This is a genomic window from Pokkaliibacter plantistimulans, from assembly GCF_003194385.1.
GTDB lineage: Bacteria > Pseudomonadota > Gammaproteobacteria > Pseudomonadales > Balneatricaceae > Pokkaliibacter > Pokkaliibacter plantistimulans.
This window is the reverse complement of sequence record NZ_LAPT01000109.1, coordinates 1-83,300: the sequence shown is the minus strand read 5'-3', so window position 1 is coordinate 83,300 and position 83,300 is coordinate 1. Positions and strand designations below refer to the sequence as shown.

69 protein-coding genes, 6 tRNA genes, 1 other RNA gene, 1 pseudogene and 1 riboswitch are annotated in these 83,300 nt (G+C 54.4%); of the genes and pseudogenes, 43 read left to right on the top strand and 34 right to left on the bottom strand.

What is annotated here, in order from left to right; all coding sequences use genetic code 11:
* Nucleotides 1–39 precede the first annotated feature (39 nt).
* The 10 genes from WH50_RS20765 (at nt 40) to WH50_RS20720 (ending at nt 9,025) form a co-directional block, all read left to right on the top strand.
* Nucleotides 40–115: transfer RNA gene (locus WH50_RS20765), tRNA-His, on the top strand.
* 33 nt (nt 116–148) lie between these two features.
* Nucleotides 149–224, top strand: a tRNA-His gene (locus WH50_RS20760).
* A 37-nt stretch (nt 225–261) separates the two neighbouring features.
* Nucleotides 262–337 (top strand) — tRNA-His (locus WH50_RS20755).
* A 218-nt stretch (nt 338–555) separates the two neighbouring features.
* Nucleotides 556–1,878, top strand: a complete 1,323-nt coding sequence (gene tig, locus WH50_RS20750) for a trigger factor (RefSeq protein WP_110189159.1) — start codon at nt 556–558, stop codon at nt 1,876–1,878.
* Between the two features lie 111 nt (nt 1,879–1,989).
* Nucleotides 1,990–2,625 (top strand): ATP-dependent Clp endopeptidase proteolytic subunit ClpP, encoded by a 636-nt coding sequence (gene clpP / locus WH50_RS20745; protein WP_104157063.1) that lies wholly within the window; start codon nt 1,990–1,992, stop codon nt 2,623–2,625.
* Between the two features lie 84 nt (nt 2,626–2,709).
* The gene (gene clpX / locus WH50_RS20740) at nt 2,710–3,993 is read left to right on the top strand and encodes an ATP-dependent Clp protease ATP-binding subunit ClpX (RefSeq protein ID WP_104157062.1); all 1,284 of its coding nucleotides are present in this window, start codon (nt 2,710–2,712) and stop codon (nt 3,991–3,993) included.
* A 134-nt stretch (nt 3,994–4,127) separates the two neighbouring features.
* Nucleotides 4,128–6,572 (top strand): endopeptidase La, encoded by a 2,445-nt coding sequence (gene lon, locus WH50_RS20735; RefSeq protein ID WP_110189158.1) that lies wholly within the window; start codon nt 4,128–4,130, stop codon nt 6,570–6,572.
* Nucleotides 6,573–6,697: 125 nt separating this feature from the next.
* Nucleotides 6,698–6,973 (top strand): HU family DNA-binding protein, encoded by a 276-nt coding sequence (locus tag WH50_RS20730; protein WP_104157060.1) that lies wholly within the window; start codon nt 6,698–6,700, stop codon nt 6,971–6,973.
* 43 nt (nt 6,974–7,016) lie between these two features.
* Nucleotides 7,017–7,093 (top strand) — tRNA-Asp (locus WH50_RS20725).
* Between the two features lie 69 nt (nt 7,094–7,162).
* Nucleotides 7,163–9,025 carry a SurA N-terminal domain-containing protein gene (locus WH50_RS20720; protein ID WP_110189157.1) on the top strand — a complete coding sequence of 621 codons (1,863 nt, stop codon included), beginning with the start codon at nt 7,163–7,165 and terminating at the stop codon, nt 9,023–9,025.
* A gap of 75 nt (nt 9,026–9,100) precedes the next feature.
* Here the strand turns inward: WH50_RS20720 and WH50_RS20715 are convergent.
* The 6 genes and pseudogenes from WH50_RS20715 to phhA all read right to left on the bottom strand — a co-directional run bounded on the left by WH50_RS20715 (nt 9,101) and on the right by phhA (nt 16,119).
* Nucleotides 9,101–10,364 (bottom strand): annotated as a pseudogene (locus WH50_RS20715) (IS4 family transposase).
* 174 nt (nt 10,365–10,538) lie between these two features.
* Nucleotides 10,539–11,615 carry a tRNA epoxyqueuosine(34) reductase QueG gene (gene queG / locus WH50_RS20710; protein ID WP_110189156.1) on the bottom strand — a complete coding sequence of 359 codons (1,077 nt, stop codon included), beginning with the start codon at nt 11,613–11,615 and terminating at the stop codon, nt 10,539–10,541.
* Between the two features lie 44 nt (nt 11,616–11,659).
* Entirely contained in the window at nt 11,660–12,064 is a 405-nt protein-coding gene (cueR, locus tag WH50_RS20705) for a Cu(I)-responsive transcriptional regulator (RefSeq protein WP_110189155.1), read from the bottom strand.
* 79 nt (nt 12,065–12,143) lie between these two features.
* Complete coding sequence (locus WH50_RS20700) at nt 12,144–14,501, bottom strand: heavy metal translocating P-type ATPase (protein ID WP_110189154.1); 2,358 nt, start codon at nt 14,499–14,501, stop codon at nt 12,144–12,146.
* A 136-nt stretch (nt 14,502–14,637) separates the two neighbouring features.
* Complete coding sequence (locus WH50_RS20695; RefSeq protein ID WP_110189153.1) at nt 14,638–15,240, bottom strand: DNA-J related domain-containing protein; 603 nt, start codon at nt 15,238–15,240, stop codon at nt 14,638–14,640.
* 69 nt (nt 15,241–15,309) lie between these two features.
* Nucleotides 15,310–16,119: a phenylalanine 4-monooxygenase gene (phhA, locus tag WH50_RS20690; protein WP_110189152.1), complete on the bottom strand. Its 810-nt coding sequence runs from the start codon at nt 16,117–16,119 to the stop codon at nt 15,310–15,312.
* A gap of 193 nt (nt 16,120–16,312) precedes the next feature.
* Here phhA and WH50_RS20685 point away from each other — a divergent pair, with 193 nt between their 5' ends.
* Nucleotides 16,313–16,810: a MarR family winged helix-turn-helix transcriptional regulator gene (locus tag WH50_RS20685; protein ID WP_110189151.1), complete on the top strand. Its 498-nt coding sequence runs from the start codon at nt 16,313–16,315 to the stop codon at nt 16,808–16,810.
* 75 nt (nt 16,811–16,885) lie between these two features.
* On the opposite strand, the gene WH50_RS20680 is transcribed toward WH50_RS20685, so the two are convergent.
* From WH50_RS20680 to WH50_RS20660, 5 genes are all read right to left on the bottom strand, one after another.
* On the bottom strand, nt 16,886–17,737 hold the full coding sequence (locus WH50_RS20680) for a 6-carboxytetrahydropterin synthase (protein ID WP_110189150.1): 852 nt from the start codon (nt 17,735–17,737) through the stop codon (nt 16,886–16,888).
* The gene (queE, locus tag WH50_RS20675; protein ID WP_110189149.1) at nt 17,737–18,384 is read right to left on the bottom strand and encodes a 7-carboxy-7-deazaguanine synthase; all 648 of its coding nucleotides are present in this window, start codon (nt 18,382–18,384) and stop codon (nt 17,737–17,739) included. Before queE ends, WH50_RS20680 begins: the two co-directional genes overlap by 1 nt.
* Nucleotides 18,385–18,479: 95 nt before the next feature.
* Nucleotides 18,480–19,142 (bottom strand): 7-cyano-7-deazaguanine synthase QueC, encoded by a 663-nt coding sequence (gene queC, locus WH50_RS20670; protein ID WP_110189148.1) that lies wholly within the window; start codon nt 19,140–19,142, stop codon nt 18,480–18,482.
* 98 nt (nt 19,143–19,240) lie between these two features.
* Nucleotides 19,241–20,197, bottom strand: coding sequence for a GGDEF domain-containing protein (locus WH50_RS20665; protein WP_243410202.1), 957 nt, complete (start codon nt 20,195–20,197; stop codon nt 19,241–19,243).
* Between the two features lie 5 nt (nt 20,198–20,202).
* A complete protein-coding gene (locus tag WH50_RS20660; protein WP_110189147.1) occupies nt 20,203–21,198 on the bottom strand; it encodes a response regulator in 996 nt (331 codons plus the stop codon).
* Nucleotides 21,199–21,559: 361 nt separating this feature from the next.
* Between WH50_RS20660 and WH50_RS20655 the strand changes: the two genes are divergently transcribed.
* From WH50_RS20655 to nagA, 6 genes are all read left to right on the top strand, one after another.
* A complete protein-coding gene (locus WH50_RS20655; protein ID WP_110189146.1) occupies nt 21,560–24,004 on the top strand; it encodes a DNA polymerase II in 2,445 nt (814 codons plus the stop codon).
* A gap of 176 nt (nt 24,005–24,180) precedes the next feature.
* The gene (locus tag WH50_RS20650) at nt 24,181–24,564 is read left to right on the top strand and encodes an ASCH domain-containing protein (RefSeq protein WP_110189145.1); all 384 of its coding nucleotides are present in this window, start codon (nt 24,181–24,183) and stop codon (nt 24,562–24,564) included.
* A gap of 158 nt (nt 24,565–24,722) precedes the next feature.
* A complete protein-coding gene (locus WH50_RS20645) occupies nt 24,723–25,844 on the top strand; it encodes a succinylglutamate desuccinylase/aspartoacylase family protein (RefSeq protein WP_110189144.1) in 1,122 nt (373 codons plus the stop codon).
* A gap of 257 nt (nt 25,845–26,101) precedes the next feature.
* Complete coding sequence (locus tag WH50_RS20640; protein ID WP_243410201.1) at nt 26,102–26,611, top strand: MgtC/SapB family protein; 510 nt, start codon at nt 26,102–26,104, stop codon at nt 26,609–26,611.
* Nucleotides 26,612–26,710: 99 nt separating this feature from the next.
* Nucleotides 26,711–27,601, top strand: coding sequence for a glucosamine kinase nucleotide-binding domain-containing protein (locus WH50_RS20635; protein ID WP_110189142.1), 891 nt, complete (start codon nt 26,711–26,713; stop codon nt 27,599–27,601).
* Nucleotides 27,598–28,761: an N-acetylglucosamine-6-phosphate deacetylase gene (gene nagA / locus WH50_RS20630; RefSeq protein ID WP_110189141.1), complete on the top strand. Its 1,164-nt coding sequence runs from the start codon at nt 27,598–27,600 to the stop codon at nt 28,759–28,761. The genes WH50_RS20635 and nagA overlap by 4 nt, the downstream gene beginning before the upstream one ends.
* A 151-nt stretch (nt 28,762–28,912) precedes the next feature.
* Here the strand turns inward: nagA and WH50_RS20625 are convergent, their stop codons facing one another.
* From WH50_RS20625 to WH50_RS20615, 3 genes are read right to left on the bottom strand one after another with little or no spacing between them, the layout of a single operon-like run.
* Nucleotides 28,913–29,593 carry a LutC/YkgG family protein gene (locus WH50_RS20625; protein WP_110189140.1) on the bottom strand — a complete coding sequence of 227 codons (681 nt, stop codon included), beginning with the start codon at nt 29,591–29,593 and terminating at the stop codon, nt 28,913–28,915.
* Entirely contained in the window at nt 29,593–31,032 is a 1,440-nt protein-coding gene (locus WH50_RS20620; protein ID WP_110189139.1) for a LutB/LldF family L-lactate oxidation iron-sulfur protein, read from the bottom strand. Before WH50_RS20620 ends, WH50_RS20625 begins: the two co-directional genes overlap by 1 nt.
* A 3-nt stretch (nt 31,033–31,035) precedes the next feature.
* The gene (locus WH50_RS20615) at nt 31,036–31,818 is read right to left on the bottom strand and encodes a (Fe-S)-binding protein (RefSeq protein ID WP_110189138.1); all 783 of its coding nucleotides are present in this window, start codon (nt 31,816–31,818) and stop codon (nt 31,036–31,038) included.
* A 170-nt stretch (nt 31,819–31,988) separates the two neighbouring features.
* Between WH50_RS20615 and WH50_RS20610 the strand changes: the two genes are divergently transcribed.
* From WH50_RS20610 to WH50_RS20565, 10 genes are all read left to right on the top strand, one after another.
* Nucleotides 31,989–32,744, top strand: a complete 756-nt coding sequence (locus WH50_RS20610) for a FadR/GntR family transcriptional regulator (RefSeq protein WP_165838501.1) — start codon at nt 31,989–31,991, stop codon at nt 32,742–32,744.
* A gap of 237 nt (nt 32,745–32,981) precedes the next feature.
* Nucleotides 32,982–34,907, top strand: coding sequence for a threonine--tRNA ligase (gene thrS, locus WH50_RS20605; RefSeq protein WP_104157038.1), 1,926 nt, complete (start codon nt 32,982–32,984; stop codon nt 34,905–34,907).
* 2 nt (nt 34,908–34,909) lie between these two features.
* Nucleotides 34,910–35,449, top strand: coding sequence for a translation initiation factor IF-3 (infC, locus tag WH50_RS20600; RefSeq protein ID WP_207780413.1), 540 nt, complete (start codon nt 34,910–34,912; stop codon nt 35,447–35,449).
* A gap of 116 nt (nt 35,450–35,565) precedes the next feature.
* Nucleotides 35,566–35,760, top strand: a complete 195-nt coding sequence (gene rpmI / locus WH50_RS20595) for a 50S ribosomal protein L35 (RefSeq protein WP_104157036.1) — start codon at nt 35,566–35,568, stop codon at nt 35,758–35,760.
* Nucleotides 35,761–35,801: 41 nt separating this feature from the next.
* Nucleotides 35,802–36,155 carry a 50S ribosomal protein L20 gene (gene rplT, locus WH50_RS20590; RefSeq protein ID WP_104157035.1) on the top strand — a complete coding sequence of 118 codons (354 nt, stop codon included), beginning with the start codon at nt 35,802–35,804 and terminating at the stop codon, nt 36,153–36,155.
* Between the two features lie 131 nt (nt 36,156–36,286).
* Nucleotides 36,287–37,282 carry a phenylalanine--tRNA ligase subunit alpha gene (pheS, locus tag WH50_RS20585; protein WP_110189135.1) on the top strand — a complete coding sequence of 332 codons (996 nt, stop codon included), beginning with the start codon at nt 36,287–36,289 and terminating at the stop codon, nt 37,280–37,282.
* Nucleotides 37,283–37,334: 52 nt separating this feature from the next.
* Nucleotides 37,335–39,710 (top strand): phenylalanine--tRNA ligase subunit beta, encoded by a 2,376-nt coding sequence (gene pheT, locus WH50_RS20580; RefSeq protein ID WP_110189134.1) that lies wholly within the window; start codon nt 37,335–37,337, stop codon nt 39,708–39,710.
* 22 nt (nt 39,711–39,732) lie between these two features.
* Nucleotides 39,733–40,038 (top strand): integration host factor subunit alpha, encoded by a 306-nt coding sequence (ihfA, locus tag WH50_RS20575; RefSeq protein ID WP_104157032.1) that lies wholly within the window; start codon nt 39,733–39,735, stop codon nt 40,036–40,038.
* Between the two features lie 236 nt (nt 40,039–40,274).
* Nucleotides 40,275–40,351 (top strand) — tRNA-Pro (locus WH50_RS20570).
* 101 nt (nt 40,352–40,452) lie between these two features.
* Nucleotides 40,453–40,529: transfer RNA gene (locus WH50_RS20565), tRNA-Pro, on the top strand.
* A gap of 323 nt (nt 40,530–40,852) precedes the next feature.
* On the opposite strand, the gene WH50_RS20560 is transcribed toward WH50_RS20565, so the two are convergent.
* Complete coding sequence (locus tag WH50_RS20560; protein WP_110189133.1) at nt 40,853–41,824, bottom strand: AraC family transcriptional regulator; 972 nt, start codon at nt 41,822–41,824, stop codon at nt 40,853–40,855.
* 94 nt (nt 41,825–41,918) lie between these two features.
* On the opposite strand from WH50_RS20560, the gene WH50_RS20555 reads away from it, so the two are divergent.
* From WH50_RS20555 to WH50_RS20545, 3 genes are all read left to right on the top strand, one after another.
* On the top strand, nt 41,919–43,103 hold the full coding sequence (locus WH50_RS20555) for an MFS transporter (protein WP_110189132.1): 1,185 nt from the start codon (nt 41,919–41,921) through the stop codon (nt 43,101–43,103).
* A 327-nt stretch (nt 43,104–43,430) separates the two neighbouring features.
* Entirely contained in the window at nt 43,431–44,657 is a 1,227-nt protein-coding gene (gene mhpT / locus WH50_RS20550) for a 3-(3-hydroxy-phenyl)propionate transporter MhpT (RefSeq protein ID WP_110189131.1), read from the top strand.
* Between the two features lie 130 nt (nt 44,658–44,787).
* Complete coding sequence (locus WH50_RS20545) at nt 44,788–46,551, top strand: tannase/feruloyl esterase family alpha/beta hydrolase (protein WP_207780412.1); 1,764 nt, start codon at nt 44,788–44,790, stop codon at nt 46,549–46,551.
* A 189-nt stretch (nt 46,552–46,740) separates the two neighbouring features.
* Here WH50_RS20545 and WH50_RS20540 read toward each other — a convergent pair whose 3' ends face one another.
* The 8 genes from WH50_RS20540 to WH50_RS20505 form a co-directional block, all read right to left on the bottom strand.
* Nucleotides 46,741–47,205: a MarR family winged helix-turn-helix transcriptional regulator gene (locus WH50_RS20540; protein WP_104157021.1), complete on the bottom strand. Its 465-nt coding sequence runs from the start codon at nt 47,203–47,205 to the stop codon at nt 46,741–46,743.
* Nucleotides 47,206–47,298: 93 nt separating this feature from the next.
* On the bottom strand, nt 47,299–47,859 hold the full coding sequence (locus WH50_RS20535) for a M15 family metallopeptidase (protein ID WP_110189130.1): 561 nt from the start codon (nt 47,857–47,859) through the stop codon (nt 47,299–47,301).
* A gap of 114 nt (nt 47,860–47,973) precedes the next feature.
* The gene (locus WH50_RS20530) at nt 47,974–50,340 is read right to left on the bottom strand and encodes an ATP-dependent DNA helicase (RefSeq protein ID WP_207780411.1); all 2,367 of its coding nucleotides are present in this window, start codon (nt 50,338–50,340) and stop codon (nt 47,974–47,976) included.
* On the bottom strand, nt 50,334–52,082 hold the full coding sequence (locus tag WH50_RS20525) for a VRR-NUC domain-containing protein (protein ID WP_110189129.1): 1,749 nt from the start codon (nt 52,080–52,082) through the stop codon (nt 50,334–50,336). Before WH50_RS20525 ends, WH50_RS20530 begins: the two co-directional genes overlap by 7 nt.
* A 15-nt stretch (nt 52,083–52,097) precedes the next feature.
* On the bottom strand, nt 52,098–52,301 hold the full coding sequence (locus WH50_RS20520; protein WP_243410200.1) for a DUF2788 domain-containing protein: 204 nt from the start codon (nt 52,299–52,301) through the stop codon (nt 52,098–52,100).
* Between the two features lie 62 nt (nt 52,302–52,363).
* Nucleotides 52,364–53,098: an NUDIX domain-containing protein gene (locus WH50_RS20515; RefSeq protein WP_165838500.1), complete on the bottom strand. Its 735-nt coding sequence runs from the start codon at nt 53,096–53,098 to the stop codon at nt 52,364–52,366.
* 237 nt (nt 53,099–53,335) lie between these two features.
* The gene (glpD, locus tag WH50_RS20510) at nt 53,336–54,883 is read right to left on the bottom strand and encodes a glycerol-3-phosphate dehydrogenase (RefSeq protein WP_243410199.1); all 1,548 of its coding nucleotides are present in this window, start codon (nt 54,881–54,883) and stop codon (nt 53,336–53,338) included.
* Nucleotides 54,884–55,220: 337 nt separating this feature from the next.
* On the bottom strand, nt 55,221–55,994 hold the full coding sequence (locus WH50_RS20505; protein ID WP_110189126.1) for a DeoR/GlpR family transcriptional regulator: 774 nt from the start codon (nt 55,992–55,994) through the stop codon (nt 55,221–55,223).
* Between the two features lie 384 nt (nt 55,995–56,378).
* On the opposite strand from WH50_RS20505, the gene glpK reads away from it, so the two are divergent.
* The gene (gene glpK, locus WH50_RS20500; protein ID WP_110189125.1) at nt 56,379–57,863 is read left to right on the top strand and encodes a glycerol kinase GlpK; all 1,485 of its coding nucleotides are present in this window, start codon (nt 56,379–56,381) and stop codon (nt 57,861–57,863) included.
* 142 nt (nt 57,864–58,005) lie between these two features.
* Here glpK and WH50_RS20495 read toward each other — a convergent pair whose 3' ends face one another.
* The 5 genes from WH50_RS20495 to WH50_RS20475 form a co-directional block, all read right to left on the bottom strand.
* Nucleotides 58,006–58,677 carry a hypothetical protein gene (locus tag WH50_RS20495; protein ID WP_110189124.1) on the bottom strand — a complete coding sequence of 224 codons (672 nt, stop codon included), beginning with the start codon at nt 58,675–58,677 and terminating at the stop codon, nt 58,006–58,008.
* A gap of 854 nt (nt 58,678–59,531) precedes the next feature.
* Nucleotides 59,532–59,849: a c-type cytochrome gene (locus WH50_RS20490; protein ID WP_110189123.1), complete on the bottom strand. Its 318-nt coding sequence runs from the start codon at nt 59,847–59,849 to the stop codon at nt 59,532–59,534.
* Nucleotides 59,850–60,120: 271 nt separating this feature from the next.
* Nucleotides 60,121–62,142, bottom strand: a complete 2,022-nt coding sequence (locus WH50_RS20485; protein WP_110189122.1) for an SUMF1/EgtB/PvdO family nonheme iron enzyme — start codon at nt 62,140–62,142, stop codon at nt 60,121–60,123.
* A gap of 118 nt (nt 62,143–62,260) precedes the next feature.
* The gene (gene kdsA / locus WH50_RS20480) at nt 62,261–63,106 is read right to left on the bottom strand and encodes a 3-deoxy-8-phosphooctulonate synthase (RefSeq protein WP_110189121.1); all 846 of its coding nucleotides are present in this window, start codon (nt 63,104–63,106) and stop codon (nt 62,261–62,263) included.
* A 129-nt stretch (nt 63,107–63,235) separates the two neighbouring features.
* Nucleotides 63,236–63,703 (bottom strand): hypothetical protein, encoded by a 468-nt coding sequence (locus WH50_RS20475; RefSeq protein ID WP_110189120.1) that lies wholly within the window; start codon nt 63,701–63,703, stop codon nt 63,236–63,238.
* A gap of 261 nt (nt 63,704–63,964) precedes the next feature.
* Here WH50_RS20475 and ffs point away from each other — a divergent pair.
* From ffs to WH50_RS20430, 10 genes are all read left to right on the top strand, one after another.
* Nucleotides 63,965–64,061: signal recognition particle sRNA small type (ffs, locus tag WH50_RS20470), an RNA gene on the top strand.
* 78 nt (nt 64,062–64,139) lie between these two features.
* Nucleotides 64,140–66,341, top strand: a complete 2,202-nt coding sequence (gene dnaX / locus WH50_RS20465; RefSeq protein ID WP_110189119.1) for a DNA polymerase III subunit gamma/tau — start codon at nt 64,140–64,142, stop codon at nt 66,339–66,341.
* 1 nt (nt 66,342) lies between these two features.
* Entirely contained in the window at nt 66,343–66,669 is a 327-nt protein-coding gene (locus WH50_RS20460; protein ID WP_104155129.1) for a YbaB/EbfC family nucleoid-associated protein, read from the top strand.
* A gap of 2 nt (nt 66,670–66,671) precedes the next feature.
* A complete protein-coding gene (recR, locus tag WH50_RS20455) occupies nt 66,672–67,271 on the top strand; it encodes a recombination mediator RecR (protein WP_104155130.1) in 600 nt (199 codons plus the stop codon).
* A gap of 119 nt (nt 67,272–67,390) precedes the next feature.
* A complete protein-coding gene (rnd, locus tag WH50_RS20450) occupies nt 67,391–68,530 on the top strand; it encodes a ribonuclease D (RefSeq protein WP_110189118.1) in 1,140 nt (379 codons plus the stop codon).
* A 5-nt stretch (nt 68,531–68,535) separates the two neighbouring features.
* On the top strand, nt 68,536–68,826 hold the full coding sequence (locus tag WH50_RS20445) for a YcgL domain-containing protein (RefSeq protein ID WP_104155132.1): 291 nt from the start codon (nt 68,536–68,538) through the stop codon (nt 68,824–68,826).
* Entirely contained in the window at nt 68,826–69,275 is a 450-nt protein-coding gene (locus tag WH50_RS20440; protein ID WP_110189117.1) for a YcgN family cysteine cluster protein, read from the top strand. Before WH50_RS20445 ends, WH50_RS20440 begins: the two co-directional genes overlap by 1 nt.
* 142 nt (nt 69,276–69,417) lie before the next feature.
* Nucleotides 69,418–69,522, top strand: a riboswitch (SAM-I-IV-variant riboswitch).
* A 36-nt stretch (nt 69,523–69,558) separates the two neighbouring features.
* Nucleotides 69,559–69,906, top strand: a complete 348-nt coding sequence (locus tag WH50_RS26170; RefSeq protein WP_133251386.1) for a hypothetical protein — start codon at nt 69,559–69,561, stop codon at nt 69,904–69,906.
* 160 nt (nt 69,907–70,066) lie between these two features.
* Nucleotides 70,067–71,971, top strand: coding sequence for a VWA domain-containing protein (locus tag WH50_RS20435; RefSeq protein ID WP_110189116.1), 1,905 nt, complete (start codon nt 70,067–70,069; stop codon nt 71,969–71,971).
* 24 nt (nt 71,972–71,995) lie between these two features.
* Nucleotides 71,996–72,793 (top strand): class II glutamine amidotransferase, encoded by a 798-nt coding sequence (locus WH50_RS20430; protein ID WP_110189115.1) that lies wholly within the window; start codon nt 71,996–71,998, stop codon nt 72,791–72,793.
* 97 nt (nt 72,794–72,890) lie between these two features.
* Here WH50_RS20430 and cysK read toward each other — a convergent pair whose 3' ends face one another.
* Nucleotides 72,891–73,850: a cysteine synthase A gene (gene cysK, locus WH50_RS20425; protein ID WP_110189114.1), complete on the bottom strand. Its 960-nt coding sequence runs from the start codon at nt 73,848–73,850 to the stop codon at nt 72,891–72,893.
* Between the two features lie 230 nt (nt 73,851–74,080).
* On the opposite strand from cysK, the gene WH50_RS20420 reads away from it, so the two are divergent.
* Both WH50_RS20420 and WH50_RS20415 read left to right on the top strand, forming a co-directional pair.
* Nucleotides 74,081–74,929, top strand: coding sequence for an AAA family ATPase (locus WH50_RS20420; protein ID WP_110189161.1), 849 nt, complete (start codon nt 74,081–74,083; stop codon nt 74,927–74,929).
* Nucleotides 74,930–74,932: 3 nt separating this feature from the next.
* Complete coding sequence (locus WH50_RS20415; protein ID WP_110189113.1) at nt 74,933–76,111, top strand: vWA domain-containing protein; 1,179 nt, start codon at nt 74,933–74,935, stop codon at nt 76,109–76,111.
* 336 nt (nt 76,112–76,447) lie between these two features.
* Here the strand turns inward: WH50_RS20415 and WH50_RS20410 are convergent, their stop codons facing one another.
* The 5 genes from WH50_RS20410 to WH50_RS20390 all read right to left on the bottom strand — a co-directional run bounded on the left by WH50_RS20410 (nt 76,448) and on the right by WH50_RS20390 (nt 82,946).
* The gene (locus WH50_RS20410; RefSeq protein WP_104155139.1) at nt 76,448–76,858 is read right to left on the bottom strand and encodes a COG4315 family predicted lipoprotein; all 411 of its coding nucleotides are present in this window, start codon (nt 76,856–76,858) and stop codon (nt 76,448–76,450) included.
* 454 nt (nt 76,859–77,312) lie between these two features.
* On the bottom strand, nt 77,313–77,498 hold the full coding sequence (locus WH50_RS20405) for a DUF1289 domain-containing protein (protein ID WP_110189112.1): 186 nt from the start codon (nt 77,496–77,498) through the stop codon (nt 77,313–77,315).
* 210 nt (nt 77,499–77,708) lie between these two features.
* On the bottom strand, nt 77,709–80,759 hold the full coding sequence (gene ydiJ, locus WH50_RS20400) for a D-2-hydroxyglutarate dehydrogenase YdiJ (RefSeq protein ID WP_110189111.1): 3,051 nt from the start codon (nt 80,757–80,759) through the stop codon (nt 77,709–77,711).
* Nucleotides 80,756–82,384 (bottom strand): amidohydrolase family protein, encoded by a 1,629-nt coding sequence (locus WH50_RS20395; protein WP_243410198.1) that lies wholly within the window; start codon nt 82,382–82,384, stop codon nt 80,756–80,758. The genes ydiJ and WH50_RS20395 overlap by 4 nt, the downstream gene beginning before the upstream one ends.
* A gap of 187 nt (nt 82,385–82,571) precedes the next feature.
* Complete coding sequence (locus tag WH50_RS20390; protein WP_110189110.1) at nt 82,572–82,946, bottom strand: TonB-dependent receptor; 375 nt, start codon at nt 82,944–82,946, stop codon at nt 82,572–82,574.
* Between the last annotated feature and the right edge of the window lie 354 nt (nt 82,947–83,300).

Here is an 83,300-nt window from a genome sequence, read left to right as displayed (position 1 = left end):
GGTTCGAGTCCTGCCAGGCGCGCCAGTTAAGAAGTAGTGGTGGGCGTAGCTCAGTTGGCAGAGCTCCGGATTGTGATTCCGGCGGTCGTGGGTTCAAGCCCCATCGTCCACCCCAATTCTTAAGCATGTGTTACTTTGGTTTGATATGGTGGGCGTAGCTCAGTTGGCAGAGCTCCGGATTGTGATTCCGGCGGTCGTGGGTTCAAGCCCCATCGCCCACCCCATTATCTCTTCTCTTTCTGAATTCTTCAGATGTCTATGGTGGATGTAGCTCAGTTGGCAGAGCTCCGGATTGTGATTCCGGCGGTCGTGGGTTCAAGCCCCATCATCCACCCCAATTCCCTGATTTAAAAACATTTTTTGTTTTTGGGTTTCATTGAGCGCTTGACTCTGCGCTGGCCTTTATTGAGAATGTGCGCTTTGTTTTGTTAGCGTTTGCCGCCAAATTTCAGTCTTTGGCTGCTCGCTGGAAAATTATAGGCAGTTAAAGAATTGCTCTTGGCGCACAAGCCATAGCGAAAATTTAGTTGGCGCTAAGTTGTGTGAGGCAGATTAATGCAAGTTTCAATTGAAGCGACTTCTACTCTGGAACGTCGCCTGACTATTACTATCCCAGCTGCCCGTATCGAAGCTGATGTTGAAAAGCAGCTGAAAGATGCAGCCAAAAACGTACGCATTGATGGTTTTCGTAAGGGCAAAGTTCCATCGAAAATTGTCAAACAGCGTTATGGCAAAGGCATTCGTCAGGATGTTCTTAGTGATATTATTCGTACCAGTTTTTATGAGGCCGTAACTCAGGAAAAACTGAATCCCGCAGGCACGCCATCTATCGAGCCGAAGTCTGATGTTGAAGGTCAGGATTTCGAGTTTGTAGCTACCTTTGAAGTCTTTCCAGAAATCGCACTGGCTGATTTCTCTGCGGCCGAAATTGAGAAGCAGAGCGCTGAAGTTGCAGATGCTGACGTTGACACCATGATCGAAACTCTGCGCAAGCAGCAGGCATCTTGGAATGATGTAGAGCGTGCGGCCGAAGACGGTGATCGTGTGACTATGGACTTTGAAGGCTTTGTTGATGGCGAAGCCTTTGATGGTGGCAAGGCTGAGGGTTATGAGCTAGTTCTTGGTTCAAACACCATGATTCCTGGCTTTGAATCTGGCTTGCTGGGTGCAAAGGCTGGTGATGATGTTGAGTTAAATGTGGCCTTCCCTGAAGAGTATCATGCAGAAAATCTGAAGGGGAAGCCTGCTGTATTCAAGGTGAAAGTGACTGCTGTCGCGGAGCCTGTTCTGCCCGAGCTTAATGCTGAGTTTTTCAGTAAGTTTGGTGTTGAAGAGCAGTCTGAAGAAGGCTTCCGCGCTGAAATCCGCAAGAACATGGAGCGCGAGCTGAAGAACGCTCTGCGTAACAAAACCAAAACTCTGGTTCTTGATGCCCTTTGCCGTTTGAATCCTATTGCTATCCCAGCTGCCCTGATTAGTGATGAAGTTGATACTTTGCGTCGTCAGGCAGTGCAGCAGTTTGGTGGTGATGTTGCGAAGTTTGATCTCAATATGCTGCCTGCTGAGCTGTTCAAAGATCAGGCTGAACAGCGCGTGCGTAACGGTTTGCTGTTGGCTGAAGTCATTCGCGTAAACGAAATCAAAGCTGATGAAGCTCGTGTTGGTGCATTTGTTGAGGAAATGTCTGCTGCATATCAGCAGCCAGAAGAAGTTAAAGCCTACTTCCTTAATGACAAGCAGCAACGTCGTCAGATCGAAGCAGTCATTGTTGAAGATGTCGCTGTCGAAACTTTGCTTGCTGCGGCCAAGGTTAATGAGGTAAACGTTAGCTACGAGGAGGCCATCAAGCCTGCTGCTAGCAAAAATGCTGATGCCTAAGACTTTTAATTAGTATTGGCTGTACTTAAAAAACGATAGTTGTTACAACAATGTTTGTAATGGCTGTCGTTTTTTTTCTATCTAGAGATTCAGTAGGGAGAAGCTGGCAATATGAATCCGTTCCTTGCTCAAGCAGCTGGTCAGGGGGTAGCTCCCTCGTCATCTTTGGTGCCGATGGTTGTGGAGCAGAGTGCAAGAGGTGAGCGCGCATATGATATATATTCGCGACTGCTGAAAGAGCGCGTAATCTTTCTGGTTGGTCCGGTTGAAGATCACATGGCTAACTTGGTTGTTGCTCAACTGTTGTTCCTTGAATCAGAGAATCCCGATAAAGACATTCATCTCTACATCAACTCCCCCGGCGGAGTGGTAACTGCGGGAATGGCCATTTACGATACCATGCAGTTCATTAAGCCTGACGTGAGTACGCTGTGTATTGGGCAGGCTGCAAGTATGGGGGCGTTGCTTCTGGCGGGTGGTGCGGCGGGTAAGCGTTATGCGTTGCCTCATGCTCGCGTCATGATTCACCAGCCTTTAGGTGGATACCAGGGGCAGGCTACTGATATTGAGATTCATACTCGCGAAATATTAACGATGCGTGAGAAATTGAATCGTATCTTGGCTCATCACAGTGGCAAGGATATAGAAACTATTGCCCGTGATACTGATCGTGATAATTTTATGGATGCACCTACAGCGGCTGAGTATGGACTGATTGATTCCGTCCTGACTCGGCGCAGTGTCTGAGGCAGTTTGTGTGAAGGCCGGAGTTGAAAATTGCTGACGCTGGCCTCATCTTGTCTGCAGAAGAAAGTTTAACGGGGAAGTCGAATGGCCGACGATACACGCAAAAAAGGCGACGATGGAAAGTTGCTCTATTGCTCTTTCTGCGGTAAGAGCCAGCATGAGGTTCGTAAGCTTATTGCAGGACCTTCAGTATATATCTGCGATGAGTGCGTCGACCTCTGCAATGACATAATCCGCGAAGAGATTCAAGACCAGGGGAAAGATGCTCACCACGGTGATCAACTGCCCACTCCCCAAGAAATCAAGCAGACCTTGGATGAGTACGTCATAGGACAAGATCTGGCTAAACGTGTGCTGGCAGTGGCGGTGTACAACCATTACAAGCGACTGCGTATGAGTGACAAATCTTCAGATGTTGAGCTTGGTAAAAGCAACATCCTGATGATTGGTCCTACTGGTAGCGGTAAAACGTTACTTGCGCAGACACTCGCTCGTTTGCTCAATGTCCCTTTCACGATTGCGGATGCTACAACGTTAACTGAAGCCGGTTATGTCGGTGAGGATGTAGAGAATATCATCCAAAAATTGTTACAGAAGTGTGACTATGATGTAGAGAAAGCCCAGATGGGTATTGTCTACATCGATGAAATCGACAAAATTTCTCGAAAATCTGATAACCCTTCCATCACCCGAGATGTCTCAGGTGAGGGGGTTCAGCAGGCGCTGTTGAAGCTGATTGAGGGGTCTGTAGCATCGGTGCCGCCTCAAGGTGGGCGCAAGCATCCACAGCAGGAGTTCTTGCAGGTTGATACCTCAAATATCCTGTTTATTTGTGGAGGTGCATTTGCTGGACTTGAAAAAATCATCAGTGATCGCAGTGAGAAAAGTAGCATCGGTTTTTCTGCGACAGTTAAGTCAAAGGAGAACTCCAAGTCTGTTTCCGATACCTTGATGGAAGTTGAGGCGGAGGATTTGGTTCGATATGGCCTGATTCCCGAGTTTGTGGGGCGCTTACCCATGGTGGCGACTCTGACGGAGTTGGATGAAGAGGCGCTGATCGAAATTCTGGTAGAGCCAAAAAACGCGTTGACTAAGCAATATCAGAAGCTTTTCAGTATGGAGAGCGTTGAGCTCGAGTTTCGTGAGGATTCTCTGCGTGCAATTGCGAAACGTGCAATGGAGAGAAAGACGGGGGCTCGAGGCTTGAGAACCATTATGGAGAATGTTCTGCTTGGCACGATGTTCGATTTGCCTTCTTTGGAAGGTGTCAGCAAGGTAGTTATTGATGCCTCTGTAATTGAGGGTGAGTCAGAGCCTCTGATGATCTACGAAAATACAGAAGAGAAGCGCGCATTACCTGAGCGTTGATCAAGGTGGAAAAAGGGCACAGTCATGTTGTCCTTTTTATGTCAGTGTTGTTGCATTCCCTTGTATCAATCCCCACCTATGCCTGTAAGCCATGAAAGGAAGCGATTATTCGCTTCCGCTACCTTGAGGTGTCTATGGAGCAACAAACATCCAAGCATGATGTGACCAATGTCACCGTGCCACTGTTACCTTTGCGGGATGTTGTTGTGTTCCCGCATATGGTTATTCCCCTTTTCGTAGGTAGAGACAAGTCTATTGCAGCACTTGAGCGAGCAATGGAAGAGCAGAAGGAAATCCTGCTTGTCGCGCAGCGTGATGCCGCAGATGAGGATCCTGTTTGGGAAGATCTTTTCGCTGTAGGGACTGTTGCCAGTATATTGCAGTTGCTCAAGCTTCCGGATGGTACGGTGAAAGTTCTGGTAGAGGGCGAATATCGTGCACAGATCAAATCTGTAGATCTGATTGATGGTTGCTATCAGGCGGAAGTGCAGTCGCTTCCTGAGCAGGATGTGAGAGAGGCTGAGGCGCAAGTCCTTAGTCGTGCCCTCATGTCACAATTTGAGCAGTATGTTCAGGCTAGTAAGAAAGTACCGGCAGAGGTTGTGTCATCGCTTGCCAATATCGAAGAGCCAGGTCGTCTCGCGGATACCATTTCTGCACATATGAACCTGAAGCTGGCCGACAAGCAGAAAGTGCTCGAGTTGGTGGATATCGTTGAGCGTGTAGAGCAGCTCATCGCGCATATGGAAGCGGAAAATGACCTGATTCAGGTCGAACGACGTATCCGCGGTCGCGTCAAGAAACAGATGGAAAAGAGTCAGCGTGAGTACTATCTGAATGAGCAAATGAAGGCTATTCAGAAAGAACTGGGCGATCTTGATGAAAATGGTGGAAATGAGATCGAAGATCTCAAGTCTCGTATTGAAAGCTCTGGCATGCCCAAAGATGCCCAGGCTAAGGCTATGTCTGAGCTGGGCAAGCTGAAAATGATGTCGCCTATGTCCGCTGAGGCAACCGTAGTTCGAAGCTATCTGGATTGGATGCTTGGGGTGCCCTGGAGTAAGCGTAGCAAGGTGCGGCATGATCTGGCGTTGGCGGAGACCATCCTCAACGAAGATCACTACGGGCTGGACGAAGTTAAAGAGCGCATTCTTGAATATTTAGCTGTTCAGCAGCGCGTTAAGAAGCTTAAAGGTCCTGTTCTTTGCTTGGTTGGACCACCCGGTGTCGGTAAGACCTCATTGGGTCAGTCTATTGCACGGGCGACTAATCGGAAGTTCGTTCGTATGGCCTTGGGTGGCGTGCGAGATGAAGCTGAGATTCGTGGTCACCGCCGGACCTATATCGGTTCAATGCCTGGTAAGCTCGTGCAGAAGATCTCCAAGGTTGGAGTGAAGAATCCACTGTTCTTGCTTGATGAAATCGACAAGATGGGCATGGATCATCGTGGTGACCCTGCTTCTGCCTTGCTTGAGGTTTTAGACCCAGAGCAAAACAACTCTTTCAATGACCACTATCTGGAAGTAGATTTCGATCTCTCGGACGTAATGTTTATTTGTACCTCCAATAGTATGAATATTCCTGCACCTCTGCTTGATCGTATGGAAATCATTCGAATCCCCGGTTACACCGAAGATGAGAAGGTCAATATCGCTCAGCGATACCTGATACCCAAACAGATGACCAATAACGGTCTCAAGCCAAAAGAGCTGGAAGTAACCGAAGAGGCCGTACGTGACTTGATTCGTTACTACACACGCGAGGCTGGTGTTCGGGGATTGGAGCGTGAGTTGGCCAAGCTGTGCCGAAAGGTAGTCAAAGCCAGATTGCTGAAGAAACTCGATGCCGGAGTGCTGGTGATCAGTTCAGACCTGCTGGAAGAGTACAATGGCGTACGTAAATACTCTTATGGTCGTGCAGAAGACAACGATCAGGTCGGTCAGGTAAACGGATTGGCCTGGACTTCTGTTGGTGGCGATATCCTGCGTATCGAGTGTACGGTTGTGCCTGGTAAAGGTCGCGTCGTTAAAACAGGGTCTCTCGGCGATGTCATGCAGGAGTCAATCCAGGCCGCCATTACTGTTGTGCGTTCACGATCTAAAGCTCTTGGCATTGCTAGTGACTTTCATGAGAAGCAGGACATGCATGTTCACGTTCCTGAAGGTGCTACACCTAAGGATGGTCCTAGTGCAGGTATTGCTATGTGTACGGCGATGGTATCAACGCTGACCGGCATTCCTATTCGTGCGGATGTGGCGATGACGGGCGAAATTACCTTGCGTGGGCAGGTTCTGCCTATAGGTGGCTTGAAAGAGAAGCTCTTAGCTGCTCACCGGGGTGGAATCCACACGGTGATCATTCCTGAAGAGAACCGCAGAGATTTGAAGGAAATTCCTGAAAATATCAAAGCAGAGCTGCAAATTTGCCCGGTTAAGTGGATTGATGAAGTTTTGGCTATTGCTCTTCAGTACCAGCCTCAACCCCTTGCTGAGGAGGTTAAGGAAACGACTGAGCATGCTTCGACTTCTAAAGAATCTGAGCCAGAGGTTGACTCAGGAACACGTCCAAGCACTCACTGAAATGGCTAGAGGCCGCGTCATTACTAGCTTGACACTAGTTTAGCGGCCTTGGTATAAAAGGGACCTGCCTGTTTCAGACGTACCAAATATAGAAGAATACCAACGAAACTTCGAAGGGGATTAACGTGAATAAATCTGAACTGATCGATGCAATTGCTGCCTCTGCTGACATTCCTAAAGCTGCAGCAGGTCGTGCACTGGATGCAATGATCGACGCTGTAACTGACGCTCTGAGCAAAGGTGACACCGTCGCACTGGTTGGTTTCGGTACTTTTGGTGTTAAAGAACGTGCAGCTCGTACTGGACGCAACCCACAGACTGGTGCTCCAATTGAGATTTCTGCAGCTAAAGTACCCAACTTCAAGCCTGGTAAGGCGCTGAAAGACGCGGTCAATGGTTGATTGAAGCTGGTAGCTCTGCTCACACGCGTGTAGAGCTACTCGAGGAGCGGTAGTTCAGTTGGTTAGAATGCCGGCCTGTCACGCCGGAGGTCGCGGGTTCGAGCCCCGTCCGTTCCGCCAAATGTAAAAAGCGTATTCTCAGGAATGCGCTTTTTTTTTAGCAGTTAACGTAGGCAGAGTGGGGGCCCCATGCTGCAAAACATACGCGATAAATCTACTGGTTGGATTACCAAGATAGTTATTGGATTTATTGTTTTAACCTTTGCTCTTTTCGGTGTTGAGTCACTGATATCTTTAGCCAATCGTGAGCCAGCTCCTGCCACCGTGAACGGTGATGATATCAAGCAGCAGGATCTGAGTCAGATGGTTGAGCTGCAGCGTAGACAGATTTATAACCAGCTCGGAGGAAATGTTGACCCGGCCATGCTGGAAGAGAATCGGCTCAAGTCGCAAGCACTGGATCGCTTGATTGATGAAAAGCTTCTATTGCAGGAGGCTGCCAAACGTCACCTGACTGTTCCCGATATGATGGTCGATCAAATGATCGTGCAGACACCGGACTTTCAGGACAACGGGAAGTTTAGTCAGGAGCGATACCAGCAAGTGCTGAGCAACAATGGTATGACTCCATTGATGTACCGACAACTACTTCAGAAGCAGCTGCTGATTGGCCAATTGCGTGACGCTATTGTGGGCTCATCCTTTATGCTGCCGTCTGAGTTTGATCAGCTTATGGCGCTCGATCGTCAGCAGCGTGACATCCGATATAGTGAGTTCAAGGTTGCTGATTACCTCGATAAGGCTACCCCTTCAGATGCAGACTTGAAGTCCTACTATGATACTCATCTCAAAACGTATGTTGCACCTGAGCAGGTGGCAGTCAACTACATTGAACTGAGCAAGGATACCTTTGTTGATCAGGTTAAAGTCGATGAGGCTGCACTTAAGACCGACTACGATGCAGCTGTTGAAAAGCTCAAAGCCCAGAAAGCTCGTGAAGTTGCGCATATCCTCATCGCTGTGAACGATAAGCGCGATGACGTTGCAGCTAAAGCTCGTGCTGATGAAGTGGAAGCTAAACTTAAGTCAGGAGAAGATTTTTCTGCGTTGGCCAAAACGTATTCTGATGACTCCGGAAGTGCGAATGACGGCGGGAACCTTGGTTTCCTGGAGCCAGGAACCTTGGGTGACTCACTGGATCAAGCACTAGAGGCGTTGCAGGTTGGGCAGGTATCTGAGCCAGTGCGGAGCGATTATGGATACCATATCGTTAAGCTCGTCTCTGTACAGGACAAAACGCCTCCTTCTTTTGATGACATGAAAGCTTCGCTGGTCAAGCAACAGAAAGACAGTAAGGCTGAACAACTGTTCTTGGAGAAGGCCGAGCAGATGGCAGATCTGGTATTCACTTCATCGGATCTTGAGGCGCCCGCCAAAACGCTGGGAGTGGAAGTTAAGCAAGTTCCCTTATTCAGTCGCAATACAGCTGAAGGCGTCGTAGCAAACGAGAAGGTACTGGCTAAAGCGTTTGATCCAGACTTCATCAATGATGGTGCAAATAGCGATCCTATCGAAGTTGGTAAAGATCATGTTGTCGTTATTCGGGTAACCGATCACAAGGAGTCGCGTCAGCTGGCTCTTGATGAAGTCAAAGATCGTGTTACTGAGGCGGTAAAGCGCCAGCAGGCACATGATCTGGCTGTAAAAGCAGCAGAGTCTTTGAAGGCGGAAGTAGTCAAGCAGCCTGATGCTATGTCTACATGGCAGCAGAAAGAAAATCTGACTCGCAATGCACAGGAAGATCCCTTTTTGGTACGTAGCATTTTTGCTATGCCTAAACCAGAGGAAGGCAAGCCAAGCATTGAGCCCATCACTCTGATGAGTGGCGATGTATGGTTAGTTGATCTTGCTAAAGTGCATGCTGGAGAACAGAAGGTATCGGATGAGCAGCGCCAGGGTCTGGCCAGCTATCTCGCCGGTCAGGAAGGCTCTCAGTTGTTCCAGGCTTTCCTCGAAAAGCTGAGAACTTCGGCTGTCATCGAGCGCCATTAAGTCTGTCTCTGAAACAAAAAATGCCCCTTGTGGGTAATAATGCCAGTCAGTTAAGCCAACTGACTGGCATTTTCGTTATTTAATGGCATAGCGATAAGGGTGCCGCTTTACCTCTCGCGGATAGGCTCGCTCACGCCTCAGTGGCAGGACAAAGGCGGGCGCCATGTCGGTCAGAGCTTTGATAACCGAAGGAACCATACCCGGCGACACCGCCGGTAAGAACGTCAGTTCCTTGATGATCATCCCAGCCGGCCGCCTGGTTGAAGCTGATCTGGCAGGGGTGTATTCCCTCCAGACTGTAGGCCATACGCGCCATCTGGAAGCGCAGCAGGTTTTACGCCAGCAGCGTGCCCTATGATTCCTGCCAAATCATGTTTGGCTTTTTGCCTCTCAGGGTCAGTCAGCATGTACTGCTTCATTTTCCGGTAACCCAGCTCGATCTCCCAGCGATGTGCATACAGGTCAACGATGTCGTAGGAGGGATAACGCAGGGGATCGATCATTGATGTCAGCACCTGGCGCACCTGACCATTGGCTTCGCTACTGACCAGGCCAGCGATCAGATATTTCGGGGCCTCAGGCCACTTTTTCCGGGCGGGTGGCGAGACCGGTAGTGACACCAGGCAACTGCGGTGACTGAAGCGGCGGATCATCTCATAACGTGCCCCCTTGCACAGGGGGATCAGCCAGTGCCGCTCCTCTCCTCGGGATTGCCAGGCATGCAGCAGGTGCAGGGTATAAAAGCCGCGGTCGAACAGGGTCAGAGAATGATCAGGAGTGTGCTCAATCAGTTCGCCCGCCAGCTTTAACTCACTGCGCTCGACACTATCCAAAGTGGCTGAGGTGAGCAGGTGGCTGGTCAGCGCCATCTGGCAGACCATGCGCACCTGAGGATAGGGCGCTTCACTTTCCTGATTGCGGGTACGTGCAAAGGCAATGGCATTCTCATGGGTGTCTGGCGTGCGCCAGACCACGCCGTCAACGCCCAGCAGCGCTAGTTAGTCCGCACCAGTGCGGATGCAGCGTATGCCGGTGCTAGAGCGCCTGTGTCTGTTCGAAGACCTTTTTCACCGTCTCTTCACGCCACAAAGGGTCGATCGCCGGGCAACATGATGTTGAGCTGGTTGACGATCTGGCTCATTGGCTGATGGCAAAACAAGGCCATGCCGACGACACTCCAGACCATCATCTCCAATGGTAAGCGACGCTTGCGCAACGTAACGGTTCCACTCTCGTGCAGACACTGTTCGATCAATTCAGGGGAGAGCACATCGGAGAGTGAGGCGCGCTGATCGGGAGAATCGTGGGAGAGAGCATCCACTGCCTGACTGAAGTGCATGTAAAACCGGGACCCATGTTGGTGGATTCCGGATTTTCTATCTTCAGATCAGCAAATTAAAGCGCTTAACTGATCGGCATTACCCCTTGTGGGCGTTTCTTATTGCAATCATTTAGCTGCTATAAAATTTCTCAGTCTTTGACAGACAGCGTTGGCCCGGGCTATGCGGACAGGCTATGCCTCTGCTTTGCACAGTTGTTGCGATATAGCCCATTCGATATGCTCTCCTACCAGTGTGGAGCAGCTCGTGAGGCGACTTTGTAATGCGCCCAGTATGGATGTGCTGAACGGTGCGTTACCCAGAGCGATAGCAATATTGCGTTGCCACCCTTCGTAGCCTGTGCGTCTTATGGGTGAGCCTTCCGTATTGGTAAGGAAAGTGGCTTCATCCCATTCAAACAAGGTAAGCAGATCTGCGCTGTCGAGGCTATGCCTGGGATGGAAGTCCTGCTCGGGTGTGCTGCTGGCAAATCGGTTCCACGGGCAAACCAGCTGGCAGTCGTCACAGCCATAGATGCGGTTACCCATGAGTGGCCTCAGTTCTGTCGGGATACTGCCTCGGTACTCTATGGTGAGGTAAGAGATACAGCGTCGGGCGTCGAGTTGTTTCGGGCCGATAAAGGCATTTGTCGGACAAAGATCCATGCAGGCGGAACAACGCCCACAGTGCTCTTTAACAGGTTGTGCTGTGCTAATGAGTGGCAGATTGGTAAACAGCTCTCCGAGAAAGAACCATGAGCCTGCCTTGCGATTCATGATGAGGCTGTTCTTCCCCATCCACCCCAAGCCTGCTTGCTCTGCGATGGGCTTTTCCATTACGGGGGCGCTATCAACAAAAGCCCGGTAGCCAAGTGCACTGACGTCCTGCTCAATCTGCTTTGCCAATTGTGTCAGGCGTTTGCGTATCACTTTATGGTAGTCACGCCCCAAGGCATACCTGGATACATAGGCTTTGGCAGGTGAGTTGAGTATTTTGAGTGCTTGGGTTTCGGGAGGCAGATAATCCATCCGCACGGAAATAATGCTGAGAGTTCCTTCATGCAGGAGTGCAGGATTACGACGTAACTCCTGATTGTTTTCCAGGTAACTCATTTCACCGTGCAGGCCTTTCTCAACCCACTGGCGCATGTGTTCCGGATGGTCGCCTAGGTCCAGACTGCTGATGCCCATGTCTTGGAAGCCCAGATCACGTGCCCACAGGCGGATTTTTTCAGTCAGATCGACAAGTTGTTGGGTGGAAAGGGTAGTCACTGCTTTGGTGGATCTAGAATTAGGGGGGATGCAGTATAACAGAATCAGTGCCGGCCACTCTCGGTCGCATCGAGTGAGTCAATAATGGCGCACTGCGGATTGCCATCACCATGGCAGTGCCGGATCAGTTCTCCCAGTGCATCTCGCATGGCTTGAAGGTTCTGAATTTGTCTGTCCAGTTCGAGGATGCGCGCTTGGGCTAATTGCTTAACTTCTGCACTTGCACGATGAGGATCTTCGTAGAGCTTGAGCAGTTCTGCGCATTCTTCGAGTGAGAAGCCAAGGTCCTTGGCGCGAAGTACAAATTGCAACGTATGTACGTCCTGCTCGCCATAGTGTCGGTAGCCATTGTCAGCGCGTTTGGCTTGCTGTAGCAGACCGATGCTTTCGTAGTAGCGGATAGTTTTGGTAGATAGTCCAGTGCGTTTGGACAGATCGCTTATCTTCACCTTATCACCTGCAGTATGTCATCGAGGTAAGTTTGCCATCGCAGCATCGGGCTGTGATGGCGTGATTCTGGTCAGGCTGCTACCAGCCCGGGCGCCAGCGCCGCAGCAGTAGAGCATTACCCAGAACGATCAGACTACTCAATGCCATGGCCCCACCTGCCAGAGCAGGACTGAGGTAGCCACAGGCTGCCAGAGGAATCCCCAGACTATTGAAGATAAACGCCCAGAACAGATTCTGCGTTATCTTGCTACGGGTTCTTCTGCAGATATCTAGGGCGGCGGGGACAAGACGTGGATCAGCGTGTAATAGGGTAATGCTTGCCGTCTCCTTCGCAACATCCGTACCGCTACCCATGGCAATGCTCAAGTCTGCCTGAGCTAAAGCGGGGGCATCGTTAATACCATCACCGACCATCAGGGTAGGGTGCTGCTTTTGATGCTCAGCGATGTGTTTGACCTTCTGTGCTGGTAAGAGCCCTGCATGGAAGCCATCGAGTTTGAGTTCCTCGGCCAGTGTTACGGCGCTTTCCTGACGATCACCAGTCAGCATATAACTGGCGATATTGCGTTGGTGTAGCAACTCGACTGCACTGGCAGATGTTTCACGTGGCTGATCAGACAGTGTGTAGGCAGCAAACCATTCATTGTTGATGGCGACGTGTACCAGACTGCCATTTGTCTGCTGCAGTGCCAGCAGTTGCGCATCATCATCAGGTATTGAAATACCATACTCTTGCATAAGCGTGGCGGTGCCGATCAGTACTGGCTGTTGCTGGTAGCTTGCCTTGATACCTTTACCTGCAATAGCTGTAATAGCATCTGTTTCAGCCGCCTGAATTCCCAGGTTGTGTGCATAGTCTGTATAAGCTTTAGCCAAAGGGTGCTCACTGCCTTGCTGTACACCAAGTACAATCGAGGCTAGCTGTTCCGGCGCTGTCTGACGCTGATACCAATGGCTGACCATTGGCTTGCCTACAGTCAGCGTGCCTGTTTTATCGAAAAACACCGTATCAATATGGCGGGCAGACTCCAGTACCTGTAAATCACGTATCAGAATCCCATGACGAGCAGCTATACCTGTCCCCGTTAAAAGTGCTGTAGGGGTAGCAAGACCCAGTGCGCAGGGGCAGGCGATAACCAGCACGGACACTGCTGCCATCAGGGCTTCGCTGAAACTGCCACCAGCCACCAGCCAGCCCAGCAAGGTCAGGGCTGCAATCCCCAGTACAACGGGTACAAAGATGCTGCTGATTCTGTCAACAAGCTGCTGTACGGGGGCCTTGCCTGATTGAGCTTCTTCTACTAGCTGAATGATCCTGGCAAGGGTTGTGTCGCTGCCCGTCGCGGTGGCGTCGATCTCCAGTGTGGACGAACCATTGATGCTGCCTGCGATAACGTTATCGCCAGGTTGACGGCTGACGGGCAGACTTTCACCGGTCAGCAACGACTCATCAAGTTCACTTTGTCCAGACAGGATACGGCCATCCACGGGCACTCGCTCACCAGGTTTGACGAGAATCCTGTCGCCTAACCTTAGGCTGGCCAGAGAGATTTCCTGCCAGCGGCCATCTTGCCAGCGTCGTGCAACATCAGGCGTCAGGGACAGCAACGCATCCAGAGCGAAAGCCGTTTTGCGCTTCGCTCTTTCTTCCATCCATTTGCCAAAGCTGATCAGTGTCAGTAAGACTGCAGCCGACTCAAAGTAGAGATGATGGCCACCATGACCCGTCAGCATGAGCGCTACGCTGTAGAAGAAAGCGGCTGAGGTGCCGAGCGCTACCAGCACATCCATATTGGCGTAATGGGATTTGAGAGCGTGATAACTCCCACGATAGAAGCGATACCCAAGGCTCAGTTGTATCGGCAGGGCAAGGATAAATTGTGCCCATCCGGGTAATGGCTGAATAACACCTGTCATAGGTAGTAGTAATGGAACACAAAGCAGTGCTGCTCCAACCAGCATCCAGGATGAGGAAGATAAGACAGAGTGGTTTTCGGCTGAATTGCCCTGACTGGCCATCTCTGGCCGAGCATGGTAACCCAGAGACTCAATGATGAGTTCAATCTGATGCTGTAATTCCTGATTGCTCTCTAATGCTTCGATACGTGCTTTGCCCGTGGCCAGATTGACGCTGGCTGACACCACATCCGGCAGTGTATTAAGCGCTTGCTCCACCTTGGTAACGCAGCTGGCACAGTGCATGCCCTCAATGTGCACAGAGATAACCGTCGTTTTGCATTTATAGCCGAGCTGTTTGATGGCTTCCAGGCTACGCTCCCTGATGTCGGCTGACGCAGGTTCAATGGTGGCACGGTTGAGAGCGAAATTGACGTCGGCATGTGACACTCCATCGAGGTTACTCAGTGTACGTGCGACTTTGTTAGCGCAGCCTGCGCAGCGCATGCCTTCTATATCAATGGTCAGATGAGCTGACATGACAGACCTCCAGTCCTGTAAGGTACTGAATCCAGTATTCACTCTTGCTTGGAGTGAGGTGGAAAACAGCAGGATGGATTGAGTCTAAACCTTCCAGTAATGGCAAGGTAAAGAGAAGGTTTGCGTCTGAAAAATGCTAATCGCGTTGCGTGCCCAAAAAGGGTCTGAGGTAGTCCCAGGCTGACTGTATTTCCTTGAAGCGGCATTCATCACCGCCGCGATCAGGGTGATGCTGCATGGCTAGTCGCTGATATTGCCGTCGGATCAGTTGATGGTTACTGCCGTCCACCATCGCTTCCGGAGGTAGTTCCAGGGCGCACAGCGCCGCTTGCAGGTGGCCACTGTCCGTGAGGTGATAGCGTTTCCAGAAGCTGTCCAGCAGCGCATGGACTTCCTGCTGATCGGTGCTGGCAAACTGCTGCCAGTCCATGTAGTACGCCTGCAGTGGATCGCTTTTGGCAAGGCCTTCATGTCCTGGCTGCCAGGGAGTAAAACAAATACACAGGGTATGAATGTCCAGAAGACCACTTCGCTCGCTCAGTAATTGCTCACGTAAATGATAGAGGCAGTGAAACAGCAAAAAGTGGCTACGAAACAGAGAGAGCTCGGGGGATAGTGGTAAGTCTAGATGGTGCTTGCGCAGCGCTTTGATCAAGGCGTACTCGCTGAGCCCCGCAGGATAGGGGGCGAGTTCCTGTCTGATTAAATGGCAGATGGTTTCGACGAGTGCTGGATTCATCGGCACAGACTGTCATGGTCATGCAGGCAATGCAAACCTGTTGTAGCGACTGGCACTGGCTGTGGTTTTTCAGGCGGATACCGGTGTTTCAAACAACGCTGGGAGCAGGCCTAGCTGCTGTGCCTGACGGACCCAGTGCAAGAGGTCCAGCTGGCTGAGCTCCAGCAAGGTTTCAAAGCTATCCAGCAGAAAGTACCTGGGCTGCATGATATCAATGCGATAAGGGGTGCGTAACACCGTGAGCAGATCAAATGGCACGATGCTGGGGCGGCTGGACCAGGCGTATTCGGTCTCGCCAATGGATGAGAGTATACCGCCGCCATACACACGATAAGCCCGGTCTGTTGCTGACGTTGGTTGCCAGTTCAGCAAACCAAACTCAATGGTGAACCAGTAAAGCCTTGCCAGATAAACGCGTTCCTCCTTGGTGGCGTGGTAACCCAGCCGACCATAGGTGTGAGTAAAGGCGGCGAAGTCCTTATTGGTCAGAAGAGGGCAGTGGCCAAAAATTTCATGGAAAATATCCGGCTCCTGCAAGTAGTCCATGTCTTCCGGGGTACGGATAAAGGTAGCAACGGGGAACGCACGATGCGCCAGTAGCTGAAAAAAGTGATCAAAAGAAATAAGCGCGGGGACAGGGGTAACGCGCCAGCCTGTTGTGTCTTGCAGAACGACGTTGATCTCCGCTAACTGAGGAATACGATCAGTAGGCAGGTTCAGCGTGGCCAGACCATGCAGATACTCTTTGCAGGCTTTGCCCTGAATGCAGGGCACCTGACGGTGAATCAGATGCTGCCAGGTGTGGTGCTCAGTATCGCTGTAGTGAATCAGGCCTGCCGCGTCAGCGGTATGAGCGGTGTAACGTGAAGATTTGCCCATGATGACGTCCTCACGATGAAAGCGGGTTGTTTGCTCTGTTCTTTGGGGGTAGTGCCCAAGGTTGCAAGGCAAAGAGCTGGTCGTATGAAGGAAGCGCCATGAGTACGGACAATTGCGCTGGTAAATGGCATGATGCGTCGTCTGTCGCTAAGCTTGTTCCTACGTTAACTGTCTATATCTGCACCTTTGGCCTATGTCTCATCAAGATCATCTCGGTAATTTGTTCGTACAGCCTGCTTCATCGGATGGCAGTCATATTCTGCAGCTGGCAGACTTTCTGCCTTATCGGCTCAATACCCTGGCAGGGCGGATCAGTCAGGCCCTCTCAGCCGTGTATGAGCAGGAGTTTGACTTGACTATTCCTGAGTGGCGCATTCTTGCAACTCTTGGCGTCAGCAGTGAGCCGCTCTCGGCCAAGTTTATTGGTGAGCAAACATGGATGGACAAGGCTAAGGTGTCTCGCGCCATGGCCTGTCTGGTTAGCAAGGGGCTGGTTGATCGTGAGCGTGAGCGTGGTGATCATCGCCAGAGTCGGATAACCCTCAGTGAGGCGGGCTGGGAGCTTTATCGGCGGCTGGTGCCCAAGGCGCGTACCTGGGAGCAAGCGCTGCTGGTAGAAATGTCAGACGATGATAAGGCAGCATTGCATCGTTTGCTGGGGGTGCTCGAAACGAGTTTGAACAACGGCTGACAGGGTTAGTCGTGTGATGCTGACTGACGGATTAGCGTGGCCACGTTCATGGTCAGCCAGCATTCTGGTGCGGTGTTATCTGCGGGGAGGAATACGGTAGATAGCGCCTTTGCCGATGCCCTCGAAAGCCTGCACTCGCCACTCTGCGTCGGGGTGCTGATCGTGTAGCTGCTCGGTGATATACCGTGCCAGCTCTTCTACGGTAGTATCGCGATCAAGGATTTCGCAGCGTGCGGCAGGCATGCGCAGGGTAAAGTGGCCCTGATTGCTGCTGTAGGCAAAATCAATCTGATGCTCAGTGTGGCCAGTCACGTCTTCCGCCGTACCCAGATAGATATTCTGCCAGCGTGTTGCCCATGCGCTTTCGGCCTGACGATCACGCTCACCATTACGGAAAATACGAATCGTGGAGCGGTGGCCGTGGACGATCCGCTGACAGTTTCCACCGTGTTTCTTGAGGCCGTGGCTGTATTGATACATCACGCCATCAACCTGTTCATTCACCAGCGTGAAACGGACCTGCTGCAGGTTGTCAGGTAGCAAGGGCTGAATCAGCTGTTGCAGATGCAAGGCAACTGACTCGGCAGTAATCGCCTCGCAGTCAAGCAACGAGTAAGCCTGGGCGGGCCCGCTGCTCTCAAAGCCAAAACGACAGTGGTCAAACACGACTCGCGTCTGCTCTGCCTCTTTTTCAATGAGCAAGCCTGGCAGTCGGCCGGGCAGCAGCAACGTGTGATCCAGTGTCTCATCGATATGACGCTTGATCTGCTTTTTCACCTCACCGAAGTCGAGCAGCATACTTTGCTGATCCAGCTCGCCATCCAGCTCGATATCCACGCGCCAGCTTTCCCCCTGAATGCCTTGATCGGCACTCAGGAGTGAGCAGTCCAGAACGGTAAGGTTTTCTACAAAAAGGGTTAAAGCCATTAGTCGATACCCAGATACTTATGGGTTTGCAAGCTGAGACGCCATTGTGGGTGTGCCAGGCAGTATGCGATGGCAGCCCTGGTGTTGGCTTCCCGGTCGGGGCCATCCATGGGCTGCAGGTAAAAGTGCTGGAAGTCCAGATGGGTGAAACGTTCCGGCATCGCCAGCAGCTGCGGATAGACCAGTTTTAGTTCGTGGCCAGTCTGCTGTTGAAGTTCCGCATCGGCCTTGGGGCTGATGCAGATCCAGTCAATGCCGGCCGGTGCTGCCAGAGTACCGTTGGACTCGATAGCAATTTCAAAGCCCAGCTGATGGAAGGCTTCAATCAGTTCGGGATCAAGTTGCAGCAGTGGCTCACCACCGGTGCAGACCACATACTTCTGGCCTTCAGTAGTGATGGGCCAGAGTCCATGTATATGACGGGCAAGGGCGTCAGCGCTGTCGAATTGCCCCCCATTCTGACCATCCGTACCGATAAAATCAGTATCACAAAACTGGCAGACAGCAGTGGCCCGGTGCTTTTCCTTGCCTGACCACAGGTTGCAGCCTGTGAAACGACAGAATACGGCGGGTCGCCCACTGTGAGCTCCTTCACCTTGCAGGGTGTAGAAGGCTTCCTTGATCTGATAACGTTTTTTACCTGCCATCACCAGCCCTCATGGCATGGGCGCGGCATGTATCAGCAGCGCCATTGCCAGGTTGCAGTAGAACCGCCGTAGGGGATGGCCAGGCCGTGAGCAATTCAGGCTTGTTCATAATCCAGCGGGTCTTTGACACCATTAAGTTGGAAGGCTTCCAGACGTTCCTGGCAGGAGCCACATTTGCCACACGACAATTCGCGGCCGTTGTAGCAGGTCCAGGTTTTGCTGTAGTCCAGACCCATACGCAGACCATCGGCCAGAATGTCGATCTTGTTCTTGTACAGATAAGGGCTGACAACCTGTACGGATTCAAAATTGGCAATCTGTGCCACGTCGTTCATCTTCTCGACGAACTCAGGGCGGCAATCAGGATAAATAGTGTGGTCGCCAGAGTGTGCACCGTACATGACTTTGCGTGCACCAATGGAGACCGCATAGCCGATGGCCAGAGACAGCAGGATCATGTTGCGATTGGGAACCACAGTGGACTTCATGTTGTCCGCCGCGTAATGACCTTCAGGAATGTCGATGTCATCGGTCAGAGACGAACCAGCCAGAAGTGAATTGATGGCTCGGATATCGACGACTTTGTGACTCAGGCTCAGGGAATTACAGACTTCCTCTGCCACCAGTAATTCTCTGGCATGGCGTTGGCCGTAGTTGAACGACAGCGGGTACACCTCATAGCCATCACGCAGGGCTCGGTGTAACACGGTAAAGGAGTCCATTCCTCCAGAGTAAATAACGACGACTTTATCTTTCATGGACGTCCCACGGCTAAAAACCGCGCATTATAGTCGGTTTTTAGCCCGAATGGCACTCACTTGCTAGTGACAGATAGGCACCCAAAAACGATCACAGATCAGGAGTGGCTAACCTGATTGCGACCATTCTGTTTGGAGCGATACAGCGCCTGATCGGCTTTCTCCAGCCAGTCCTTGTGGGAGTGGATAGTCTGGCTGAGCTGGCAAATGCCTACGCTGATGGTGTAGCTGATGGACTGCCCTTCATAGTTCACTGCATGTTTTTCAATCTGCTTGCGCAGGCGTTCAGCGAAGAAGTTGGCACCGGCAATGTCCGTGTTGATCAGAATGACACCAAACTCCTCACCACCATAGCGACCCGCCACATCGGTAACACGCAAGCAGGCACGCAATATCCGGCTGGTTTGCCGTATAACCTCGTCACCTGCAGGATGGCCAAAGCCATCATTGACCTTTTTAAAGTGGTCGATATCAAACATCACCAGACAATGGGGCTCGCCTGTGCGCTGGTAGCGGCGATAGGTCTTTTCCAGCTCGCTTTCCCAGTGCCCACGATTGAACAGCCGGGTGAGGGCGTCTGTGCGGCTGATCATGGCCAGCTCATCGTTGGCTGCTTTCAGACCCTGCTTGTTGACCGCCGCATCTGTCATGTCATAAACCATCATACAGGCGTGATTGACCCGTCCATCCAGCCCCAGCAGGGGAATGATGGTGACGTTCTGGTACATCAGATCTGCCTGCCCGGTGATGGGCTGGTAGGTATGGAATGGGAAGATATAGGGGCGTTGCTCCCAGGTGGAGAAAGCCTTGTTACCCAGCGTGAAGATCATGCTGAGCTGACGATTCAGCCAGTCGTGAGGCATCTCCGGATAGATTTCTGCCAACTGACGACCGCGGACGACATCAGGCTTCATACCGCTGTGATTTTCCATGAAACCGTTCCACAACTGCACCTGTTGCTGGCGGTCAATGACGACCAGACCGACATCCAGGGTCTGCAGCATGTTCACCATCCAATGGAACTCGTTGAACTCTTTATCGTGTTGGTCTGGCATAGCAGTTATTCCATGATCAGGCTGACTCGGCTGTTGAGAGCCGGAACGGACTGCGGAGTGAACAGAAGCAGGAGGTCGCAGGTAATATGCTGATCTTCCAGATCATAGCTGATCTCGATGGCGAGCAGTTTTTGCGGACGTTGATTGAGGGTGGATACCAGATCGCGAATGCTGCAGTGCTGGCCTAACACCACGGGATGCCCCTGGCTGAACTCGATATCCAGTTGTTCGGCAATACCCTTGATACAGGCGCTGATCAGAATGTTGGCCACATCCATCAGCAGGTCGAGCTGGTCATGTTCGGACAATGGCAGGGGGAAGTTCATCAACTGGCCAATATCACTGAAATCAGAGTCTGCAAAAAGCAGCATCGCCTCACCGGATATGCCTGAGCCAATGAAGCCCTGGCAGACTGCCGACAGACTCTGATGGTCCGACACCGCTTCAAGAGCCATCTGGATTTCGGTGGGCTCGATAAAGTTGACCTTGGGTACGGGCAGCCGGACAAACACCCCCAGTAATCGCGCCAGTCGGTCAGCTGCCTGCCCCATGGCGACGTTGACCACCTCGCGGTAGCAGTCCTGCAGGTCAACCTCAAACTCGGCAGTCACTGTATTCTGGCTGGCGGGGGTGTCAGGGCGCAGAGCAAAACGCTCGATGGTTTCCAGTACCTTTTCCGGAGCCACGGGTTTTTGCAGAAACTCCAGGGCACCAAGGTTCATGACCCTCTGGTGGGCTTCCGGCTGAATATCACCGGAGACGACGATGACCTTGACCTCGAGCCCTTCCTGCTGCAGCCATTCCAAAACCTGATACCCGTCCATTTCCGGCATGGTCAGATCAAGGAACATCACATCGACAGGATTGCTGCGTAACCAGGCGACCGCTTCTGCACCGTTGGTGGCGAAGTCCAGTGTGGTTGCCCAACTTTCCGGCAAGGCTCTGGCCATCTGTTTGCGAGCCAGACCCGAGTCATCACATATCAGAACAGAATAGGTCATAGCCTCTCCTAAACCCTGGGCTCAATTGCACATCCTGCGGGGTATTGGCGTATCCCTTACAATCGGGGTACGCAGGATCATGGCAGAAAATCTGATGATCCTCAGAGCATATTCTCAGGTGCGTCAAAATGTTACATGGCTTTGACAAACAGTGTACGGGATTTATCCAATTATGGCAGTCGATGTTCTACAGCATGGTCAACAATGGCTTGTCTATCAACAATATATACGGAGGAACAATTTTCCTGTGATAGATTGGCGGCAACCTTCGTGTTTCCTATCGATTCCGGCCATCAGCAGTGCCATCCAGAGCGCGAATTGTTTAACTGCAGTGTTTACGACTGCATCGCAATGAGAAGTCATGGCAACAAATCAGGTAATCGCCACCGATGTCGAGGCGCCCATACAAATTCGCGGGTATGTGCTGAGTCGCCATGGCTACGATATGGCTGGCAGCCTGTGTCTGGGGTACTGGCTATGGACGGCAGAAGGCGCCATCTATTGGGAAGTGCCCGAGCAGGAGGTGATCTGCTTTCTCCCGGCGGCCAGTGCGGCAGAGGCTCAACAGGCTCTTGTTGATCAGGAGGGGTGGCGTCTGCAGCCTCTGCCGCTGACCGATTTTTCGCAGCAGCCTGTACTAGGTCTGTACTGCCGCAGTCTCACCGGTTTCTACCGCTGTCGGGAGAAACTTCAGGCCGCTCATATCCCATTGATGGAAGAAGATGTTCGACCGCAAGAACGCTTTTTGATGGAGCGGGGTATTCGTGCTGGCATCGAAGTGCGCGGGAGCTGGCGCCGGAATGCGGATGGCTCGTTGTGCCTGATTAGCCAGCATGCACGTAAGGCGGATGTGCAACCTGAGCTGCGGCTGTTGTCACTGGATATCGAAACTACCATGGATGCCAGGCACATCTATTCCATTGCACTGCAAATGGCCGACCGTAGCGTCGTGCTGATGCAACGGGAGGAAACACCCAGACCGGTGAACGTTGATCCTGGGTTGCAGATCGAATGGTTTGACTCCAGCAGAGCCATGCTGGAAGCCATGCAGGACTATTTTCAGCGTTGGGACCCTGATGCCATTATCGGCTGGAGTGTTGTTGGGTTTGATCTCAAGGTGCTCGCACGAGCCTGTGAGCAGGAGCGTATCCCGCTGCGCTGGGGGCGGGGAATGCAGGAAGTGCATCTGCGCGAGTCCCGTACCACCAATCATTACTTTGTCGACTGGCCGGGGCGGGTAGTACTGGATGGCATCGATACCTTAAGGGGGGCTACCTGGCAGTTTGAAAGCTTTGCGCTCAATGAAGTCGCCCGAGAGTTACTTGGGCGGGAGAAACTGATTGAAGATCCTGATCAGCGTGGCGAAGAAATTACCCGTTTGTTTCGCCACGATCCCTGGGCGCTGGCCGCGTATAACCTGGAAGACTGTCGGCTGGTCAGCGACATCTTTGATCATGCCAAACTGATGCCCTACCTGATTGCCCGTGCTGATCTGACGGGGTTGTCGCTGGACCGGGTAGGGGGCTCAGCTGCCGCCTTTGACTACCTGTATTTACCGCGATTGCATCGCAAGGGATATGTCGCACCGGTTTATGCCTCTGGCGATGCGACGGTGGACAGTCCCGGTGGCTTTGTCATGAATTCCCGGCCCGGGCTGTACGATCATGTGCTGGTGCTGGACTTCAAAAGTCTGTACCCCAGCATCATTCGTACTTTCCTGATTGATCCCTATGCTCTGGTAGAAGGGTTATCCGGCGCACATCCAGACAGTGAGCGGGTGGATGGCTTCAATCAGGCGAGTTTCTGGCGGCAGGAGCCTATCCTGCCCGCACTGGTGGCGGAATGCTGGCAGGCGCGGGATCAGGCAAAACGTGATGGCAATATTCCGCTGGCAACGGCCATCAAAATCATCATGAATGCTTTCTATGGTGTGCTGGGTTCGCCATTGTGTCGCTTTTTTGATCGGCGACTGTCCGGCTCGATCACGCTGCGTGGTCATCAGATACTGCAGGATAGTCAGGCCTGGTTTCAGCGGCAGGGCTATGAAGTGATCTATGGCGATACCGATTCACTGTTTGTGCATTTACATGGTCATCACAGCGAAGAGCAGGCGTGTGCCCGGGGGCGGGAGCTGGCTGCTGCCATCAATGACTGGTGGCGAGACCGGTTACTGACGGAGTTCAATCTGGCCAGCCACCTCGAAATTCAGTTTGAAGTCCATTACCGCCGTTTTCTGATGCCGACTATTCGTGGTTCGCAGGAGGGCAGCAAAAAGCGGTACGCCGGTCTGGTCAGCAAGGGCAGCGAACATAAATTGGTGTTCAAGGGACTGGAGTCGGTCCGCTCCGACTGGACACCCTTTGCCCGGCGTATTCAGCGCGAACTGTATGAGCGGGTGTTCCTCAATCAGCCCTATCGTAACTGGCTGCGTCAGCAGGTGGATGACCTGCTGGGCGGTCGATGCGACGCCGAGCTGGTTTACCGCAAACGCCTGCGACGTCCGCTGGATGCCTATCAAAAAAACGTCCCTCCCCATGTGCAGGCGGCGCGCAAGATGCGTGAGCATCGTCGGCAGCAAGGACTGCCTGAGCGCTATGAGCGTGGCAGCAGTGTCGAATACGTGCTGACCTTGCATGGTCCTGAAGCTCTTGGTCTGACGACGGCACCGCTCGACTATGAGCTCTATATCGAACGACAACTCAAACCTGTTGTTGACTCCATTCTGACCTTTGTTAACGACGGCTATGACAAGAGTCTGGCGCCGCAGGCTGACCTGTTCTACGACCTGGACAAAACACAAGACTGAACATCGGAGGATGCAGTCTGTCTCTGCGGGCATGGTCAGCAGCAGTGAGGTCTGAAGCGCAGCTGGGATTGCATACAATATTCGCTAGTTTAGGTCGCACTGGCGTAGTTTCGCGTCTGGGGCGAGGCTGTGCTATATGCTATGTTTCCATTCCATTAACAGGAGCCTGTTCGGTTATGCCTCTCAAGGTGATTCAGTTCTGGAGCTATTCCACTGGGGATAACACCTTGCTGGAGCGCGTGCTGGAAGGTAAAAAACGGGCGATTGTGTCACGTCTGCACAGCCAGCGTCCCGGCACCATCGATCCACGCCATTTCATCGTGGGGGAAGAGGCCATGGTGCAGGATGCACAGCAACGCCTGCGCGGACGTATCCGCGTGACCGACATTTATCAGGCAGCTTTTGCTGCCATCCCGGAAAAGCTCTGGCAAGCAGAAGGTTGCTGTGACGCCGAACACCTGCAGGCGGTCATGCGTCATGGCTGGCCTGATGAGCTGCTGGATGACGACTATGTCTTTATGGCCATGCATTTTGATCTGGTGGAAGTCATCGGTGACTGACTGCTCTTTGGCTGGTTTATTTCAGGTTATCTGGTTCGTCCTTGCCGTTTCCCTGCGTTCGTCAATTCGTACCGGTGCCGTCTCGCTGACAGATCAGCCGACGGGCACGTAAGCACATGCTCTGTAATGAGTACTGGTAGTACATTTCAGGAGTTTTTATGCAAACCCAGCACCACCCTCTCAAGTCTGCCACGGTCGGCACCAGCCGTAGCCTGACCAGCCTGCACTACAGTAATGGCAAGCCAGGCCCCAAGGTATACATTCAGGCGGGTCTGCACGCAGATGAAAACCCCGGCATGCTGGTGCTGCACTATTTGCGTCCTCTGCTGCAGGCCGCTGAAGACGCCGGGCAGATTCGTGGTGAAATCGTGGTCGTGCCGTTTGCCAACCCCATCGGTCTCAACCAGACGCTGGCCATGCAGTTTCACGGCCGCTTCGAGTTTGGCAATGGTCAGAATTTCAACCGGAATTACCGTGATCTGGCTGCCATGGTGACGCCGCTGCTGGAAGGGAAGCTGGGCGCGGATGCCGACAGCAACGTAGCGAAAATCCGTGCTGCCATGCGCAGCGTGATGGCGAAAGAGAAGGCGGTCAACGAGCTGGACAGCATGCGACTCACCTTGCAGACCCTGGCTTGCGACGCCGATATCATGCTGGATTTGCATTGTGATTCCGAAGCGATCCTACACCTCTACATCCACAGTGATCAGCAGGAAGAAGGCGCGGAGCTGGCGCGCTATCTGGGTAGCGCAGTCACCATGCATGCCCCCGCCAGTAACGGCCAGCCTTTTGACGAATCAGCCTCCGGCCCCTGGGCCGCCTTGCGTGAGGCGTTCCCGGATGCGGCCATCCCGATGGCCTGCTTTGCCAGCACGGTGGAGTACCGTGGCCAGAAAGACGTCAGCACCGAGCTGGCAACCGATGATGCCGAGCGGATTTTCACTTATTTGCGTGCTCAGGGGGCTGTCGATACAGGCAGCCTGCCCGTGCGCCCCGAACTACCCCGGGAAGTCAAAGATCTGGCCGCCACGGATGTTATTCGAGCGCCCATTTCCGGGATAGTCGAATACCATCGTGAGCCGGGAGAGATGGTCAGGGAGGGGGATGCACTGGTATCACTGATTGATCCGCTGACCAACGACAAGCACACACTGGTTTCAGGCGTGGATGGGTTGTTCTATGCGCGTAACCGGATTCGCTTCGCTCATTCAGACATGGAGCTGACCTTTGTCTCAGGTGACAAGGTGGTGCGTTCGGGCTATCTGTTGTCCGCGCGCTGATCAGGGACGGGTGGGGGCGTCGTCAACGACCCCACCTGAAAAAGCGGCCGCACGGGCGACCGAAGGGGAAATAACGGGGGTGTGTTACCACATCCCCGTTATTGTTTCTAAGGACAGGAAATGAGCTGTGCAAGGGGTTCAGCTGACTCCTCAGGGCCGGTACTATTTGCTCCGGTTGGCAGGCAGAGCACTGCCGGATGGCCCAGAGCGTGAATACGTTCTTATAACCAGAGTTCCATGCCCTACTAAGCAGGTTGATGATGGCTTCAATATGGTCCACGTTGCTGGATATTTCTCCTCTTGACTGGAAGGGTGTGCTGAGCGCCTGCCTGGCGGGCGGCATTATCGGTCTGGAGCGCCAGTTGCAGGGCAAGCCTGCGGGGATTCGCACCAGCATGCTGATCTGTCTCGGTTCCTACCTGTTTGTTGCGGTTTCCAATGGTCTGGTCAACGGTGCGGGCGATCCCAGCCGCGTGGTAGGGCAGGTGATCACGGGTATCGGTTTTATCGGTGCCGGGGTCATCATGAACAAGGAAGGTATTCTGCATGGGGTGACGTCGGCCTCGGTGATCTGGGTGCTGGCGGGTATCGGTGTCACCATCGGGCTGCATGATCATGGCCTCGGTATCAAGCTCGCTGTCCTGACGGTCATCATTCTGGTCGGTATCGACGGTTTTGAGCGTCGCCTCAAGAGCCTGCGCAAAGGGGTGCATGTGCACAGCGTTCCGCAAAATGCAGACATTCGTGATGACGAGCAGCAGTCCTGAGCGGCTGGATGACGGCCAACGCCTGAGTGGCAACATCCTGTTAGACTGATGCCGGTGGTGGATGCGGGATGCCATCACCCTAGCGGATGTGAAAGGTAGATGAGTAAACAATATTGGCTTGGGGTAGACGGTGGCGGTACGCACTGTCGGGTTCGTCTTTATGATGATCAGCAACAGGTAGTGGGTGAGGCTGTTTCGGGGAGCGGCAATCTGCGTCTCGGGGTAGATCAGGTATTCGCGCATATCATTACTGCCAGTTTGCACGTGGTACGTAGCGCAGGGCTGCCGGATGATACGCTGGCTCAGGTGTCGGTCGGCATGGGCATGGCGGGTGCGTGCCAGCCGCAGCAGCAGGCAGAAGTGGCCGCCTATTCACATCCTTTTCGCGCTGTCAGCTTGCTGACGGATGCTCATACCGCTTGCCTGGGCGCTTTTTGTGGCCAGCCGGGCGCGATTCTTATCCTCGGTACAGGGTCTTGTGGCCTGTACTTCGACGGACAGCATTTTCACTCCATTGGTGGCTGGGGCTTTCCCATTTCGGACGGTGGCAGCGGTGCCATGCTGGGGCTGCGACTGATTCAGCAGTCACTGTTGGCTTTTGATGGCATGCAGCCGGTCACTGAGCTTTCTCAGCGACTGCTTGAGCAGCTGGGCGGTCATCCGGTCGATGCGGTCGCGTGGATGGATCAGGCCAAGCCTCGCGACTATGCAGCGCTGGCGTCGTTGGTCTGGCAGGCCTATGAGACTGGTGATGCGCTGGCGGACCGTCTGGTCACTCAGCATTTGGGTGATGTTCGCCTGCTGTTGCGTCGATTGCAGCAACTGGGCGCCGGGCGCTGTGCGCTAATGGGAGGGCTGGCAGCGCGGACCTCTGCTCAACTATCTGCGGAGTTCGGTCATTTTCTGGTCGATCCTCAGCAAGATGCCTTGTACGGAGCCATGTTGCTGGCGCGTGATGGCGTCGAGCTACAGGGAGGGTTGCGCACATGAGCCAGCAACAGCTACCGGTGGCGCTTCGAGGGGCTCGCATCTTTACCGGATCCGAGTGGCTTGATGGACATGCACTGCTGCTCGACAGCGGCAGAGTGGCAGGCTGCGTTGATGAACAGGCAATTCCTGCCGGGTACGCACCTCACTCGCTGGAGGGTGGGATGCTGGTGCCCGGACTGGTGGACATACAGGTCAATGGTGGCGGCGGTGTATTGTTCAATGACCAGCCGGACATCGCTGGCTTGCGCACCATGATGGCTGCGCATCGGGCGCATGGTACGACGGCTATGTTGCCCACCCTGATCACTGACACTGATGCCAGCATGCAGCAGGCTATCGCTGTTATAAAACAGGCGCGACGGGAGTCGCTGCCCGGTATTGCTGGCATTCATCTGGAAGGCCCTTACCTCAACATCGGCAAGAAAGGGGTACATCGTGCCAGTCAGATTCGCGTGATGGATGAGGAGCACCGCGACTGGCTGTTGGCCCTTACAGAGCTTGGCAGTGTGGTGCTGACCCTGGCACCTGAGCAGCTGCCGGATCTGGCCTGGATTACTGCGCTTACCGAGCGGGGTGTGCGGGTCTGTGCAGGCCACACGCTGGCAGACTACAGGGTAATGCAGGCGGCCCTGCAGCACGGCGTCGCTGGTTTTACTCATCTTTTCAATGCCATGTCCGGTATGCAGAGCCGTGATCCCGGAGTGGTGGGAGCGGCTCTGGAGGATGCTATTAGCTGGTGCGGCCTGATTGTCGATGGTCATCATGTGCATCCCGCCAGTCTAAAAGTCGCCATTCGCGCCAAAGCCCGCGGCAAGATGATGCTGGTTACCGATGCCATGCATACTGTCGGGGTCGCAGGCGAGGAGTTTGCCTTGCTCGGAGAGGCGATTTACCGGCGGGAAGGATGCCTGAAAACGGCTGACGGCACACTGGCAGGTTCAGACCTGGGTATGCTGGAGGCGGTGCGAAACAGTGTCGAGATGCTGGGGTTACCGCTGGAAGAAGCCCTGCGCATGGGCAGTCTCTATCCGGCTCAATTTCTGCGACGCCAGGAGCTCGGGCATCTGCATAAAGGGGCACAGGCGGATGTCCTGTGGCTGAGTGAGGAGCTGCAGCTGCGAAGCAGCTGGATTGGTGGTGTGGCAGAACATTACTGCTAGGCATGTGTTAACGATCTGCTGTGTAGCCGCCGCACGGTGTTAAAAAGACCTTCAGAGGGCTCATACAGGTCGACCATGTTGATCACCCGAAAATAGCAAGGGCAGCCTGTAAAGCTGCCCTTGGTCGTTATGGCAAGGTCATCACCGCGGGTTAATTTTCCATGACGATAAAGATAATCAAACGCTTGGGCCCGTGGGCGCCCATCTGCAGTCGTTGCTCGATATCCGCACTGCGTGAGGCACCGGTAATCATATTGACTGTCCGAGGCATGCCACCTGTCTGCTGATTTTGCTGGCGCAAGCGTGTCCAGGCATCTTCATAGCTGCCGACAATCTGTGAGCTGCGCAACATGACCAGATGCCAGTCCGGCAGGAAGTGCAGCGTGGTGGGGTGATGCGGTGCCGAAGTGATCATCAGTGTGCCGGTTTCAGCAATCCCCGCCAGACAGGGCGTCAGGCTAGCATGGTCACCTACCTGTGCGGGGCGTACCTGACACTGTATGCCCTGTGATGCCCAGTCATGCTGCTGCCATTGTGCATCGGCTGTCGTCACCAGCGAGGTAATACCCTGTTGTTGCAGCTGGTCGGCTATCGCTGCCAGTGCCGCTGTTTCTGTTTCATGCAGGCTGACATCCGCAATGGCTTCGGTTGCCATCTGCTGGAAACGGGCCAGCAACTCTGCCTTGTCGCCCAGGCCGCGGGCAGGAATCAACACCGGGGCATGGTGCTGGATACGCTCTGCTACCCGTTGTCTGGCTGCCTGTTCGGCAGCGTCGGAGGTGTCTCGTTTGGCTCGCAGTTTGGCGAGAATCTGTTCGCGTCCGCTGTTCATTACAGGAGACCTCCCTGCTGTTGCTCCGATTGCTGGCGTTTCTTCCATTGGTCCATAAAGGTGCCTTGCTGTGGTGCTGGCATATCACGCCAGTCAGTCCATCCCGTTGCCAGAGGTAATTTGCTGATCCGGCCGTTTCGCGCCAGACGGCGTAGCAGGAAGTTGGCGCTGCGAGACATCCAGCGATAGAGCGTGGGTCGTTTGGCGAAGGCTGCCCACCCCCACAAGCCCTGACGCACCGTTGACGGTGTCAGATGTCGTTCGAATTCGCGTTCGCGCCAGTGTCGCATCAGTTTGGGTAGCGGAATGCGTACCGGGCAGACTGACTCACATTTGCCGCAGAAGGTGGATGCATTGGGCAGATGGCCTGCCTGATCAACGCCAATCAGCTGAGGCGTCAGTACCGAGCCCATCGGGCCGGGATATACCCAGCCATAGGCATGGCCGCCAACGGAGCCGTACACCGGGCAATGGTTCATGCAGGCGGAGCAGCGGATGCAGCGCAGCATGTCCTGAAACTCACTGCCGAGCATGTCGGAGCGGCCGTTGTCGAGCAGAATGACATGGTACTGTTCTGGACCGTCCTGATCGGTGCTGCGTCTTGGGCCGGTTGACAGGGTGTTATAGACGCTGAACTCCTGGCCGGTGGCAGAGCGGGCAAGCAGGCGCAGAAACAGGCTCATGTCCTCCAGTGTCGGGACTACTTTCTCGATGCTGGTGATGACGATATGGACCTTGGGCAGCGTCTGCGTCAGGTCGCCATTGCCCTCGTTGGTAACGATGATGCTGGAGCCGGTTTCCGCCACCAGAAAGTTGGCGCCGGTAATGCCCACATCCGCAGCGACAAAATGCTTGCGCATGACGGTGCGCGCCTCTGCCATCAGTTCGGCGGCATCTTCGGTGCGTTCGGTAAAGCCGTATTTGGGGTGGTGTTCATGGAAGGCGTCGCTGACATCCTCCAGATTGAGATGTATTGCCGGGGCAATGATATGGCTCGGATGATCGTGACGCAGTTGCAGGATGTACTCACCCAGATCGGTCTCAACCGGCTGAACGCCATGCTGCTCCAGATAGTCGTTAAGATTGATCTCCTCTGAAATCATCGACTTGCCCTTGGTCACTGTCTTGGCACCGACACTGCGACAGATGTCCAGAATTTGCTGGCGGGCCTGTTCTGCATCGGCTGCCCAGTGAACCTGACCCCCATTGGCGGTGCAGTTACGCTCGAAGGTTTCCAGATACAGATCGAGATGAGACAGGATGTGATTTTTCAGATCACGGGCCTGATCGCGCAGCTGCTCAAACTCAGGCAGGCGTGACACCGCGATGGCACGCTTGCGGGGAAATCCATCACGAAGGTTGCCCAAGGCCTTCTGTAACGAGGCGTCATGCAGGGCGATGCGGGCATTAGCTTTGAATTCCGGGCTATGAATTTCCACGACTTATACCTCCGCGTCGCCAATGGCAGGCTGGTGGCAGGCATCAGCGAGTACTTCTGCAACGTGACGGACCTGTACATCGATGCCTTCCCGCTTGAGCTTCCCTGCCATGTTAAGCAGGCAGCCCAAATCCCCGCCGAGCAGAGTGTTTGCACCACTATCCTTGATGAAGCGCGTTTTGTTGCTGACCATGCGGTTGGAGATGTCCGGGTATTTCACGCAGAAGGTGCCACCAAAGCCGCAGCAGGTTTCGCTCTCTTCCATTTCCTTAAGCTCCAGTCCCTTGACCTGGCCAAGCAGGGTGCGGGGCTGTTGTTTGACTCCCAGTTCACGTAAGCCGGAACAGGAATCGTGATAGGTGACCGTGCCATCAAACTGGGCATCAATACCCTGAAACTGCGCCACATCCTGCAGAAAACTGGTCAGTTCCCAGGCGCGGGTTGCCAGTTTTTCTGCCCGCTGCTGCCAGGCTGGCTCATCCGCAAAAAGTTCGGGGTAGTGATGCAGCATGCCAATGCAGGAGCCTGATGGACCGACCACATACGGATAGTCCTCGAAGGCGTCGATGACTTGCCGGGCAATATCCTTGGTGGTGAGCCTGTCGCCTGAGTTGAATGCTGGCTGGCCACAGCAGGTCTGCGTAGGCGGTACTTCGACGCTGTAGCCTGCCTGTTCCAGCAGTTTCACCGCAGCAAAGCCAACGCCCGGGCGAAACATATCGACCAGACAGGTGACAAATAAGGCGACCTTGGGGCGCGCAGGCGTATAGGTATGCACAGCAGGCATGGTTTTCCTCATCAAGGCAGGGTGTGCACCGCAGTCTTGATAACGACAGCTGCGGGCAATTTGTTGTTATAAACATGAGCTGCTACGGCTCGTATAGGGGTAATTAAAGGCGCCGATGGCAAAAATGCAAAGGCTGGGGTAGCGTACTGGTCTGACCAGGAATGAGCATTATGACTGAGCAGCACAACGAAAATATCGAGAGAGCGGACATGCCCTGCATCAGCAAGGCGGACCAGCTGTCAAAACACATTACCGGACGGATCATCAGTGGTCAGTGGAAACCGGGACAGCTTATGGCGTCAGAGCGACAGCTGGCGGCTGAGTTCGGAATGTCCAGAGCGATGGTTCGGGAAAGTGTCACTCAGCTAGTGGGTAAAGGGGTGCTGCAAAGTCGTCATGGGCAGGGCACCAGAGTGTGTAATCCGATGGCACACCTGTTCGATGAGCATTTTGGTGATCTGCCGCAGGACTCCTATGAGCTGCAGCTGGCGGTGCTGGAAATGCGCACTGTGATTGACGGTGAAGCTGCCTGGTATTTCTGTCAGCGCGCCTCAGCTGAGGAAATGCAGATGCTGGTCAGTGAGTTCGAGAGGATGGAGCAGCGACGGCACCATGCCATGACGCCGCTTGAGCGGGCCAAGGCAGACCTGACGTTTCACATGCTGATTGCTGAGCATTGTCATCAGATTCTGATTATCAGTCTGGCGCAGCTGCTCTACAGCAAATTCTTTAACGCCATCTACGGTGTGCTGGGGCGCACCCATCGGCGCACGGGAGCTTACCCTCCCCATATAGAGGAGCAGCACCGGAATATTTTTCAGGCCATTTGCAGTCGTGATGCCGAGACAGCAAGGCTGGCGGCTGAACAGCATATCCTGACGACCCGGCAAACCCTCGAACAGCTGGAGCCGGGGCGGCAAAGCTGAGCAGGGTGTGGCCTGGCTTTGCTTCCTTTATTTCCCGGCTAAGTTGCAGAAAAGCGCCTTATTGAGCGCTGGTTGGCGTCATATCAGGCTGTTATACTGCCACGCCTGTCGCACTTGGTTTGTGCGCTATTCAAGCCCTCATTCACCGCCCTGTGGCCGGTAACTGTCTTATCGGCGAATGGCGAATTGTCTTATGTGGCCCGTCGTGGGGGTCACCACTGAGCAAAAGGATAGAACATGCCTGTAATTACTCTTCCTGACGGTAGTCAGCGCGAATTTTCCAATCCTGTAAGTGTGTATGATGTTGCCGCCAATATCGGTGCTGGTCTGGCCAAAGCCACCATCGCCGGTCGCGTCAACGGCCATCTGGTTGATGCCTGTGACATCATCGATACCGATGCCGAGTTGCAGATCATTACCGCCAAGGATGAGGAAGGCGTCGAGATTATTCGTCACTCCTGTGCGCACCTGATCGGTCATGCTGTCAAACAGCTGTACCCAACCGCCAAGATGGTTATTGGTCCGGTGATCGACGATGGCTTCTACTATGACATTTCCTATGAGCGCCCCTTTACGCCAGAGGATCTGGAAGCAATCGAGAAGCGCATGCAGGAGCTGATCGCCAAGGATTACGACGTCATCAAGAAGATGACTCCTCGTGATGATGTCATCCAGGTATTTGAGTCGCGCGGTGAAGAGTACAAACTGCGTCTGGTGGATGACATGCCTGACGAAAAGGCAATGGGGCTGTACTACCACGAAGAATACGTGGATATGTGCCGTGGACCGCACGTACCCAACACCCGTTTTCTCAAAGCCTTCAAACTGACCAAGATTTCAGGTGCCTACTGGCGCGGTGACTCTAAAAACGAGCAGTTGCAGCGTATCTACGGTACTGCCTGGGCAGACAAGAAAGCCCTGAGCGCTTATCTGGAGCGTCTGGCTGAAGCGGAAAAGCGCGATCACCGTAAAATCGGTAAGCAGCTTGACCTGTTCCATACTCAGGAAGAAGCACCGGGCATGGTGTTCTGGCATCCCAATGGCTGGACTATCTGGCAGGCGGTAGAACAGTACATGCGCCGTATGCAGAACCAGCGTGGCTATCAGGAGCTGCGCACTCCTCAGGTGGTTGAACGCACTTTGTGGGAGAAATCCGGTCACTGGGACAAGTTCAAAGAGCAGATGTTCACTACTCATTCCGAAGAGCGTGACTTTGCGATCAAGCCAATGAACTGCCCCTGCCATGTGCAGGTGTTTAACCAGGGCCTGAAGAGCTATCGTGATCTGCCCCTGCGTCTGGCCGAGTTTGGTTCATGTCACCGTAACGAACCCTCTGGTGCACTGCACGGTATTATGCGCGTGCGCGGCTTCACTCAGGACGATGGTCACATTTTTGTTGCTGAAAGCCAGATTCAGGATGAAGTGTCACAGTTCATCGATTTCCTCCATGAGGTGTATGCGGACTTTGGCTTCAGCGAAATCATTTACAAGCTGTCCACTCGCCCAGAGCAGCGCGTAGGCTCGGATGCCGTGTGGGACAAGGCGGAAAAAGCGCTGGCTGATGCACTGGACGCGAAAAACCTGGACTGGCAGGAATTGCCGGGCGAAGGCGCATTCTATGGTCCGAAGATTGAATTCTCTCTGAAAGACTGCCTGGGACGTGTATGGCAGTGCGGTACCATTCAGGTGGACTTCTCCATGCCTGGTCGTCTGGGCGCCCAGTTCGTCAATGAGCAGGGGGATCGTGAGACTCCGGTCATGCTGCACCGTGCGATCCTGGGATCGTTTGAGCGCTTCATCGGTATCCTAATTGAGAACTATGCCGGTTCTATGCCCGCCTGGCTGTCACCAGTACAGGCGGTGGTGATTAATATCACCGATAAACAAGCGGAGTATGTCAAAAAAGTTGAGGAATTCTTACTGAATCAAGGCTTCCGTGTGAAAGCGGACTTGAGAAACGAGAAGATCGGCTTTAAAATCCGCGAGCACACTTTGCAGAAGATCCCTTATCAGCTGGTTGTAGGCGATAAGGAGGTTGAATCGAATACTGTCACCGTTCGCACTCGCACAGGGGAAGACCTCGGCAGCATGAGCTTGGACGCTTTTGCCCAACACCTTACTGCTAATATCGCGAAGCGTGGACGGGTTGCAACGGAGAACTAGCCATTAAGCGTACTACAAACACACCGCGTGGTGATAAGACCCTAATTAATGAAGAGATCCGCGCACGCGAAGTTCGTCTGGTAGGACCGGACGGAGAGCAGATCGGAATCGTATCCATTAATGATGCTCTGAGCAAAGCAGCAGAAACTGAACAGGATCTGGTGCTGATCGCCCCCGAGGCGGAGCCTCCGGTGTGTAAGATAATGGACTACGGTAAACATCTGTTTGAAAAGAAAAAACAGTTGGCCGTTGCGAAGAAAAAGCAAAAGCAAACTCAGATTAAAGAAATGAAGTTCCGTCCAGGAACTGAAGAAGGGGATTACCAGGTAAAACTGCGCAACCTGGTACGTTTCCTTGAAGATGGTGACAAGGCCAAGGTCTCTCTCCGCTTCCGCGGTAGGGAAATGGCGCACCAAGAGCTAGGCATGCAGTTGATGCAGCGAATTGAACAAGATCTTGTTGAATTGGCGGTCGTCGAACAGCGTGCCAAGCTTGAAGGGCGTCAGATGGTCATGGTCCTGGCACCGAAAAAGAAGAAGTAACCCCGCTCTATATCCTGCCCTGGGTCAATCCTTGGATAGATGTAAAGCTGGCCCGCTTGGCATTAAGGCTGAGCGGGTGAGGGTTACGTTAACATTCTGAATGCGTGGAGTAGATGATGCCAAAAATCAAATCCAACAGCGGTGCTGCCAAGCGCTTTAAAAAGACTGGTAGCGGCTTCAAGCACAAGCAGTCTTTCCGTCGTCACATTCTGACCAAGAAGACCACCAAGCGTAAGCGTCAGCTGCGTGCTACTCACCATGTAGAAGCAACTGACCTGGGCAACGTGTCTCGCATGCTGCCTTACGCATAAGGCACTTTTGAATCAGATTTAACTAACGGAAGGATTGAAATATGCCTCGCGTAAAACGTGGTGTGGTCGCTCGTCGCCGCCATAAGAAAATTTTAAAGCAAGCTAAAGGTTACTACGGTGCACGTAGTCGTGTATTCCGTGTAGCCAAGCAGGCCGTTATCAAAGCTGGTCAGTATGCTTACCGTGACCGTCGTCAGCGTAAGCGTCAGTTCCGCGCTCTGTGGATTGCTCGTATCAACGCTGGTGCACGTCTGAACGGTCTGTCTTACAGCCGTCTGATCGCTGGCCTGAAAAAAGCAGCCATCGAGATCGACCGTAAGGTCCTGGCTGATCTGGCTATGAATGACCAGGTAGTATTTGCAGCGGTTGTCGAAAAAGCCAAAGCGGCTCTGTAAGACACCCACCTGATTGCTTCTTTAATGGAGCATATTAGGAAAGCTGCTTACGATTGTAATCGTAGCTACTGTTTAATAGGGGAAGGGTGTGTAGCTCTTCCCCTATTTTCGTTTCTGGAGCCCCTGAATCTATGGAAAACCTTGATACCCTGCTAAACCAGGGCAGTGAAGCGATAGCCACCGCTGCAGACCTGCAGGCGCTGGATGCTATCCGTGTGCAATATCTGGGCAAGAGTGGCGAAATTACCCAGCTGCTCAAAGGTCTCGGCAAGCTGTCGGCGGAAGAGCGCCCACAGGCCGGTGCTGCTATCAACGTCGTGAAGCAGCAGCTTCAGGATGCACTGAATGCCCGGCAGGAAATGCTGCAGTCACGAGAGCTGGAAGCCAAGCTGGCTGGTGAGCGTATTGATGTGACTTTGCCTGGTCGCGGTCAGGATATGGGTGGACTGCACCCAGTGACGCGTACCATTGAGCGTATGGAGCAATTCTTCGGCAGTATCGGTTACAGCGTTGCTGAAGGCCCGGAAGTTGAAGATGACTATCACAACTTTGAAGCGCTGAATATTCCTTCTCACCATCCGGCACGAGCCATGCACGATACCTTCTATTTTGATGTTGGTACTCTGCTGCGCACCCATACCTCACCAGTACAGATTCGAACCATGGAAGCGGGTCAGCCGCCTATCCGTATCATCTGTCCGGGCCGTGTATATCGCTGTGACTCTGACCAGACGCACTCACCCATGTTCCACCAGGTAGAGGGGCTCCTGGTTGATAAAGGTGTGAGCTTTGCGGATCTGAAGGGCACAGTATCGCGCTTTCTCAAGGTTTTCTTCGAGCAGGATGATCTGGCGGTGCGTTTCCGTCCATCCTATTTCCCTTTCACTGAACCTTCTCTTGAAGTGGACATTGGCTATACCGTAAACGGTGAACAGCGTTGGCTGGAAGTCATGGGTTGCGGCATGGTGCATCCCAAGGTGTTTGAGTATGTGGGGATTGATCCAGAGGTCTACACTGGCTTTGCCTTCGGTATGGGTGTAGAGCGCCTGGCGATGTTGCGTTACGGTGTGCGTGATCTGCGTCTGTTCTTTGAAAACGATCTGCGCTTCCTGCGTCAGTTCCGTTGATTGTTCGATGGAACCGGGAACCAAGCATTTCAGTTAAACAAAGAGGCACAGCATGAAATTTTCAGAACAGTGGTTACGTGAATGGGTCAATCCTGCAATCAACAGTGATGAGCTGATGGCGCAGGTGACTCTGGCCGGGCTGGAAGTCGATGACGTCATTCCGGTAGCTGGCAAATTTTCTGGTGTGGTAGTAGGCAAGATTTTGACTGCCGAGCAACACCCTAACGCTGACAAGCTGCAAGTCTGTCAGGTCACTGATGGTAGTGAAACCTTCCAGGTAGTCTGTGGCGCTCCCAATGCGCGAGCAGGGCTGGTGACTGCTTTTGCTCGTATCGGCGCCGAATTGCCCGGCGACTTCAAGATCAAAAAGGCCAAGCTCCGTCAGGTGGAGTCCTGCGGCATGCTGTGTTCAGCACAAGAGCTGGGCATCAGCGAAGATCATGATGGCATCATGGAGCTGGCGGAAGATGCGCCCATTGGTGCGGACCTGCGTGAGCTGTTGAACCTGAATGACATCACTATTGATGTGGATCTGACCCCTAACCGCAGTGACTGCCTGAGCATTCGTGGTCTGGCACGCGAAGTGGGTGTCCTGAATCAGTGTGACGTAGCCGAGCCAGTGATCGAAGCGGTTGCAGCAAGTTGCGATGCTACGTTCCCCGTACGCATTGAAGCCGGTGCAGCCTGTCCCCGTTATCTGGGGCGGGTCATCAAGGGCATTAATCTGGGTGTGGCTACACCTGGCTGGATGGTGGAGAAGCTGCGTCGTAGTGGCATCCGCAGTATTGATCCCGTTGTGGATGTAACCAACTTCGTTCTGCTTGAACTTGGTCAGCCCATGCATGCCTTTGATCTGGCGCAGTTGGAGAGTTCGGTTGTTGTTCGTATGGCTAAAGCCGACGAAACACTGACTCTGCTGGATGGCAGCGAAATCAAGCTGGCTGCAGATGAGCTGGTCATTGCTGATGAAGTTAAGCCCGTCGCGCTGGCGGGCATCATGGGTGGTGAGCACTCAGGGGTTAACGCCGATGCGCGTGACATCTTCCTTGAGTGTGCTTTCTTCAGTCCGCTGGCGATTGCTGGCCGTGCACGCCGTCATGGCCTGCATACTGACGCCTCTCATCGCTATGAGCGTGGGGTTGATCCCGAGCTGCAATACCTGGCCGTTGAGCGTGCTACTGCGTTGCTGGTTGAGATCGTCGGTGGCGAAGCCGGTCCGGTAGTGGTCGCTGAAGCTCCAGAACACCTGCCTGTGCGCAATGTGATTCGTCTGCGTGATGAGCGTTTGGCAATGATGCTGGCCATTGAGCTGCCAGAATCCGAAGTGGAAAGCATTCTGCGCCGCCTGGGGATGTCCCCACAGCGTGCCGAGGCTGGAGTGTGGCAAGTGCAGGTGCCTTCATGGCGCTTCGATATCAGTCTGGAAGTAGACCTGATTGAAGAGATTGCGCGCATTTATGGCTACAACCGACTGCCGTCAAAGCAGCCTGCTGCTGCCATGGAAATGCCTGCCTTGCCTGAGCATAAGGTGCAGTTAGGCCGCTTGCGTCAGACGCTGATCAGTCGTGGCTATCAGGAAGCGATTACCTTCAGCTTCACCGAACCCAAGCTGTTGGCTAAGTTTGATCCAGAGCGTACACCGCTTGCGTTGGCTAACCCGATCTCTGCCGATTTGGCAGTGATGCGGACCACCTTGTGGGCTGGTCTGGCCAAAACGGTTCAATACAACCAGAACCGTCAGCAGTCACGTGTGAGACTGTTTGAAACGGGACTGCGTTTTGTGCCGCAAGGTGATGAGCTGGTCCAGGAAAAGGTCATTGCCGGGGTAATCTGTGGTGAGCGTATGCCAGAGAGCTGGCATGGCAAGTCAGATCCTGTCGACTTCTTTGACCTGAAGGGTGATGTTGAAGCGCTGCTGAGTCTGACGGGCAAGCAATTCAGCTTTGAAGCTGATGCTAATCCAGCACTGCATCCCGGTCAGTCTGCCAGTATTCGCAACGAGCAGGGGCAGATCATTGGTTACATCGGCCGTTTGCATCCGACGCTGCGCAAAGAGCTGGATTTGAATGGCGACCTGTTCCTGTTCGAGATCAGTCTGGCCTTGTTGCAGGAAGGTGTAGTGAACAGCTTTACAGGCGTATCCAAGTTCCCCGAGGTGCGTCGCGATATTGCTGTTCTGGCTAAAGATGAAGTGTCATTCGCTGATCTGCAGAGTGTGGTTCGCGATGCAGCTGGTGACAGCTTCAAGAATGTCGTCATATTCGACCTGTATCGTGGTAAGGGTGTACCAGATGGTCACAAGAGTGTGGCGCTGGGCTTGACCTGGCAGGATCCATCACGCACTCTTACTGATGACGAAATTAGTGCTGCAGTCACCAAGGTTATCAATGACTTGGAAGCTAAGCTGGGTGCAGCACTGAGAAGCTGAGGATGCAGCCGGAGGGTTTAAGATGGGTTCTCTGACCAAAGCCGATATATCCGAGCGACTGTTTGAAGAGCTGGGGCTCAACAAACGGGAAGCGAAAGAGGTCGTTGAGTCTTTTTTCGAGGAAATCCGTGAAAGTCTGAGCGCAAACGAACAGGTCAAATTATCAGGGTTTGGTAACTTTGATCTGCGCGACAAGCGAGAGCGTCCGGGCCGAAATCCGAAAACGGGAGAGGAGGTACCCATTTCTGCTCGCAGAGTGGTGACTTTCAAACCGGGTCAGAAACTGAAAGAGAAGGTGGAAATGTACACCGACCTTCAGACCCACTAAAACCTGTAAGCTGTAATTCTGAAAGACCCATGGCCACAACCATGGGTCTTTTGTTTTCTCCTGAAAAAGACCGCTTTCAGTCCGGAATGCGACCGCTGCAGATTGTCTGGAATAGAAAAACGAGTTGCAATTTCAAATGCTTACGCTATTATACGCGGCACAAAGTGAGACACCGGTTGAAACCCTCCGCAAGTCGAAAGGATCGATGAGCAAAACAGGGGAGTAAGCAATTCAATCGGGGCGTAGCGCAGCTTGGTAGCGCACTTGCATGGGGTGCAAGGGGTCGCAGGTTCAAATCCTGCCGTCCCGACCACTTGAACGGGTCTTAGCATTCGTAGTGGTTGATGGGCTGACTTTGGAAATGAATTATATGTAGTTTGTTTGTTGTGCGAGGCGGCAAATTACAGAAGAATTCGGGGCGTAGCGCAGCTTGGTAGCGCACTTGCATGGGGTGCAAGGGGTCGCAGGTTCAAATCCTGCCGTCCCGACCAAATAAAAGGCCGATCTGGAAGCAGATCGGCCTTTTCGCATTTCATAATCACAATTTAGAGATTCTTCTGTGCAATTTCGCGCATCTTTTGTCGCAGGGTTAACGCATGACAGCGGGGCTTTAGGCCTCGTTTTTCGTCACAGCACCATGCTGTTCATGCGGCTGGTGCAGGAGACGTGCCCGACCTGCAGGCCCACGAGCAGCGTATTCGCAAGCTGACCCAGACGTTATTTGACGGGCTGGCGCCCTGACGGACGCATACGTGATGTTGCTGCGATGGGTTGCGTCAGTGAAAGGGTGTGTGTCCGATGGCATCTCACCGGACTAGAGTTTCAGTGAGCCCGGCGTCGCTCCGGTTTCGCGTTTGAACGCGCGGGAAAACGCCGCCTGTGACGCATAGCCTAACCGCCAGGCGACCTGCTCGGGGGTCTGGCGGTCTTCTGTCAGCCATTGATGTGCCAGACGCATGCGCAGGGAGGTCACGTACTGCAGTGGTGACACCCCTACTACCGCCCGAAAGCGCTCGGCAAACACCGAGCGTGAGGCTCCCATCACGCTGGCCATCTCCGCCACGGTCCAGTTGTGGCCCGGTTGCTTGTGAACCATGGCAATAACTTTGCCCATTCTGGGGTCGCGTAACGCTTCAACCCAGCCGTTGATCTGGCTACAACCGCATTCCACCCAGCCGCGCACGATATAGGCAGACACCACATCCGCCAGCCGCGCGAGAATCGCGGCTGCGCCCGCACGTTTCAGTTCGGACTCCCGCGACATGGCTTGCAGCATCGACAGCAGCTCTGGGTAGCGGCTGAGCAGGGTGCCGACATGCATCACTTCCGGCATCAGTGCGACCAGAGGATGCAGGCCTCCCAGATCAAACGCCATACAGCCACTGAACAGCTGAGCACTGATCGGTGACGGTGTATCCATGTCGTGATTGCGCAGGGTACTGAACGCCCAGCAGACCGGTTCACCGGCAATTTCGGTGATATCCCGACAGGCCACCTGTTCATCCGACAGCAGCTCGTGAGTGCCCCCTCGTGGCAGTAATACCGCGTCACCGGCCTGCAACACCAGCAGCTGCCCGGAGGGGCAGCGCAGATAAGCAATGCCCTGCGCGACAAAATGGAACTGGGCGCGTCCGGCTTCGGTTTTCAACCGCAGTCCAAATGGTTGCACCAGCTGCAGCTGGCAATAGTGCAGGCCCGACATGCGCATTCCCAGCAGCAGTTCGCTCATCAGATCCATCAGGGGGTCTTTGTTCAGTGCACTGGTTTCGGACGATATGTCAAACATTCAGGCTTTCCAGAGATAGTTCGTCCGGCGAGCCTACTATAATCTTGCGACCTCGAACAACGCCTGTCTGCGTGTGTGGAGTGAGGAGCTATTTATGACTGTATCTACCCCGACTCGATGGAGTGCTGTCTGGGCGATGGCGTTAGGTGTATTCAGTCTGGTGACGGCGGAGTTTCTGCCTGCCAGCCTGCTGACGCCGATGGGGCAAAGCCTTGCTGTGAGTAATGGTCAGGCCGGGCAGAGTGTGACGGTGACGGCAGTGGTTGCGCTGATCGCCGGATTGCTGGTAGTGCCATCTACACGTCGCTTTGATCGGCGTTCCGTGCTGCTGTCCCTGAGCGCTATGCTTATCGTGTCCAATGTCATTGTCGCAACGGCCGCCAGCCTGCCTGTGCTGCTGGCCGGGCGGGTGCTACTTGGGGTTGCGCTGGGCAGTTTCTGGTCGCTGGCCGCGGCTACCACGCTGCGATTTGTGCCGGAGAGTGCGGTGCCGCGCGCTTTGTCACTGATCTTCAGCGGTGTGCCTCTGGCGACTATCTGTGCTGCCGCCGTCGGCAGCTATCTCGGTGCGTTGCTGGGCTGGCGTGCTGTGTTCTGGCTGGCAGCGGGACTGGGTGTGGCTGCATTGCTGTGGCAATGGCTGACTTTACCGAGCATGCCCGCAACGCCTGCGCAGGGGCAGGTCAGTCTGTGGCGGGCGGTACAACGTCCTCATATCGGGCCGGGCATTCTGGCCATCCTGCTGATCTTTACTGCTCACTTTGCGGCTTTTACTTATATTCGCCCCTTTCTGGAAGGGACGCTCCGGGTTGCCACTGACCAGTTACCGCTGTGGCTGCTGAGCTTTGGTGTGGCGAACTTCATTGGTACCTTGTTGATTGGTCGCTGGCTGGATCACCGCCTGCGCTGGGTCTTGCGCATGGCACCCCTGGTGATGGGAGTGAGTATCGGTTTGCAGGTCATGGATGCCGGCAGCAGTCTGCTATTTGCGGTTGCCATGCTGATGCTCTGGGCGCTGGCCTTTGGTGCCACACCGGTCAGCTGGTCCACCTGGTCGACGCGGGTTGCTCCGACGATGGCTGACAGCACCGGCGCCCTGATGGCCTCAACCTGTCAGCTGGCCATCAGCCTCGGGGCGGCCTGTGGTGGCTGGCTGCTTGATCACAGTGGCCCGCTGGCCATGTTGTCAGGGAGTGCCATCGTGTTTGTACTGGCTGCACTGATGATTTGTATTCGTCTGCCTTTGCCTGCCAGTACCGTACAGACCGCCGCTGAATAGTCTGCTGCGGCGTCTGGGTGTAGGGGGCAACCTCCGGGCCATGGGGACGTCTTAGCGCTCCCATGGCTCTTTCATATTTCCGCTCTTTGCATTTTAAGGAGACCTGTCAACCGAGTGACGGTTTTATGGTTTTTTAAAAACTGTTGTTGTTTATAACAATTGTCAGTAAGCTGGCGTAGCTGTAGTTGATCACCTTTTGTCCAACCTGGTCACAACAAAGACAACACCCAGGAGATGAATCATGTTCTACGTCATGGCCGCTGCTTGCCGTCGGGCAGCCTGTCTCGCTCTATCCTGTCCTGCTCTGGCGTTGTCTGGAGGTGCCTTATGAACACCTCAACCACGCAGCGCACGATGTATCTCACTTTCTTTCTCTGCTTTCTGACCGCTCTGCTGGAAGGTTTCGACCTGCAAGCGGCAGGCATTGCTGCACCCGGCATGAAGGGCGAATTTGCCCTGTCGCCACCGATGATGGGCTGGTTCTTCAGCCTAGGCCTGGTGGGGTTGCTGCCGGGGGCGCTGGTCGGCGGCTGGCTGGCTGATCGCATTGGCAGACGCTGGATCCTTATCGCCTCCGTGGTGCTGTTCGGTATTTTCTCCTTTGCTACGGCTCATGCCTGGAGTTATGGCTCGTTGCTGGTGGCACGGTTCTTTACCGGGCTGGGCCTCGGCGCCGCCTTACCCATTCTGATTGCACTGTCATCGGAAGCCGCCACACCACAACTGCGTGCTACGGCAGTCAGCCTTACCTATTGCGGTGTACCGCTGGGGGGCATGCTGGCGGCAATTCTGGGTGCCACGGAGTACGGCACTGACTGGCGGCTGATTTTCTATATCGGTGGCGTGGTGCCTGTGCTGATTGCCCTGACCCTATGGCTGTGGCTGCCGGAGTCTCAGGAGTTCAAGACACAGGCCACGCAAGGCAGAGCGGAGCAGGGTAATGGCCTGACTGCGCTGTTCAATGAGCGTCGTACCACACCTACCTTATTGCTCTGGCTGGCCTGCTTTTTCACCCTGACCGTGCTGTATCTGTTGCTTAACTGGCTGCCTACGCTGCTGGTCGGGCAAGGCTTCAGCCGCGAACAGGCCAGTATCGTGCAGATCCTGTTCAACGTCGGTGGTGCGCTGGGCTCGCTGTTGAGTGGCCGTCTGATGGATAAGGAGCGCTATGTAACAGCGGTGGTGGTGGCCTATCTGGGCATGCTGCTGGCACTGGCCGGTCTGGGCTCCAACGGTGGTATGACGGTCATGCTGATCGCAGGTTTTGCCGCAGGTCTGTGCGCGCTGGCCGGGCAGGCGTTACTCTATGCGCTGGCGCCGTTGCTGTATCCGGTCAATATCCGCGCGACCGGGGTCGGGGTATCTGTTGCGGTGGGGCGGCTTGGTTCCATCTCCGGCCCTCTGGCTGCCGGGCAGATACTGGCTGCCGGAGCTGGTGCGACAGGCGTACTGATGGCCGCGGCGCCGGGGCTGGTCATTGCCTCGGGAGCGGTGCTCTACCTGTTCTCGCGTCGCTATGCCGTGATACCTGCAGTACCGGCCTCATCTTCCTGACGTCGCCTGCACGTTCTGGGCTGCTGTTCATGCTCCGCTGAGGGGAGGCGATACTAGCGCCGACCCTCAGTGCCCGCCTGCCGCAATGATGGCTGTCTCACCTGCTTTAGCTCGAATACATGGAGTTGCTATGTTCTGGAAGTCCTTCATGCCTGTTACCCGTACACGTCCGATAACTCGCTGTCCGTTACCCATGGTGCTGATGCTGAGCCTGTCAGCACCGGCCTGGGCCGCCAGCACAAAAGCACCGCTCGATCATCAGCTGCAACCCGCCATGAGTTGTGAGGCACTGCGCAGCTTTCCCTATGCGGGTATGAAACTGATCAGTACCGAGCTGATCGCAGCGGGTAGCCTCAGCGTGACGGGGATCGCCGAGGCCATGCCGGAGCATTGTCTGGTGCGTGGCGAACTCAACGAGCGGGTCAGCCCGGTCGATGGCAAACGCTACGCCATCGGTTTTGAAATGCGTCTGCCCAGTCACTGGAACGGGCGCTTCTTTTATCAGGCCAATGGCGGTCTGGATGGACGTCTGGTGCCCGCTTATGGAGGGCAGCTGGGCGGTGGCCCGGACAGCAATGGTTTGCTGAAAGGCTTTGCAGTGATTAGCTCCGACGCCGGGCATGCCATGGAAAATGGGGGTAAGGGGATCGGCGCAGCGTTGTTTGGGCTGGACCCGCAGGCCCGCATGGACTACGGCTACAACGCCGTGGCGCAGCTGACCCCGATGGCGCGTCAGCTGATCACCGGCTTTTACGGTTATCGTCCTGCGCGCTCCTATCTGCTGGGCGCCTCCAATGGGGGGCGTCATGCCATGGTGGCCGCTGCCCGCGATACCGGCCAGTACGATGGCATTGTCGCCGGTGATCCCGGCTTTAACCTGCCTCAGGCCGCCGTTGCTCAGGTGTGGGGAGCACAGCAGTTTGCCCGGGTGGCCCGTCTGGACGCTGCTGGCAAGCCCGATCTGGAAACCAGCTTCACGCCTGCGCAGCTGAAGTGGGTGGCGCAGGCGGTACTGCAGCGTTGTGATGGACTGGACGGTCTAAAGGACGGTCTGATCTTCGATATGGCCACCTGTCAGCGCCATTTCGATATTCAGCGCGATGTTGCCAGTTGTCAGTCAGGTCAGACTGACCACTGTCTGGATGAGGGCCGAAAGCGTGTACTGCAGCGCCTGTTTGCTGGCCCGCATCTGGGTGAACAGCAGCTCTACAGCGCTATGCCGTGGGACAGTGGCATTGATGGTCAGGACTGGCGTGACTGGAAGCTGAAGTACAGCGTCGGCCCGCGTGATGCCATCGCGCTGGGCTTTGTATTTATGACGCCGCCGGTGTCACCTGCCGTGGTCAACGGCGAAGGGACCAGCCTGCTGGACTACGCCCTTAATTTCAGTCTGGAACAGGATGCGCCGCGTATTTACGCCAGCAACGGGACTTACACCGAAGCTGCGATGACGTTTATGCCCCCACCGCAGGCAGCACAGATGAACCACTTCATTCAGCGCGGCGGCAAGCTGATCGTGTTCCATGGCAACAGTGACCCGGTGTTCTCTGCGCTGGATACCGTGCACTGGTATCAGGCACTGAGCCGCAATCACGGTAAGGCGACCGCCGACAGCGTGCGTTTGTTCCTGATCCCCGGTATGAACCACACCCGTTATGGCCCGGCGACAGATCAGTTCGACATGCTCGATGCCATTGTTGCCTGGGTAGAACAGGGCAAGGCGCCGCAGCGTGTGATCGCCAGCGCGCGTGGTCAGGGTTCGCTGTCGCCTAATGCGGAAATCCCTGCTGACTGGTCAGCACATCGCAGTCGTCCACTGTGCCCCTATCCTCAGCTGGCCAGATATGACGGTAAAAGTGATCCCGAACAGGCGGCCAGTTTCCTGTGTCAGTAGTGCCCACACATCTTCAGTTCATCAGGCGGGGCGCGACGACTGGACGTTCCCTGCCGCTTATATACAAAACAACAAGAGGAAGGTACATGAGTCAGCATCTGGATAATTCACGGCGTCGCGCGCTGGGGAGTGGTGTAGGCCTGGCACTGGTTGTCGGTCAACAGGTGACAGCCAGTGCTGTTGCAACGGTCAGGATACGTCGGCCAGTCGCTGCAGGATATCCAGCAGCCAGCCCTTTTCCTCGGGAGTCATGATGGCATCGAAGCGTGCCTCATGCTCCCGCGCCTTAGCATACAGGCTGGCGTAGTAGTCGGTACCCGCGTCAGTCAGGTAGAGCGCATAGGAGCGACGATCATTCTCCACCGGGCGACGTTCGATCAGCCCATCCTTTTCAAACCTGTCCACCACCGCCACCATCGCCGAGCGGTCATTACCGAGCGCCTGCGCCACGGCGGTCTGGGTCAGACCCGGATTTTCCGCCACGATAGACAGCACGCCAAACTGGCCGGGGCTGACGCCATCTTCGGCGAACGTTGCCTGGAAGTGATTGAAGTAATTGAGCTGAGCGCGACGAATCTTGTAGCCAACAAGGGTATCCAGGGCACTGAAACTGACAGTCTGTTTATCAGAGTTATTGTCACTGTTGTTTTCCATGAACTGTTCCGGTCTTTTACTCGCAAAATGGGCTGATTATGGCACAGATGGCTGAGGCAGACACCGATCTGCCGTGATCATGTCGACAAGAGGTCATGCCGGATGCCAGCACCAGTGCCAGGGCTCGTAGACGTATCCCCAGGGGTTGTCAGGGGGGAAGGACAGGCGGAAGCCGTACTCGGCAGCATGGTGCTGCAGCCAGCTGAATGCCTGAGTAGCGGCAAAGTCTTCACTGGCCGGGTCGCAGTCCGGCGTATTGATGTCGATGGCCCGTCCGGTGTGATGCTCACTGCAACCGGGAGGAGCCAGTACGGTGAGGATGTCGTCGGCAGCGACTCCGCGGCTCTGTTTACGGCGGATGAGGTCCATCTGATAGTCGACGCTGCGATAGGCTGACACCATCAGCAGGCTGACGTCGTCTGTGGCGGCCGCCGCTTTCATCGTCTGCCAGGCCTGCGCCGCGTGTGGCGTCAGCTGAAATTCGCGCCCCTGCTCGTTGGTTTCGGCAATCACCAGTTCTGTCGCTTCGGCAAAAAAGGGCAGCGGGCGGCTGTCTATCAGGGCGGCATCAATACCCAGTTCATGCAGCCACTGATGAGTGAGGGCTTTCAGCTGCGCCTGGTCGCTGCTACAGAGGTCGGTTGAAGTACTCATTGCGTTACATCGTCCAGTTAATTCATCAGGTTAGGGGGCAGGCGGGTTGAGCCTGCAGGAGCGTAACTATCTTCTCTGGTAGCTACGCTCTCTGGTGGCTATGCAGTCCGGTGGTTACACGCGCTGCGGCTGCCACCAGCCCGGCAAAAGTTGCCTGACCTCCGCTCGGACAAAGCGATCATCGATCAGTTCCACTACACCTGTGTCCTCAGTGGTACGGATGACTCTCCCTGCTGCCTGAATCACTTTCTGCATACCGGGGTAGAGATAGGTGTAGTCGTAGCCACGCTCGAAGCGCTGCTGCATCCGCTGTTGCAGCAGCTCATGGTAGTGGTCATAGGGCGGCAGGCCAAGAGTGGCGACAAAGACGCCGATCAGGCGCTGCCCCGGCAAGTCGATCCCTTCGGCAAACACGCCGCCCAGTACGGCGAATCCGATCTGCTGGCGGTCTTCCTGAAAGCTGTCAATAAAGGCCTGACGTTCGCTGTCGCTCATGCCCGGTTGCTGGCGGTTGAGGTGAATCTCACCTGCTTCCTTTTTCAGCGCATCATACACCGCATTGAGATAGGCAAAGCTGCTGAGATAGACCAGATAGTTGCCCGGCGCCTGCCGATACTGCTGCAGAATGCGGGCCACCATGGGGCGGATCGACTGTTGTCTGTCCTTGTAGCGGGTGCTGATACGGTTGACCAGTCTGACCTGCAGCTGCTCGGCGCGGAAGGGGCTGTCGGTATCAAGCCAGAGGCTGTTGTCTGGCAGTCCCAGCAGATCGCGATAATAGGCCGCGGGCGCCAGCGTCGCCGAAAACAGCACGGTGGCATGGCTGGTGATAAAGCGGGGAGCGAGAAAGTCCGCCGGGATCAGATTATGAATGCCCGTCACGGCTTTGCCTTTCTGTTCCTGACTGAGCCCGGCCACCGAGTGATCACCGTAGGTCTCAGCCAGACGCTGATAGCCGATGCACTCAAACAGCAACTCCTGCAGTACCGCATCGGCGGGGTGATCCGTCAGGTAATCAATGATGGCGCTGATCAGGCGCGCCAGTGCGCCATCGAGCAGCAGGGGGCGTTGTTGCAGATAGATCTGACCGAGATCTTCGCCTTTGCGCTGCCGTTGGTTTGTCTCCGGACGGGTACGCTCAGCTGCCGGTGTCGCCAGCGTAAATGTTTCATCGACAGCAACTGCGGGTTCTTCAGCATCCGGCTGCGGTGGTTCCAGTTCGCTCCTGATCAGTTCCCGCCATTTACGCTGCAGCTGCTCCAACGGTTTCTTCAGATCAGCAGGCAGCTGCTTTTTCAGCTGTTTCAGACGCGCCTGATGCAGTTCAGCGCTGTACATGCCCCGGGCGCGGTTGATCAGGTTGTGGGCTTCATCAATCAGGGTGACCACCTGCCAGTCGTTTTGCAGCGTCAGGCTATAGAGCATGGCCTGCTGATCAAAATACTGGTTGACGTCGGCAATCACCACGTCGCACCAGCGCGCCATTTCCTGTGCCAGAAAGTAGGGGCAGATGTCGTGACCAAGGGCGATACGGCGCAGGCTGGCCTTGTCCAGCACGCCTGACTGCACCGCTTCGGCACGGGCATCGGCAAGGCGGTCGAAAAATCCCTTTGCCAGTGGGCAGGATTCACCACTGCACGCCAGTGTTGGATGTTCGCAGGCGTTGTCTTTGGCGGACAACTCCACAATGCGCAGCGGCAACGGCTCGGTCTGCGCCCTGAGTAACTGCCGAGCGGCATCGACCGCCAGTTGTTTGCCGGTATTACGGGCGGTGAGAAAAAACAGCCTGTCCAGTGCCTTGCGCGGCATGGCGGTGAGGGCCGGGTAGAGTACGCCCAGCGTCTTGCCAATCCCGGTGGGCGCTTGCAGCATCAGGGTCTTGCCGGTGTAGACCGTCTTGTAAACGTTCTCGGCCAGCTGGCGTTGACCCTGACGAAACTGCGCATAGGGGAAGCTCAGGCTCAGCAGTGAACTGTCACGCAGTTCGCGGTGGTGTTGCTCCTGCTCTGCCCAGTAGCGGAAGCGCTGACACAGCGCTTCAAGGTGGTGCCACAACCCTTCGCGGTCATGCTGCTCCTGCAGCCTGGTCTCCTTGTCGTTGACGATGTCGAAATACACCAGTCGCAGGGTGACGGACTTCAGGTTGTCGCGGGCACACAGCAGGGCGCCGTAGACCTTCAGCTGTGCCCAGTGCAAGGTCCGCTGGGCCGGGCCGATACGTGCCACATCACCGCGATGGGTTTTGATCTCTTCCAGAATGTGCTTGTAAGGCAGGTAGCCGTCAGCGCGACCGGACAGCAATAAACCACTGCATTCGCCTTCTAGCAACAATTCCGCCTGATAGTCGAGGGTGCGTCGCGACTGCACCAGACGGTGCCCTGCCATACCTTCTTCGGCAGTGGGGGCCGGGGTGTAGCGATGGCTCAGATCACCGCTGCGGGCAGCAAACTCGCAGAGCGTACGGACGGCCACTTTCAGCATAAGGCAGTCTCGTCCGGTGCGGCGTTGCTGTTATCAAGCCAGCTGACGTGGCAGACACTGACATCCATGCCCAGTTCAATAAAGTACTCCAGCCATAACCGCTGATGATCCTGCAGGCGGTCGCCGGGGCCTTTTACTTCGATCAGGCGGACATGGCCGTCCGCATCAAAACAAATCAGGTCGGGAAAGCCGCTACGGTGTTGTTTGATGTCTTGCAGCAGGCGCAGGAAGATGGCCTTCAGCTGCGCTGCAGGAAGGTGTTGCAGGGCCAGCTGCAACAGCGGCTGCTCCAGTGCAGGCCAGTAGGTAAAAGGGGTAGTGATACCTTGTTTCAGCTGCCAGTAATGCTGAATCTGCTGGCGGTAACTGCCGTCGTCCAGCTTGTGCAGACACTCATCAAACAGCATCTGACGGCGGCTGACGAAGTCATCGCGCAGTAAATCGGCGGCGGCAGACTGAAAGGGGTGGAAAAACGCGCCGGGCAATGGGGCAAACAGGGCAGGCCAGCACAGCAGGGCAAAGAGGCCGTTGAACAGGGTGTTTTCCACGTAGAAAGCATGGGTCGATGTGCCTCGCTGCTGACCCTGATGATGGAAGTAGGCGGCGCTTGCCAGCTCCACCGTGCTGCCAGTGGGATAAGGTACGCTGATGTACTGCAGTGGAATGTCGGCGGGGGCCGGTGGTAGCCGCAGGGGCTGACCGGCCTTTTTCGCCACCCGCTTGAGAATGCGATAGAGATAGACCTGTTCATCGGCGTGAGTGGCGCTTTGCAGAGCCGCTTCGGCGCGCTGATAGACCTCCATCGGCGTTGCAGATTTCTCCAGCAAACGCAGCGTGCGGATTGCCGCTTCCCGGTGACCGCTCTGTTCATAACAACGCAGTGCCAGCGCCTGCTGCTGCTCACGTTCAGCCTGTCTCCCGATGCTGAACAGCAGGCGCGCCCGGCGGCTCTCCAGCCAGGGGTTATCCAGCGCGGCGGGGACTGTTTCGAGCAGTTCTGCCAGCACCACCTCACGGCTCTCCAGCTGCTCGCGGCATTGATGCAGGTACAGATAGATGTCGACCTGTTGTCTGGTCTGAAATGCGCGTGAAGACGGGGTGAAGTCCACCCTTTCATAGCGCTGGTGACCCAGCTCGGTCAGTACGAACTCTGACCAGTCCTGGCGCAGATTACCGAAAAACAGCAGCCGGACCAGATCGAACAGCGCCATACAGGACAGCTGCCAGAGCTGATCGTAAGCCTCTGGCCACCAGCCCTGATAGGTCATTCGCCGAGGTGATGCTGGTTCCTCGTCCTCGTCAGGGTGTGCGAGGGGCCGCAGTATGTCGATGATCTGCTCTTTCACTGCCGCACGCGGCACGGCGATGTCAGGCAGCTGATACTGGCAGAGTTGTACTAACTCGGCTTTGGTCAGCAGCTGGCACAGTTCGCTGAGGGTGATTTCAGGCCGTAGCTCTAGGAACCGGGCCTCGGCCAGTGCCTGTGCGGCAGCCGGCATATCGGTAACTTCGCTGTAGTTCAGTTTGCTGGTGCGAAACAGTTCACCCTTGCGCATCACCATCCGCATCAGCAGCGCCTGAGCCTGCGTCGGCAGCTGAAGGAATGCCTCCAGCTGGCGGGCTTCATCCGGGTGCAGTAAATCACCGTGATGCGTCAGCACCCACTGCAGTACGGTGCGGGCATTGTGCAGGTAGTAGAGCGGGTCATCGAGCGAGGCGCGATCAAGCGTAGGCGTGTTCATGGGAGGCGTCGGCACTTAGCTCTTTTCCATCAGATGGACGATGACTTCCTTGATAAGAAAGGCAAACAGACCAAGCCCCAGCGTCAAAAACAGGATGAGCGTACCGAACTTGCCCGCTTTTGATTTCTTCGCCAGATCATAAATGATGAAGAATACAAAGCAGGCGAACACCGTCAGGCCGATATTCAACGTCAGATTTTCCATTTCCGCTAAACGCACGAGCAGAGCCTCATCGGGGGAAAGGCAGCAGTTTAGCGCAGTTGACGGGGAGATTCAGGTCGTCAGCCTTGCTGCTCGCCAATGCGAAACCAAGCCTCTACCAGCAGACGTGCCAGAGGCGTCCAGTGTTGCTGTGGCTGCTGACGTTCCTGTTGCAAGGCATGCCAATCCAGTCTGACCACCTTGCCTTCGGCTTCATCAAACTGCGGGTGTTCGCTGATGTTGATGTAGGTCGGCATGCAGGTGAGCTGCACTGCACCGTTATCGGGTTCCTGAGTCAGGCACCACCAGGCGGAAGGCGGGATGTGCCCGTTGTGGCCGCTTTCTTCCTGCAGCTCACGCAAAGCCCCCTGGCTTGCCTGAGCGCCATCCTGTTGAGGGTGGATGCCGCCGCCGAATACGGACAGATAACCCGGGTACAGGTGATTTTTGCTGGAGCGCTGCTGGAACAGAAACTGCTGATGGTGCACATCCATCACCATGCAGGTTGCTGCGATCAGCATGTGGCGCTGACCAGCACGACGCAGGGTCATGATGGTGGCGTAGTCTGACTCGAGATAGGTCAGCAGACGATGGCTCGCAGCACCTGAAGGGTCTGCCTTGGGTAACGCAGCGAGTACACACACAGGCTCATTGATCGTCAGCGCTTTGCACTGCTGCTGATAGGCAGCCTGCAGGGAATCAGGCACTCGTAATTCACCCACCTTTTCCAGCACCGGTTCCTGCCGCCAGAGGGCAACGAGCTGGATGTGTTCTGCATCACGTTGGTTGAGGTCAGCAAGCAGCGTAGTGGACATGGGCATTCCCTGTTGTGGCGGTCGATCTGATCTGGTCACAAGCCGGTTACGTTAGCACAGATGAAGGCTTTAGGTGGTCAGTGTCCGGGAGGACGAGGAGGCACCGGGAGACGTTTTTGCAGACGAAAAAAGGCCCTCAACAAGGAGGGCCAAGGGAAGTGCTCACACATCAACGCTCAGCTATATGAACACAGGGCAACAACAGGGAATGACATGAATAAAAGGGTGATGCTCTCCTCAGTGGTTAGCTGCATTGGCAACGGCGTAGAGATGACTGGCTTTGCCATCACCGTTGAGGTAGTCACGCAGTGCCGCCTGCTGGCTGCTGTCCAGCGCCAGACCGAGTTTGCTGCGACGCCAGAGAATATCTTCTGCCTGGACTGCCCATTCCTGTTCGATCAGGTAATCCACCTCGGCCTGATAAAGATCAGCACCGAAGTGCTTGCCCAGATCATTCACTGACTGGGCATTGCCCAGAATGCTGCGCGCCAGTGTGCCGTAGCTGCGAACAAAGCGCTGCAGCATGGCTTCCGGTGCCCACGGGTAGCCGTCTTTCAGGTAGGTCAAGAAGCTGGCGTGATCACGGAATTCACCGCCGGGCAAAATGCTGCCTGCCGTCCAGGGTGCATGCATATGAGGGAAATAATCCTGCAGGCGGTTGACCGCTGCTTCTGACAGCTTGCGATAGGTGGTGATCTTGCCGCCAAAAATAGACACCAGTGGCGCTACACCGTTGGCATCTTCCACTTCAAAGGTGTAATCACGGGTGACTGCTGAGGGGTTATTCGCCTCGTCATCCAGCAGAGGACGTACACCGGCGTAGGTCCATACCACATCATCGCGTTTGATTTGCTGACGGAAGTGTTTGTTGGATACATCAATCAGGTAGCTGATCTCGTCTTCAGTCATATGGACCTTATAGGGGTCGCCTTTGTATTCCAGATCGGTAGTGCCGATCAGCGAGTACTTGTCCATGTAGGGAATGACGAAAACAATGCGCTTGTCGTCGTTTTGCAGAATATAGGCTGCTTTCTCCTCATGAATACGTGGTACCACCATGTGACTACCCTGTACCAGACGAATGTTCTTCGGCGACTTGCGCTTGAGTGCGGTGTCGAAGAAGGATGACACCCAGGGGCCCGCCGCGTTGACCAGTGCCTTGGCGCGCACATCGTAGCTTTCAGCGCTACCTTCTTCCTGCAGTGTGACGACCCAGTGGCTACCGTCACGTTTGGCATTGACACAGCTGGTGCGGGTCTTGATGACTGCACCCAGCTCGCGAGCCTGCATGGCATTGAGCACCACCAGACGGGCGTCATCGACCCAGCAGTCCGAATACTCGAAACCCTTGGTGATCTCGGCATTCAATGCACTGTTGGCACCGAAGCGCAGGCTGCTGGCAGCGGGCAGCGTCGTACGTTTGCTGAGGTTGTCATAGAGGAACAGGCCTGCACGAATCATCCAGGCCGGACGCAGGTGCGGGCGATGTGGCAGGCGGAAGCGCAAAGGCCAGACGATGTGCGGAGCCTTGTTCAGCAGCACCTCACGTTCTTTCAGCGCTTCTTTGACCAGACGGAATTCGTAGTATTCCAGATAGCGCAGACCACCGTGGATCAGCTTACTGGAAGAGGAGGAGGTGGCGCTGGCCAGGTCGCGTTGCTCCGCCAGCATGACTCGCAGACCACGGCCTGCTGCATCGTTGGCGATACCGACACCGTTCACCCCGCCACCGATGACAAAGAGATCGTACATGGGAGTGGCTTGATCAGTGTTGCCCTGGCTCATACTTACCTCGTTAAATGTTCGATAAGTGACAAATTAGAAAATTAACGAAACTATAGTGTTCGTCTTTGATCCCGGCAAGTGAAAAATCATGAAAATGTTTTGCTGCTTTTTGTTCTCTTCATGAACGTATTTGAATTGTCCTGGCCATGATGCGCGCTGCGAGATTCATCAGGCATACATTAGATAAGTCAGATGACAGTCAGCGAATCGCAGCTGGGTGTCGTTGGCGAAAGAGGCAGGGAGTAGTGAAGTGGAGCAGAGAAAAACAAAGGGCAGGTCAGAAGAGAAGTGAGAGGAGCGCTGGCCGCTCCTGCTCATAACAGGTTCAAAGGCGAAGCTAAGCAGGCTTCACGTCTGTGACGTACAGTTCAACCTGATGCTGGTTGAGTAGTTCCTGAATATGTTTGGGTGGCGCAGCATCGGTAAACAGGGCGCTGACCTGGCTCAGGTTGCCCAGTCGAACCATGGCATTGCGGCCAAATTTTGATGAGTCTGCTGCCAGGAATACGTGCTGGGAGTTCTGGATAATCGACTGGGCAATGCGCACTTCACGATAGTCGAAATCAAGCAAAGAGCCGTCTTCAGCGATGCCGCTGATGCCGATGATGCCGTAGTCCATACGGAACTGGTTGATGAAATCACGTGTCGCTTCACCGACGATGCCGCCATCACGGGTGCGTACTTCACCACCGGCAATGATGACTGAGAAGTCCTCTTTGGCACTCAGAATGGATGCCACATGGATATTGTTGGTCACTATGCGCAGATCTTTGTGATTCAGCAGGGCGTGGGCCACGGTTTCGGTCGTGGTGCCGATGTTGATGAAAACCGAGGCGCCATCAGGAATGTGAGCAGCGACCGTTCTGGCAATCAGCTCTTTCTCTGGATGGTTCATGATCTTGCGGGTGGCATAGGCCGTGTTGACGGTGCTGGATTCCCATGCGGCACCGCCATGATGACGGCGAATGCGCTGGGCATCCGCCAGTTGATTCAGATCACGGCGGATGGTTTGTGGCGTGACGTTGAATAAGCGCACTAGCTCATCAATTGTCACGAAGCCCTGCTGCTGAACAAGAGCAAGGATTTCGTCCTGACGGCGGTGTTGACTCATTGCGGGGTGGAGCTCCCTGTGCAAGAAACCTGATGATGGTGCAAACCTGAGCCGTTGAGCGGGCTACGGGCGCTGCCCAATGTAAGTGGTTAATACAAGTTGCCGCTAATAATAGAGGGCGATAGAGATGCTCTCCAGTGTCATGATTTTTGACGTTTTCGAAAAAGAACTTGCATCTGGGATCGTCGCGGGCAGAATACGAACAAAATCGAACATGGAAAGCGGGTCTTCCGGCTTGGCGTACTAATAAGTTGTAGCGCGCTGTTCCGGCAGTTTCGTGAGAGTGAAAGTAAGGTGACAGCTTTGCACTGTGATCGCTGACACAGACCACCGACGCGCTTTCCTGATTCCCTCTTCGAGAATAACTAGAAAACGGAGGCCTCCATGTCTTCTTATCTGCTCGCCCTGGACCAGGGAACCACCAGTTCCCGTGCTATCGTTTTTGATTTTCAGGGCAAAGTGATTGCCTCTGCGCAGCAAGAATTCAAGCAGCACTTCCCCCATGACGGTTGGGTGGAGCACGATCCGGAAGATATCTGGAATACTGTGCTGGCCACCAGCCGTGAGGCCATTGCCAAGGCGGGTATTGAAGCTGCCGATATTGCTGGTATCGGCATCACCAATCAGCGTGAAACCACACTGGTGTGGGATCGTGCCACCGGTAAGCCTGTTTATAACGCCATCGTCTGGCAGGATCGCCGTACCAGCGACTATTGCAAGGAACAGAAGTCGAAAGGGCTGGAAGAGCAGGTTAAAAAGAAAACCGGCTTGCTGCTGGACCCCTATTTCTCTGCCACCAAGCTCAACTGGATTCTCGATAACGTCGAAGGAGCCCGCCAACGAGCCGAACAGGGCGAGCTGGCCTTCGGTACCGTCGATACCTTCCTGATCTGGCGCCTGACCGGCGGTGAATCACATGTGACCGACGCGACCAATGCCTCCCGAACCATGCTGTTCAATATCCATACTCAGGAGTGGGATCGTGACTTGCTGGAGGCCTTTGCGGTGCCTGCAGCCGTGCTGCCAGAGGTCAAGGATTCCAGTGCTGACTTTGGTCAGACCCAGGCAGAGTTTTTCGGTGCACCTGTTCGTATTGCTGGTGTTGCCGGTGATCAGCAGGCGGCGCTGGTCGGTCAGGCCTGCTTTCAGCCGGGGATGGCAAAAAGCACTTACGGCACGGGCTGTTTTCTGATTCTCAATACCGGCGACAAGGCGCTGTCATCCGCCAATCGTTTGCTGACGACTGTGGGTTATCGCCTTAATGGCAAGGTCTCCTATGCGCTGGAAGGCAGCATCTTTGTGGCGGGTGCAGCCGTGCAATGGTTGCGTGACGGGTTGAAGCTGATTCAGCATGCGCGGGAAACCGAGCAGCTGGCGAAGACGATACCGGTAAATCACGGCGTGTATCTGGTGCCAGCCTTTACCGGGCTGGGTGCGCCATTCTGGGATCCTGAAGCCCGGGGGGCGTTATTCGGCCTGACCCGTGATACTGGTATTGCTGAAATCGTGACAGCGGGGCTGCAGTCGGTCTGTTTCCAAACCAAGGATCTGCTGGCGGCGATGGCGCGTGATGGTGTCGATATTCAGACGTTGCGAGTGGACGGTGGCATGGTGGCCAACGACTGGCTGATCCAGCATCTGGCAGATATTCTGCGGGTCAATGTGGATCGCCCGGCAGTGATCGAGACGACAGCACTGGGCGCGGCCTATCTGGCCGGGTTACACGTAGGCGTCTATCAGTCTGTTGATGATGTGTGTGGGCTATGGCAGTGCCAGCAGCACTTCTCTCCACAGTTGCCCGAAGAGGAAGCCAGTGCTCTGCACAAGGGCTGGAGTAATGCTGTAAAGCGTGTCATGAGTACGGCCTGATCAATACGTAGCCCTGTTCATAATGCAGAGCCTTATCCATAGGTGGCTCTGCCCCAAAAAGCCTGACTGTCAGCTCATTACCATCGGTAATATCCCAGACGGATGAGCCATGCAGCAGGCTTTTTGCTTTTAGTGGTGTGGTTCAGGGCTTTGCCTCCACTGCTGGAGGTGATGTTTCGGCAGCCTGCAAATGGGGTGTGTCGGTAGGGGAGAGATAGCGGATCAGTTCTATACCGCTGTGAACTACCGTTGTTTGTGGGTATTGCTGGCAGTAGTTGTTGAGGAAGGTCAGCACCATGTCGTTTTGTACTATCTCACTGAGTGACCAATTGCCAAGGCCCAGTGCGGCTGCACTGACGTAACCCTCCATCCATGAGCCGTAGATGATACGTGCCAGGGCGCTGGTGCGCTTGTCATGAGCGTGGCGCAGATAATCGCTGCAACTGAATGCGCCAGCACCCAGCACGCTGCTGAATTCCGAGCTGGCAGTGCCGAGCTGCGGCGCCTTGAGTACGGCAGGCATGGCATCAATCAGCCATTTGCCTTTTGGGCAAAGCACAGGAAGCTGGTCCAGCAGCTCAGCGTGTTGCTGTTCACTGACGTGGAATGACAGCCCTTTGATAAACGCCTGTCCGGAAAGATAGCCCTGCGTCCATGACTGCGAGGCAATGACGCTGTCGTGGCTTTTAAACGCCTGGGAACAATCCACATCACCCTGACCGTAGAGTTGATAACTCAAGTCGGCTGACTCGGCTCTGGCTTCGCTGCTCAGTAACAGCAGTAATGAAGCAAAAAGGGTGACAAGGGATTTCATGGTGATTCTCCCATGCTCGTGGGTCGATTCCCGGTCAACGTCTACCAACCTGATGTACTGCGGCTGCACATACGTAACTCATGGTACGGGGGCTGAGAATTATCAAGCGCCAATGCAGTCGGGTGGTTAAATGGTATTGCTGGGTGAGAAAACGTCGGGAAATGAGCAGCTTCATTGCAGTGCTAATAACAAGCGGGAATTGTGCAGTCAACGTATATGGAGATCGTTGTTGCGGTGCAGCGTAAACATCTCGGCAGGATAGGTTGATCGGCCAGCGGCTTCAATGTCAGTTTATTGAAGGTGGTGAATCAGAAAAGTTGCGACTGGCAAACGGATTACCTTGATAGGCGATCAGGAGATGTGAGGGCAAGTCTATATGCAGTGTCAGCGAGCGCTTGGTCTCAGTGCTCTTCGCGGACGACGCAGGGCAACAATTTTGCAGCTGGATACATCGGCATAAAAGCTCACGGCCCGGCAATGAGGGCACACGATAAGTTCATCTGAACGATGAGCAATGGCTTGAACGTAGATGCCACTGTGGCATTGCGGGCAGTTCATGATCTGTTCCGGCATGGTAACTCCCTCGACTCAAAGCAGTAATCGCATGTGCCAGGTTTTCTGGCTCGTTCTATTTTTTTAACCGTCGTTTGCGGGGTTCGTTCAACGTCGCGCGTAGTGGGGTTCTGCGTTGTGGCGACCGGTATTTTATTTCGTCAGTCACGGGTTTCTGACGGCTATATGGTTATAACCTTAGTCTGGGCATGGGATAGCGGCAAGCCAAAATTATTCATGCTGGGTGGGAGGGCTGGCGCATGAGGTTGCCATGTGCCAGCGAGGGAAAGGAACGTGTTCGCTTACTGTTGTGTACTGAAATAGGCGGCCAGGTCGGCAATGTCCTGATCGGTCAGATTTTGCACCATGGGGTACATCAGCGCAGCCTGAGCACCCTTACGCTCCTGTGACTTGTATGTCTTGATGGCATATTCAATATAGCCCTCGCTCTGCCCTGCAAGGCGAGGATAGGTCGGCATGATGGGCTGTGCACCGCCCTGACCATGACAGGCGGAGCAAACTGCAGACTTGGCTGCACCTGCGGTGGCATCACCGGCCGCGTGGCTGAGGGCGGGGAGTGTGGCGAGGGCCAGTGTGCATGCCAGTATTCTTGTGTTCATGGGGTCTCCTCAAATCAGGCTGTGGTTCACGGTGTTAATGATTGTCTGAATTATTTATCGGTGTTGTGGTCCGTTCGTATTGCCGCGCGTGATGGCCAAGCAGCGTCAGCATGTTCCCGGATCTGCTGCAGGTAGTTCAATTCGTCTTGTTTGCCCCAGATTCGCTAGAGTGTGAACAGGCTCTGGATCTATATGAAATGAATTCAGTTTAATCCGAGTACAAAGCGTTACAACCCGCAGTTCCTTTTTTGTGTTTGACGGCTGATGAGCATCAAGGGGCGGCGTATTGTTCCTGATCACTGATTTCTCTCAGTAAGCGGAATCCTGTTTCACTGTTGCGGTTGTCTGGCTCTGCATGCTGGCGTGCGGAGGAGCGCAGCAGTGCAGGAGGGCTTTGCCAGGAACCGCCCTTGATGACGCGACTGGCGCACTGCTGACTTCGTGTATTGGTCGACACACTGGCAGTAAGGCTGCTCTCGGTGTAACAGTCACCCACCCATTCAGAGACATTGCCGCTGACGTCAAACAGACCATAGTTGTTGGCCGGAAAGGCGCCAACGGGTGCCGTGCGCAGGTTATCCCATTCACTGCCACAGCTTTGGCAGTTACTGTGTCCTTTATCTATAGCGCCTCCCCACCAGTATGCCGTGCTGGTATTGGCGCGAGCGCTGTATTCCCATTCCTCTTCCGTTGGCAGACGGTATACATGACGACTGATATTGCTCAGCCAGATTGCATATGCATTGGCGTCATACCAGCTGACGTTGATTACTGGACGTCTGCCGCGTCCCCAGCCGTTATCGTCTGGGAGACTGCGGCCGGTTGCTTTGGCAAAAAGGTCATAATCCTCGAAAGTGACCTCATCCTGCATCAGGGCAAAGGGGGTGGAGTAGCTTACAAAGTGAGAGGCAAGTTCTTCGGAGCTGCCTCGTCGATCCTGATTGCCAATGTAGGCAGACCCGGACGGGATCACCATCATCAGCGGGCCACGCATACCATTGGCGAGGGCGTCTGTGAAGCTGTCACCGGCGCGCAGGCGGTTTGGACTGATTGCTCTCGGGGCAGGAAGTTTGCCCGGTGAGACATCGGTTGGTGCTTGCAGTGCGGGGTTGTGCAACTTCATGAAGAAGCCGGTAATGTTGTCCTCCAGTTTACGCGAACCCGACTGTCCAGATGCCTTTTGGTAAAACTGATCAAAAAGCTGCTGTGCTTTGCGCAGATCAGCTTCAGATTTGGGGTTCTGCAGGAGCTGCTCAATTTGTTCGGTGAGATCAGCCATTTCCTGTTGATGAGGCGATTTGTGCAGCACCAGATAAATTAAAAAGTTAATGATGGCCAAACCGGACAAGGTGACGCCAGCCAGCATCAAAATACGTCGAGTATCAAAGCGCTTTGTTTTTACTGCGGGGTGCTCAGTGGTGATGGGGGGGGCGGGAGGATCTTCTCTTGGCGTAAAGATGTCGTCTATCACTTCATTTAGCTGACGAACAGGGCGTTCTTCAGGAGTCATAGCCAGCAGCCGGTTGAGAGCCTGCCATTGATTGGTGTGTAGGGAAGGGATATCAGGTAAGGGAGCGCGTTCTGTACTTTTGAACAGTGGCTCACCCATCAGCAGCTCATAGCAAAGACAGCCAAGGGAATAGACGTCGGCCGCTGGGCTGATGTTGGCAGGTGTTTGCAGCAGCTCTGGTGCCAGATAGCGAAGACTGGGCCAGCTGTCGGTATCAGGTTTGGTTGCCACCTTGCTTTCATGCAGTGTCTGAAAAATGCTGAATTGATAGCTGGTATTCAACAGTTTTAACTGGTAGTCGCGTGTAATAAGGATGCTGTGCGGGCTGAGGTCAAGATGCAAAATGCGCTTGCTATGCAGCGAGTGCAGAATGCTCGCTGTGCTTTTCATGACGGCTTTTGCAAGCTCAGGTTTGAAGTGATGCTTACTGATCATGCTTTTCAGGCTGGCACCTTCTGTTGCTTCCAGAATGGCGAAGTGCCATCCAGCAGGATCTCTGGCCACTGCCTGGATCTGCACTACATTGGCATGATGCCAGTCTTCTTGTAAGGCGATCTGTGCTTCGATAGCCGCAGTGTGGCGATCATGCTCAAACAGTAAGGGGGAGAGCACCAGCAGGCAGGCTTTGCCGCGGCGACGTTCTTTCTTGCTGATTTCATTGGCGAGCCAGATATGTGACCCAGCGGAGGTAAACAGCGGGCGTTCAAGGGTGAAATGGCGCTCGCCTGTGGTGAGCGCCATTTCGGTGTGCAGGTCGGCAAGCGATAATTGCTCTTCTACCATGCCCAAGCCTCGGTAATGTTTTCCAGAGTATAGTGCAGGACAAGCCACTAGCCGAATAGTTGGGGTTTAGTAGAAGCAATGATCCGGTTGTGCATGCTGTTTTGGCTGGCCCTACTGGTCAGGCAGTCTGCAGGTCCGCGAATGATTTAACCAGATCATCGATAGCTTTCATCTGCACCAGGAAGGGCTCTAGTTTGTCGAGTGGTAATGCTGAAGGGCCATCACACTTAGCCTTGCTGGGATCTGGATGAGTTTCAAGAAACAGACTGGACAACCCCTGAGACATGCCAGCACGTGCCAACTGTGTCGCTAGCTGGCGTCGACCATCGGCTGAGTCAGCCCGTCCACCAGGCATTTGCAGCGAGTGGGTGACATCAAACATCACTGGGTATCCAAAATCTTTCATGATGCTGAAGCCCAGCATGTCTACTACCAGATTGTTGTAGCCAAACATGGTGCCACGCTCACAAAGCATGAGCTGAGTGTTACCCACTTCCTCACATTTGCGCAGAATGTGAGCCATTTCGTGGGGGGCCAGAAACTGGGCTTTCTTGATATTGATGACGCGGCCTGTTTCGGCAATCGCCATTACCAGATCAGTCTGGCGTGACAAGAAGGCGGGTAGCTGCAGTACATCGGCTACTTCTGCCACGGGCTTGGCCTGCCAAGGTTCATGAACATCGGTAATAACGGGGATATCAAAGCTGGCTTTGACCTTTTCCAGAATGCGCATTCCCTGCTCAAGGCCCGGGCCGCGAAATGAATTCACGGATGAACGGTTGGCCTTGTCGAACGATGCCTTGAATACATAAGGGATATTCAGTTTCTGGGTGATCTGGACGAACTGTTCAGCAGTGGAGAGGGCCAAGTCTTCCGATTCCAGCACATTGATGCCGCCAAAAAGGACAAATGGCTTATCGTTGGCTACTTCTATACGGCCAACCTGTACAGTCTTGGTGCTCATGAAAGTGAGATCCTGTGGCTCTAAAAGCTGTCATTCTACTCTCTGCCAGTGCAAATGATTAGCCTTAACCACCAAGAGCAAAGCGCCGCAGGCTTCCTGCCTGCTCTGGAAGATTTGTGCTCGGGGCATTCAAGATTCCGTGGTGGGAAAAGTTAACGTTGGGAAATGAGCAGCGAAACGTTCGATCCATTCTTTTGCTGCTTGCTCCAGTGCCAGGTGGTGCCCTCTTGCCATTTCAGCTACCTGATAGGCATGGATATGGCAAGCCTGTTCGATCATGCGCGCCCGTTGCGCCTCATCAGGGTCGCAAATGCTGATCTGCATTTGAAAACGCTTTTCTGGCAGGGGACGGCATAATGTCAGCTTACCCATCAACGGTTGGTTGCCGTCAAGGCCTGGGATATGCAGTGTTACATCACTAAAAACGGGTAGGGCCTCAAGGCCTATCAGTTTGATATTCAATAAATGGCGGTGGAAGTGAGATGCCACAGGGCGTTTTGCGGAGTGAAGGCGCATGGCAGGAGGGGGCGGTTGTACTGTCACTATACTTATCGGTACACGTACCGGGTGGACAATACATTCGGTGCGAATGTCCATCTGTAAACTCCGGATTGACTTCCTGTTTAAATTATAAGCAAATATGAGGCCAGCTCTTTAGGGGGCAAGAGTGAAAGGATAGTTTGGCATTGCGCAGGTGAGTTTTAGCTGTTAGAGTACGCGCACTTTAACGGCACAGGCCTTTACGTGAATTGGCGGAAACTTGTGTTGGTGCGATAGTGCTCTGCACCGAATGACCTTATAAAGAGGTTATGAAGTAAACGAGCAAGCCTTGCAGAAAGGCAAGTGTAATGGTGGCCCTGCCGGTCCCCCCGCAACAATAAACCGTGAACCCGGTCAGGCCCGGAAGGGAGCAGCCGCAGCGGTAGACTTGGGTGCCGGGGTGAGGCTGGCAGGACCGCCTCCAGTCTTTATCCCATTCTCGATTCTTTCCCGCTCGGTTGATAATGACCTCTCTGTGACGAAGAGGGAGTTAATGAGCTATCAGGTTTTGGCCCGCAAATGGCGGCCGAAAAACTTCCATGAAATGGTTGGTCAAGAGCATGTGCTTAAGGCACTGATCAATGCTTTGGACAACAATCGTCTGCACCATGCCTATTTATTTACCGGAACGCGCGGGGTTGGGAAGACCACCATTGCCCGAATTCTGGCTAAATGCCTCAATTGCGAAACGGGCGTTACTTCTAAACCCTGTGGGGTTTGTTCCTCCTGTCAGGAAATTAATGAAGGGCGTTTCGTTGATCTGATCGAAGTCGACGCTGCATCCCGTACCAAAGTAGAAGACACGCGCGAGCTGTTGGAAAACGTCCAGTATGCTCCCAGTCGTGGTCGCTACAAGGTCTATCTTATCGACGAAGTGCACATGCTATCCGGGCACAGCTTCAATGCGTTGTTGAAAACCCTGGAAGAGCCGCCGCCTCACGTCAAGTTTCTGCTTGCCACTACGGATCCGCAGAAGCTGCCAATCACTGTATTGTCCCGGTGTTTGCAGTTCAGCCTCAAAAATATGAGTCCCGAGCGCATTGTCGGGCATCTTCAGCATGTACTTGCGGCAGAACAGGTCGAATTTGAAGAGCCTGCCTTGTGGCAACTGGGGCGAGCGGCTGACGGCAGTATGCGTGATGCCATGAGTCTGACAGACCAGGCCATTGCGTATGGCCAGGGTCGTGTTGTGGCAGCCGATGTCGCTGCAATGCTAGGCACTCTTGATCAGCGGTGGGCTTTTGCCCTGGTTGAGGCTCTGGCTCGGCATGATGTATCCCGGATGCTGCAACAGGTTGCCGCCCTGGCTGAGCTGGCGCCTGATTATCAGGGGGTGCTGGCGGATGTGTTGAGCCTGTTGCACCGTATTGCTTTGGCGCAGGTCATGCCGGACGGTATAGACAACAGTCAGGGGGACCGTGACAGTGTGCTGGCGCTCGCACAATTACTGCCAGCAGAAGATGTGCAGCTGTTTTATCAGATTGCTCTGACAGGGCGCAAAGATTTGCCTTTGAGTCCTGATGCGCGCCAAGGGTTGGAAATGGCATTGCTGCGTATGCTGGCATTTCGTCCCAGAGGGGTTGCCGTTACGCCGGGTAGCGGAGCTGTGCAGATTGCTCCTCCGCCAGTGCAAGCGGCGGTGGTCGTGGAGGGGGCAGAGCTAAAAAAGCCTGAACCTGCTGCGATGCCAGCAGTAATGCAGCAGGCTGATGTGGTATCACCGGCTGTCATGGCTGCGTCGCAGCCCACTGCTAGCGCACCGCGCTCTATGCCTGTTCCTGTCAAAGAAGCGGCTCCTGTCGTGTTATCTTCAGCCGACAGTCAGGCCGGGATGCCGGTCGGAAATGCTTCGGGGGTTGCAGAGCCGGGAGTCTCAGGTAACACGGCACGGCCGGTAACAGAACAAGTATTAGAAGAAACGTCGGTCGCCCCACGTACTCCGATACCAGATACGGAACGGATGACTACTGTTGTTGCGCCAGCGAGCAGTGCCAGGCCAACGGGGCATTTTGCTCCTGATACTGCAGGCGAACCTCCATTCGATACTCAGGTGCCTTTGGATGCCTACAGTGATTATCAGAGTGGAGCCAGTTATGCCGCAGCGATGATGGATGCAGGGGATGACGAAGATGATTCCGAACCTGGCGCTATGCTTGACCAAGCGGTCTACCAGGCCGACTATCTGCTGAGTCAGCTGTCCAATCCCGAAGTAGTCGGTGCTGAAGCAGCATTGGATGAAACTGAGGTGGAAGAAGGGTCTGATGTGGCCAGTCATGAGCCTGCGTTCGGATACGAGCAGGTCAGTCTGGAAACCTGGCCCTTAATTGCTCAGGATGTACCCATACGTGGAGTGCTACGCGCCATTGTCGAGGCGACTGAGCTGGTCAGGGTTTCGGCAGAGGGGCTAGAACTGACTTGCGAAGATCAGCAGCACTCTTTGTTCAGTGCCCGTCAGCAATCCTTGCTGGAAGAGGCGCTTGCAGACTATTTTAAACGTCCAGTGCGGATTAGCTGTCAGTCTTCGCGGGGATTGGCACATACTGCCACGGTTTACAAGGCGCAGGCCAGAGCGCTGCGCCAGCAACAGGCTGAGACCGCTATCCACAACGATGCGACATTGCATGCGTTGCTTGAAGCATTCGAAGCAATTATCCAACCCGGATCAATCAAACCGGTCGAATTACAGAGAGGTTGACATGTTAAAAGGTGGAATGGGCAATCTGCTGAAGCAAGCCCAGAAAATGCAAGAGCAAATGCAGAAGATGCAGGAAGAGCTGGCAAATGCAGAAACCACCGGTGAGTCGGGTGCTGGTCTGGTCAAAATCGTTATGACGGGGCGTCATGATGTCAAGCGCGTCACCATCGATGACAGCCTGATGTCTGAAGATAAAGAGATGCTGGAAGACCTGCTGGCTGCAGCGGTAAATGATGCTGTTCGCAAGATTGAAGCTGTTAACAAGGAAAAGATGGCCAGTGCAACTTCTGGCATGGGTCTGCCTCCTGGCTTCAAGATGCCCTTCTAATCATGCATTTCAGTCCACTCATTGATCAGTTGATGGACTCGTTGCGCTGTCTGCCCGGGGTTGGCCCCAAGACTGCGCAACGCATGGCCCTGCATTTGTTGGAAAGAGACCGGGTAGGTGCCGAACGGCTGGCCCAGGCGATGTTGAAGGCGGTGGAGCTGGTTGGGCACTGTGAAAAGTGCCGAAACTTAAGTGAGTCGCCCATTTGTCGGCTGTGTGAAAGCAGCCATCGCGATGAGTCCTTGCTCTGTGTGGTGGAAATGCCGGCGGACGTTCTTGCCATTGAGCAGACAGGCAGTTACCGAGGGCACTATTTTGTGCTGATGGGGCATTTGTCCCCTATCGAAGGTATTGGTCCAGAGCAGCTGGGTATTGCTCAGTTGCTGAGTCGGGTTCGTAACAGTGCCGTTGAAGAAATCATCATTGCTACCAATCCTACGGTGGAAGGAGAGGCGACGGCGCACTACATCGTTGAGCAGATGCGTGCACTGCCGGTCAAGGTATCCCGGATTGCCCACGGCGTGCCTTTGGGGGGCGAGCTGGAGTACGTGGATGGGGGTACGCTGGTTCACGCATTAAGCGGGCGACGCTCCCTGCGCTGAAGCCGTTGGCGTTAGCTATATCAATTGTTGTATCGGCGACTGTCTGGATTCAGCCACATGAATGAGTCATGGTCAGATCAATGTCGTTGACTAGCGGATTCTGAAAGAGAGGTAATCGGATGACCGAGGCCATCATGCCAGAGTATGAATGGGTTGCTGACAATGCGTCGCTGGCCCGCTGCTGTAAACGTTGGCTGAAGCGGCAGAGTCTGATGATTGATACTGAGTTTGAGCGCACTCAAACTTTTTATCCGCGCCCCGGTTTGATCCAGGTCTATGACGGCGAGCAGATAACGCTGATTGATCCGCTGCAGGTGACGGATATGGCACCACTGCGTGAGGTGCTGACTGATCCTGCCGTACTGAAGGTGGTGCACTCCGGCTCTGAGGATGTGGAGCTGTTTATTCATCGTCTGGCAATCACACCACAGCCTTTGTTTGACACGCAGATTGCTGCTGCTTATGCCGGTGTTGGTCAGGGTATGGGGTTTCAGCGACTGGTTGAAAGTCTGACGGGAACGGTGTTGTCCAAGGAGCAGACTCGCTCGGACTGGCTGCAGCGACCTCTGTCCGAAGCTCAATGTCACTATGCCAGTGAGGATGTGTTCTGGCTGCTACCGGTTTTTGAAGAGCTTTACGCCAAGCTGCAGGCGTTGGGGCGCCTTCGCTGGCTGCTGGATGATACCTCTGAACAGGTTGCCCAGATTGCCCGGGGAGTGGCTCCACAGGACTATTACGCCAAGGTGAAAATGGCCTGGCAGTTGAAGCCGCGTGAACTGGCTATCCTGCGTGATCTGTGTGACTGGCGAGAAGGTATTGCGCGGTCTCAGGACCTTTCGCGGAATATGGTGATGCCTGATCGCGTATTGTTTGAAGTTGCCAAGCGCAAACCCTTTAAATTCGAACAGTTGATGGTGATTGAAGGGGCTAGGGCTCACCTGGTCAAGCGCCACGGTAAAGTGGTGCTGGCGATCGTGGAGGCGGTTCGAGCATTGCCTGACGAAGCCTTGCCGCCTGCGTTGCCCAAGCCGTTATCCAAATCTGCCCAGCAGAGACTAAATACCATTCGTGGGCGTATTGACACCGTTGCTGAACCGTTGAATGTGCCTGTGGATATGCTGGCACGCAAGCGAGATCTTGAGGTACTGGCGCGTCGTCCTGAGCTGCTGGCACAGCCCGACAAATGGCCTGTGGGCCTGCAAGGCTGGCGTGGAGAGTTGTTGAGCGAGTGTTTGAGCTCGTTGCGTTTTAATGAGTAGAAAAAATGAAGCCTGTCCTCTGCAGTATTTATAAAAGCCCCAAGCGGGATGAAATGTACCTCTACGTGCTCAAGCAGGAGCAGTTTGCCAAAGTGCCAGAGTTGTTGCTGGAGCAGTTTGGCAAGCCTGTGCATGTGTTCGACATGCTGTTGAAGGCTGATCGTAAACTTGCTCGTGCAAAGGTCGAAGATGTGCTGGCGGCAATAGAGAGCCAGGGCTTCTTTTTGCAGATGCCCCCTCCCAAGGAGGCGTACATGCTGGATAGCTATCGAGCGCCGACAGAGGGTCGCTACTGATGTTGCGTGAGCGTTTCTGGGATCAGTATTCCCTCGAAGAGCTGAACCACGATGAGTGGGAAGCATTGTGCGATGGTTGTGGTAAGTGCTGTCTGCATAAGCTTGAAGATGAGGATACCGGCGAGATTTACCATACTCGGGTTGCCTGCAAGGAGCTTGACATCAAGTCTGGAGGTTGCATGCACTATGAAGAACGATTGTCACGTGTACCAGACTGCGTACAAATGACGCCGGAGCTTGTTCGCAGTGTCAACTGGCTGCACCCATCGTGTGCGTACCGACGGGTTGCGGAAAAAAGAGGGTTGCCCGACTGGCATCCTCTCATTAGTGGCAAAGCTGCAACTAGCAAGACTGGGCGCATTAAACTGAAGCGGCTGGCTATCAGTGAGAGAGTGGTGCCTGTGGATGCCGACTGGGAATTGTTGATTGTCGATATCACTGACTTGTGATTTTTCGCAATAATTTCTCGTTGGGTGCTTGAAACGCCTTGGGGCTTTGGGTAAATTCTTTCGCGCGTTCATCGACTGATTCAAACATCTTTTTCAAATTTAGATGCTGTTTGGTCGATGTGAAAACTGAATTAGCAATAGCTATATGCATCAAGAGTAGGGCTGACGTCCTCGCCAACCTGCCTAACCTGGGCAAGGTGGACTCCCGTAAGGGAGATGCGGCCAACTGGCAACCAAACAGGCCTTTCTCACGTCAGCTCTCATAAAACCATGGGAGCCTCAAATGCTAGATACCCCCACCACAGATTTCGACTCCTGCAGTAGCGACCTGAGTTCGTCTGTTTCAGCTCCCTTTACCTCTCCTCAATGGATTTTCCACCGCCAGCACAATTGTGCACTGCGAGTCTGGACCGCAGAAGGAAAGCGCAAGGATGCCTGGGGATTGGCATGGGCGACTACTTTCCTGTATGTCGAGTATTGTGCGGGTAAAAATCGCCACGCTTATCGTTGCTACGAGTTTCGTTTTGGTGTCTCAATTCAACAGTGGCTTGTGGATGTCTTTGAGCACCAGTTGTTCGCTGATCTTAATGTTGTTGAAACACAGTGCTGGCAGCAGGAAGAGTCTGAGTAAATCACAGACTCACAACAATCCAATGAAGTCAGATAATCATAAATCCCGGTAGCTTGAGCTTTTTTTCTGATGCCCTAGGCGCTGCTATTCATCTTTGCTATAAGTTAGCCAGAAGAAATGTCTGGTAACAGACTACTTTTATGATCACCTTTCTTATGGGATGGATATGTTAGTGGGGATGGATGTGCGCGCTATACGTACTTGTTGTTCCTGGCTTATTGCTGTTTGTCTGGCATTCTCTGTCGGAAGTGCAATAGCTGCCCCCTCGGATGTGCGGCTGCTGGTCGATGTGTCCGGCAGTATGAAGCAGAACGATCCGAGCAATCTGCGCGTACCTGCTGTACAGCTGTTGGCACAGCTGATTCCTTCAGGCAGTCAGGCTGGCTTCTGGACCTTTGGTAACCAGCCGTACACCTTAATGGCACACGGGATGGTCAGTGAGGCCTGGCGCAAGGCGGCGGTGCAGAGCGCTGATCGCATCACCAGTAGTGATCAATGGACGGATATTGCCGCCGCCTTGAAGCAGGCGGCCGCAGCCAAAACGCAAGGTAGCATTCCCCAGCATATTATTTTGCTGTCAGATGGTATGGTCGATCTTGATCAGGACAAAGCCAGGAATGCGGTATCTCGTAATGAAATTGTCGACTCTATTCTCCCGCAGCTGGCCAAAGCCGGCTTTCACGTGCACACCATTGCACTGTCTGATCAGGCAGATAAAGAGCTGCTGTCGTTGTTGGCCAAGCGTACCGGAGGTATGTTTGCCGAAGCGCGCAGTGCAGATGACCTTGCACGAATATTTGCACGTATCCTGGAAACGGCCGCACCTGCAGAACAGCTGCCTCTGGTAGGTAATACCTTTGATGTGGATCGGACCATTCAGGAGTTCACGCTGTTAGCGTTCAGGGTGCCCACATCACCGGCACTGACCCTGAGCACGCCTGACAAGAAAACCTACACCATGAGCCAGCATGACCCGAATGTGCGCTGGTATCACGACCAGGGGTACGACATCGTCACGGTGCGCAAGCCTGAGGAAGGAAAGTGGTCTCTGAAGGCAGATGTCGATCCACAAAATCGCGTCACCATCGTCAGTGATTTCAACCTGAACGTAGAGCCTTTGCCCGCATCTGCGTATCTGGGAGAGAAGCTTGATCTGAAGTTTTCGTTCCAGGAGAAAGGCAAGAATATCGTTATCCCTGCCTTTCACCAGATCATGGAAAACAGCCTGAGGGTGCTGTTCCCTGACTCGCAACTGCAAATCTACAAGATTGGTACCGAGTATCTGCAACTCCCGGAAGGCGTGTACGACAAGCCGCTGGATATGCTCACTCAGGCAGGGCAGTACGAGCTGAAAGTAGTGGTGGATGGCAAAACCTTCCGTCGACTGGTATCAATGCCGATCACCATTCACGCGCCACTGGAGTTGAAGGGTAAAGCTGATACTACTGATGGCAACGCGAAAATCGTGGTAGAGGCCAGACCTGATACAGATGCCCTCAAGCCGGAAGCCAGTCAGGTCAAAGTGATCATGACGGATAAGGACAACAAGCAGACCAGCGCCAACATGGTATGGATGCCGGAAGAGAAGCGCTGGGTCGCTGAACTGAAACCGGAACAGCAGGGTGATGTCACTATCAAGGCTGAGGTCAATGGCCAGCTTCAGGACGGAAAGGCTATCTCGTTCTCACCGCCGCCAGTCGAAGTGAATTTTACTGTTGAAAACGCGCCCAAGGTCGAAAAAGCCAACATCGAGACGCAGGTTGCTTCAGGCATGGCAATAGAGCAGCCCATGGTCTCATCACCATCTCCCGCCACTGCGGAAAAAGAAGTTTCTGATCCCAGTGGTGTGAAAATCACCAATGAGAAAGGGGAGGAGGTGAAAGCGCCGGAGCAGCCTCCAGAGCCTCCTGTAACGATAGAGGAGGAACAGGGAACCAACTGGATACTGATTGGCAGCATTATCGGCATTAACCTGTTCCTGATCGCAGGTGGCATATTGGTGTTCCGCGCGTTGATGAAACGCAAGAAAGCCAAAGATGCAGCAGAAGATCAGCAAGTTGTTTAACCTCCATTCCGGAGTTGGGTGCTAATGTGTGAATTGCTTGGCATGAGTGCCAATGTGCCAACCGATATCTGCTTCAGCTTTACCGGCTTGATGCAGCGTGGTGGGGGAACTGGCCCCCACCGTGATGGTTGGGGAATTGCGTTCTATGAAGGCAAAGGGTGTCGTACCTTCCATGACCCTGGTCCCAGCGTCAACTCGGAGATTGCGCGTCTGGTGCAGCGTCATCCGATCAAAAGCCATATTGTTATTAGTCACATTCGCCAGGCTAATGTAGGGCAGGTATGTCTGGAGAACACACACCCGTTCAGTCGTGAGCTATGGGGGCGACATTGGACCTATGCGCACAACGGTCAGCTGACGGCAGAGGTCTTCAGTTGGCCTGTCGACACCTACCAGCCTGTAGGCACTACTGACAGCGAACAGGCATTCTGCTGGTTGCTGGGGCAGATCAGGCGACAGTTTCCGCAGCCTCCGGCAGATGAAATGCAGCAGCAAAGACTGAATGATCTGATCAGGCAGTGCTGCGATCAGCTGCGAGGTCTTGGTGTGTTTAATATGATGCTGAGTGATGCAGAGCGTCTTTACGTATACTGCACGACCAAATTGCATTGGATCACCCGTCGCGCGCCTTTTGGTCAGGCGGTGCTCTCGGATGCTGATCTCAGTGTCGATTTTGGTACTGAGACCACTCCCAATGATGTGGTTACGATGATTGCGACGATGCCTCTGACCACTAATGAAGTCTGGCAACCTCTCCATGTTGGTGAGCTGCTGGTCTTTCGATTAGGGCTGATAGAGGCCCATCTGGGGCGCCAAGAGTAGTCTCAGTTACTAGCTTGATGACGGTGATGTAGGAGAGAGAAGAGCAGGAAGGTTCCTGCTCTTTTTGTTTATATCGGCTTTTTATTGCTGTGTTTTCTTATTGCTGTGTTTCCTGCTCACTGAACATACCGTCGAATAGGACGGACGACAGGTAGCGCTCGCCTGAGTCGGGAAGAATGACTACGAAGGTCTTGTCAGCAAATTCAGGTTGTTCGGCCAGCCGAATCGCAGCTGCCATTGCCGCACCACAGGAAATGCCAGCCAGGATGCCTTCTTCCTGCATCAGGCGGCGAGCCATGGCAATGGCTTCGTCATTAGTGACCTGCTCAACCCGGTCAACAACGTTCAGATCCAGATTCTTTGGTACAAAGCCAGCGCCAATGCCCTGAATCTTGTGAGGGGCGGGTTTGATTTCCTGGCCCTGCAATTGCTGTGTGATCACGGGGGAGTCCACTGGTTCTACGGCCACTGAAGTAATGGCCTTGTGCTGTTTGATAAAGCGGCTGGTACCGGAAATGGTGCCACCGGTACCTACACCTGCTACCAGCACGTCAATATTACCTTCCGTGTCGGCCCAGATTTCAGGCCCTGTGGTCTCTTCGTGAATCTTGGGGTTGGCAGGGTTTTCGAATTGCTGAAGCATCAGGCGCTTGCCAGGCTGCTCTTCCACAAGTTCGCGCGCTTTTTCTATAGCGCCTTTCATGCCTTTTGCAGGCTCAGTCAGTACCAGATTGGCGCCCAGTGCTTTGAGTACTTTACGACGCTCAAGGCTCATGGAGGCGGGCATGGTCAATGTAATGGCATAGCCACGGCTGGCAGCGACGAAGGCCAGTGCAATCCCGGTGTTGCCGCTGGTAGGTTCGACAAGCTCCATACCGGGTTTGAGGGCGCCGGATTTTTCTGCTTCCCAGACCATACTGGCTCCGATGCGGCACTTGACCGACCCAGCTGGGTTGCGACTCTCCAGCTTGGCATACACCTTGGCTTTGGTCAGGCGATTGATTTTGACTAGTGGGGTGTGGCCGATGGTGAGCGAATTGTCAGCATAGAGAGGCATAGTAAAAATCCTTCTGTCTTTATAACTAAACGCGATACGTTTTTGATGAGCTATGGCTGCATGAGTATATAGCGGCTATCCAGCCAGGTTGCAAATGAGTCATTCGGCAATTAGTTATCTGAGTCACCAGAAGCCGATCAGCCTCTCGATGTCCTGGTTATGACCGTTAGTCTAAGTGGGGATTGCGGTGTTTTTCGCTATGCTGGATGGAAAGTGAATGGGAGTTGTTTATGACGCGTTTTTCAGGCAGTGATCGTTATATCGCGCCATCAGATCTGCAGCTGGCAGTTAACGCTGCTGTTCGTTTACAGCGACCGCTGTTGGTCAAAGGGGAGCCGGGTACCGGGAAAACGCAGCTGGCGGAAGAGGTTGCCCGCAGTCTGGGCTTATCGCTGATCAGCTGGCATATCAAGTCAACTACCAAGGCTCAGCAGGGCTTATATGAATACGACGCAGTATCTCGCCTGCGTGACTCTCAGCTTGGTGATGAGCGCGTTCATGACATTGCTAATTACATTGTCAAAGGTAAGTTGTGGGAGGCTTTCACTGCGGATAGTCCGGTCGTTCTCCTGATTGATGAAATTGATAAGGCTGACATCGAATTTCCCAACGATCTGCTGTTGGAGCTGGACCGCATGGAGTTCTATGTGTACGAGACTAGGCAGACGGTAAAAGCAGTCCATCGACCGATTGTTATCATCACCAGTAACAATGAAAAGGAATTACCTGACGCATTTTTGCGGCGTTGTTTCTTCCACTACATCAACTTTCCTGAGCGCGAGACCCTCAAGCAGATACTGCATGTACACCATGGAGATATAGAGGCCGAGTTGGTTGAGCGGGCGCTGGACGTGTTCTTTGATATTCGCCAGCAAAACGGTATTCGCAAAAAGCCCAGCACTTCCGAGTTGATAGACTGGCTCAAGTTATTGATGGCCGATGAAATCAGTCGGGAAGCCCTGATCGAAAAACAGGAGGCGCAGGCGATCCCGCCCCTTGCCGGGGCGCTACTGAAAAACGAGCAGGACGTACACCTGCTGGAGCGCCTGGCATTCATGCATCGCCGGCAGAAGGGTTAAGACGTGCTGGTCGATTTTTTTACCGCCGTGCGTCAGGCGGGTGTCCCCTGTACGTTGCGTGAGTGGCTGGACTTAGTTGCAGCACTGGCCGCCGACGTGACCTTTGCCAGCATGGACGATTTCTACGTGCTCGCCAGAACGGTACTGGTCAAGGATGAAGCGCACTACGATCGCTTTGATCGGGCTTTCGCAGCTTACTTCAAGGGTATTGAAAGCGTTGAGCTTGACGTTGCGCAGCTTATTCCTCGTGAGTGGTTGCTCAACCAGTGGCAGCGCTGGCTGACTGAAGAAGAACGTCAGCAGTTACAGCAGCATGACAACCTGCAGGAGCTGATGGAGAAGTTGTATCAGCGCTTGCGCGAGCAGAAGGAACGGCATGCAGGTGGCAACAAATGGATCGGTACCGGGGGGACCTCTCCCTTTGGCGCTTATGGCGATCATCCTCAGGGTATTCGTATCGGCCAGGACGGCAATCGGCGTCATAGTGCAGTAAAGGTGTGGGATCAGCGCTTGTTCCGTGATCTGGATGGAGACGCCACGCTGGGTATCCGTCAGATCCAGATGGCACTGCGACGACTGCGCCAGTTTGCCCGGGATGGCGCGGCAGATGAGCTGGATCTGGAACATACCATCCGGGCGACCGCCCGTCAGGCGGGTAAGCTGGATCTGCAGATGCGTGCTGAACGCCACAATGCGGTAAAGGTGTTGTTGTTCTTCGATATCGGCGGGTCAATGGACCCTTATGTACAGCTCTGTGAAGAGCTGTTCTCAGCCTGCCGGACAGAGTTCAAGCATCTGGAGTATTTCTATTTTCATAACTGCATCTACGAGTCAGTGTGGAAAACTAACATGCGCCGACAGCACAATCGGACGGAGCTGGAAGGCATCTGGCGCACTTACGAGGCAGACTACAAAGTCATCATTATCGGTGATGGGTCCATGGCGCCCTGGGAAGTAACGCATCCTGGAGGCAGTGTCGAACATTTCAATCAGGAAGCTGGATCGGTCTGGCTGCAGCGCCTTAAGTCTCATTTCCGCAAGGTTGTGTGGTTAAACCCCATGGCAGAGCGCTATTGGGATTATACGGAATCGCTGGTGCTGATCCGGCAGTTGATGGAAGGGCATATGTATCCGCTCAGCCTGAGCGGTGTGGAAGAAGCGATACACCATCTGAGTCGCTGAGCTGGCTGCAGCAAGAAAAAATAAAGGCAGCGTTACGCTGCCTTAAGGTTCAGTCGTTGCATCGAAGGGGATGTCAGCAACGACCTTTTTTTGCTTGTCCTGGAGGGCAATGGGCAGGTCCGGGTACCACGATTACGCCAGGAGTGTATACCTCAGCCTGCACACCGGGAGTGCTGACTCTTGCAGCACATCCACTTAACGCCAGACCCATTGAAGCCCACACCAGTACAGAGATGACCAATCGCATTACTACTCCTTACATGCCACTTGCCTCGTATATTGTTGTGGCTTCAGGTGCGTTCTAGCAAGCAATGTGTATTTTATTTCAGCGTATTGTCAGTTTTTCTTGGGGTCGAGAGGGCGGGCAGGGCTCCACTTTGGATCAACTTTGTAGCCGTTGACTTCCCCAGGGCGCGTATCTCCTTTGTAGGTATACAGTGGCTGGCCCTTGTAAGCCCATTGCAGTGTCTCATCGGCACGCCAGAGCAGGCTGAAATGCTTGAAGCCCTGATCATTGGCTTCGGCGTGGTATGGCTCCCAGTGCTCCAGACAGTCTTTGTAGCACATGGTACGTCCCGGTTGGTCATCAGCAAAAACATACAATGTCATCTGATCCCGTGTTGCCAGCACTTTGCCCAGTTTGGTTTCGCGAAATTGCAAAGTGGCCGGAGGATTGGTGCTGTCAGCTACGGCTGATCCGGCAACCATCATCAGCAGGGATAGACATGTAAGCGTCTGCAGGCGCATTGGGAACCTCTCCTTTGTACGGTAAGTCACGGCATTTCGAGTAGCGCTAAGACTTGTTACCCGAATCCATACTGCACTGTCTAAAGCAGTGTAGAACAGAATCACGTATTTACCTGTTCAGCCCATAGTTCAGATAGCGAACGGATAGGCTGGCGCTACTTCGCGTTACTCTGCAATTAATGAACAGATGTTAATATCGCCGCAATCTATGAAAAAATACTTATAAATAAGTGTATTAGCGTTGTAATTGGTTAAATGGTTGCTTTTTGTAATTTTTTGAAAATAAGGTTGTGTGAGCCAGACGGATACATGCATTAACTGGGGATAGTGCTGGTCTGAATGGGAAGGGGGCATAGCAAGGGCTGCTAGTTTGCAAAGCGGAAGGAAAGGACTGGACGGATAACGGTACGCACGGGCATTCAATGGTGTGAATGCCCTTTGCATCACTTATAAATCAACCGGCTGAGCGTGCATCTGCCTTTTGCAGTACTTCACGCTTTTCATTATTGCTCATATCCCACCAGCGACTGATTTCATCCAGTGTCCGCCAGCAGCCAATACAGACGTTCTGGGCATTGAGTTCGCACACGCTGATGCAGGGGCTTTCCACATTTTTTGCTGGTGATGACGTCGACGTCATAAAGCAACCTTTTATCAATGACTGGGGAGTGGAGGCAGCTATCTCGCGATAGCTGCTTCTTCACTTTTTGGCGATCTTGCAACGTGTGCGCGACCTCATGAGCTGACACCTGACAGATGAAAACCAGGGAGGCTGAATTGACGAAAACGAGCCTCCCTAAGTCTCTTTTTCACGCCCCATGTCTGCGCGCAATCGGTCGTGAAAACGTACTTAGTGAATCTGCTGCAGCAGAATCTGCAATGGATGAGGTAACTGCTGATCATCCATTCGCTTTACCTGACTGCGGCAGGAGTAACCCGTTGCCGTCAGTTTTCCCCGGTTAGCCGGATCATTCACCACTTTTGCCCAGCTCTGGCCATAAATGGTTTTTGATGTATCCAGATTGGCTGTTTCATGGCCATAGGTGCCAGACATGCCACAGCAGCCCGTGTTGATAACCGCCAGTTCCTGACCCAGTGCAGCAAAGACCTTCTGCCAGGCACTGACGCTGGGTGCAGCATTGGTTTTTTCGGTGCAGTGAGCCAGCAGTTTGAAGCTTCCCTGACGCAGGCAATCTGCTTTTGACTGCAAGGTGGTGGCGTGCTCTGCCAGCCACTCCTGCAGCAGCTGAACCTGAGGAGCCTGTCCTGCTGCCAGATACTTCTTGTATTCGCTGCGATAGGTCAGGGTCATTGACGGATCAATGCCCACCAGAGGAATGCCGGTGGCTGCCAGGGTATTGAGCAGTTGTGCCTGACGCTCTGCCGTGCGCGTGAACTGCTTGAGAAAGCCATGTACATGCAGCGGCTTACCATTGGCCCGGAAAGGCGCCACCATGGGCTGGAAGCCCAGTCTGCTGAGCAGGGCCAGAATATCGGTGACGACCTGAGTATCGAAATAGGACGTGAAGGCATCCTGCACGATGATCACAGCATTGCTGCGCTGGTCTGCGGTCAGTGCCTGCAGGCTTTCCTGAGTGGCGAAGGGAACGCCCATGCTGGCCATGGCGCGATCCAGACGGATATCGCTGAGCTGTGGGCTGTCGACCATGCCTGCGTATTTCTGCAGTGCTTTGCGTGTCAGGCCGTTCCCCATCAGGCTGTTATACAGCCAGGGAGTGCGTGCCAGATAAGGGATGACGAACTCCAGGGTGCCGATAAAGTAGTCCTTCAACGGGCGCAGATAGCGGCCATAGTAAAGCTCGAGGAACTGGCTGCGCAGTTCGGGCACATTGACTTTGATGGGGCATTGTCCGGCGCAGGACTTACAGGCCAGACAGCCCACCATGGCTTCATGTACCTCATGGCTGAAGTCATATTCGCCACGCCGTTTTGCCAGCGTGTTTCTGACCTTGGGAATAAAGGTCTGAACCGCAGAACTCTGCCGCTGTTCTTTGGCCAGCTGTACCGGGTCGGCGTGTTCCTTCTGCATCAGTCGCAGCCACTCGCGGATCAGGGAGGAGCGGCCTTTAGGTGAATGGATGCGCTGCCGGGTACCCTTCCAGGACGGGCACATGGCGTCGTCCGGGTCGAAGTTGAAGCAGGCACCGTTACCGTTACAGTGCATGCCTTCTTCAAACTTGAGACGGCTGGCAACGGGAATGGTGCGATCAAACTGGCCTCGGGTCGGCACTTCATCAATTTTCAGCAGGGTTGCACCGTCTTTGGCGGGGGTAGCGATCTTGCCCGGATTCAGCTGGTTGTAGGGGTCAAAGGTACCTTTGAGCTCCTGCAGGTAGGCATAAAGGTCGCCGAAGAAGGCAGGGCCGTATTCAGAACGGACACCTTTGCCGTGCTCTCCCCAGATCAGACCCTTGTATTTCTGCGTCAGTGCCACGACGCCATCAGAGATGATGCGGACCAACGGCTCCTGCTCCGGATCTTTCATGTCGATAGCCGGGCGTACGTGCAATACACCGGCATCAACGTGACCGAACATGCCGTATTGCAGACCATGGCTGTCCAGCAGTGCCCGAAACTCAAGAATGTAGTCCGCCAGATTCTCTGGAGGCACTGCGGTGTCTTCGACAAAGGGAATGGGCCGACGCTCGCCCTGTGCGTTGCCCAGCAGGCCGACGGACTTCTTGCGCATTCCCCAGATCTGTTTGACGTTGTCGTTGCCCATGGCCACGGTATAACCGAGGCGGACTCCACCAGAAGCTTCCGCATCCAGCTGGGCGGTGAGGCGGTTTACCTCTTCTGCCAGTATGGCCTCATCGTCACCGGTGAACTCCACCAGATTGATACCCTGAATTGGTGTCTCGCTGGTCTGGGGGAACCACTGGGCCACGCTATGCCAGATGATGTCCTGCATCGCCAGATTGAGTACTTTGGAATCCACCGTCTCAATGGACGTCGGGTTGCCACGCATCAGGCCCTGAGCGTCCCGCAGCGCTGCGTTGAAGCTGCCATATTGCACATTGACCAGCGCAGAATACTTGGGGATGGGCAGCACATTGAGCTTGGCTTCAGTAATGAAGGCCAGGGTGCCTTCAGAGCCACACAGCAGGGCATTGAGATCAAAGCGCTGCTGTTCATCGCGGATATGCGCAAGGTCATAGCCGGTCAGGCAGCGGTTCAGTTTCGGGAAGGTCGCACTGATTTCTTCCTGACGGGTACGTTGAATGCTGTCTGCCAGACGGTGAATCTCACCGACGCGATCCTGTCTCTGCAGAATGGGCTCCAGCTGCTCCTGCGCCAGCGGGCTGGAGTGCCACAGCGTGCCGTCAAGCAGCACGCTGTGCAGCTCCAGTACGTGGTCACGGGTCTTACCGTAACGCACGGATCCCTGGCCACTGGCGTCAGTATTGATCATGCCGCCAATGGTGGCGCGGTTGCTGGTAGACAGTTCAGGGGCGAAGAACAGGCCGTAAGGCTTGAGTGCGGCATTGAGCTGATCCTTGACCACGCCCGCCTGCACCCGCACCCAGCGTTCTGCTGCATTGATCTCAATGATCTGGTTCATGTGCTTTGACACATCCACCAGCAGGCCGTCATTCAGGGACTGGCCATTGGTGCCGGTGCCACCGCCACGGGGTGACACCTTTACCTTGTGAAAGCGAGGCTGGTTGAGTAACTGGGCAATGCGTTGCAGGTCAGCGGTCGAGGCGGGGTAAAGCACGCCCTGTGGCATCACCTGATAGATGGAGTTATCCGTTGCCAGCACCGTGCGGTTGGCATAATCCGGGTTGACGTCGCCTTCAAAACCCTGAGCTTTCAGGGCATCCAGGAAGGCCAGATAGTCGCTTTGCAGCGGCGATACTTCGGCAAGACGGGGAATCATAGGGTGCTCACTTTCTCATCAGGGCCGACAGGCTGGCCTTGCTCAATCGGCTCAAAGCCGTAGAGCAATGCCGGGTTGTCGACTAAAACACGGTGTTGAAGGGCTGGGTTATCGGTCCACAGTCCCAGTAGATCAAGCAAATCGCCATCATTGGGCATGGCGCCGGGCAGGCAGGTATGAGGCCAGTCGCTGGCCCACAGTAAACGTTCAGGATTGGTCGCCAGCAGAGTTTCGGCCAGCGGGCGCACATCGATATAGGGCCAGCGATCAGCACTGATGCGCTCGGCTCCAGACAGTTTGACCCACAGCTGACCACGCTCCAGAAGGCGCAGCATGCTGACAAAGCCGGGATGCTGAGGGCCGAATTCCGGTGGCAGATGGCCCATATGATCAATGACTACCGGCACAGGCAGCCTGCCAAGGCTGGCTTCGATATCAGAGAACTCCGATACATCCAGCAGAATCTGCAGGTGCCAGCCCAGTGGGGCAACTTTGGCCGCCAGAGTGCGCACGTCCGACACGGCGACGCCGCTCTTGAACAGCAGGTTGATGCGCACACCACGTACGCCGAGTGCATGCATGCGCAGCAGCTCATTCATCGGTGTGTCAGGGTCAATCACGACCACGCCGCGGAAACGGTCACCGCCCTGTCGCAGGGTTTCCAGCGTGACGTGATTGTCTGTGCCATAGACGCTGGGTTGTACGACGACGGCGCGGGACAGGCCCAGTTTATCCATCACCCGCATATAGTCCTGCAGTGAAGAGGGCGGCGGTGTGTAGGAGCGATGAGGTGTAAAGGGGCGTTGCAACTCAGGCCAGAAGACATGCATGTGGCAGTCACAGGCGCCCAGTGGAATCGGTAATCGGGGGCGGCGAGGCCCGGCATCCGGGGCCGCGCAAAGCGGTGCGAAAGGTTCTGCCAGATTGCTCATGCGGGTCCGCTCCCACCCCTGCAGGCCGCGAATCCCGCAGCCTTCTGCACTGTCAAGCAGATAGCGCCAGTACTCACGGCGGGCCAGGTCCGGGTCACCAAGGCGAATGGCGGCAATAATCTGCTGCCAGTGGCGGATCAGGTCGGCACGGTGCTGACTCCACCAGACGGTCAGAAAGCCGTCGGCCAGTCGGTCGGCCCCATTAAGGTAGGCCAGGAAACCGCTGAGATATTCATTGCCGGAGGCCTCGGCAACACACTCCTGCATCTGCTGCTCAATCTGCAGTGGCTGCGGGTTGTCGGTAAGTCTCAGTAACAGCTGCTCAAGTCTTGTCAGTTGTTCACTCTGGCGGCGTCGTGCGGCCATGCTGGCGGCGGCCACTTCTACTTCTAGACGCAGTTCGAACAACTTGCGCAATGCCAGACGATCTCCCTCACTGGTAACGATGCGAAAGCTCTGGTGAGCAGAGGCTGAAAGTACAAACACGCCTGCGCCCTGACGGCTTTCTACCAGTCCGGATGATTTCAGTCTCGCCAGAGCCTCGCGCACTACATTGCGGCTGATGCCGTACCGTGCGCATAGCTGTGCCTCACTGGGCAGTTTGGTTCCCGCAGGATAGTCGCCAGCACGAATCTGGGCTTCCAGTGCTCCGGCCAGTTCATTGGAGAGAATGGTAGGTTTACGTAGCGTCAACAGGCACCTCAACAAGTTGTCAGCTTGTAGGACAAGTTGGGGATTTTACTAATTTCTGAGCGGAGGTGAAAGACACTGGGAATAACTTGAACAGGGGGTATTCAAGCTGGAAACCGGGAGCAGAAGTCTGCTGCGTTGAGCCTGGTTTCAAAAACCAGGCAACACAGAGCCAAAAGGTACGGGCAGATCAGGTTCTGGCGTACTTGATGAACATCACTTTCATCAGCACCAGCCCGCTGAAGACAATGACAGAAGCGATCCCTAACACGGGCCCCAGAATGGGTTCAGGGACAAGGCCAGCAAAAAGACAGAACAGACCGATCAGGAGCACCAGCGTGCCCAGCTGATGAATATAGAACTGCAGGTTGGCCATGCGAGCAGGAACATTCTGCAACCAGAGTTTGTGACAGACGCCGTAGATAAACGACACGACAAAGCCAAGCAGCATGATATGGGCATGTGTCACCAGCTGGCTGTGGTTTTTAGACGCAGCCATATAGATACCCAGAGCCAAACCGACTAACGCATAGCCCAAGCCTGCCATAACAAACTTTCTGTCCATTCTTAGTCTCCTGAAGTTCAGAATTACACCAGATATCAAATCGCCGTTATTCAAAGAGCAAAAGGCACCTGTAGGGATCATGCCGGTGCTCATTGTCGGCGCAGGCACAGGTTGCCGTTTAACAGGCTGTTGAAAAACGTTATCGAGGCAGCCGAGACAAGGAAATACCCCGAGGGCACAAGAAACAGGCGAAAAAGCGGAGTTTAGTGAACTAAATGAGCATTTGACTCGCTTTGCTCGCCCCTTCGGGGCCGTGCTCAAGCACGTTCAGCCTTCGGCTGTGAGCCTGTTTTTGACGCGGTATTCGGCAACGCAGATAGATTTTCAACGACCTGTTAAGGTGTAGCTCAATAA

Bases quoted from the DNA above. Each gene is read 5' to 3' on its own strand.
- tig (WP_110189159.1), top strand. From the start codon at position 556: ATGCAAGTTTCAATTGAAGCGACTTCTACTCTGGAACGTCGCCTGACT.
- clpP (WP_104157063.1), top strand. From the start codon at position 1,990: ATGAATCCGTTCCTTGCTCAAGCAGCTGGTCAGGGGGTAGCTCCCTCG.
- clpX (WP_104157062.1), top strand. From the start codon at position 2,710: ATGGCCGACGATACACGCAAAAAAGGCGACGATGGAAAGTTGCTCTAT.
- lon (WP_110189158.1), top strand. From the start codon at position 4,128: ATGGAGCAACAAACATCCAAGCATGATGTGACCAATGTCACCGTGCCA.
- WH50_RS20720 (WP_110189157.1), top strand. From the start codon at position 7,163: ATGCTGCAAAACATACGCGATAAATCTACTGGTTGGATTACCAAGATA.
- WH50_RS20700 (WP_110189154.1), bottom strand. From the start codon at position 14,501: ATGTCAGCTCATCTGACCATTGATATAGAAGGCATGCGCTGCGCAGGC.
- WH50_RS20695 (WP_110189153.1), bottom strand. From the start codon at position 15,240: ATGAATCCAGCACTCGTCGAAACCATCTGCCATTTAATCAGACAGGAA.
- phhA (WP_110189152.1), bottom strand. From the start codon at position 16,119: ATGGGCAAATCTTCACGTTACACCGCTCATACCGCTGACGCGGCAGGC.
- WH50_RS20685 (WP_110189151.1), top strand. From the start codon at position 16,313: ATGTCTCATCAAGATCATCTCGGTAATTTGTTCGTACAGCCTGCTTCA.
- WH50_RS20680 (WP_110189150.1), bottom strand. From the start codon at position 17,737: ATGGCTTTAACCCTTTTTGTAGAAAACCTTACCGTTCTGGACTGCTCA.
- queE (WP_110189149.1), bottom strand. From the start codon at position 18,384: ATGGCAGGTAAAAAACGTTATCAGATCAAGGAAGCCTTCTACACCCTG.
- queC (WP_110189148.1), bottom strand. From the start codon at position 19,142: ATGAAAGATAAAGTCGTCGTTATTTACTCTGGAGGAATGGACTCCTTT.
- WH50_RS20665 (WP_243410202.1), bottom strand. From the start codon at position 20,197: ATGCCAGACCAACACGATAAAGAGTTCAACGAGTTCCATTGGATGGTG.
- WH50_RS20660 (WP_110189147.1), bottom strand. From the start codon at position 21,198: ATGACCTATTCTGTTCTGATATGTGATGACTCGGGTCTGGCTCGCAAA.
- WH50_RS20655 (WP_110189146.1), top strand. From the start codon at position 21,560: ATGGCAACAAATCAGGTAATCGCCACCGATGTCGAGGCGCCCATACAA.
- WH50_RS20650 (WP_110189145.1), top strand. From the start codon at position 24,181: ATGCCTCTCAAGGTGATTCAGTTCTGGAGCTATTCCACTGGGGATAAC.
- WH50_RS20645 (WP_110189144.1), top strand. From the start codon at position 24,723: ATGCAAACCCAGCACCACCCTCTCAAGTCTGCCACGGTCGGCACCAGC.
- WH50_RS20640 (WP_243410201.1), top strand. From the start codon at position 26,102: ATGATGGCTTCAATATGGTCCACGTTGCTGGATATTTCTCCTCTTGAC.
- WH50_RS20635 (WP_110189142.1), top strand. From the start codon at position 26,711: ATGAGTAAACAATATTGGCTTGGGGTAGACGGTGGCGGTACGCACTGT.
- nagA (WP_110189141.1), top strand. From the start codon at position 27,598: ATGAGCCAGCAACAGCTACCGGTGGCGCTTCGAGGGGCTCGCATCTTT.
- WH50_RS20625 (WP_110189140.1), bottom strand. From the start codon at position 29,593: ATGAACAGCGGACGCGAACAGATTCTCGCCAAACTGCGAGCCAAACGA.
- WH50_RS20615 (WP_110189138.1), bottom strand. From the start codon at position 31,818: ATGCCTGCTGTGCATACCTATACGCCTGCGCGCCCCAAGGTCGCCTTA.
- WH50_RS20610 (WP_165838501.1), top strand. From the start codon at position 31,989: ATGACTGAGCAGCACAACGAAAATATCGAGAGAGCGGACATGCCCTGC.
- thrS (WP_104157038.1), top strand. From the start codon at position 32,982: ATGCCTGTAATTACTCTTCCTGACGGTAGTCAGCGCGAATTTTCCAAT.
- rpmI (WP_104157036.1), top strand. From the start codon at position 35,566: ATGCCAAAAATCAAATCCAACAGCGGTGCTGCCAAGCGCTTTAAAAAG.
- rplT (WP_104157035.1), top strand. From the start codon at position 35,802: ATGCCTCGCGTAAAACGTGGTGTGGTCGCTCGTCGCCGCCATAAGAAA.
- pheS (WP_110189135.1), top strand. From the start codon at position 36,287: ATGGAAAACCTTGATACCCTGCTAAACCAGGGCAGTGAAGCGATAGCC.
- pheT (WP_110189134.1), top strand. From the start codon at position 37,335: ATGAAATTTTCAGAACAGTGGTTACGTGAATGGGTCAATCCTGCAATC.
- ihfA (WP_104157032.1), top strand. From the start codon at position 39,733: ATGGGTTCTCTGACCAAAGCCGATATATCCGAGCGACTGTTTGAAGAG.
- WH50_RS20560 (WP_110189133.1), bottom strand. From the start codon at position 41,824: ATGTTTGACATATCGTCCGAAACCAGTGCACTGAACAAAGACCCCCTG.
- WH50_RS20555 (WP_110189132.1), top strand. From the start codon at position 41,919: ATGACTGTATCTACCCCGACTCGATGGAGTGCTGTCTGGGCGATGGCG.
- mhpT (WP_110189131.1), top strand. From the start codon at position 43,431: ATGAACACCTCAACCACGCAGCGCACGATGTATCTCACTTTCTTTCTC.
- WH50_RS20545 (WP_207780412.1), top strand. From the start codon at position 44,788: ATGTTCTGGAAGTCCTTCATGCCTGTTACCCGTACACGTCCGATAACT.
- WH50_RS20540 (WP_104157021.1), bottom strand. From the start codon at position 47,205: ATGGAAAACAACAGTGACAATAACTCTGATAAACAGACTGTCAGTTTC.
- WH50_RS20535 (WP_110189130.1), bottom strand. From the start codon at position 47,859: ATGAGTACTTCAACCGACCTCTGTAGCAGCGACCAGGCGCAGCTGAAA.
- WH50_RS20530 (WP_207780411.1), bottom strand. From the start codon at position 50,340: ATGCTGAAAGTGGCCGTCCGTACGCTCTGCGAGTTTGCTGCCCGCAGC.
- WH50_RS20525 (WP_110189129.1), bottom strand. From the start codon at position 52,082: ATGAACACGCCTACGCTTGATCGCGCCTCGCTCGATGACCCGCTCTAC.
- WH50_RS20515 (WP_165838500.1), bottom strand. From the start codon at position 53,098: ATGTCCACTACGCTGCTTGCTGACCTCAACCAACGTGATGCAGAACAC.
- glpD (WP_243410199.1), bottom strand. From the start codon at position 54,883: ATGAGCCAGGGCAACACTGATCAAGCCACTCCCATGTACGATCTCTTT.
- WH50_RS20505 (WP_110189126.1), bottom strand. From the start codon at position 55,994: ATGAGTCAACACCGCCGTCAGGACGAAATCCTTGCTCTTGTTCAGCAG.
- glpK (WP_110189125.1), top strand. From the start codon at position 56,379: ATGTCTTCTTATCTGCTCGCCCTGGACCAGGGAACCACCAGTTCCCGT.
- WH50_RS20495 (WP_110189124.1), bottom strand. From the start codon at position 58,677: ATGAAATCCCTTGTCACCCTTTTTGCTTCATTACTGCTGTTACTGAGC.
- WH50_RS20490 (WP_110189123.1), bottom strand. From the start codon at position 59,849: ATGAACACAAGAATACTGGCATGCACACTGGCCCTCGCCACACTCCCC.
- WH50_RS20485 (WP_110189122.1), bottom strand. From the start codon at position 62,142: ATGGTAGAAGAGCAATTATCGCTTGCCGACCTGCACACCGAAATGGCG.
- kdsA (WP_110189121.1), bottom strand. From the start codon at position 63,106: ATGAGCACCAAGACTGTACAGGTTGGCCGTATAGAAGTAGCCAACGAT.
- WH50_RS20475 (WP_110189120.1), bottom strand. From the start codon at position 63,703: ATGGACATTCGCACCGAATGTATTGTCCACCCGGTACGTGTACCGATA.
- dnaX (WP_110189119.1), top strand. From the start codon at position 64,140: ATGAGCTATCAGGTTTTGGCCCGCAAATGGCGGCCGAAAAACTTCCAT.
- WH50_RS20460 (WP_104155129.1), top strand. From the start codon at position 66,343: ATGTTAAAAGGTGGAATGGGCAATCTGCTGAAGCAAGCCCAGAAAATG.
- recR (WP_104155130.1), top strand. From the start codon at position 66,672: ATGCATTTCAGTCCACTCATTGATCAGTTGATGGACTCGTTGCGCTGT.
- rnd (WP_110189118.1), top strand. From the start codon at position 67,391: ATGACCGAGGCCATCATGCCAGAGTATGAATGGGTTGCTGACAATGCG.
- WH50_RS20445 (WP_104155132.1), top strand. From the start codon at position 68,536: ATGAAGCCTGTCCTCTGCAGTATTTATAAAAGCCCCAAGCGGGATGAA.
- WH50_RS20440 (WP_110189117.1), top strand. From the start codon at position 68,826: ATGTTGCGTGAGCGTTTCTGGGATCAGTATTCCCTCGAAGAGCTGAAC.
- WH50_RS26170 (WP_133251386.1), top strand. From the start codon at position 69,559: ATGCTAGATACCCCCACCACAGATTTCGACTCCTGCAGTAGCGACCTG.
- WH50_RS20435 (WP_110189116.1), top strand. From the start codon at position 70,067: ATGGATATGTTAGTGGGGATGGATGTGCGCGCTATACGTACTTGTTGT.
- WH50_RS20430 (WP_110189115.1), top strand. From the start codon at position 71,996: ATGTGTGAATTGCTTGGCATGAGTGCCAATGTGCCAACCGATATCTGC.
- cysK (WP_110189114.1), bottom strand. From the start codon at position 73,850: ATGCCTCTCTATGCTGACAATTCGCTCACCATCGGCCACACCCCACTA.
- WH50_RS20420 (WP_110189161.1), top strand. From the start codon at position 74,081: ATGACGCGTTTTTCAGGCAGTGATCGTTATATCGCGCCATCAGATCTG.
- WH50_RS20410 (WP_104155139.1), bottom strand. From the start codon at position 76,858: ATGCGCCTGCAGACGCTTACATGTCTATCCCTGCTGATGATGGTTGCC.
- WH50_RS20405 (WP_110189112.1), bottom strand. From the start codon at position 77,498: ATGACGTCGACGTCATCACCAGCAAAAAATGTGGAAAGCCCCTGCATC.
- ydiJ (WP_110189111.1), bottom strand. From the start codon at position 80,759: ATGATTCCCCGTCTTGCCGAAGTATCGCCGCTGCAAAGCGACTATCTG.
- WH50_RS20390 (WP_110189110.1), bottom strand. From the start codon at position 82,946: ATGGACAGAAAGTTTGTTATGGCAGGCTTGGGCTATGCGTTAGTCGGT.